Here is a 114,422-nt window from a genome sequence, read left to right as displayed (position 1 = left end):
CCGACGGGCCGCGGATCGTGCTCGACCCTGAGCTGCGCAGCGCGCTGGCCGGCGGGCGCGAGGAAATTCCGATCACCCCGCGCGCGGCCGCGGCCTATCTGGCGCATGCGCTCGTCACCCAGACGGGCGGCGATCTGCAGGTGAGCCCGCCCGATTCCGAAGTGCTGCTGTTCGGCGCCTCGTTCCGGGTGAACTGAGCGCCCGCCCGGCTGTCAGCGCCGGGCGATTTGCGAGGCGCGGGGGGGCTGGCGGGCGGTGCGCGCCTCGCGCAGCGTCGCGGCGCTCTTGCCCTCGGCGCCCGTAGCGCGCTTCGGCACCGCGATCCGCTGCGACAGATAAATGCCGTTATGGCCTGAGCAGATATAGGCAACGAAACAGGCGACGGTGATCGGCACGGCATGGCCCGCGCCGAACAGCTCGATTCCCATGATCGTGCAGGCGAGCGGCGTGTTGGCCGCACCGGCAAACACCGCGACGAAGCCCAGTCCCGCGAACAGGTCCACCGGCGCACCCAGCACCCCCGCCAGCGCATTGCCCAGCGCCGCGCCGATGAAGAATAGCGGCGTGACTTCGCCGCCCTTGAAGCCCGCGCTCAGCGTGACGACGGTGAACAGCATCTTGAGCGCCCAGCTCCAATGGTCCACCGGCCCGGTGAAAAAGCCGGCAATGGTCGGATCGCCGGGGATGGCGGACCAGACGCCCAGACCCAGATAGGCGCGGGTGCCGGTAATCCACACCAGCGCGATGACCAGCAGCCCGCCCAGCGCCGCGCGCGCCGGGCCATAAGGGATGCGGCGCTTCAGCAACCCGCCGAGCGCATGGTTCGCTTCGGCAAAGGTGAGGCCGGCCAGTCCGAAGGCGACACCCGCCACCGCCGCCTTGGCGACGAGCAGCGGTGCGGCGAACAGGCTGCCGCTCTCCGGCGCGACATAGCGGATGGCATAGGGCGTATGATGGATGCCCCAGGCATGGCAGGTCCAGTCGCCCACCAGCGCGGCCAGCAGGCAGGCCAGAATGCCGGCATATTCGATCCGCCCTACCGCCAGCACTTCCAGCGCGAACACGGCGCCCGCCAGCGGCGTGCCGAATACCGCGCCGAAGCCGGCCGCGACTCCGGCCATCAGCACGATGCGGACGCCGGCGGCATCGAGCCGCAGCCGGCTGGCAAAGGCGCTCGCCATGCTGCCGCCCAGTTGCACGGCGGTGCCCTCGCGCCCTGCCGACCCGCCGAACATATGCGTCGCGATGGTGCCCAGGAACACCAGCGGTGCCATGCGCAGCGGCACACCGCCGCCGGGTTCGTGGATCTGCTCGACGATCAGGTTGTTGCCGGCTTCGACCGAACGCCCCAGCCGGTGGTAGAGCAGGGCGATCGCGGCGCCGCCCGCGGGCAACAGGTACAGCAGCCAGGGATGGTCGAACCGCGCGCGCGTCGCCGCATCGAGGCTCCATAGAAAGGCGGCGCATAACGTGCCGACCAGCGCGGCCAGTGGCAGCAGGATCAGCGCCCAGCCTATGGCCGACAGGGCATGCGCGTGCCGGTCGCGGAAAAGGGCGGCCCCATCGAAGCGGTTATAGAGATTACGAAAAGTTGCGCGCACGATTCCTCCTTGCTGCCTTGCGGCGCCTGGTAGGAATCATCGTCCCTTGTCAGGGCGGTTCGGCCGAGATGGCCCGGCGGAAATCCATCGCCTTGGCGCGCCCTATGCCGTCGCCGCGCTGCAGCGTCAACCGGGCGGGGAAGATGGTGCCGCATCCGTGGCCACCGGTTGACCCCCTCCGCGCCCTGCGCCAAAGCGCTCCCCAAGATTTTCAGGGTGACCGAACTTGTCCGAACCTCTCAGCTTCCAGCGCATGATCCTGACGCTCCATGACTATTGGAGCACGCGCGGCTGCCTGATCCTGCAGCCCTATGACATGCGGATGGGCGCGGGCACCTTCCACCCCGCCACCACGTTGCGCGCGCTGGGGCCGGAGCCGTGGAACGCCGCCTTCGTCCAGCCGTGCCGCCGCCCGACCGACGGCCGCTATGGCGAGAACCCCAACCGGCTCCAGCATTATTACCAGTATCAGGTGATCCTGAAGCCGAGCCCGGCGGACCTGCAGGAACTGTATCTGGGCTCGCTGGCGGCGATCGGCATCGATTTCACCAAGCACGACATCCGTTTCGTCGAGGACGATTGGGAATCGCCGACGCTGGGCGCCTGGGGGCTGGGCTGGGAAGTGTGGTGCGACGGGATGGAAGTCACCCAGTTCACCTATTTCCAGCAGATGGGCGGGTTCGACTGCAAGCCGGTGGCGGGCGAGCTGACCTATGGGCTCGAGCGGTTGGCTATGTACATCCAGAATAAGGACAGCGTGTACGACCTCGCCTTCAACGACGAAGGCGTGACGTATGGCGACGTGTTCCTGGAAAATGAGCGCCAGATGTCGACGTGGAACTTCGAGGTGGCGGACACCGACGCGCTGTTCGACCTGTTCCGCAAGGCTGCGGCCGAGTGCGAGCGCTCGCTGGAGGCGAAGCTGCCGATCCCGGCCTATGAGCAGGCGATCGAGGCGAGCCACATCTTCAACCTGCTGAACGCGCGCGGCGTGATCTCGGTGGCGGAGCGCCAGGCCTATATCGGCCGGGTACGCGATCTGGCGAAGGGCGCCTGCGCGGCGTGGATGGAAAAGAACGGGTGGGCGGCGTGATGCTCCCCCGTTTCACGCGAAGGCGCGAAGGCGCAAAGAAGTTTTGGGTTCACGCGGAGGCGCGGAGACGCGGAGTCAGTGTTCGCCGCGCCAGCGGCTCTCTCTCGACCGCGCTGACCACATCTCGCTCGATGATTGGGGCGGCTGACGCCGCCGCGCGACCTGTATCCTCCGCGTCTCCGCGCCTCCGCGTGAACCAATCTTCTTCCTTCCTTTGCGCCTTCGCGCCTTTGCGTGAAAAGAAATTATGACCGACTTCCTCCTCGAACTCCGTTCTGAAGAAATCCCCGCGCGTATGCAGGAAAAGGCGCGTGAGGATCTCGCGCGCCTGTTTGCGGCCGAGCTGGACAAGGCGGGCCTGAAGGCCGCCGAGACGGTCAGCTATGCGACGCCGCGCCGACTTGCACTGATCCTGAAGGGCCTGCCCGATGAGACCGCCGCCGTCTCCGAAGAGACCAAGGGGCCGCGCGTCGGTGCGCCGCCGCAGGCGCTGGAAGGGTTCCTGCGCAAGACCGGGCTGACCACCGACCGGCTGGAGGAGCGCGACGGCATCTATTTCGCGGTGGTCAACAAGCCCGGCCGCGCGACGGCGCAAGTGCTGGCTGAGGCGATTCCCGCCGTGATCCGCGCCTTTCCCTGGCCCAAGTCGATGCGCTGGGGGGCGGCGTCGCTCTCCACCGAAAGCCTGCGCTGGGTGCGCCCGCTGCAGGGAATCGTCGCGCTGTTCGGCAGCAATGTGGTGCCGTGCGAAATCGCGGGGGTGACGAGCGGCGCGGCGACGGTGGGGCACCGCTTCCACCATCCGGGTGCGATCACGATCGGATCGGCTTCGGACTATGTTGAGAAGCTGCGCGCCTGCCATGTTATCGTCGACGGGGCGGAGCGCCGCGCGATCATCGCGGTCGGCGCCAAGATGGCCGCGCAGCGCGAAGGGCTGAGCCTGATCGAGGACGAAGGACTGCTATACGAGAATGCCGGGCTGACCGAATGGCCGATGCCGCTGCTCGGCCGGTTCGACGAAGCGTTCCTGGCGGTGCCGCCCGAAGTGATCCAGCTCACCGCGCGCGTGAACCAGAAATATTTCGTCTGCCGTGATGACGCGGGCAAGCTGGCCAACGCGTTCGTGTGCCTCGCGAATGTCGATGCGGCCGATGGCGGGGAAAAGATCGTCGCGGGCAACCAGAAGGTGCTGGCGGCGCGGCTGAGCGATGCGCGCTTCTTCTACGAGACGGACCTGAAGGTGCCGCTCGGCGAGCAGGCAAGCAAGCTGGAGAAGATCGTCTTCCACGAAAAGCTCCGTAGTGTTGCTCACAAAGTAGAGCGGGTGGCCAGACTTGCTGAGTGGCTAGCGGCCGAGCGCATCGTGCCGGATTGCGATCCGCAGCTCGCGCGCCGCGCGGCCGAACTCGCCAAAGCGGACCTCGTTACTGGGATGGTTGGCGAGTTCCCTGAGCTCCAAGGACTAATGGGCGGGTATTATGCCGCGGCACAGGGCGAACACCCGGCGGTCGCGGCAGCAATTCGCGACCACTACAAGCCGGTCGGGCAAAGCGATGACGTTCCCACCGAGCCCATCACGGTTGCGGTAGCCTTGGCAGATAAGTTGGACACAATTGCTTCGTTTTTCGCTATCAATGAAAAGCCGAGCGGTTCACGCGATCCGTTTGCTCTACGTCGATCGGCGTTGGGCGTGATCGCGTTGATAAACGAGAATAGCATTCGCCTGCCCCTCTCGATTCCGGTCGTGCGGACACTCGCAGTGCTTCTTGGGGGTGCGAGCGGTGAGGCTGACGCACATGCCTTCGAAACCGGCGTTCGTTTCTTGGAAGCCGCCGGTGTAAGCCTCACTGATGCTGCCCGCGTCGAGATGCAAAAGGTGGCGCTGGACAGGGCGCTAGACAAGGCGTCACCCATCTACGACGAGGTAGTTGAGCCGGCGATCAAGAATGTGCTCGACTTCTTCGCCGACCGCTTAAAGGTCCAGCAGCGCGAAGCCGGGGTTCGCCACGATCTGATCGACGCGGTGTTCGCGCTCGGCGGCGAGGACGATCTCGTCCGGCTGCTCGCTCGGGTGAAGGCGTTGCAGGCGTTCGTTACTACCGAGGACGGCGCCAACCTGCTCGCCGGGTACAAGCGTGCGGCGAATATCCTCAAGAAGGAAGGTGTCGTCATCTCCAGTGCTCCTGCGGAAGCAGGAGCCCAGGGTAGCGAAGGACCGGGTAACCCTGGGCCCCTGCTTTCGCAGGGGAACGGGTTTCCTTACGAAGCCGAACCCGCCGAGGCGGCGCTGGCTGCTGCGCTCGACGCGGCGGAACCCAAGGCGGCGGAGGCGATTGCGGCGGAGGATTTCGAAGGCGCCATGGCGGCGCTCGCCACGCTGCGCGGGCCGATCGATGCCTTTTTCGACCAGGTGACGGTCAACGACGCGGATCCAGCCAAGCGCACTGCCCGGCTCGGCTTGCTGGCGCGGATGCGTGATGCGGTGCACAAGGTGGCGGACTTCAGCCGGATCGAAGGGTGAAGTCGCGCCCATTTATCCGATAAATACGTAATATTCGTGCCCAATCTGCCATGGTTTAGAAATAATATGGCACCGACAACGTAGTCAGCGGTTCCGCCTTCTTCGCGGGTGCGGTAGCGGCGCCCGGAGTTCCTGCGGAAGCGGTGCTTCGGCCAGAAGGGGATTGGAATGACGCAGTACGTGTACCGTTTCGGTGGCGGTGTTTCGGATGGTGGTGCAGGCGACAAGAATCTGCTCGGCGGCAAGGGCGCGAACCTTGCCGAAATGGCCTCGATCGGCCTGCCGGTGCCGCCGGGTTTCACCATCTCTACCGAGATGTGCACGCGCTATTATGAGGAAGGCGAGACTTTCCCGGATAGCCTGAAGGCCGAAGTCGCGAACGGCATCGCCCATATCGCCGCGATCACCGGCAAGCAGTTCGGCGATGCGGCCGATCCGCTGCTCGTCTCGGTCCGCTCGGGCGCGCGGGTGTCGATGCCGGGCATGATGGACACGGTGCTCAACCTGGGCCTGAACGACCAGACCGTGCAGGGGCTGGCCGCGACCAGCGGCGACGAGCGCTTCGCCTGGGACAGCTATCGCCGTTTCATCCAGATGTATTCGGACGTGGTGCTGGGCCTCGACCATGGCCGGTTCGAGGAAGCGCTGGAGATCGCCAAGGAAGACCGCGGCTTCACGCTGGATACCGAGCTGTCAGCCGGCGACTGGCAGGCGCTGGTCGCCGAGTACAAGTCCATCGTCGAGGAACTGTGGGGCAAGCCGTTCCCGCAGGACGTGCACGACCAGCTTTGGGGCGCGATCGGCGCGGTGTTCGGATCGTGGCAGTCGGAGCGCGCCAAGGTCTATCGCCGCCTGAACGACATTCCGGCCGACTGGGGCACGGCGGTGAACGTGCAGGCGATGGTGTTCGGCAATATGGGCGACACCTCGGCGACCGGCGTGGCTTTCACCCGCGATCCCTCGACCGGCGAGCGTGCCTATTATGGCGAGTTCCTGATCAACGCGCAGGGCGAGGACGTGGTGGCGGGCATCCGCACGCCGCAGTACCTGACCAAGGCCGCGCGCGAGGCGGCGGGGGCCAAGCCCGCCTCGATGGAAGAGGCGATGCCGGAAGTCTATGCCGAGCTGGCGGCGGTGTTCGACCGGCTCGAAACGCACTACCGCGACATGCAGGACATCGAGTTCACCGTCGAACGCGCCAAGCTGTGGATGCTCCAGACCCGCAGCGGCAAGCGCACCGCCAAGGCGGCGCTGAAGATCGCGGTCGACATGGCGAATGAGGGGCTGATCACCCGCGAACAGGCGATTTTGCGCGTCGATCCGGCGGCGCTGGACCAGCTGCTCCACCCGACGCTTGACCCCAAGGCGCCGCGCGACGTGCTGACCAAGGGCCTGCCGGCGAGCCCCGGCGCGGCCTCGGGCCTCGCGGTGTTCGACAGTGACACCGCCGAAAAGCGCGCCAATGCGGGCGACGCGGTGATCCTGATCCGCGTCGAGACGAGCCCTGAAGATATTCACGGCATGCACGCGGCGCGCGGCATCCTCACTGCGCGCGGCGGCATGACCAGCCACGCTGCGGTGGTGGCGCGCGGTATGGGCCGTCCCTGCGTCTCGGGCGCGGGCAGCCTCTCGATCAACGCGCGCGAGAAGGTGATGCGCGTCGGCACCCGTGAAGTCCGCGAGGGCGATATGGTGACGATCGACGGCGCCACCGGCGAAGTGATGGCCGGCCAGGTGCCGACCGTGCAGCCGGAGCTTTCGGGCGATTTCGGCACGCTGATGACCTGGGCCGACGAAGTCCGCCGGCTGAAGGTGCGCGCGAATGCCGAAACGCCGCTCGACTGCCGCACCGCGCGCGATTTCGGCGCGGAGGGCGTCGGGTTGTGCCGCACCGAGCATATGTTCTTCGAACAGAGCCGCATCACTGCGGTGCGCCAGATGATTCTGGCCGAGGACGAGGCGGGCCGCCGCGCCGCGCTGGAAAAGCTGCTGCCCGAACAGCGCAGCGACTTCCTCGAGATTTTCGAGGTGATGGCGGGCCTGCCGGTGACGATCCGCCTGCTCGATCCGCCGCTGCATGAATTCCTGCCGCACGAAGAGGCGGAGTTCGCCGAAGTGGCGACGGCGGCCGGGGTGGATGTCGACACGCTCAAGCGTCGCGCCGCCGAGCTGCATGAGTTCAACCCGATGCTGGGCCATCGCGGGTGCCGGCTTGGTGTGACTTATCCCGAAATCTACGAGATGCAGGCACGCGCCATCTTCGAGGCGGCGATTGCGGTGGCGGAAAAGTCCGGCGCGGCGCCCGTGCCCGAAGTGATGATCCCGCTGGTCGCCACCCGGCGCGAGCTGGAGCTGACGAAGGCGGTGGTCGACAAGGCGGCGCAGGCGGTATTCGCCGAAAAGGGCCGCACGATCGACTATCTGGTCGGCACGATGATCGAGCTGCCGCGCGCTGCGCTGATGGCGGGCGAGATCGCCGAGGTGGGGGCGTTCTTCAGCTTCGGCACCAACGACCTGACCCAGACCACGCTGGGCGTCAGCCGCGACGATGCCGCGCGGTTCCTGACCACCTATGTCGAGAAGGGCATTTACCCGAAGGATCCGTTCGTCAGCCTGGACGTGGACGGCGTCGGTCAGCTGATCGAGCTGGCTGCCGAGCGCGGACGCAAGACCCGCAGCAATATCAAGCTGGGCATTTGCGGCGAGCATGGCGGCGATCCGGCCTCGATCGCCTTCTGTGAAAAGACGGGGCTCGATTATGTCTCTGCCTCGCCCTACCGCGTGCCGATCGCGCGGCTGGCGGCGGCGCAGGCCGCGATCCGGGTGCGATGATGCTGCTCGCGCCGGTGGTGGTGCAGGCGGAGGCGCAGACGGCCGCGGCGCTCAGCCGCGAGCTGCTGGCCAGCTCCACCGCCACCGCCGTGCTGGAGCGCCGCTGCGGCCACCCGATCCGCGCGGAAGTGGACCGGGCGGCGCACAAGGATGCCACGCCAGAGCAGCGCAAGCGGCTGGGGGTGGGGCCGGCCGAACGTGTCGTCTATCGCAGCGTCGTGCTGCGCTGCGGCGAAGTCGCGCTGTCGTTGGCCGAGAACTGGTATGTGCCGGCGCGCCTTACGCCGGCGATGAACGCCGCGCTGGAGCAGGGTGACACCCCGTTCGGCGCGGCGATCCGGCCGCTTCATCCGCACCGCCAGCCGCTGGAACAGGCGCTGGCGGGCGTCGCCCCCTATGTGCTGCGCCACCGCGCTCTGGTGCTGGACGGCGAGGGCCACGTGCTGGCCGAAGTGGTCGAGAATTATACCCCGGCAGTGTTGCGATAAGCAATGCAGCCCGCAAGCCCCCTTCCGGAAGGAGCTTTTGTAAGCACGCTATAGCTTCACGGCAGCGTTCCCCCCGTCGGCCCATAGCGCCGAGCCCGTCACGAAGCTCGACATGTCGCTCGCCAGGAACAGCGCGGCTTGCGCAATCTCCTCCGGATCGGCGATCCGCTTCATCGCGTGCAAGCCTGCAGCCCATTCCCGTTGCGCGTCGTCGCCGGCCATCTCGGTTGCGGTGCCGCCGGGGAGTAGCGCATTCGCACGGATGCCGGCGGAGCCATAGTCGGCGGTAATCCCGCGCACCAGCCCGAGTAGCCCGGCCTTGGCTGCGGCATAGGCGCTCATTCCCGGCAGGCCCACGCTCGTACCGACGAAGCTGCCGGTGAACACCAGCGAACCACCGCCGCTCTCCAGCATAGCCGAAATCTGTGTGCGCGCGCCAAGAAACGCGGCAGTGAGGTTGGTCGCCAACACCGTCTCCCAGTCCGCCGGGTCGATCGCCGCCAGCGGCTGCATCGGACCCATCGTCCCGGCATTGTTAAAGGCAATGTGCAGGCCGCCGAACCGCGTCTGTGCGGCCGATACCGCAGCGACATGGGTGTCTTGCACGGTGACGTCGCCCGCTACGGCGATTGCTTTCCCACCTTGCTCTGCAATCTCGGCTACCAGCGCCTCCAGCCGCTCGTGCCGTCGCGCGACCAGCACCAGGGAGGCGCCCTGCGCGGCGAACTGCAACGCCGTCGCTCGACCGATCCCCGAGCTCGCGCCCGTTATGATGGCCGTTTTTTCAGCAAGCAACGTCATGTCCGATCTCCCTTAATGGAGCCCGACAGATAGCGGGGGCGCCGTCGCGGCGCGTCCCGTTGCTTGTCGTCAAACTACGAGGCACCCCAAACGAGAAACACCCCCCTTCCTTGCGGAAGAGGGGTGCTCCCGGAGAAGCCCGGTATCGGCCGATCAGAACTTCGTCGTGGCCGACAGATAGAAGGTCCGGCCGGTGCGGCTGGCCATCTGGAAGGTGTCCGCCGTGGTCTGGTAGGCGTCTTCGTGGGTATTGTTCAGGTTGATGATACCCGCGGTGAAGCTCAGCCACTTGTTGGGGGTGAAGCCGGTCGCCAGATCGAGCTGGGTACGGGCCCGCACCGTATGGATCTCGCCGCCGCTGACGAAGAAGGTCGACGCCGCATCCTGCTTGTACGAGCTGCGGTGGTTGACCGACACGCGGACGCTGAACATCTCGTTTTCCCAATAGGGCGTCACGTTCCAGGTCAGCTTCGACAGGTCGCGCAGGTTGAAGCCGGTGCCCAGGGCGCTGGCATCGGTATCGACGACCGTGACGTTGCCGGTGACGCCGAAGCCCTTGACCGGCAGCCAGGTGTCGAAATTCTGCGTGGCCGCAACTTCGACGCCCTTGATGTTGATCGTGCGGTTGTCGTTCAACACGCGGCTGAAGCTGTAGTCGCTCTTCAGATCGGCCGACTGGCAGTTGGTCGTCACGCCGTTCAGTGCCACGCCGTTATACGAGCTGGGGCAATAGAATTGCGTGAAGGTGCCGTTCTTCACCGCCTTGTAGAAGCCGGCGATGCTGATCGAATTGCCCTTGCCGTAATAATATTCCAGGCTGATGTCGGCCTGGTTGGCAGTCAGGGGTTTTAGGCGGGATTCACCGGCTGAGACGCTGGTGAACGGACGCTTTTGCGAGGAGATGCCGGTGCTGATGGTGTCGGCCATCTGCGTCTGGCTGTTGAGCAGCGGGCGGACCAGCACCTTGGCCACGGCAAGGCGCGCAACGAGGTGCGGCGTAAGGTCCATCGCGAAGCTCGCGCTCGGCAGCACGTTGCCGTAGTCCTGAACGATATGCTCCTGGCCGAGCAGCTTGGCATCGCTGCCGGTGCCGTCGGTGAGGCTTGCCGTCACATTCTGGTGCGTGTGCTCATACCGCAGGCCGATATTGCCGCGGATCGCGCTGCCGAACAGCGTGCCGTCGATATTCGCCATGGCATAGACAGCCGGCACGTAGCGATCGACCCGGTAGGTGCTGGGCCAGTCGGGCACATCGGGAACGGTGATGCCCTTGGAGGCGAGCAGCGACTGCCATGCGTCTGCATTCACCGACAGGAACGAATGCGGGATCGACATCGCGCCGTCGAGGAAGTTGGACACCAGCTGCCCGGTCGAGCTGAGGCTCGGGATCCACGCATATTCCGGGTAGGTCACCGGATCGCTCACGTCACCGTCACGGTCGTGACGGAAGGCGAGGGTCGAGAAGCTCTCGTGGTGATACTTCACGCCTACCACCAGCGACTGCACGCCGTGCCAGCCCAGCTCCTTGGTGACATCGACCTGCGCGGCCTTGTCCTTGGCGGTCTGGATGTGCGTCGCGCCGTCGACGAACGCGAACCAGGTGCGGTTGGCGGTGTTCCACAGAGAGCCGTCGGTCAGGCTCGACGTGGTCCACTTGACGTTGCTCGGGTTGGAGATGTCGAGCGCGCCGCCCTTGGCGAAGTTGACCTCGTCGATCGACGCCCACTCGTAGAGATGCGCATTGCCCTTGGTGTAATGGGCGACTGCGTGCACCTTCCAGGTTTCGCCCGGCTGCCAGTTGATCGTGCCGGTATAGGCCTGGGTCTGCAGGTTGCGCAGTTCAGGCTGGGTGTTGTTGTCGACGTTGAAGTTCGACAGCGTGAGGTTGTTGGCGACGCCGTTGGCGACGCTGTTCACCGTCACGGCGGAGGGCTGCCACTTGCCGAACACCATCTGGCGCGTGGTGTAGCGGGTGTGGTCGCGCGAATATTCGCCCTGCAGCAGCGCTTCGAAATTGTCGGCGGGCTTCCACTGCAGCGCGCCGCTGGCCATTACCTGCTCGGTGTCGCGATCGATCCGGCGATAGCGAAGATTGGCGGGAACATAGGCGTTCGGCAGGGTGGGCTGGGTACCCGGATCATACCAGTTGCGGATGAAGGCATAGTCGCCACGGTCCTTCAGCTTCTGGTAGCTGACATTGGCCATCACGCCCAGCGTGCCGCCAGCGAAGCTGTCGATATAGGCGCCGCTGACCTTGGGGGTCCATTCCTTGCCGCGATAGTCGGAGTTGTAGCCCTTCACGCCCACGACGAAGTGCGGGCCCTTATAGGCGAGTGGCTTGACCGTATCGATATTGACGGTGCCGGAAAGGCCGCCCGAGTCCATGTCCGCGGTCGGCGACTTGATCACCTGGATCGCGCTGGCCAGATCGGTCTGGATGATGTCGTAGCGGAAGCCGTCCTTGAAGTCGGCGCTGGCGAAGGTCTGGCCGTTGATCGTCGTGCGGGCATATTGCGCGCCCAGGCCACGGATGCTGATCGTCGAGCCGCGACCGTTGATGTTCGACATCTGGACGCCGGCAATGCGCTGAATTGCTTCGGTAATGTTCTGCGCGGGGAACTTGCCGATGTCTTCGGCGGTAACACCGTCGGTGATGCGGATGTCCTTGCGCTTCGCGTCCTGTGCGGACTGGAGGCTCGAGCGGAAGCCGGTGACGACATATTCGTCGCCGCTGCTGTCGGCGGTCTGGCCCGCAGAAGCGCCGTTCGTCTGGGCAAAGGCAGGCGAGGCGGCCGCAATCGCGGCGGCGCAGCCGGTGGCAAGCAGTACCAGTTTGCTACAATTCGAGACAGTCAGTCGTTCGGGACGTGCGCTATGCATCGTTCAACCCCCCTTCCTAGTTGGTTATCGACCCCAGCTTCCCTGCTGCGGAGACGTTCTTGCTATTCAGGGCCCGTCTTGGGCTCTTGTGGTAGCAAGAGTGTCCTAGAGGCCTTACCACTTGTCAAGCCAATATGGGGACAAAAATATGACAACTTTGCCGCTTCGAAAGGCATTGGTATTACAGCGTGTTAAAAGCGCCTGGGAGAGGGCGGGGTTGGAGATAGAACGTGATTGTGCGGCAAATTTGCCGCACCTGTGCGCTGCAAACGCGCGCAATTGGTCCGCCCACGCCGACTCAGTCGATGCGTTTGGTCAGACAAGCCCCCGGAGCGCCGGGAGTATTACGAATCGAACAGCGATAAGGGGTTAGGCCACCCGCTCAGCCGAAACGCCGGGCATGTTCGTCGATATTTCCGCCGCGTAGCAGCCGGGCCTGTTCACGCCATTGCTGCGCGGCAACCGTTCCACGTGGCATGCTGAGGCGGTCTTCCAGCGCCGGCTCGTCTTCGGGGGCCAGCGTCTCGATGTCGCGGAAATGGCGGATGCCCAGTTCATTGAGCTGCCGCTCCTGCGGCTCGTCGATGCCGCGGATGCGCGACAGAATGTCGCCGCCCCCATAGAACCAATTCCGCATCGCCGCGCTGCGTTCGGTGGCAGAGACGGCCGTGTCGGGCAGGGGAACCGCGGGGGGCTGGCGTTCGGCGAGCGCCATTTCCAGCCGTGCATTCTCACTTTCCAGCTCGCGCACGCGGCGGTTGGCGGTGGTCAGCTCCTCGCGTGCCCGATCGCGGGTGGCATTGTGCGCCTCGCGCTCCTCCTCGAACCGGTCTCGCCACTTGCGCCCGGCGCTGCTGCTTGCCAGCCCGAGCAGCCAGCCCGCGAGCAGGGTCAGCGCCAGCGCGACGAACTGGAGCGGCATGGTAAAGGGCAGCGCGTTCATGGGCATGTCTCCGGCGGTTCGCCGAAAACCAGCCGGGCGGCCGGGGGTTCCCCGGCCGACGCGACAATCAGTGCATCAGCGCATCGTTGATCGAGCAGGCAGCCGGCCCGAGAATGACGATGAACAGCACCGGCAGGATGAACAGGATCAGCGGCACGGTCATGATCGCGGGCAGGCGGGCGGCCTTTTCTTCTGCGCGCATCATTCGCTCGTTGCGGAACTCCGCAGACAGCACGCGCAGTGCGGAGGCGAGCGGGGTGCCGTATTTTTCCGTCTGGATCATCGTGGTGATGACGCCGCGCATCGCGTCGAGGGCGATGCGGTTCGAAAGATTCTCGAACGCCTGGCGGCGGTCCGTCAGAAAGCCGAGCTCGATCGCAGTCAGCGAAAATTCTTCGCCCAGCTCCGGATAGGCCTTGCTGAGTTCCTTCGACACGCGGGCGAAGGCGGCGTCGACGGTCAGGCCGGCTTCGGCGCAGATCACCAGCAGGTCCAGCGCATCCGGCAGGCCCTTGCGGATCGCGTGGCTGCGCTTGGTGATGCGGTTCTTCAGGTACAGGTCGGGGAATTTATAGCTGAGGATGAAGGTGCCCGCGACCAGGCCATAGGCCTTGAGCGGCGACCAGTTGGCAAACATCTCCGTGCCATAGACCAGGTACAGCATCGGCCCGCCAACGACGATCGGCAGCACCAGACGGCCGAAGATCACCGCGACCGCCCATTCCTTGCGGCGGATGCCGGCCTGAGCCAGCTTCAACTGGGCCTGTTTGAGCTGGCCTTCCTGCAGCACCTGCAGCGACTGGAGGAAGGCGCGGATGCGGTCGGTCGCCTCGCTGCGCTGGACCAGCTTGGCCCTGCGCTTCGAAGTGGAGGCCGTGATGCCGGCCTTCAGCTGCTCGCGCCGCTCGTTGAGCGCCTTGACCCGGCGGCTCATCGGATTGCGGGCGGTGGTTGCGAGATAGACGGCGACGAGCACGGCGAAGGTCGCCACGCCGGCAAGCAGCGTCGCCGCCCAGTAAACGTCGATGCCGAGCAGGGTAGGGCCGGTGTGCGGTTCCATCATCAGATCTCGAAATTGACCATCTTGGCCATGATGAAGACGCCCAGCCCCATCCAGACCAGGCCGCCGCCGCCGGCTATGATCAGCCGCTGGTCGGTGAAGAAGTGCATCATATAGCCGTTGTTGATGAACCAGATCAGCCCGAAGACGATGAACGGCAGCGAGCCGACGATCAGCGCCGACGCCTTGGATTCGGACGACATCGCCTTGATCTTCAGCTTCATCTGGCTGCGCTTGCGGAGCACATCGGCCAGATTGGCCAGCGTTTCCGCCAGGTTGCCGCCGGTTTCGCGCTGGATCGCGATCGAAATGGTGAAGAACTGGAATTCGGGCGTGCCCAGCCGGTCGGCGGTCTCCTGAAGGGCGGCGTCGAGCGTGCGGCCGATCTTCATCTTGTCGCTGATCGCCCGGAATTCCTCGCCCACCGGCCCGTCAATTTCGTTCGCGACGACGCCGATCGTCTCGGTAATCGGCAGGCCCGAGCGCAGGCCGCGCACCAGCAGATCGATCGCATCCGGAAACTTGCTGGTGAAGCGCGTGATGCGCCGCTTGATGAGGAACCCGACGACGAAATGCGGCAGGCCCAGGCCGATGAACAGGCTAAAAAAAATCGCCAGCCAGAGCGGCGCGCCTCGCAGGAACAGCAGCGCGGCGGGGACCAGCGTCAGCCCTAAAGATGCGCTGCCATATTGGCCGACCGTCCAGTCCTTGCCGGTCATGTTCAGCCGCTTTTGCAGCTCGGCAGGATTGGGGAGGAAGCGGCCGACGGTAAGATCGAGCCGCGTCGCGCGGTTGGTGGAGATGCGGCGGAGCTGCGCCTCCATGGCATTGTTGCCGGTGGTGCTGACCAGATGGCGATCACGCACGCTGGTGAGGCGACGCGAGCTGGCGCGTTCGGTGGACGGGCCCGAAAGGGCGAGCGCCATCAGCACCAGCACTGCCACGCCGCCCAACGCGACCGTCAATAGCGGCAACATGTTCACGCCGTTCGGGCTCCTACGCTATTACGCCCCGCGCGTTGCGGCGGGAGCGGTTCGGGCGCCAGTCTCGCAAAGAGACCTTAGCTCCCGGTTACCGCCCGCCCGCTTGCGCCAGGGCGGATCATTTTTTCTTGCCGGGCAGCTTTGCCGACAGGCCGGTCAGCTTGCCGAGCAGCGACGCGCCCTTGCCTTCCTTCTTGCCCTTGTTCTTGTCGTCTGCCTCCAGGCCGGCATCGGTGATGGCGAGGATGCGGGCGGGCAGCGCCATCAGCGGTGCGATCGACTTGGCGGACTTGCCGGCTTCGGCAAGCGGCTTGCCCAACTTGGCTGCCTGCGCGGCCAGCTTCGGATCATAGCCGAGCATCACGTCGATCTTGCGTTCGATCGAGCCTTCGAAATCCTTGCGGCTGATCTCCAGCAGCGGGGCGGGCTGGACTTTGTTGGCGACGACGATCACCTGCGTCTGCGGCGCATTCGACTTGAACCAGCTGAGAATGCGGATCGCATCGCGGGCAGCCGCCAGGGTCAGGTCGCTTACGACCACCGCCACCTGAACGTCGGTGATCAGATGCGGATGGTTGACCAGCATCGCGCGCGGCAGGTCGACGACCGTGCACTCGAACGCGCTGCGCATTTCTTCCTGCAGCTGATAGAAGGCGCCACCGTCGCTGATCATCGGCGAGTTGATCGGCGCTTCGGCCGACAGCACGGCCAGCCGGTCCGACGCCTTCACCATCGCGCGTTCGATAAACAGCCCGTCGATGCGGCTGGGATTTTCGATTGCGTCGGTCAGGCCGCGGCCGGGCTCAAGGTCGAGTGCGAGCGCACCGGTGCCGAAATGCACGTCCAGATCGAGCAATGCCGTGGTGCGGCCGTGCTTTTCGCTCAGCAACCAGGCCATCGATGTCGCAACCGTCGACGCGCCGACGCCGCCGCGCGTGCCGATCACCGCTACACCGCAATGCGGCCGGTCGACGGTCGCCTCGCTGATCTTCGGGGCGTTCAGCATCGCCTGGGCCTGGGCGAAGCTTTCGCGCATCGCATCGGGGTTGATCGGCTTCAGCAGATAATCGTGGATGCCGCTGGCGATCAGATCGCGGTACAGGCGGACATCGTTCACCTGACCGGCCGCGATCACGACCGTGCCGGGCTCGCACACTTCCGCCAGAGCATTGATGTCGTTGAGCGGGTCGCCCGATTCGGACAGGTCGACGAACAGGATGTTCGGGCTGGCCGACACCGAAAGCGTCTGCACGGCGTTGCGCAGGCCGCCCTTGTTGACCATTTCCGGCGACCAGCCGAGTTCCACAGCGATCGGCCGCAGCACCTCCGCGGTGCGTTCTTCGCAGACAAACGCGGCAAACGGCTCACGCTGCGCCGCGCGTCCGGGGTTGAAGGGCATGTTCACTGGCCGCCGCCTTTCGTCGAATCGGATTTGACCGTGGCACCGCCGGCACCGCTGGGGGCCGCGGCGCGATAGGCGCCGATCGCCTTGGCGGAGGTGGCGGGATCAGCCGTCGGGGCGCCCGGGGCGCCGCGGACCAGATCGGCCGGATCGGCTACCATCGCGGCCAGGTTGCTATAGGTCGCGCAGCCGAAGTTCGAGCTGGTGCTGGCATCGAAGGTGAAGTTGCTGGGATGCGAATAGTCCGGGCAGTGCGGCACGCTCGCGCTCATCCGCGTCAGCACCACGCGCACCGTTCCCGGCGCGATCGGCGTGCTGGTGGCAGGGGCGCGATCGGTGAGCAGCAGCCCGTAACGGCCGGCGGCTGCGGCGACTTCGCTGCGGCCGGTGGTGCCGTCGGCGCCATCGTCGATCGCGATATGGTCGCCATAGCGCAGGTTCATCGCCTGCATCCAGCCGGACAGGCGCTGTGCTTCGCCGGCGGCAAGTGCGCCGCCCGACGTTTGCAGGTCCAGCGTATAGTCCTGGCGGCTGACGACCGGCTGGTGGACCGACTCGACACCGCCATTATAGCCGGCGCAACCGGCCAGCAGCAGCGCGGGGGCGGTGAGCAGAACGGGGAAGCGCGGAAACACGGGCATTCTCCTCGACATGCGCGGCATCAGAAACCGAAGCCCGGGGCGGCGGCGCCGCCCGACTTCGCCTTGCGGGAATTGGCGGGGATCGCCAAAGCCTTGGCGGGCGCGGGATTGCTGTCGGGGGCGACCGGCAGTGCCGGCGTCGCGCTATCGACCGCTGCAGGCGTGACCGCGTTTACCGATGGCTCGGCGACGGGCTGGGCCATGGTTGGTTTGGGACGCTCACCGCCGGTGGTGCCGCCGCCGACCGAACCCATGAACAGGCGGTCGAAGTCGTTGGGCGCCTTGTAGCCGTCGGTCGGCAGGACGATCTGGTTCGCGTTCACCGGCCGCACGAGATAGGGGGTGATGACGATCATCAGCTCGGACTCGTTGCGCTGGAAGGCGTTCGAGCGGAACAGCGCGCCCAGGATCGGCATGTCGCCCAGCGCCGGCGTCTTGGTGATCGAGTTGTTGTGGGTGTTCTGCAGCAGCCCACCGATCACCATGCTTTCGCCCGAGCCCAGTTCCACCGTCGTCTCGCTGCGCCGGGTGGTGAGGGCGGGGATGGTGGTGTTGTTCATCGTCACCGCACCCGAGGACGAAAGCTGCGACACTTCCGGCTTTACGTGCAGCGAGATTCGGCCATCCGCCAGCACCGTGGGCGTGAAGGCAAGGCTGACGCCATATTGCTTGTATTCGACCGTAGTGGTGCCGAGCGTTTGCGCCACGGGGATCGGAATTTCGCCACCCGCGAGGAAGCTGGCCGTCTCACCCGAAAGCGCGGTCATGCTGGGCGTGGCGAGCGTCGTCACCTGACCGATCGTCTCGCCGAAATCGAGCGACGCGAGCAGGTCGGAGCCGAGGAAGCGACCGCCGATGCCGAGCAGCGCATTGTTCGTGCTGGGCGCGGGGAAGTTGTAGATGGTGGCGCCGGCAAAGGCGCCGGTGGCCGGATCCTGGGTGGTGCCGGTATAGGTGGTGATCGAGCCCTGCTTGCCCTGATTGATGTTCCACACCATGCTATGGCCGCTGCTGCGGTTGGTCAGGTTGGCGTTCATGTTCTTGGAAAAGCTGCGGTTCACTTCTGCGAAGCGGACCTGCAGCATCACCTGAAGCGGGGTTGCCGTCCGCAGGCGGTTGACCACGCCGATCTTGAGCTGGGCGTTCGCATCGTCGAGCTTCACGCCGGGATTGAGCAGCGTCAGCACCAGCCGTTGCGCCTGTTCGGCGTCCTGGGGCGAGCGCACCGTGCCGTTGAGCACGGCGATCTGGCCAACGGTGGTGACGGTGATGTCGGCATCGGGCATCGCCGCCTTCAGCATCGCGTCGAGGCTGCTGATATTCTGCGCAACGCGGACATTGGCCGAATAGATGACTTCGCCGCTGGCGTTGGTGGCGAACACCGTCGCCTCGCCGAACGCCTTGCCATAAAGGTGAATCTGGCGCGCATTGGCGACATAGACGTCGGCCGTACCCGGGTTCGAGGTCCATACATCCGCGGCCGCGGCGGGCAGGGTGATCAGTTCACCTTCGCCGATCGACAGTTGCACGGTGCGGGTCGGGCGCTGTGCGCCGGCCGGAAGCGGTGCGACGCGGGCTGCCTGGCGGGCATGGGTGCCGGGACGCGGCGCACGGTCCTGGGCGAAGCCCGGTGCGGTCGTGCCGAGGATCAACCCGGCAGACACCGTCGCTACGAGCGACCCGTGCAGGAAGCGCTTGCTATTCATTTCAATTCTTCCCCCCAACCGGGACCAGGCTGGCATCGCTGCCACGTACGACCCGCACGACGGGGCCCAGCACTGCGCCGGGCGCTGCCGTGCCGCCGGCCGGTGCGGCGCCCGGCATGCCGGGCGCTGCGGCCGGGCCTTCGGCGGCCTTGCCGGGCACCGTGCTGCGCTGGAAGCGCGACACGTCGGCGCCGGTCGCAAAGCTGGACCCGCTATCGATCGGTCCCGCATGGACGCGGGCGAGCATTGCCTTTTCCTTCTTCGGATCGCCGTCATCGGGCACGTTGACCGCGCCGCTGGCAATCGCCTGTTCCAGATCGCCCGGCGTATCCGCAATCGAGCGCAGCGAGAGCGACAGCGTGCCGACGGTCTGGGCGACCGCGATCTTCTCGGCGATCTTCGGCGTCGCTTCGACGGTCACGGTCGAATAGGTGTTGACGACGGTGTTGCCCTTGTCGTCGGTCTGCTTGTCGGTGCGCTGGTCGGTCGCCAGCACGCGCAGGTTGCGCAGCACCGTCTCGGAGGCCTTGAGCGGCGGGCCATCGCCACCACCGGCAACCGTCTGGGTCAGGATCAGGTCGACATGGTCGCCCGGAAACACGAAGCCGGCAACCGCGCTCTGGGCGGAGACGGGAACCGTGACCGCACGCATGCCCGGGCCAAGCGCTGCTGCCAGGAAACCGCGATCCCCCGGCTTGACCAGCGCGCCCTGAATGATCGGCTGGCCGGCAGAAATTGCATAGCGTACGACCGTTCCCTGCAGCTTGGCAGGTTCGATCTGGCCGCGGACGAAATAGGCACCCTGCACCAGATCCTTGGGCCAGGGGCGGAATTCCATCGACGTGGCATCGAGGATGGTGCCGACCGGCAGGCCGCGCTTGGCGACCAGCACTTCGGTGGTGTTGGCGGGCTGGGCGGGTGCCATGGCCGGCGCGGCGCCGGCGGCAGGCGCGGACGCGCCGGCCATCATGTTACGCGCCATGAACGCGGTAATGGCCGCGACGAACAATGCGCCGACGAGCAGAATGACCTTGCGTGCATCCATTTCGTATCAAGCCTTCCCGAATTCTCTGCCGGCTTCGTTGCTCCGGCGTTAAGCATCAGTGAAACTGGTTAAAAATCGGTTCGCGGAGCACCAGAAGCGCCGCGATGGCGATTGCCACGCCATAGGGAATTTCGATGGCCAGCCCGGTGCGACGCCGCACGAGCTTGTCCGCCACCATCAGCAGGGTCAGCGCACCGCCGAGCAGCGACATGACGATCAGCATCCAGACGAGCTGGGGGAGCGGCAGCCACAGGGCGAGCGCGCCGATCATCTTCACGTCGCCGCCGCCCATCTGCCCCAGCGCGAACGCGCCGATGAAAAAGGCGAATACGATCAGTGCAATGCCGACCTGCAGCGCTACACCGGGCCATAGCGGCAACCCGGACCACCACCACCAGAGCGGCGCGAGCAGCGCAATGGCGGCGTTTTTCCAATTGGCGATTTCGCGCGTACGCGCATCCTGAATGCCCGCAGACACCAGAAGCAGCGCCAGCGCGCCGAGCAGAAATGTTCCGACCGTAATCCCCATGGGAGTTAATCCCTAGACGGGACGGCTTACGAAAACGTAACCAGCGCAAATGGTAGCTTCTCTGAACCTTCGTCGGACAATCCCGGCCGACGCCACGATCGCGCAATGGCAGGCACCCGATGGCTGGACGCTGCGGTGCTTTCACCGAGCGACAGCGGCGGTGCCCCCGCGCGGCAGCATCCTATTCCAGGGCGGCCGCGGTGACATTTTCGAGAAGTATCTGGAAACCTTTGCCGAATGGCATTCCCAGGGATGGAATGTCACCTCGTTCGACTGGCGCGGCCAGGGAGGATCGGGGCGGCTGACGCCGGCCGCCAATTGCGGCGACATTGTCGATTTCGCCGAATATATCGCGGATTTCCGTGTCTTTTGCGACGAATGGGTGGCGAATACGCCCGGCCCGCACGTCGTGATGGGGCATTCGATGGGGGGCCATTTGGTGTTGCGGGCGCTGGTCGAAGGCGTGGCGCACCCCGATGCGGCGGTGCTGGTGGCACCGATGCTGGGCGTGCGCAGCATCTTCGGGCGCTTCGCCGAGCGCGCGGCGCGGTTCATGGCCAGTCTGGGCGATCCACTGCGGCCGGCATGGAAGGGCAATGAAAAGCCCTATACCACCGAAACGCGCGCCAATTTGCTGACGCATGATCTCGATCGCTATGCCGATGAAATCTGGTGGCAGACCGAAAATCCCGCGATTCTCACCGGCCCGCCGAGCTGGCGCTGGCTAATTCAGGCGTTTCAATCGATGCGGGGGCTGGAAGCCGGGCCGGTCGAGTCGATGCAGGTGCCGACGCTGGTGCTGGTGGCCGATGCCGACGGCCTGGTCGATGCGCGCGTCGCGTTGCGCGTGGGCGCCCGGCTGCCCGATGCGCAGATCGTTCGCTTTGGCAAGGAAAGCGCGCACGAAATTCTGCGTGAGGCCGATCCGGTGCGCGACCGGGCGCTGGATGCGATCGACCGGTTTCTGGCGGAGCGGGCGCCCCGGGCATGACGCGCTATGACGTGGCGATCGTCGGTGCGGGCATTGCCGGCGCCAGCATGGCGGCCGCGCTGGCGCCACGCACGCGCGTGCTCTTGCTGGAGGCCGAGGATCGTCCCGGTTATCACGCCACCGGTCGTTCGGCGGCATTCTGGTCGGAAACCTATGGCGGGCCGGACATCCAGCCGCTGACCACCGCATCGGGACCGGCACTACGGGAGGGCGGCTTTCTCGATTCGCTCGGCTCGCTCCATCTCGGAAGACGCGAGGAAGGCGGCGCGGTCGATGCCTTTCTAGCCGCGTTCGATGGCAGCGGCGTGGCGCTCGATCCGGTCGACCCGGCGGCGCTGGTCCCGGGCTTGCGCGCCCAATGGTCGCTGGGCGTGCTCGAGCCCAGCTGTGCCTATATCGACGTCGCCGGGCTGCACGCGCGTTATCTGCGCGATGCACGGTGCGCGGGTGCGGTTTTGCAAAACGACGCGGCGTTGTCTTCGGCGACCCGTGATGCGGGAATCTGGCGGCTGGAGACGCGCGCCGGCATTTTCCAAGCCGATGTGCTGGTGAATGCCGCCGGTGCCTGGGCAGACCCGGTCGCGACGATGTCGGGCGCGGTGCCGATCGGTATCCAGCCTTTCCGCCGCACGATGGTCCAGCTCGCGAGCGACCCCGGCGCGCCGCGGGGGTGCCCGCTGGTCGGCGATCTGGCCGGCACCTTCTATTTCAAGCCGGAGCCCGGCGGTCGCCTGTGGCTGAGCCCGCACGACGAGATTCCAAGCCTGCCCTGCGATGCGGCGCCGGAGGATGTGGACGTTGCGCTCGCGATCGACCGGTTCGAGCGAGTGGTCGACTGGCGCGTGACGGCGCTCGAGCACAAATGGGCCGGGCTGCGCAGCTTCGCGCCGGACCGGCGGCCGGTTTATGGCTTCGATCCGAAAACGTCGGGCTTTTTCTGGTGCGCGGGGCAAGGCGGCTTCGGGATTCAGACCGCACCGGCAGCGGCCGCCATGGCGGCGGCGTTGCTGCTGGGCGATCCGGTGCCATTCGGGCTGGATGCAGCGCGGTATTCGCCGGAGCGGTTTGGGTATTCTGCTCTATAGCTCCCCTCCCTGCATTGCAGGGAGGGGAGCTGTAAGAGGTAAGACGCACTCAGCGTCCGCGCGGCGGCCCCTTGCGATGCACCGGCTTGCCCTGATTGTTGCCCTTGCGATGCGGCGGCGGGCCGCGGCGGGCGGGAGCATCGCCGCGCGCGTGGGGCGCAGGGGCGTCCTGCGCCGGCTCGATGCGGATGTCTTCGTCCTCGGGATTCTGGGCCTTGGCGGCGCGGGCGAGGGCGGCGGTGAACTTTGCCGCGAGGGCGCGGGGCACCTGGAAGTGCGTTTCGTTAGCGCTGATGCGGATCGCGCCGACTTCGTTGCGGGTGATGTGCCCGCGGCGGCAAATCAGCGGCAGAAGCCAGCGCGGATCGGCATTCTGCCGCCGCCCGATGTCCATGCGGAACCACACCGTGTCATCAAAGCCTGGCCGGTGGCGCTCCTGCTGCGCGGCGCGGCGCGCCTCGGGCGTCGCCTCGATCAGATCCTCGGGTGCGGGCAGTGCAGCGCGATGCGCGCGCACCAGCGCAGCGGCGATCTCCGCCGGGCTCTTCTCTGTCAGCAGCCGTTCGGCGAGCGCCTGATCTTCCTCGTCGGTTTCGATCGGCTGGAGCAGCGCCGTCAGCAGCCGTTCGCGATCGGCGACGCGCACGTCGTCGACGGTCGGCGCCTCGATCCATTCGGCGGGAATGCGGGCGCCGCGCAGCATCTGTTCCACCCGGCGACGGCGCGGATAGGGGACGATCAGCACGGCCGTGCCCTTTTTCCCCGCGCGACCGGTGCGGCCGGAGCGGTGCTGCAGCGTCTCCGCGTCGCGCGGCAGCTCGACATGGATGACGAGCGTCAGCGTCGGCAGGTCGATGCCGCGCGCGGCGACGTCGGTCGCCACACAGACCCGCGCGCGCTTGTCGCGCAGCGCCTGCAGTGCATGGTTGCGCTCCGACTGCGAATGCTCGCCCGAGAGCGCCACAGCCGCGAAGCCGCGCTCGATCAGGCTCGCGTGAAGGTGACGAACGTTATCGCGCGTGGCGCAGAACAGGATCGCCGTTTCCGCCTCGTGCAGGCGCAGCAGGTTGACGACGACATGTTCAATGTCCGCCGGCGCGACGGTGACGGCCTGATAGGCGATGTCGCCGTGTCCGCGATCGTCGCTCTTGGTCGTGATCTGGAAGGCGTCGCGCTGATAGCGGCGGGCCAGCGCCACGATCGGCTTGGGCATGGTCGCCGAGAAGAGCAGTGTGCGGCGGCCCTCGGGCGTGCCGTCGAGGATCGCTTCCAGCTCCTCGCGAAAGCCCATGTCGAGCATTTCGTCGGCCTCGTCGAGCACAGCGACGCGCAGGTCGGACAGGTCGAGCGCGCCGCGTTCGAGATGGTCGCGCAACCGGCCCGGCGTGCCGACGACGATGTGCGCGCCGTGATTGAGCGTGCGGCGCTCCTTCGACGGGTCCATGCCACCGACACAGGTGGCGACGCGGGCGCCGGCGGGGGCATAGAGCCAGATCAGCTCACGGCTGACCTGCAGCGCCAGTTCGCGCGTGGGTGCCACGATGAGCGCCAGCGGAGCCCCGGCCGGCGGCAGCATCTCTTCGCCCGCAAGCAGCTCGGCGCTCATCGCCAGGCCGAAGGCGACGGTCTTGCCCGAGCCGGTCTGGGCGGAAACGATCAGGTCGCGGCCGGCGGCATCGGGCTCGAGCACGGCGGACTGAACGGGGGTGAGCGCGGAATAGCCGCGCTGTTCCAGCGCCTCGGCAAGGCGCATCGGGAGGTGGGAAATCGACATGGGGAACCTGAACATGGTGCGCCCCGTCAGGGGCGGCAAGAGACGAAAAATACGGAAAGCGCGCCCACAGGACGCGGCGTTTCGCGCCTGATCGCCGATTGCCGTGTCGGAATTAAGGCGGCGCGTCAGCGCCGGCTACGGTCGAGCATCCATATGGCTGCTGCCAGTGCCATACCGGTGCCCAGCCCGATCAGCAGGCCCAAGGTCGCCTGACCGTAAACCGCGCCGATTATGGCGCCGACCAGAACGCCAAGCGTCAACAGGAAACCGCCAGCCATGGGCGCAGGGGTGGAGGAACGTGCCATCGCCGCTCTCTGCCATGTTACGTGCGGTTGCGCTACCTTGCGGGAAAATGGTTTCCAGCGATTTCACCACGCTCGTCCACCGAAGCGGAGGGATGTCGCGCTAGAGCAGGGTTCGCGGCGCCGCTGGTGCGCCGGCTCTGGAGCGACGATGGAAATCTACCCCTATCTCGGCGACCGCGATGCAGTCCGCGATGCGGCCGAGCTTATCCGGATGTTCGGCGACGAGGCGTGCGAAGAAGCCGCCGCGCGTGCCGACCGCAGCCGCGACGTGGGCAATCTGATCCATTTCTGCCGCTGGCGCCAGATCGAGCGGCTGGTACTGCTGATGTCCGTACCCCGCGCGCTGGGCACGGTGCATTAACGAACGGGCTGGCGTCGATCGAGCAGCAATTCCTTTCGGGACATCCCGCGCCCGCCTTGGAGATACTCGACTATCCACGCTTCGCCCTCCCGATAGGCGCAGATCATCTGGCGTCGCGGCCGCGTATCGTCGTTCGAAAAAATATCGCTGCCATTGAATGGCTCGCCTGCCGCCGCAATTGCGAACGGAAGGCGGCGGCGCGCCCAGAGGGGCAGCGCGGCCGGACTGGTAACGGTCGGCCGGTCGGCAACCGAACAGCGCCGGTCCATGCCGGCAGCGGGCGCGAGCAACATTGCGGCAATGACAATCATGCGGGCTCTCTTTAGCCGGTACGGAGCGATTCTGTACCGCCGGAGCTTAACCATAGCTTAGCGGCGCCGGTCGGCGATATAATCTGCCGATCCCTACGAATGGACGAACAGCCATGGCGTATCGCGCCCGACCCGGTTTTATCGACGCACTCGCACGGGTGCTGCTGTGCGCTTTCGCCTTGCTCGCCGCCGAGATGGCGCGGGCGGACGAGGGCGATCCGATGCCGGTATCGGCCTTTCTCGACAGCCTCGGCATCGGGACGCACCTCATCTACAAGGACGGCGCCTATGCGGACAGCCGGCGCGTAGCCGAGGATCTGCGGTATCTGGGCATCGTCCATGTTCGCGATGCCTTGCCGGACCGATGGGGCGGCGGAACTGCCTCGCTCACCGACTATGCCATGCTCGCGCATTTCGGCATGCGCTTCGATCTCATCGCAAGTGCGTCCGCAGTCGAGAGCGGCCGCTACCTGAAATTCCTTCGCCAGATACTGGAGGCAGGGCCAGGTTCGATCGAGGCGATCGAGGGGTTCAACGAAATCAACAATTTCGCCGTGCGCTATGGCGGTCAGACCGGCCCCGCTGCGGCGCAGGCCGCCATGGAGGCGCTGTACCAGGGCGTACATGGCACGCCCTTACTTGCGGGCATACCGGTGTATGACATGACCGGGGCGCCCAGGTCCGAGAGCCTTGCCGGGCGCGCCGACTTTGCCAATGCGCATCCCTATCCGCACAATGCGCGCCAGCCGGTGGCGGCAATCCGGCACGCTTTCGAGGAGGGCTATTCGCACCCCGAAGCCTATCCGCACGTCATCACAGAGATCGGCAATTTCAGCCTGCCGCAGGGCTGGCCGGTCGAGAAGGCCTGGTGGTCGGGATACACCATGCTGGGGGTGGATGAGGCGACGCAGGCCAAGAGCATCCTGAACGCCTATTTCTGTGCGGCGGCGAGCGGCGTCCGGCGGACCTACGTCTACGAACTGCTCGATGAAAAGCCCGATCCGCGCAACACCGAAGGCGAAATGCATTTCGGGGTGTTCCGCTTCGACCATAGCCCCAAGCCGGCGGCGAAGGCGATCCGCGCTCTTGTCGCGATCCTGGAGGCCGAAGGGCGCGCGCGAGTTTCGCCGCCGCAGATGGACATAACCGTGCCGCCGACCGTGCAACGGCTGGTGCTGCAAGGAGCCGACGGCCGGCGCATCATCGCGCTGTGGAACAATGTCGATTTCTGGTCATCGCGCGGGCCTGTACAGGCGCCGCCGGCCCGCGCGCTATTGCGCCTTTCGGCGCCGGCACAGGTGCGAACCTTCGACCCACTGGCGGGTAGCCAGCCAATCGCCACCCGGCACGGAGAGCGCACGGTCGAGATAGATGTCCCGGACCATCCGGTGCTGGTAGAGGTTGAGCCCTAGAGACGCACGGACCCGGTTTCGTGCCGGGCGCCGTCGGCGCGTGTTAGGGAGTAGCAGCATGGCATGGATGGCGCGGATCGAGCGGACCGGCGGGCCCGAGGTTATCGAGTGGGTGAAGGTGGACCTGCCGGCGCCCGGTCCCGGCGAAGTGCGGATCCGCACCGAAGTGGCGGGGCTGAACTTCATCGATACCTATCACCGCACCGGCCTGTACCCCGTTCCATTGCCCAGCGGGCTGGGCGTTGAATCGGCAGGCGTGGTCGAAGCTCTGGGGCCTGGGGTGGAAGGGCTGGCCGAGGGCGACCGCGTCGCCACCTTCGGGCCGGCGCTGGGTGCCTATGCCACGGCGCGGATCGTCAAGGCCGACAGCCTGTTCCGGCTGCCCGATGCGATCAGCGCCGAAGTGGCTGCGGCAATGCTGCTCAAGGGCTGCACGGCGGAGTTCCTGATCGAACGCTGCGCCAAGGTGCAGCCGGGCTGGACGGTGCTGGTTCATGCCGCGGCCGGCGGCGTTGGGCAGATTGCGGTCGCCTGGCTGAAGGCGATCGGCGCAACGGTGATCGGCACGGTGGGCAGCGAAACGAAGGTCGCAGTCGCGCGGCGTGCGGGTGCCGATCATGTGCTGCTGTCGCGGCAGGACGATATTGCCGCGCGGGTGCGCGAAATTACCGGCGGCGCAGGCGTGCCGGTGGTGCTGGACGGGGTGGGCAGGGCGACCTGGGAAGCCTCGCTCGCCGCCTGTGCGCGGCGTGGGCTGATCGTAAGCTATGGCAACGCCAGCGGCCCGGTGGAAGGCGTGAAGCTGGCGACCCTGAACCAGCATGGCTCGCTGTTCACCACCCGCCCCAAATTGTTCGACTATTATGTCACCGCCGAAGAGCGCGCCGCGGGTGCAGCCCGTCTGTTCGCGATGCTGGAAAGCGGCGCGGTGAAGCCGGACATCGGCCAGCGCTTTGCCCTGAAAGACGCTGCCGACGCGCACCGCGCGCTGGAGGCGAGCGAGACCACCGGATCGACGGTGCTGCTGCCGTAAGCAATTCCTCCTCCAGCGTGCTGGAGGAGGAATGTGGCATCACCAGTTGAACAGTGTGCCGTCTTCCAGACGGTTCACCGGCAGATAGGCGCGCTTGTATTCGTACTTCGCGGCCAGTTCCTCGTCGATGTCGACGCCCAGCCCGGGGGCGTCGCCCGGGTGCATCAGGCCCTGGTCGAAGCGATACGCATGCGGGAAGACCGCGTCGGTCTCCTCGGTGTGGCGCATATATTCCTGGATGCCGAAGTTCGGGATCGAGATGCCGAAATGCAGTGCCGCCGCCATGCACACCGGCGACAGGTCGGTCGCGCCGTGGCAGCCGGTGCGGACCTGATAGAGATCGGCCAGCGCCGCGATCCGCCGCAGATGGGTGATGCCGCCCGCGTGCACCACGGTGGCGCGGATATAGTCGATGAGCTGTTCCTGGATCAGCTCGCGCGCGTCCCAGATCGAATTGAAGATTTCGCCCACCGCCAGCGGGGTGGTGGTGTGCTGGCGAATCAGGCGGAACGCCTCCTGATTTTCCGCCGGAGTCGTGTCTTCCAGCCAGAACAGGCGATAGGGTTCCAGATCCTTGCCCAGCCGGCCCGCCTCGATCGGCGTCAGCCGGTGGTGCACATCATGGAGCAAATGCACGTCCCAGCCCAGCGAGTCGCGAGCGCGTTCGAACAGCTTGGGCACGTGGCGCATATATTTATGCGTCGACCACACTGCCTCTTCGGGCAGCGCGCCCTTGGCCGGCTCGTAATAAAAACGCTCGCCCGAGACGCCATAGGTGGTGGCAATGCCCGGTACGCCCGACTGCAGCCGGATCGCCTTGTATCCCTGTTCCAGATATTCATGGGCGCGTTCGATCGTCTCTTCGATGTCGGACCCGTTGGCATGGCCATAGACCATGCAGCCGGTCCGGCATGCGCCGCCAAGCAACTGATAAACCGGCATGTTCGCCAGCTTGCCCTTGATGTCCCACAGCGCCATGTCGATCGCGGCAATCGCGCTCATCGTCACCGGGCCACGCCGCCAATAGGCGCCGCGATAGAGATATTGCCAGATATCCTCGATCTGGTGCACATCGCGGCCGATCAGGCACGGCGCCACGTGGTCGGCAAGGTAGCTGGCCACCGAAAGCTCGCGCCCGTTTAGCGTGGCGTCTCCTACGCCATAGACCCCTTCGTCCGTCTCGATTTTGACGGTCACGAAATTTCGACCCGGGCGGGTAACGATGGTGCGGACTGCAGTGATATGTGGCAAGACAGGGCCTCGTAAATTGGTCTGGCCAATATCGGCTTTGCGAAACCGCCTTGTCAACCTATGAGAGCTGCAGACATGAAGACCACACGCAGCAAACTCTACCAGCGCGTCGCCGCGTCGATCGCCGACGAAATCGAATCCGGTCGATGGGCCGTTGGCACCCGGCTGCCCGGCGAACGCGAGCTGGCCGAGGAGTATAAGGTCAGCCGGCCGACGATCCGCGAAGCGATGATCGCGCTGGAGATGAAGGGCTGGATCGAGGCGCGCCACGGCTCCGGCCTCTATGTCACGCCGCGCGATCTGCCGGCGGGCGTGCGCGAGGATGCGCTGAACCTCGACATCGGCGCCTTTGACCTGACCGAGGCGCGCATTCTGTTCGAAGGCGAGGCGGCTGCACTGGCGGCAGTGTCGATCACCGCCGAACAGCTTGAGGAAATCGAATCGATCGTCGCGGAAATGGCGGAGGCCAATCCGTCTGACGCGGCGGCGATGGATGCCGACCAGCGTTTCCACCTGGCAGTGGCCAATGCCACCGGCAACGCGGCGATCCGCAGCGTGGTTGAATATCTGTGGGATTTGCGCACGCGCTCGCCGCTCTGCGCCAACATGTTTGGCCGCGCGCGGCGCAGCGGCGTCGACCCGCGCGTCGCCGAGCATCGCCCGATCTTCGAGGCCCTTCGCGCGCGTGATCCGCAAGCGGCGCGGGCTGCAATGCGGCGCCATCTGCGCGGCGTGGTCGACGACCTGCTGGAGGCGACCGAACTGGAAATCATCGAGCGCGCGCGGCACGAACTCGACGCGCGGCGCGACACGCTGGCGCGGCGGCTGGAGATCGGGCCGGGCTGATCGCGGCACTGTGACGCTACGGCAGCAACGGTTCGTGACGGATGCGGCAGATTTCCGGGTTTTTTGTGATTCCCGGTCGCGTGCACTGCCGAGTTGCGCTAGAATGACCCTGTGAACGGCAACGCGCTCCCTTACCAATTTCGCGTCGACGTCGCCCAGGACGACATCGACTTCATGGGCCATGTCAACAACGCCTCCTATCTCAAATGGGTGCAGGCGGCAGTGGTCAGCCACTGGCAGGCGTTGGCGCCGGTAGAGGCGGTTGCGCAGCATCTTTGGGTCGCGCTGAAGCACGAGATCACCTATCGCCGCCCGGCCTTTCTGGACGACGATGTCGTCGCGACGGTCCTGCTGGAAAAGGTGCAGGGCGCGCGCGCCTTTTACGAGACGGTGATCCGGCGGGGATCGGAAGTTCTCGCCGAGGTAAAGTCGAGCTGGTGCTGCCTCGATGCCGAGACCATGCGCCCCGCGCGCCTGGCCAAGGATGTGGTCGATCGCTTCTTTGTGAAGGGCGAGTAGGGGGCGGCACATTTCTGTGTTCCCCTCCCTGCAACGCAGGCAGGGGAGCAAGAGCCAAATTCGATAGCCTTTCCTTGCGGGACGTCGCTGGTTGTAGGCTACTGCGCCAACGCCGCGTCGCTGGCGAGCTTGTCGGCGCGTTCGTTGTCGGGGTGGCCGGCATGGCCCTTTACCCAGACCCATTCCACGCGGTGCGGCTTGGCGGCGGCGAGCAGTTCCTGCCACAGATCGGCATTCTTCACCGGCTTCTTGTCGGCGGTGCGCCAGCCGTTCTTCAGCCAGCCGTGAATCCATTTGGTCAGGCCGTCCATGACATAGCGGCTGTCGGTCGAAAGCGTCACCCGGCAGGGGCGCTTGAGCGCCTGCAACCCCCGAATCGCCGCCATCAGCTCCATGCGGTTGTTTGTGGTGTGCGCCTCGCCGCCGGACAATTCCTTTTCGACCGTCCCCATGCGCAGCACCGCGCCCCAGCCGCCGCGCCCGGGATTGCCCTTGCACGCGCCGTCGGTCGCAATCTCGACCTGCTGGAGTTCGCTCACAGAAGCGCCGCCAGCGCCGCTTCATAGGCGCCAGCCCGCCGCCAGAAGGCTAGCGGATCCTTGCGCGTTACCAGCGCGTCGGCGGGCGTGTTGAGCCAGTCCCAGGCGCGCGAGAGGGTGAAGCGGATGCACGCGCCGGTGGCGAGCACCGGCAGGATCGCGCGCTCCGCATCGGTCAGCTTGTAGCTGGTCTCATAGCCGGCGAGCAGCGCCTCGGAGACATAGGGATCGAACGTGCGTCCGGTCGCATCGAACGCCCAGGCGGTGTGCATCACCGCCAGGTCGTAGAGCCGCAGGTCGGTACAGGCGAAGTAGAAGTCGATCAGCCCCGTCACCCGGTTGCCGAGCATCAGCACGTTGTCCGGAAATAGGTCGGCGTGAATCGCGCAACGGTCGAAGCCTTCGCGCGGCCATATCCTGTCGATCCGGTCGAGGGCACGGCCGAGTTCGTCGTACAGCTCCGGCGCGATCTCGTTGAGGCTCTGGCCGCAACGCTCGAACAGCGGGCGCCAGGTGTCGATGCCCATCGAATTCGGGCGGTCCAGCGTGAAGTCCGCCACCGCCTTGTGCATCCGCCCCATCGCCTCTGCCGCCGCGCGCGCCTGGGCGGGCGTGGGGTGCGATACCGATACGCCAGACAGGAACTGGATCAGGCAGGCCGGCCGGCCTTCAACTTCGTGGATGATCTGGCCGTCGCGGTCCGGCACTCCCGGTGGCACGGGCAGGCCGCGATCGGCGAGATGGTCGAGCAGCGCCATGAAATAGGGCAGGTCGCTCGCCGCGACGCGCTTTTCATAGAGCGTCAGGATGAAGCGGCTTTTGGTCGTGTCGACCAGATAGTTGCTGTTCTCCACCCCCTCGGCGATGCCCTTGGCCGAGGCGAGCTCGCCGACATCGAAACGGTCGAGAAAGACAGACAGAGCTTCGGCGGAAACCTGCGTATAGACTGCCATCAGGCCGCTTCCAGCCCGCGCGGCAGCTTGAAGGCGACATTTTCGGCGACGGTTTCGACCTCCTGCTCGGTTACGGCGAAGCGCTCGGCGATCCGCTCGACGACTTCGCGCACCAGCACTTCCGGAGCGGAGGCACCGGCAGAGATGCCGACCCGGTCGACGCCCTCGAACCAGGCGAAGTCGATATCGGCTGCCCGCTGGATCAGCGTGGCGCAGGTGCCACCCCGCGTCGCCACTTCCACCAGCCGCAGCGAGTTGGAGGAATTGGGGGCGCCGATCACCAATACCAGATCCGCCTTTTCGGCGATCGCCTTCACTGCGCCCTGGCGGTTTGAGGTTGCATAGCAGATGTCGTCGGCGCCGGGGGCCAGAATCGCCGGGAAGCGCCGTTTGAGGATGGCGAGCACCGCCGCCGTATCGTCGACCGACAGCGTCGTCTGGGTAAGGAAAGCGAGATTTTCGGGGTCGGGCACCGACACGGCTTCGGCATCGGCTTCGGTCTCGACGAGCGTGATCGCGCCTTCCGGTACCTGACCGAAGGTGCCGATCACTTCGGGATGACCGGCATGGCCGACGAACAGGATGTGCCGGCCGGCCGCGACCAGCCGCTCCGCCTGGCGATGGACCTTGGAGACGAGCGGGCAGGTGGCATCGACATAGGTGAGCCCGCGCTCTTCGGCCTTGTGCGGCACCGCCTTGGGCACGCCGTGCGCGGAGAAGACGACAGGAACGCCGTCCGGCACCTGATCCAGCTCCTCGACGAACACCGCGCCTTTCTCGCGCAGCGTTTCGACAACATATTTGTTGTGCACGATTTCGTGGCGCACATAGACGGGCGCGCCATATTTCTCGATTGCGAGTTCGACGATGCGGATCGCGCGGTCGACCCCGGCGCAGAAGCCGCGCGGGGCGGCGATCAGCAGTTCCAGCGGGCGCTTCTCGGTCTGTTCCATCGTCGCCAGCCTCTACGCGATTGCTTGCGCGTGCGAAAGGCGGTTCCTATGGTGCCCGCCGTTCCGGCCGGTGCTCGCAGGGGTGCCGTACGGCTGTCCGTTCGAAAGGTTGCTTTCCTTGTCTCTCGCCAAGATCGCCGTTCCCGCCCTGATCCTGCTGGCTGCCGGCGGATGCTCTCACAAGGGCGAAATCACCGAAGGCGGCATCAGCGCCGTGCGTACCCCGTGCCCGCAGGTGGGCGTGCCAGCCGGCACCGGTGACATTACGCTGTTCGACCCGGCGAACAGCCGCGAGTCGACCGCGATCGACGTGACGGCTACGCTTACCAATGTGACGTCGACCTGCGACACCAGCGGCGAGCAGGTCGTCACCAATATCAGCTTCGACGTGCTGGGCCGCCGCCGCGATGCCGGGCCTGCGCGCGACGTTACGCTGCCCTATTTCGTCAGCGTGGTACGCGGCGGCACATCGGTTACCGCCAAGCGCGTGAGCCAGGTGACCCTCCATTTCGAAGCCGGCCAGATCCGCGCCAGCGCCAAGGGCACCGCCGCCACCTCGGTCGACCATGCTGCCGCGACACTGCCGGACGAAGTCCGTCGTCGCCTGACCGAAAAGCGCAAGGCCGGCGAGGAATCGGCGGCGATCGATCCGCTGTCCGATCCCACCGTGCGCAAATCGGTGCTGTCGGCGACCTTTGAGGCGCTGGTCGGCTTCGAACTGACCGAGGACCAGTTGAAGTACAATGTGACTCGCTGAGCGCCGGCGCATCGGAAGCCAAGAAAAAGGGCCGGGAGTGATCCCGGCCCTTTCCTTTTGCGCGCCTGTCGCGGTGTCGCGGATCAGAACTCAGCGCGCACCCCGAACAGGAAGGTACGGCCGTAATAGTTGATCTCGCCGAAGCGGTTGGGGTCGTCGTTATAGGTGTAGAGCTTCGCGCCCGAGAGGTTGATTGCCTCCACGCTGAGCGACACGTGCGGCGTCAGCTTGTAGCCGATGCTGCCGTCCAGTGTGCCGAACGGGGCGGTATAGGTCGGCGCCTGGGTGGTGCTGCCGGTGCTCGAGAGATACCGGTCGCGCCACACATAGGACAGGCGCATCGACAGCGGCCCCTTGTCGTAGAAACCGACGAGGTTGTAGCTGTTCTTCGACAGACCGATCAGCTGGTTGACGATCGGCCGCGCGCCGGCGGTGTAGTTAGCGTTGACTTCGGTGTGGGTGTAGGACGCCTGCATGCCCAGCCCGTCAAACGGCGCCGGCAGGAAGGTGAACACCTGGTTGTACGCCGCTTCCGCACCATAGACCTTGGCGTTGCCGCCATTGACCTGGGTGGAAAGCAGCACCGTGCCGCGACCCGGAATGTCGATATTCACGTTCTGCGCGGTGATGTAATTGTCCATCGCCTTGTAGAACACCGCGCCGGTGAGCGCGCCGCGCGGATTGAAATACCATTCCAGCGCGCCGTCGAACTGGGTTGCCAGGAACGGCAGCAGCTGCGGGTTGCCGCCGCTGGCGGTCGGCGCGTCGGTGGAGACGGTGATACGCGGGGCGCTGTCAGTGATGTTCGGCCGCGTGAGCACCCGGCTGGCGGCGAAGCGGGCGATCAGAGTTTTCGTCAGCTCTGCCTTCAGGTTGAAGCTGGGCAGCCAGTCGTTGAACGTCTTCGGGAAGGCTGCCGGCGTAACGTTGTTGCCGCTGCGCAGATAGCCGGTGGCGTTCTGATCGGTGTGGACGTAGCGCAGGCCGATATTGCCGACCAGGTTCACGCTGCCCAGCATCGTGCCATAATCGAGCCGGGCATAGGCCGAGGCGGTCTTCTCGGTCGTCTTGAACGAAGCGGCCATGTCGCCCGCGGTCAGCGGCGCGTTGGCTATCGTGTCGTTGAACAGCGCATTGTAATAGCCTGCGGTGACGGGCACGAGCCAGTGGCGCGGGCTGTTGCCGCCGACGCCGGCGAGGAAGTCGTCAAAGGGCATCTGCTGATATGCACCGGCGCCCAGCGAGGTGAGCGGCGTGCCGGGGGCCGGATTGACGATATAGTCGCGGCGCCAATAGTCACGCTTGCGCCAGTGATATTCGCCGCCCACGGCCAGCTTGCGGAAAAAGCCGCCCAGATCGCGAGTGACGTCGAGGCGCGCGAACTTGTCCCAGTCCTTGCTGTTCTTCGGCGCGATGTTGAACGGATAGAGGTTGAAATTGGCCGGATTGGTGAGGTCGACCGGGGTGGTAAGCGTCGGTGTCACCTTGTAACCGCCCGACGCGTCATAGGTCAGCGGCGCGATCAGGAAGGCGCGGCTGCGCACCGTGCCTTCGGCGTTGCTGGGGTGGAAGCTGTGCGCCGACGACCAGTTGAGGTTCGCGGCCACATGCCAGGCATCGTGGTTCCAGGTCTGCTTCAGGCCGATCGTCAGCAGGTCGTGGCGATTAAGGCTGTATTCGCGGCTGGCCATGAAGCGGACATTGTTGATCGTCGCGGCGGTGACGGTGTTGCCGCTGACCTTGTACCCCGGGGCAATCGACGTGTTGGGATCGTCCGGGTAGATGTCCATGCCGAACTCGTCATAGGCGACGTCGAGCCGGGTCGCGAGAATGTCGAGCGAGGTTTCCAGCTCGGGCGTCGGGCGCCACTGCGCGGAAACCAGGCCGGAGATGCGCTTGCGGTCCTCGGTCTCGACCGTCGGGCGGGTGCGGGTGGGGGTGTAGAGACCCGCCGGCAGACCACCGGCTGCAGCCGAGGTGAACTTGTTGAGGTTCCAGCCGAAGTTCATGAAACGGTCGTTACGGACCGACTTGCCCCAATATTGCGCACCGACCAGCAGGCCGAACGTGTCACCCCAAGTGTGGCTGCCGATCAGCGTGGCGTTCGGCTTCACCTTTTCGGTCTGTGTGGTGTAGGTGCCGCGCAAGTTGGCGGTGACCTTGTTGCCCACGTCGAACGGATGGAAGGTGCGCACGTCGATATTGCCGCCCAGCGCGCCCTCGGTCATGTCCGAGGTGGGGGTCTTCACCACGTCGATGTTCGAAACGAACTCGGCGGGCAGCATTTCGAAGCGGAACTGGCGACCGTTGGCGCCGCCATTTTCGATCAGGTCATTGAGCGCGATCGGGCGGCCGTTGAGCAAGGTGCTCTGAAACTGCGGACCCAGGCCCCGAACCGACACGTACAGGCCTTCACCGCGCGGGCGAGTGATGGCAACGCCGGTGACGAGCTGCAGCGCTTCGGCCACATTCTGGGTGGGGAATTTGCCGATGTCGGTCGAGCTGATCGAGTCGACGCCATATTCGGCGCGCCGCTTCGCCTCGGTCGCGGCCGCAAGGCTGCGGGCGTAGGTGCCGTTGACCACGATTTCCTCGCCGCCATCCTCCTGCTGCGCCGGCTGCGGGGCCGCGGCAGTCTGGGCATAAGCGGGGGCAATGGCGGCAAACGTGAGGGCGAGTGCCGACGAGGCGCGAAGCAGCGCGAACGGGGGTTGCATGTTGGATTCTCCCTGGACCTGTATTGGTCTTATGGCGCCGCCCATAAGGCGCAAGCGCAACAGTTCCAGGGCCAAACGTTTGCACTATCGTGAAATATATGTATCGATTTATTTCATATCTGTTGCAAATGCCGTCGTGCGGTCAGTCTGCGGCGTTCGGCATGGGCGGCATCGCCTGAAGCTGGGGAAACACCGCTTCGATCGGCTTGGTGTCGGGCAGGATGTAGACATAGCCGCCCTTGCGCCGAAACATCGGGCTCAGCTTGCCGGTATAGAAGGCGCCCGGCACGTTGATGCAGCCGAAGGTGATGCGGTTATCGTCGGGTGTGGGTGATAGCAGCCGCTCGCGGCGGCGTTCTTTTTTAGGGTAGCCCGGCGGGATCGGGTGCAATGCTACCGAGGTATAGTAATCCACCCACAATACCTTCGCCTTGCCCGCTGCCAGCCCGAATTTGGCGAGGAAGCGGCCGGCGGGCGTGGTCTTTTCGGCGGGACCGATCTCCGCAAGGCTCTTGGCGCCGACGCCCGGGCTGGCGTCGTCACCGGGGGCGATGCCGATTAGCACCGGCACCGCCGCCAGCGGCTTGCCCTTGGCGTCAAACAGGAACAGCGCGGCGCTCTTCTTGTCGATAATGGCATAGGGCAGACCGCGATTGTCTTTCGTCGCCGTCACCCATCCGGCGATCCGCAGGCTGTCCGCCGTTGGCGCGATGCGCGGGGCAGGGGTGTGCCGTGTCTTTTTCGTCGGATGGGCAGGTGCGGAGACTGCGGGGGCGGGCAGCGCCAGTCCGGCCAGCGCCAGAAGCAAGGGAATCATCGATGCGGGAAGCCCGGTAAAAGGCAGGGTGGCCGCCCGCAAGACGACCACCCGCTGATGGAGGAACAGGTTCAGCCCTTAAAGGCCTGGCTCAGTTGCGGGGACGCTTGCGCTTCTTTTCCGCCTGCAACTGCTGCTGTTGCTGTTCGACGCCGTCGACACGGCTGGTCAACTGGTCGAGCCGCTGCGTGTTGCTCTGCGCCTGGCCCGCTGCTGCCTGTGCCTGGCTGGCGGCAGCCTGCGCCTGAGACAGCGCCGACTTGGCCGTGCCGTCGGTTTCCTGCAGCCGCGTTTCGAGCGCGTCGACCCGCTGGCTGACCGGTGCAATCTGTTCGCGGACGTAGGATTTGGTGGCGCAGCCGCTTAGGCCGACACCGCCGACGAGGATCAGAACAACAGGAGCAATTTTCGTCAGAGTACGCGACATCGTTTCTCTTCCAACCGTTAACCCGGTGGAATAAACCCGCCTGTCCCGCGCCGGTTCCCGGCGGTTTCGGTCGGTTCGACGCCGCAACATCTCGGCTCGACGCTGGGCGGCTAGGATTTGCGTTTGTGCTTGGGGGACTGCGCGAAGGGATCGAGCGGTATGCCGTCTTCGTCGCTCTTATCGGTGGCATCGGCACCGGCAGTAGCGCTTTGCTGGTCTACGCAGCGCCGCAATTCTGCGACTGCGGCGCCGCTGCCGTCGAGCGTGAGCCGCGCCACCGGCACGTCGCCGCGCGCGACATTCAGGGTTTTGGAGCTGGCGAAGGTGGCGGGAAAGTCCGCGTCGAACCGGGTGACGAAACCACGCTGCGCGCCGGCTACGATGCCGATTGCCGACTGGTCCGCATAGCTGCGGTTCGAGAGGCGGAAAGTGAGCTTCAGCCGATCCTTCGCCGTGATCGACCAGTTGTTGTTAAGCAGCGACAGCCGATTGCCGCCATCCACGTCCATCCCCAGCAGCATGGTGGTGTTTCCGCGCCCGTCATATTGGCGGCTGAGGAAGCAGCCATGCCGATCCTTGCTGACCACCACCGTCCAGTCACCGACATGGCGCGCGCCATATTCCTGCGTGGCGGGGTTAGCGGCGGTGAGGGCCAGGATAAGCAAGGGGGCGGGAATGGACATGGCATTGCTCGCGCGTGATGGGCCTACCCGTTGGCGAACGGGACGGATGCGAAACGAGCAAGGTCGTAGGAAGTTGCAATGATTATCGCCAAGCGCCCCGGCTCAGCGGCCGGCGACCCCATCCGCGAAGCCGCGCACGAAGTCCGCGACGTCTTGCTTTAACCCCTGAAACGAAGCCTCGGGCAAAACGAGGAACAGGCAGACCAACGCACCGATCAGTGTGCGACGGCGGCGTAGTTCACGGTCGGCAAGGGGATGCTGCATGGGTTGCTCGCTGTATCGGCGGACGACGCAGTCTAACCGTGGGTGAAAGGGTCGGCAAGAAGGCGTTAGGGCCAGTTGTTCGTGGGCAAAAAAGGGCCGGGGATCGCTCCCCGGCCCTTTACGTTTTTCGGTTCCCGAAGGACTTAGACAGCGGCTACTTCTGCCACGTCGACCTTCACGCCCGGGCCCATCGACGAGGAGAGCGCGACCTTCTTCAGGTACTTGCCCTTGGCGCCCGCCGGCTTGGCCTTGACGACCGCGTCGACCAGCGCGTCGAAGTTGCGGCGCAGGTCTTCGTTCGAGAAGCTCACCTTGCCGATGCCCGAGTGGATGATGCCGGCCTTTTCGACGCGGTATTCCACCTGACCGCCCTTGGCGGCCTTCACCGCTTCGGCGACATTCATGGTTACGGTGCCGAGCTTCGGGTTCGGCATCAGGCCCTTCGGACCCAGCACCTTGCCCAGACGGCCGACCAGGCCCATCATGTCCGGGGTTGCGATGCAGCGATCGAAATCGATTGTGCCGCCCTGGATGGCTTCCATCAGGTCTTCCGCGCCGACTACATCGGCACCGGCGGCCTTGGCTTCGTCGGCCTTGGCACCGCGGGCGAACACGCCGACGCGGACGGTCTTGCCGGTGCCGGCCGGCAGCGTGACGACGCCGCGGACCATCTGGTCGGCGTGGCGCGGATCGACGCCGAGGTTCAGCGCGACTTCGATCGACTCGTCGAACTTGGCGGTGGCGTACTGCTTCACCAGCGCGATCGCTTCATCGACGCCGTGCAGCTTGGTGGCGTCAACGGTCCAGGTCTTCTGCTTCTTGGTCAGCTTGGCCATGGGATCAGCCCTCCACCACTTCGAGGCCCATCGCGCGGGCCGAACCTTCGATGATCTTCGTCGCGGCTTCGATGTCGTTCGCGTTCAGGTCCTTCATCTTGGCCTGGGCGATTTCCGACAGCTGCGAACGCTTGATCTTGCCCGCAACCACCTTGCCCGGCTCCTTCGAGCCAGATTTCAGGTTGATCGCCTTCTTCAGCAGATAGGTCGCCGGCGGCGTCTTGGTCTCGAACGAGAAGGAACGGTCCGCATAGACGGTGATCACGGTGGGCAGGGGGGTGCCCTTTTCCACGTCGCCGGTCGCGGCGTTGAACGCCTTGCAGAATTCCATGATGTTCACGCCGCGCTGACCCAGGGCAGGGCCGATCGGCGGCGAGGGGTTGGCGGCGCCGGCAGCCACCTGCAGCTTGATATAGCCGGTAATCTTCTTAGCCATGTCACTCTCTTTCAAGTCGAGCGGTACAAGCGACGGCCGCAAGGCCGCCTCCCGCATGGTTCCAATGCTGATGCGCTGGAAGCCGGCGCCGTTAGCGCAAAGCGCCGGTAATGGCAATCCCCGCGCGGCTCGGGAGATTGCCGGGGGCGCCTTAGCCTGCCGAAGCGAATAAGCAGGTAATGGGCAACTCATTTTGGGCGCTTTTGCGATGATGGGCAAAAGTGAAGTGCGCCACACGAGAAAAATGCGCTAGGCTAGGCACAGCAATGAATAGCCCGACTTCGTCTCCGCTGCAATTTTCCCGGCGCAGTGCCCTGATTGCGGGTGCATTGCTGTTGCTGATTTCTGTTGCTGTGCTGGACTGGGGGTGCTCGGAACTCCGAGAAAGATCGACCTGGGTAGTTCCTGCCTGGATCCCCAATGCCGTTGTGCTTGCCGTACTCATTCGTGCGCGCGGCGAGGGGCTGGGCTGGATTCTCGCCGTTTCGATGGCCGGGCTGGCGCTTGGTAATGTGCTTAGCGGCGATACCCTGTTTCTCGGGCCAATCGATGCCGTGGGCAATACGGCGGAAGTGGCAATCGCTGCGGCGATCATGAACCGGGGGGCGCCGGACATGCGCTTCAACCTTACTGCACCGGCGGGCCTGTTCCGTTTCACGCTAGCCGCCGGGGTGGTCGCGCCTCTCGTCACCGCGCCACCGTCGGTGCTGTTGTTCGGCCTTGTCGGCGAGCCGATGAGCTGGGCGGCGGTGGCCGACTGGGTTTTCACCGACGGGATCGGCAATCTGGTGCTCACGCCGATCCTGGTGTTTCTCTACGATGCGGTCCGCGCGCGCGTTCCCCCGTCGCGCCGCACCGTCGCCGAATGGATGTTGATCTTCGGCAACGGGACGCTGCTGACGATGGTGGTGTTCACACAGGGGCAGTTTCCGCTGCTGTTCCTGATTACGCCATTCGTGCTGCTGGCGGCGTTTCGGCTGGGCGTGACCGGCGCCGCGCTGGCCACGCTGATCGTGACCGTCGTCGCCTCGATCGGCACCACGCTGGACATGGGCCCGATTCATCTGGTGCAGGGCGGGGTGCCGCGGCGGACGCTCATATTGCAGTTGTTCCTGCTGGTAACCTTTGCCTCGGCTGTACCGGTCGCGGCGGCGCTGCAGGAACTGCGAGCGATCCGCAGCCGGTTGAGCCGCAGCGAGAGCTTCCTGCGCTCGACACTCGACAATATGCGCGACATCGTGTTCCGCATCGACCGCGAAGGGCGCTGGACCTTCCTGAACCCCGCTTGGGAAGAAGTGTCGGGGTACAGCGTCGCTGAAACGGTGGGCCAGCCGGCACGAAATTGGCTTTCCGCGGAGTCTCTCGCTGCAGCGCGTACGCTTCTGGAAGATATCAACCGCGGCGGCCACCCGGAATTCATCGACATAAGCTTCCGTCGCAAGGATGGCTCGGAGTGGACGTCGGAGGCGCGCTTCGACCTGCTGCGCGACGAGCAGGGTGAATATGCCGGCCTGATCGGCAACCTGCGTGACGTTACCGGTCAGCGGGCCGACCAGCGGGCGCTGTGGGAAGGCGAGCGGCGGATGCAGATCATCGCCGATCTTTCGCCGGCGGGCATTGTCCGCACCGATACGCTCGGAGACATGACCTGGGCCAGCCCGGTCTGGCTGCAACTGACCGGCATGAAGCTGAAGGAAGTGCTGGGTACCGGCTGGGCCGAAAAACTCTATCCGGATGGACCCGGCGAGGCGCTGCAGGCCTGGCGAGAGCTGATTGGCAGGGGTTTGCCCTTCCAGCAGGAGTTCCGCTTCACCAACCAGGCCGGCGAAGCGATGTGGGTGATGACCTATGGCCGGCCGGAGCGCGATCGCGACGACTGTGTCACCGGTTTCATCGTGCTGGTGCTCGACGTTACCGATCGCAAGCGCGCCGAGCGCAAGCTGGCGGAGCGCGAGCGCGAGCTCAGCATTTTCGCCAGCAACGTGTCTGATGCGGTGTTCCGGCTGGACTTGCAGGGGCGCTGTCTGTCCGCAACGCCTTCCACGCAGCAGGTGCTGGGCCTGTCGCCGGAGGAATTGGTCGGGCACTATATGCTCTCCAATTTCCATCCCGACGATGATGCTGCAATCCGCGAAACCTTTGCCGCTATGGCGGAGGGCAAGCGTGACCATAGCGTGCTCGCCTATCGCGCGCGCCACACGGTCGACGATCGCTGGATGTGGCTGGAGGCCAATTCGCGGCTGGTGCGCGATGCAGAGGGCCGTCCTCGTGAGATCGTGGCGTCGTTGCGTGATGTTACCGAACGCAAGGAAATGGAGCAGGCACTGGACCGCGAGCGGCGGCGCGCGGAGAGCGCAACCCGCGCGAAGTCGCGCTTCCTCGCCAGCATGAGCCATGAAATCCGCACACCCATGAACGGCGTGCTGGGCTTTGCCGACCTGCTGCTGGCCAGCGATCTGAACCCTGTGCAACGCGAACAGGCCCGGCTGATTGCCGAATCCGGCCATATGATGATGCGCATCCTGAACGAGATCCTCGATCATTCGAAGATCGAGGCAGGGCAGATGGCGATCACCTCCGAACCGGTCGACCTGGTCCATGCGATCCACCGTTCGGTGCGGCTGTTCGAGTCCGCTGCCCGACAAAAGGGCATCGCGCTCGACATGGAAATGGACCCCGCATTGCCGCGCTGGATATTGAGCGACGGGCTGCGGTTGCGGCAGATCATCACCAATCTTGTCGGCAACGCCGTGAAGTTCACGCGCCAGGGGAGCGTGCGCGTGGTGGCGACGCTCGCCCATGGCGAGGAGGGCGCGACCCAGTTGCTGCTCGACGTCATCGATACCGGCCCCGGCATTCCTGCCGACCAGCAGGAAGCGGTATTCGGCGAATTCGTGCAGGTGGATGAAGAAACCAGCCGGGCGCTGGGTGGCACGGGGCTGGGCCTTTCGATCAGCAGCCGCATGGCCAAGCTGATGGGAGGGACGATCGGCCTGGAAAGCGAAGTGGGCAACGGGTCTCGCTTCCGGCTGGAGCTGCCACTGCTCGCGGTCGCGCAGCCCGAAGAGGAAGAGGCGGCAGACGAGCCGGACGCTGCGGGACAAGGCGCGCTGCCGGGCCGGGTGCTGGTTGCCGAAGACAATGACATCAACCAGCGGTTGATCGTCACGCTGCTCTCGCAACTGGGCATCGGCTGTGATGTCGTGCTGGACGGGGCGCAGGCGATTGCCGCGGTGCTGCGTGCGGAGGCCGAAGGGCGGGGCTACGATCTCGTGCTGATGGACCTGCAAATGCCCGAAGTCGACGGGTTCGAGGCAGTGCGCGCAATCCGCGACGCGGGGCTTGGCGCGGAGCAGGTGCCGGTGGTGGCGGTTACCGCCAACGCCTATCAGGAGGATATTCGCGCGGCGTTGCTGGCCGGTATGCAGGATCATATCGCCAAGCCGATCGATTTTGCCGCGCTCACCCGAGTGCTCCGCCGCTGGACGCGCGTGCCGGCCGAGGCGCCGGCGCCCAATCTCAACCCGGCGCTGGACGAATTGCGCCCGCAATTCCGTCGCCGGCTGCGGGCGATCCGCGTGGCGCTCGCGGGATGGGAAGGAGACACGACCCCGCCCGAGGACCGCGCGGCGCTGCGCAGCCTGTGCCATCAGGTGGCCGGCAATGCGGCGTTGTTCGGCTATGTCGCGTTGGGGGACGTGGCGCGGATGGTGGACCGTCAGCTGGTCGAGATCGAGCGCGGTGCCGCTCTCGACGCGCCTTTTGCTGCCGCACTCGCGCTTCTCGGCCGGCGAGCGCGTGAGGCGACGGCGATCGAACTGGGGCGCCTGCCAGCCGGCCCCGCTGCGGAGCTGGCTGCGGGCCTGTGAATTAGTGCCGGCGGAAGTGCTGCACGAGGTGCAGCAGGCCGGCGATTGCAGCCCCCAGCGCCAGCCCGGCGATCCCGGCGCCCACTGCATTCACCACCCAGGCGACGACCCCGCTGCCGACCGGCGCGGCATGTCCTGCGCCCTCGGCCGCGGCGTGCAGCGCATGCGGCAGCGCGCCCAGACCGAATGCTTCGAGGCCATGGAGCAGGATGCCGCCGCCCACCCAGGCCATGGCCGCGACGCCGATATGCGAGAGCGCGGTGAGGAGCAGCGGCATCGTCCGCACCAGCCCGCGACCCAGCGCCTGCGCGGCGGCGGCCGGCTTGCGGCTGAGATGCAAGCCGATATCGTCCATCTTCACGATCACCGCGACGACGCCGTAGACGCCAACCGTGATCGCCACCGCCACCGCGACCAGTGCCGCTGCCTGGGTGCCCAGCGCCTGATCGCCGAGCTCCCCGAGCGCGATGGCCATGATCTCGGCCGAAAGGATGAAATCGGTCCGCACCGCGCCGCTGACCTGGCGCTTTTCGAGTTCGACCGGATCGGCGATGGCGGCGACGGCTTCGGCGTTATGGCCGCCAGTGAGCGCTTCGAGAATCTTTTCTGCGGCCTCGAAGCACAGATAGCTGCCGCCCAGCATCAGGATCGGCGTCAATGCCCAGGGTGCCAGCGCGCTCAACGCCAGCGCTGCGGGCAGGATGAAGAGCAGCTTGTTGCGTAGCGACCCCAGCGCGATCTTGCCGATGATCGGCAGTTCACGGTCGGGGGAGAGCCCCGTCACATAGCGCGGCGTGACGGCCGTGTCGTCGATCACCACACCGGCGGCCTTCACGCCCGCCCGTCCTGCCGCGCCGGCGACATCGTCCAGCGATGCTGCCGCCAGCTTCGCCAGCGCCGCCACATCGTCCAGCAGTGCTACGAGCCCGCCCGGCATGTTTCCTTCCCCCTGTTGGTGTCCTGACGGCAAGGCAGGCCAAATGACCTCATCCGTGCGTTTCTGTCCTGTCCGCGCCGGCACCGCCAATATCGCCCTCGGCCACCCATTCGCGCCACAGCAGCACCAGCGCCGCCATCACCGCCGGCCCCACGAACAGGCCGAGCAGGCCGATTGTCTCCACGCCGCCGACGATGCCGATCAATACCCAGACGAACGGCAGGCGCGTGGTGCCGCCGATCAGGCCGGGGCGGAGGAAGTGATCGATGACGAAATTGAGCGCGAAGCCGATGCCGCCCACGACAATCGCCGCCACCACGCTGCCCTTGGCCAGCAACAGCAGCACCGCGACCGCCAGTACCGTCACCAGCCCGAACGGGATGATCGAGGCGAAACCGGAGAAAAGCCCCATCAGAATCGGGTGCGGCACGCCGCCGGCGAGATACAGGATCGCCATCAGGAAGCCCTGCGCCATCCCGAGCAGGACAAGCCCGTCGACCGCGCCGCGCACCGCCGCGAAGATTTGCCGCCCCAGTCGGTCGCCGGCATCGCCGAAAGCGCGGGTGGCGCCGCGTTCCAGCTGGCGGACGATGCCGTCACGATCGCGCAGCAGGAAGAACAGTACGATCAGCGTAAAGCCGAACACCACTACGCGCCGCACCAGCGTATGCGTAAGTGCCTGCGAATGGTTGAGCCACAGCGAATGGTCGAGCCTGCCAATCTCGGCCGATGCGGCCTGGGGCGTGGCGAGATGCACGTTCCACCAGGCGGTGACTTCGGCCGATCCCCAGGGCAGGCGGGCCACCCAATCGGGCAACGGCACGCCATGCGCGCGGGCATCGGCGATCAGGTGCGCGGCCGCCTGAATTTCAACGACCGCCTGGCTGACGGCGATGCTGAGCGGCAGGAGGACGATCAGCAGCACCCCCAGCGTCAGCAGCGCGGCGATCACCGTGGCATGTTCGGGGAACCGGTCGAGCAGGCGACGGCGGACCGGATCGACCGCGATCGCAAGCACGCCCGCCCAGAGCACGGCCGGAACGAAGGCCATGCCGATCCACAAGGCGGCGGCCGCAATCGCTGCCGCCAGCACGATGCGGGCGCGGGTTTGTGCTTTGGTGCTGTGCGGCATTGCGTTCCCCCGTGCGGCAATGGCGCCGCCAATGCCGCCTTACTTCACCCGTTCGACGTCCTCGAAGCCCAGTTCCAGCGGCGTGGCGCGGCCGAAGATCGAGATCGACACCTTCACGCGGTTCTTGTCGTAGTCCAGTTCTTCCACCACGCCCGAGAAAGTGGCGAAGTTGCCGCTGATGACCTTGACCGTATCGCCGATGTCGTAATCGACCTTGAGCTTGGTCTTGGGGGCTGCGGTTGCCGCTTCTTCCTTGGTGTTCAGGATGCGGGCAGCCTCTGCCTCGCTGATCGGCTGGGGCTTGCCCGAGCTGCCGAGGAAGCCGGTCACCTTTGGCGTGTTCTTCACCAGGTGATAGACGTCGTCGTTCATCTCCAGCTTGGCGAGCACATAGCCGGGGAAAAATTTGCGTTCGGACTGGATCTTCTTGCCGCGACGCACTTCGGTGACGGTTTCGGTCGGCACTTCGACCGCCTCGACCAGCCGGTCGAGGCCCATGCGGGTGGCGTCAGCCAGGATCTGGTCGCGGACCTTGCCCTCGAAGCCGGAATAAGCGTGGATGATGTACCAGCGCGACATGGTTTTGTTGCTTTCCCTTACTGCGCGAGGCGGAGGAGCGTGTTGACGATCAGGTCAAAGACCGAATCGATGCCGAGGAAGAAAACGCCGAGCAGCGATGTCATGATCATCACCATGACGCCGGTCATGATCGTCTCGCGCCGGGTGGGCCAGCTGATCTTGCGGGCTTCGGCACGCACCTGCTTTACGAATTCGACGGGACTGGTCTTCGCCACTTGGGGCCATCCTCGCTAAAAAAAACTTGGTCCTTCGGCGGGCATGGGGCCGCTGCCCGGTCCTTGTCAGGAACCGGTGCTTTCCCACCACGCTGTCGGATAGGGGGCCGTATCTAGCGGCTCGCGGCGCCTTGTGCAAGCGCGGCGGCGCGTGCCTTCTCTCAGCGGCGCTTCAGACCGTGCAGCTTGTGCCAGACGAACAGGCCGATCGCGACCACCAGCACCACGCCGATCAGCGCATCGGCGCTATGGAATGCCGCCTTCAGTCGCGGGTCGCTGTTCCATTTGTCGCCCAGCGTCATGCCCACCCAGGCCAGGCCGAAGCACCAGGGCCAGCTGCCGATGAAGGTATAGATATGGAAGGGCACCAGCTTCATCCGCGCGACCCCCGCGGGGAAGGCGATGAACGAGCGGATGACGGGCAGCAGCCGCCCGATCAGCACCGCAATGCTGCCCCAGCGCGCGAAGAAGCGGTCCGCCGCATCGATCTCGCCCGCGCCAATCAGCACATAACGCCCCCAGCGAAGCGCCAGCGGCCGGCCGCCGCGCTTGCCGATCTCATAGGCGACGATCGACCCCAGATTGCACCCGATCGCGCCGGCGGTGGCGGCAAGATACAGGTCGAACCGCCCGGTTGACACCAGATAGCCGGCAAAGGGCATGATGATTTCCGACGGCAGCGGAATGCAGGCGGATTCGATCGCCATCAGCAATACGATGCCCAGATAGCCGCCCGTTGAAATGACGCCGATGATGAAGGTGGCAAGAATGCCGAGGATGCGTTCGACCATGGCCCGCTCGTTGCGCGAGGACGGCGCGCTTGGGAAGGGGGTTTTTGCCGGCGGTTGCAACTGTGGCTCTTCGTTTCGGCAATTGACGCGCCGATGATCCTGCACGTCTTCCCGGTGTCGAAGAATCCTATTCGGTTTGATGAGCGCAATGTTGAAAATGTTTGGCTGAGTGCGACGCGCGAAGCACCCGAATCCAGCTGGCCATGACGCGCGATCGGTTAGCTAAGGAATCAAGTGTCTATTTGAACCATACTGGGGGTTTCCCGAGGGCGGCGCGATTTCGCTAGCCTGTGCCCTGCGCCTTTACCTGCCTCAACGCCGGCTTATTGGCAGGTGCAGCGTGGCGGCAAGGCCGCCCGTTGCCGCCTCGGCAAGGCGCAGCGCGCCGCCATAGAGCTCCGCCAGCTCCCGCGCGATGGCGAGGCCAAAGCCATGGCCGTCGCCGCGCTCGTCTAGCCGTACCCCCGGCTCCACGGCCCGCGCCCGCGCTGCATCGGGGATGCCGGGGCCGTCATCTTCGACCGAAACCTGCACTGTACCGTCCCGCACAAACGCGCGCACCATTACGCTCCCTCGGGCATGGCGCACGGCATTGTCGAGCAGGTTGCCGAGCATCTCGTCGAAATCGGCCGGTTCCACCGCCACGGCGAGCGTAGCGTCGACTTCTGTATCTATCGTCACCTTGGCCAGGGGGGCGAGCCGGGCGACGGTCGCCACCAGATCGCCGACGGCAGGCGACAGCATCGTCCGCGCCCGGCGATCGGTGATGCGTTCGCGGGCGCGCGACAGATGGTGACGGATCGTCGCATCGATGCGGGCAAGCAGCCCGGCATGGGCGGGCGCGTCGCGCAATTCGAGCGCCAGCGCCGCCACCGGCGTCTTCAGCGCATGGGCGAGATTGGCCGCCGATGCTCGTGCTGCCGCCAGCGCCGCATGATTGTCGTGCAGCAGTGCGTTCAGTTCCTCGGCGAGGGGCTGCAGTTCGGAGGGCTGGTTTTCGGGGATGTGGTCGGCGTCGCCCGACCGCACTGCCGCGACCGCATCGCGCAGCGCGCGGAGCGGACGCAGCCCGTACCAGAGCTGGAGCAAGGCCGCCCCCGCCAGCACGAGCGACAGCAGGAACAGCAGGAACAGGAGCGGCACGATGGCGTCGTGGATCGGGCGTTCGATCACCGCACGCGGGGCTGCGGCGCGCAGCACGACCTTGCCTGCGGGGGAAGCAAGCGTGACTTCGCGGGCATGGACCGGCGCGCCTTCGCCATCCGCGCCGTCGCGGGGCACCGGACCGCCCGGCGCCTCGGGCGGCCCCGGACGTCCGTGCCGTGGCTCGGGATAAAGGCGCGGAAAATCGTTCGAGCCGATCGTCCGGTCGGGCGCGGCGATTTCCCAGCGCCAGCCCGGCCCCGCCTCCAGCGCGCCGCGCACCTGGGCCAGCCGGGCGGCATCGACATGGCCGTCGGCGGTGACGGCGGTGGTCAGCAGCGCGATCTGCGCATCGAGCCTGCGGTCGATTCCCTGGGTGACCAGCCGCCCCAGCACCGCGCCGATCATCAGCCCGGCGACGACCAGCGCCAGCACGGTCGCCGCCGTCGACAGCAGCAGCATGCGGCCGCGGATCGACTTCACGCGCCCTCTCCGGCGGTAAGGCGATAGCCGCGCCCGCGCACCGTCTCGATCAGATGCGCGCCGATCTTCTTGCGCAGCCGGCCGATGATCACTTCCAGGCTGTTCGAATCATTGTCGGCATCACCTTCATAGACGCGTTCGAGCAGGCTGAGCCGCTCGATCACGGTTTCCTTCGACAGCATCAGTGCCGACAGCACGCGCCATTCCAGCGCAGTCAGTCGCAGCGGGAAACCGTCAAGTTCGAACTGGCCGCTCTGGCTGTCGAAGGCGAGGGGGCCGCAGGCGATGCGTGTTGCGGCGTGCCCCGATACGCGGCGCACGATCGCGCGCAGCCGCATCACCAGTTCCTCGACGCGAAACGGCTTGGTTAGGAAATCGTCGGCCCCGGCCTTGAAGCCGGCGACCTTGTCGGACCAGCCGGCGCGCGCCGTCAGGATCAGCACCGGCAGCGCGTGGCCGGCGTCGCGCCATTGTTTCAGCACCGATAGCCCATCCTGGTCGGGCAGGCCGATGTCGAGCACGGCGGCGTCATAGCTTTCGGTGTCGCCAAGATGCGCCGCATCCACACCGTTCACGGCCAGATCGACCGCGCAATGCTCCGCCCGCAGCGCCCGGGCGATGGCGGGCCCCAAATCGGGATCGTCTTCTACCAGAAGGATACGCATGTCCGGTGGCTAGCCCCCCTCGTTAAACCGAATCTGAACCGCGGCATTCAGCGTGCCGAGGGCGCGCTTTGCTACACCTGCTCCCGTCAGTCGAATTCAACAGAAGGAGTAGAAGCATGTCCTGGTTGCATGACAAGATGGCGGCGATGTCGTCGGGGGCCCGGTTCGCCGCGGGTGCCGCGTTGCTGGCAGTCGGCGCCGCCGGCGGGGCCGGTGCCGCGGGGCTCACCCGGCCCGGCATCGAAATGGCCCCGACGATCGTGACGCCTGTCGCCCGGCTGGGCGCGAGCGGCGGCATTGTCACCATCAAGGGGCGGGTCGCCGAAATCTATGGCGATCGGCTGCTGGTGGCCGATGGTAGCGGGAAGGCGATGGTCGATGTGGGCCACGATGCGGCGTCGGGGCTGAGCGTGGGCGCGAACGTACTGGTCCAGGGGCGCTTTGATGACGGCCAGCTGCATGGTTCGTTCCTGGTCGGTCCGGACGGCAAGGTAGAGGCAGTGGGCCCGGGCCCGCGCGGAATGGGGCCTGGTCCGCACGGTCCCGGACCGCGTGAACCGCACGGCCCGCCGCCGCCCCCGGGTGCGCCCGTTCCGCCGCCGCCGGGGGATGCGCCGCCGCCGGGTGCGCCTATTCCACCGCCGCCGGCCGGATGCCCGGCGCCCGGTGCGGCACCCGCTGCTCCGGCACCCGCACCCGCTGCGGCGCCGGTCGCGCCGCAACGCTGAAGCATGGGGCGCCTCTCCGGAGGCGCCCCGTTTCCTTTTGTTCCGGCCCCATGCGGCACATGCGACGATTGCCTGCCTTATGCGTTGAGCGGCGCTGAACGGCCTCGCCACCTCCGGTTCATCCAGAAAGGAGCAAGGTGACGGGCATCGGGTCGAACGAAAGGAAACCCTATGGCATATCCCCGGACGCGCCCCGCGATACTGGCGGCAACGGCGATGGCGCTGGCCTTGAGCGCCTGCAACGGCGCCAAAACGCCCGACAGCCAGGTCTCCGCTGCCGATAACGCGGCCCTGCCGGCCTTGCCGCAGGCCGTTCCGTTGCAGCAGGGCGCGGCGACACCGCTTGCGGCCGCGCCGCCGCCCCAGGCGTTGCCCGCCATGCGGCACGTTCGGGTGGCGCGGCTCACGCGTCCGTCCGATGCCTATGCCTATCTCGATCGCGCTGATGGCGTGACCGACGCGATCGGCGATGCGCCGCCGGATTACGCCTATGACGACGGGCAGGTATCGCCCTGGGCGTGGCAGACCAGCCGGGGCGATGTCCGCTATGCCGAGCCGGTCGATGGCGGCTATCGCTATTATTATTACGAGCCCGGTGCGGCGACGCCCTATCTCGTTCGCGACCCGAACTATAGCTATGGCTATTCAGGCGACGAGCTGGTCGCCGTCTATGACGCGTCCGGCGCACTGCTGCCGCCGGACGGCTATTATGGCCGGATCGATTATGCCTCGCGCTATTTCGATCGCGCGGCCTATCTCTATCGCCTCGACCGTGAACGCGAGCATCGCGGCGTGATCGCGGCGAACTGGGCGGCACAACGCGCGGAAATCGCCGCGGTGCGCGCGCAATGGGCGGAGGACCGCGCCCGGCAGGCAGAATGGCAGGCCTATCACGCTGCGCACGAAGCGCAGGAACGCGATTATTGGGCCGAAGAACGGGAACGGCGTGCGATCGCAGCGCAGCGCTTCGTCGCGTGGCAGCAGAGCGGCGGCCGCGCGCCGATCCCCCAGCCGGTGGCCTATGCGCCGCCGCCGCAACAGCCGAGCTGGTTTTCGGGCTGGTTCGGCGGTGAGCGCCAGCGCGAGGCACAGCAGCGCGCGCAGTTAGCGGCGCAACAGCAGCAACAGCGCGCCCAGTTGGCGGCCCAGCAACAGCAGCGTCTGATCGCCGAACAACAGGCTCGCCAACAACAGGCGCAGATGAGCCAGCTACGGCAGCAGCAGGTGCTGGCCGAGCAGCAGGCGCGCCAGGCCCGGTTCGCACAGCAGCGGGCGATGCAGCAACAGGCGCAACAGGCGCGGGCGGCGCAGATCCAGCTCGCACAGCAGCGTCAGGCGCAGGTGCATCGCCAGGAACAGGTGCAGCGCGCGGCGGCGCAACAGCGCGAGGCGGCGGCGTGGCGCGCGCAAGAGCAGGCGCAGGCCCACCGCGCGCAGATGATGGCCGCGCAGGCGCAGCAACGCGAACGGGCGGTGGCGGCCCAGCGCCAGCATGCCGAGGCCGTGCAACATGCCCGGCAGGAACAGCAACAGGCGCAGCGCGCGCAGCAACAGGCCCGTGCCGAAGCCGAATCGCGTCAGCGTCAGGCCCAGGCGGCGCGGGCGCAGGTGGCCGAGCGGCAGGCGCAGGCCCATGCGATGGAGCAGGCCCGCACACATCCGCCTGAGCAGCCCCATCCGCACGCCAATGCCCCGCATCCGCAGACGCCCCCGCATCCGGCAAAGCCGCACGAAGGCGGCGAGCACGGCTGATCGTCTGCGAACGTCAGTCGGAACGCCCGCACCAGCCCGGCAGATAGGCGGCGTCCTTCTGCCGGGCGGCGACAAGCGCTTTCTCGATCGCGCCTTCAAAGTCGCGCGCGACCAGCTTTGCGCCAATCCTGCGGCGCAGGAAATCGGCCCAGAGGAACTCCGAATAGGGCGTGTTGTCCTTGGCATAGCCGCCGGCGCGGCGCAGCTCGCCGGCCAGCGACCGATAGGGATCGTCCTTCATCGCGCCGATCGTGCGGGGCAGGTCTTCATGCGTGTGGCGAACGCCCGTTTCGTCGAACGGGTGCAACCAGTTGCGATTGTCCATGAAGGTCCAGAACAGCGGCTTCTTCAGGTCGTGAAGATCGGCGATCACGCTGACCAGCACATGCTCCACGCCTTCCTCGTGCAGGGCGCGGACGAGATGATGATGGTCGATCACGAAGGGCACCGATTTCGGGCCGAGGATCACCGGTATCATGTGGCGGCCCAGAAAGTCCGGGCCGTTGCGCTCCGCCCGCTTCCGCCATTCGGCGCGCTTGCGGGCGACTTCGCGAAAGCCGATGGTCATCTGCGTCGGTCGCAGACCGGCGACCGGCACCGGGTGCAGGGCAGGGGTGAAGTCGGCTCTCATCGCTGGGTCTCCCGCTGGGGCATGGCGGCCTGTACCGCCGAAACGGCATCGTCGACGCTGTAGCTGCTGCGACGGTCGAGGTCGGTTTCGCCGGCTGCGGCGATCAGGTCGCGCGCGCGGTCGTGCAACCGGGCGAGCTGGACGCGGAAGCCGGCCGCAGCCATCGCCCGGTCGAACTCGATCAGCGCGTCCAGCGCGGTGCTGTCGAGATCATAGCTTTCCTCCAGGCTCAGCACGACGGCCCGGGTGTTCGCTTCCGCGCGCGTGCCGGCGAGTACCAGACCCAGCATCCGCTCGGTATTGGCGAAGAACAGCGGCGCGGTCGGGCGCCAGATGGCGATGCCCGGGGGTGCCACTGCTTCGGCATGACGGGCGAGGTCGACATAATTGTGGCTGTCCCCCAGGCGGCCGAGCCGGGCGACACGCGGCGTCGCGAAGCGCTGGATCAGCGCGGCGAGCGACAGGGCGATCGCCACCAGCATGCCGTCGAGCACGCCCAGTGCCAGCACGCCGGCAGCGGCGCCGATCGCGACATATTGGTCGCGGTCGAGCCGCCAGAGCCGCAACAGCGGCATCGGGTCGAGCGCGTGGGTCAGCGCGGCAATCACCACCGCTGCGAGTACCGGCTCGGGCAGGCGGGCGAATAGCGGCGTCGCGAACAACAGCATCGCGGCGAGCCCGAGGCCCGCGACCAGCCCTGCCAGCCTGCTGGTCGCACCCGCGGCCTCGCTGGCCGAGCCGGCCGAAAATCCGGCGCCGACCGGCATGCCGCGCACCAGCGCGCTGGCGAGATTGGCGAGACCCAGCGCCATCAGCTCGCGATTGGCATCGACGCTATCCCCATGCCGCAGCGCCAGCGAGCGGATCGTGCCCCAGGATTCGGCGAACAGGATGAGCACCAGCGGCGCGGCGAACTGGGCCAGCCGCGAACTGGTGTCCCAGTCTAGCCGGGGCAGATGCGGCCAGCCGAGCGCTGTGTCGACTCGCCCCACCATGGCGACACCCATGGCCTCGAGGTCGAATGCGTGCGCGGCGGCGATGCCGGCCACCAGCACCACCAGAGGGCCGGGGATCGCCGGATAGCGCCGCAGCACCAGAAGCAGCAGGAGCGCGGCGGCCCCGATCAGCAAGCTTGCGGGATGCGATACGGGGATTGAGCGGGCCAGCGCCGTGCCGAAGGTCAGGATGTCGGAGCCCTGTACGCCTATACCGGTGATGATCGGTACCTGATGGAGGATGATCGTGATCGCGATGCCGAGCGAAAAGCCGCGCAACACCGGGCGGGAGATGAAGCCGGTAAGACCCCCGAGCCGAAACGCGGCGGCGGCCAGAAACAGCAGCCCTGCCATGCCCACCAACAGCGCGGCGAGCATCGCCCTGTCCTCGCCCGCAACGGGGAGTGCCGCCAGGGTCGCCGCCAGAATGGCTGCCGAGGACGAGGTGGCGGATACGATCGCGAAGCGGCTGCGCCCGGCCCCGGTATAGACCAGGCAGCCAGCGATGCCCGCAAAGATCGCATGTTGCGGCGCCAGTCCGGCAATGCCGGCATAGGCGATCGCTTCGGGCAGCATCAGGCCGGCAACGCACAGGCCGGCCACAAGGTCTTGGGTCCGCATCGCCGGCAGTTAACGGCGCGAACGGAGCGATTGGCAAGGGGGCCTATTCGGTCCGCTCCGCCGCCGTGCCGCATGCCCCGCCATAGAGCCACAGCCAGCGCGGCGGTGTCGGAGCGAGCGTGCGGGCGAGGGTCGCAAAGCGCGGGTCGAGCAACGTGGCCGACCAGTAGAGCGTGGCTGCGCCATGCGGATCCCATGCCCCGGCAAATCCCGGCAGTCCGGCCTGGGCGCGGGTGGCGTCGAACCGGACGGTTGAATGGACGAACTCGTCATGGCGTCGCGTGCCGTCCGTAAAGGGCAGCAGCCAGTCCAGCCCCTTGGCCAGCGTCTGACTATCCCGGCCCGGCAGGTGCAGCCAGTCCTCGTCGCGGCTGCGTGCGGCGATGGCGGCGGCGACCAGCGGCTCGAGGTCATAGGTGACATAGTGGAGGGCATCACGTTCGGCGAAGTCGATCACTTCGCCATCGGGGTGCATGTTGATCGAGAGTTGCGTGGTGAAGGCGTTCCGCGCGCGGGCGAACAGCTTGTCGTCGCCCAGCGCAGCAGCGGCGAGCGTGGCGAGCTTTACGCGGTGGCTCTGCCAGTTGTTGCTCCAGGTGCCGCGCGGATTGTTGCGATGCTGGTCCATCGCCGCAAGATAGCCGTTGGCGAGCACTTGCAGGAATGCGCGGGTGCGGGCGGCAACGGGGGCGGGAAGATCGCGCGCCGCAAGGGCATAGGCGCCGATCACGGTGCCGAGGCCAGTCTCGTCGATCGGATTGAAGCTGGGCCGGTAGATGCGCGTCCAGGCATCGAGATAGGTCGCAAGCCGGTCGAGCGCAGCGCGATTGCCGGTTGCGCGCCACGCCATTGCCAGATCGGCCATGTAGCGGAAATCGCGGGCGGCTGCCGCCGACTGATCGTAGATGCCCTGATGCGGCAAGGTGCCTTCGGTGTGGAGCATCGGCATTGCCTGCGGTGCCGCACTCGGGGCAGTGGCTACGGTATGGTTCCAGGCGCTGGCAGAGGGTGGGGTAGCCGGAAGACAGGGCCCCGCTGAAAGCGCCAGATAAGCCGTCAGCATCATGGCTGCGGCGCCTTGGGCAGCTTGATTCCCAGCAGCACCAGCCGGTTCCCGGTGATGCCGAACCAGTGCGGCACGCCCGCTGGTATCAGGAGGACATCGCCCGGGCCCAGCGAGCGGGTCGTGCCGCCCTCGATGCGGCTGCCCTCGATCAATCCGGCGTTGCGCGTTTCCGGTTCTGCCAATGTGCCGCCGGAAATCAGCGTGCCGTCGCCTTCGAGGACGATGGCATATTCCGCCGCCGCCGGATGGACTGCAGGGCGACCGGGCTTCTTCCATATCTCGATCGCGGCGATAGTCTCGCCGTCGCGCACCAGCGGGCGCCACGCAAAGCCCTGGCCGGGCTGCATCGCCGCCAGCATCGACTGAATCTGCGCGCGAACTTCGGCGCCACTGGCAAAGCCGGGCAGACCGGCGGCGGGGGCGGCATTGGTTTGCGCGGTTGCGGTCGGGATGATGGAAAGCGCGAGCAGCATTCCTGCCGGGATCAGCGCCAAGGCCCTGGCCATCCTCGTCACCGCTGCGTCTCCTTCGCTTTATCGTGATACGACAGTGCCATAGTCGGCGAATTGGGGACAGCCCCGTCGCTAACCGTCGACCGGCCGGCGCAGCCGCGAGCGCGTGAGATCGAGTGAGTCCGTCAGCACCGCGGGAGCTGCATCACTGTCCTTGTCCATGTCCGGATAGCGGTTCCAATATTCGGTGTGTGCGCCGCGCCCGCGACGAATACGCGTCGAGACCGGGCGGTCCCACACGCCTGAACCGAGGACTGGTGCCACCGGCCCGCCGATCGGGTCGCCCTGAACCAGCCTGCGGGCGGGGAAGTAGAGATTGGTCCACACGGTCACACCGAATACCGCCGCGTGGTCGACGATCCGGATCGTCTGGCGGCGGCGGTTTACCGGCGGGGTTTTTCGTGGATAGGAGAAATGCTCGCCGTCTTCGCGGAAGGGCGGGGCGGTCGGCAGCTCGCGGCGTTCGATGCGCAGCCCGAAGTCGGCCAGATTTCGCGCGAGCAGCAGCGGCGCGTGGGCCAGCGGACTGCCCAGCGTTACGAAATCGGTCACCAGCCAGTGGGCGCCCAGCCTGCGCTGTTCGAAATGGAGATTCCGCACCGCCTGCCGCCATGCCTCGGGATCGGCACTCGCCGCGGCAGCCTCGGCCTTGCCCAGCCGGGGCTGGGTGGCGACGCCGGTCGGTCCGGCTTCCTCGATCTGGCGCCGCAGCTTCTCGCTTGCGCGCTGCCAGCTGAAATTGAGGATGTCATAGCCGATCACCGAGCCCAGGCTGTGCCCGACGACGAGAATGCGGTCATAGCGTCCGTCCTCGTGCAGCCGCTGGAGCAGTGCCACGCCTGCCTCGCGAATACGGTTGCGTGCCTCCACGGTGCGTGGGTGCGGGTTCAGGTAGATGGCGGCATCGCCGACATAGCTGCGCACGACATAATTGGCGGCGGCGACCGTGGCGGCGGCGAGGCCGGTCAGCGCGGGAAGATGTGGCCCGCGCACCTGGAACCCCAGTGCCGAGGCAAAGCTGGCAAGCGTCGCGACGACGAGCAGCAGGAGGAGCAGCCAGCAGATCCACCACAGCACGGCGAGGCGTCCCGGCACGTCCTGCCGCGGCCGCCGCATCAGCAACCACAGCCAGGACAGCACGAACGGCCACCCCGCCACCGGCATCAGATGCTGCCAGTAAAATTCGATGAAGTCGCTGTCCTCATTGGCGGAAAAGGCCCGGTAGCGCCGCTCCTCGAAACCCTGCGAATAGGGATCGGGCTTGCTGTAGAACAGGCGCTTGCCCGCGCTATCCTCTTCCGCGCCCAATACGCCCAGGACGAAGCCGGTCAGCGTATCCATCGGCCGCTGTTCGCCGATGCCGTGGATGACGATCACCGCCTGTCGCGGCTTGCCTGTCGTCGATGTCGGGGACGGGGCGGAGGACTCCACGGTCACGCTGCGTCGCTGGGATGGGGGAGGGCAGATTGCGCTTCTCCGCCGCTCGGCATGGTTTCAGGCAGCATTGTCCGTCCCCCCATCGGCTGCATGGCCGGGGTGGACCCTATCATGCCACTGCTATCGGTGCCATGCGCCGCCGGGCGCCGAAATGCGCACAAGAAGCCGGAATGGACGCAGTACATTGCGTTTCCTGCTTCGTCCCGCCATCACCGATGGTGATGCGTAGTTCGTCCCCCCAGCCGTTGATCCAGGCCGCCCGTGCGCGGATCGCTGCCGAGGGCATGCGCGGGTTGAGCCTGCGGTCGATCGCGCAGGATACCGGCAAATCGCTCGGCTCGCTCAGCTACCGCATCGGTGACAAGGCCGCCTTGGTCGCCGAACTGCTGGCGCAGGAACAGGCGGAGCAGCAGGCACTCCATGCGGTCTGGCGCGACCGGCTGACGGGGCTCGATCTTGCCGCGCCGCCGGTGCTGGCGGCGGCGATCCTGGCGCATCTCGACGAGGCTGCCGGCCCCAGGCGTGCGGCGGCACTAACCCGGTGCGAGCTGATTCTGGAGGCCGGCAGCCACCCGGCGGGCTATGGTGGCATTGCGGCGATCCTCGATGCGCAAGATGCATTCTGGGTCGCGGCGCTGGCCAACCAACTGCCGGCGGAACGGGCATCGCTAATGGGGCGTGCGATCGCCAACTACTGCCGCGACGAGCTGCCCTTTTCGCTGGCCGCAGGCGCCATCCCCGATTACCGGCTGCTCCGGGCGGCGACCGTCGAGCGGCTCGCGCAGGGCTTTGCGGGGAATGCGGGGCCGCTGCCCGCGCAATTTGCCAAGCTGGTCGCTGCGTGCGGCAGCGACAGCGCAGAAGAGCTGCTACGGATTGATCTGGTACCGGGAACCAAACGCTCCGAAATCGCCGTAGCGACCGGCGCGCTGATCGCGGAACAGGGGGTGGCGGCGCTGTCGCACCGCGCCGTGGCCGCGCGGGCAGGGGTGCCGAATTCCACCGTCGCGCATCATTTCCGCACCAGCACCGACCTTCTGGCGGCGGGCATCGGTGCACTGGTGCTGGACATGCGGCGAGAGATGGGCGCGGTCGGCCCGCTGGCGCCGCAGCGGCATCACGGCCCCACGCTGATGCGTGCCACCCATGCGATTGCGCTGGTTGCTGCGCGCGATCCGCAACTGACGCCCTATGCGCTCGACATGCGGCGGCGGCGGGCGGAGAATGTTCGCGGGGCGGTGGCGGCCGCGCTGGACGGGGAGACGCCTGTCGACGGTGCCGCCGTGCAGGCGGCGGTGCTGGTGCTGGTCGGCAACTTGCTGGCGATGCATGCGCGGGGCGGCTTTGACCGGCCCGGCACGGTACAAATCGCGGATCTGGCGCGGTTGCGCCTGCTCACCGCCGCGACGTTGCTGGATTGAGGCGTTCCACGCCCGCGCGGCACCGGCGCACGAGGCGTTTCGCCCGTGTGCCGGTGCGCCCTGTCGCCGGAATCTCTCCGGCGGGTCCGTTAGCGCGCGACGGGCGCCAGCCGCGCCGCCCTACCGCCCGGCAGCCCGACGACATAGGGCGTGCCATAGGCGTTGCCCGCCTTTTCGAAGTCGGTCGATACCACTTGCGCGCCGCTGGCAAAGGCGGCGTTGGCGCGGGTCATGTCGTTGACCTTCGCCTCATAGGTTTCGATGTCGGCACGTGAACGGACCATATAGCCCTTGCGTACTTCCTCGCGGATTTCCGCGCCGCGTGCGAGCGCATTGTCGTCGAGGATAAACGCGGCATAGGGCTGGCCGGGCTGTGAATCGAGGAACGCCAGCCGCCCTTCCAGACCGGGATGGCCGTGGAGATAGGCCGATGCGCCGTCATGGCCGGTTGCGGTAATGAGCTGGAACACGAACTTGCCGCGCGCCTGGCCCAGCGTCGGCCAGCTGCCGGCCAGCACGGCCTTTTCGAGCGTGGGATAGCTGCCGCGCACATCGTCCGGCGCGATCAGGTTCTTGCGCCCGATCACCTCGGCGATCGTCCGGTCAATCTCGTCATAGGTAGCATCGGTGAAGGGGGGCACCTTCGACGAGCCGGGGAGGATCGGCAGCGACTGCACCTTCGCCTCGATCATCACGAAGATCGGGATGTGGCGGGGGTGCGCGTCCGACCAGGCTTTCAGCTCGGTCAGGCACTGGCGGAAGCCGGGGCAGGAGCTGCGGAAGTCTATATCCGCCATATGCAGCACCTTCAGGCCTGGTCCCTTGAGCGGTGAGGGGTCGAACGGCAGCAGGTCGGTAACGCCCTGGCTGCGCAACAGGCGATAGGCGGCAGGATTGGCATAGGCGCCGCCTTCCGGATCGGCGTTGACGTCCAGTTCCACGCCGCGAACGCCCAGGTCGAGCTGTTCCGTCAGACTCGGATGGCGATAGTTGAGCGCTTCCGAAAAACGCACGTCATTTGGGTGCGCAATCTGGAACTCGCGCTGCGCCGCCGTCGGCATGGCCCCCAGCAGCTTGCCCATCGACGGCAGCCGGGTGTCGAGCAAGGCCCGCACGCGCGGGTCGACGCCGATCGAATAGCTGTTGTGCGTGCCGAGCACCTGGATGCGGTTGAGCGGGGTGGAATCGGGGATTTCGCTCGCCTCGGGTTTGAGGTCGTCGGCGGCGGCCCCGGTCCAGGCGAGGCCCGTGGCGAGCAGGGCAATGCTCGCCAGAGCGCCAAGGGAATGACGGATCATGTCGTTGCTCCTCCGCATCAGAAGCGGAAATTGACGAAGCCGCCCAGCGTGCGGCGCGCATTGGGCGAGGTGTAGTGCAGCAGGCCGAGCGCGCCGTAGATCTGCCAGCCGGTCGAGAAATAGGTGTCGAACAGGTTGCGCGCATAGACGCCGACTTCGACGCCTGACCGGTCATGGATGAAGCTCAGCCGCGCATTGGTGAGGCCATAGCCCGGCACATAGGAGTAGGTCGGCTGGCCGACGACGGTCCAGTATTCGCTGCGATAGGCATAGTCGGCATGGGCTCGAATGCGCAGTTGCGACGAGACCGGATGTTCATAATCGGCCGCTGCCGTCGCCGCGAAATCGGGCGAGTTGGGCAGGCGGGTGTTGGTGTAGTTGGTCGTCGCATTATATACATAGTTGGTGAAATAGGCGTCGGTGTACGACGCCGATGCACTCAGCGACAGCGAGCGGCTGGGGCGCACCGCGATGGTGGTTTCCACGCCCTGGCTGCGCAGGCCGCCGGCATTGCCGATCGCAGTGGCGAGCAGGAAGCCGCCCGCGCCATCGGGCACCTTGGTCAGGATCGTCGCCTGGAAATTGGTAAAGTCCGAACGGAACGCATCGATGTTGAAGCGCAGGCGGCGGCCGAACCATTCGGACTTGAGGCCGAACTCCCAGGCCTTCACCGTCTCTGACTTGTACGGATCATATTTGTTGCCGACAAAGGCGATGCCCTGCGGCTTGTAGCCGGTGGAATAGGTGCCGTAGACCATAAGGCCCGGCGTGATCTGGAAGGTCGGCGAAATCCGGAACGAGAAATTGTCGCCGGTCACGCGGCCGAACGGAATGACGGGCGGGACGCTGGTCGCGACGAAATTGGGCGAGAAGCCCGCGACCGGCATCGGGTCGATCGTCACATAGGTCAGGCTCTGCGAATTATTGTCATGGCTGTACCGGCCGCCCAGTTCGAGGCGGAACCAGGTGGTCGGCTTGATCTGGAGCTGCCCGAACGCGGCTTCGCTCTCGTTCACCGAATGGAACAGCGCGGCATTGCCGGCCTTTCCGATCGCGCCGGTGAGCGCATAGAGCGTCTTGATCGGCACGCCGTTGGTATAGACGGGCGCGCCCAGCGTCGACCATTGCAACTGGGTCTGGGTCGCTTCCAGCCGGTTGTAGAAGGCACCGACCAGATAGCTGACCAGCCTGTCCTGCGGCGACGCGAAATGGACTTCCTGGCTGACCTTCTCCGTATAGAGATGCCCGTAATTATAGGGGATGTAGGCGAAGCGATCGATCGGCGTGAGATCGGCCGGCGTGTTGTTGTTGTAGAGCGTGTAGCGATAGGCGCTGATCGAGGTCAGGTCGTGATCGCCGATCTTGGCGTGCGCGCGTACCGATGCGCCCCACTCCTCGGTTTCGATATGGCCATAGATGCTGTCGGCGGTGTCGGCGCTTTTCGGCCCTGGTGTCACGCCCAGCGAATTGAGGATGGCGGTGACGGCGGCGGGCTGGCCCGAGACCGGCGTGCGGACGCTGCTGTCCCAGTGATGCGCATAGTCGCCCGATACCAGCAGGTCGAACCGGTCGCTCGGCTGCAGCAGCAGCTTGGCGCGGCCGCCATATTCGTGCGTCGAGCCGACCAGCTTGTTGAGGGTGACGTTGCGGCCGAAGCCGTCCTGGCCCTGGTCGAACCCGGTGACGCGCAGCGCCGCCATGTCGCCCAGCGGCACATTGACGGTGCCGTTCAGGATCATGTCGTTATGCTCGCCATAGCTGGCGCTGCCCCGCACCGAGGTTGCGCCCAGTTCCGGCTTGTTGGTGGTGACCGAGATAACGCCCGAGGTCGAGTTCTTGCCGAACAGTGTGCCTTGCGGCCCCATCAGCACATCGGCGCGGGCGATGTCCGCCAGGCCGATCAGACCGTTGGCGCGCTGGCCATCCATCACCACGTCGTCGACGACGACATTGACCGACTTGGCGTTGGAAAAGTCGAACGAGGTGGTGCCGACGCCGCGAATCTGGAAAGCGGCACCCTGGGTGGGGTCATACTGCAGGCCCGGCGTCAGATATTGCAGGTCGGTGAGCGAGGTGTAACCGGCATCGGCAATCGCCTGCCCCGTGATCGTCTGGATCGCGACGGGCACGCGTTGGCTGTTTTCGCTGCGGCGCTGGGCGGTGACCACCACTTCGGGCAGCACATCGGTTGCGCCGGGTGCGGTTTGCGTGCTCGGCTTGCTGCTGTCCACGGTCTGCGCATGCGCTGCCGGTGCTGGCATGACCGCGCTTGCAAGTACGGCGAGTGACGCAGATTGGAACAGATGTACTGCTTTAGAACGGCGAGTCATTACGATTCCCTTTTCGCGTTTATTGCGTTTCGGCGGGCGAATATCGATCGTGCGTTGCGGTTTTGAGACACGCGTACGGGAAAATTGCGCACACGGATGTGCGGGCTGGTCATGTCGTCTTTCGCTTCGCGAAAAGCGTTGCGGTACTGGTAGTTGCGAATTACTCTGAGTTATTACTGGACCGGCGGAGAAGGATGCTATGGATCGCAAAATCCCCTGGGCGACTCCGTCGCGCCGGAATTTTCTTGGCACCGGCACGCTGGCGCTGGGCGGCGCGTCGATCGCCGCGATACCCGCGCGTGCGGCCGACGAAGGAAGTGCCACGCCGAAGGTGTCTGCTGCGCTCCAGCCCTTCGACATGGCGGATGTGACGCTGGCGGACAGCCCCTTCCTACACGCGCAGCGGATGACCGAGGCCTATCTGCTGCGGCTCTCGCCCGACCGGCTGCTCCACAATTTCCGGGTCAATGCCGGGCTGGAGCCCAAGGCCCCGGCCTATGGGGGGTGGGAGTCCGACGCGTTATGGGCTGACATCCATTGTCAGGGGCATACGCTCGGCCATTATCTCTCGGCCTGCGCGCTGGCGTTCCGGGCGACGGGCGATGCGCGGTTCCGCGAACGGGTGGAGTATATCGCGGCCGAACTGGCCGCCTGCCAGAAGGCGGCCGGCAGCGGACTGGTCTGCGCCTTTCCGGAAGGGCCGGCGCTGGTGGCGGCGCATCTTCGCGGGGAGAAGATTACCGGCGTGCCTTGGTACACGCTGCACAAGCTCTATGCCGGCCTGCGCGACGGGGCGACGCTGGCGGACAGCCAGACCGCGCGCGCGGTGCTGCTGCGGCTCGCCGACTGGGGCGTGGTCGCGACCCGGTCGCTGTCCGATGCGGATTTCGAGCAGATGCTGGAAACCGAACATGGCGGCATGAACGAAGTCTATGCCGATCTCTATTGCCTGACCGGCAATGACGACTATCGCACGCTGGCCCAGCGCTTTTCGCACAAGGCGATCCTCGCGCCGCTGGCCCGGCACCGCGATCAGCTCGACGGGCTGCACGCCAACACCCAGCTGCCCAAGATCGTCGGTTTCCAGCGCGTCCACGAAGCGACCGGGGACGCCAGCTATGGCGAAGCCGCCAGCTTCTTCTGGGAGACGGTGACGCGCACCCGGTCCTTTGCCACCGGCGGGCACGGCGACAACGAACACTTCTTCGCGAACGCCGATTTCGCCGAACATGTCTTTTCGGCCAAGGGCTCGGAAACCTGCTGCCAGCACAACATGCTGCGGCTTACCCGCGCGCTGTTCCTGCAGGCGCCGAGCGCCGATTATGCCGATTTCTACGAACGCGCGCTCTACAACGGCATCCTCGCCTCGCAGGATCCGGACAGCGGCATGGCCACCTATTTCCAGGGCGCGCGGCCCGGCTACATGAAGCTGTACCATACGCCCGAGCATTCCTTCTGGTGCTGCACCGGCACGGGCATGGAGAACCACGTCAAATATCGGGATTCGATCTATTTTCGCGGCGACCGCGCGCTTTATGTGAACCTGTTCATCCCCTCGTCGGTGCAGTGGCACGAGCAGGGCGCGGTGCTCACCCAGTCCACCCGCTTTCCGGAAAGCGCGGAGACGCATTTCCAGTGGAAGCTGGCAAAGCCCGCCACGCTGGCGTTGAAGCTGCGTCATCCGCGCTGGAGCAGGACAGCGACCGTGCTGGTCAATGGCGTGGAGACGCTGCACTCGACCGCGCCGGGCCGCTATCTCGACGTGACGCGGCTGTGGCGCGACGGCGATCAGGTGGAACTGCGCCTTGCCATGGAAGCCGGTGCGGTGGTCAACCCGGCGGCGCCCGACATCGTCGCGTTCACCTATGGTCCGCTGGTGCTCGCCGGCGCGCTGGGGCGCGAGGGGCTGGCGCCCGGCGCGGATATTGTCGTCAACGAGCGCGAATATGGTCGCTATAACGACACGCCCGTAGCGGTGCCGACGCTGGCGGGCGATCCGCAGGCGCTGGCGGCGGCGATCCGCCTGGGCGACCGGCCGCTCGAATTCCGGCTGGCATCGGCGGAGGGAGAGGCGGTGCGGCTGATCCCGTACTACCGCATCGCGCACGAACGCTACGCGACCTACTGGAAGCTCGCCCCGGCCTCGGCCGCTAACCCGTCGAGATAGCCGCACAGCATGTCGGCGAGCGCTGCGGACCAGTCGGCGATTTCGGCTTCGGTCCGCGGTGTTTGCGAGAAGCGGTCGCCCACGCCGCTCAGCGTCATCTTGATCAAATGGCCGGCAAGTTCGCGGCGGTCAGCGGCCAGCTGGGGCAAGGACTCTTCCAGAAAGGTCTGGAAGATCCGCGCATTATCCGCCTTGGCCGCGACGGCTTCGGGTGCGTCGCGATAGAGCGGCGCAGCATCGTTGAGTGCGATGCGGATCGCGGCTTCCTCGCATTCGGAAAGCAGAAAGGCGTGGACGAGACGCCGCAGCCGCTCCGCCGGCGGACGGTCGCGCGATTCCAATATGCCCCGCAGCATCGTCGAGGTGCGCCGCCATTCGTCGGTCTGCAGGCGGAACAGGATCGCCGCCTTGTTGGGGAAATATTGGTAGAGCGAACCGACACTGACGCCCGCCCGTTCGGCGACTCGCGCCGTGGTGAAACGCTGCGCCCCTTCGCGCATCAAAACCTGAATAGCGGCGTCGAGCACCGCCTCCACAAGCTGCGACGAACGTGCCTGACGGGGCTGTTTGCGCGAGGCGATGGGGGCAGTGCGGGGCGTGCTCATCGGTGCTTCCAGCCAATGCGAATAGCCAAAGCTGACGGATTAGTCGTATTTTTCCAGCAGGCAAGCACTCCCCTCCGCTTGGCCTTTGGAGAACCCCGATGACGACGCTTTCCAGCGCCCCTGTGGCGCCTCTTCTCGCGCGCCTGTTCGACGCGGCAGACCGCAATCCCGCGACGCTCAGCCCGCGCTTCGCCGGCATCTCTCGCGACGCGCTTCAGCACCTGATGCGCAGCAAGGACCAGTATCGCGAATTCTATGCTGCGCTTCGCGATTTCGCGTTGCCCGTGTCGCGCGAAGTGGGCGGGCTGCTCTACATGCTGGCGCGGGCGACGCAGGCCCGTTCGATCGTGGAGTTCGGCACCTCGTTCGGCCTGTCGACGCTGCACCTGGCGGCGGCGCTGCGCGACAATGGTGGCGGTCGGCTGATCACCAGCGAGTTTGAACCCGCGAAGCTGATGCAGGCCCGCGCCAATCTGGCCGCCGGCGGGCTCGACGATCTGGTCGATTTCCGCGAAGGCGATGCACTGGAAACGCTGGCGGTCGACCTGCCCGACGCGATCGACCTGGTGCTGCTTGACGGCGCCAAGGCGCTCTACTGCGACATTCTTGATCGTGTGGAGAGCCGGCTGCGGCCCGGCGCGATCCTGCTCGCGGACAATGCCGATCACGCGCCGGACTATCTCGAGCGGGTCGGAAAGTTCGCCAATGGCTATATGTCGATGCCGTTCAACGACGAGGTGGAGCTGACGATCCGTCTCGGCTGAAGGCCGTACACCGGCGCTGCGGTCACTGCGGCGCCGGAGTCGCCTACTGGCTTGCGCGCGCCTGTTCGGCGCCGTTGGTCAGGTCTGCTGCGTTCCAGCCGCCGCCCAGCGCCTGCACCAGCGCGGCATAGACCGTCTGACGATCGAGCTGCGCCTGGATCAGCGCGCGGCGCGCGGAAAGCGCCGTCGCCTGCGCGGTGACGACGCTGCTATAGGCGACGATGCCGGCGCGATACTGGTTGCGCAGCGACTCTTCGGACTTGTCGGCGGCGAGCGAGGCCGCGCGCAGATAGGCTTCCTGCCGGGCGAGCACTTCCTGCGCTATCAGATTGTCCTGCACCGACTGGAAGGCGGTGAGCGTCACTTGCCGGTAATTGGCGACCGCGGCGTCATAGGCGGCACGCGACTGGGCGACGCGGGCGTTCCGCGCCCCGAAGTCGAGGAGCGTTTCGGCTACCGATGCGCCCAGCGACCACAGCGAGGCGCCCGCGCTGAACAGGCCTGACAGCGAGTCATTGGAGAACCCGCCGCTGCCGGTCAGGCTGACGGTGGGGAAGAAGGCGGCGCGGTTGATGCCGATCGTGGCATTGGCGGCAGCGACCTGGCGTTCGGCGGCGGCGATGTCGGGCCGGCGCTCGACCAGCGCAGACGGCAGTGCGCCGGGGGTGTCGGGCACCACCGGCGTCCAAGCCGCGCTATTGGCTGCAATACGGAAGCTGGCCGGATTCTCGCCGACCAGCACGGCGATTGCGTCCTCGAACTGCGCGCGCGTCCGTGCCTGGCCTTCGAGATCGGACTGGGCGGAGGCGAGCTGCGACTGCGCCTGGAACACGTCGGTGCGGGCGACGATGCCGGCATTATACTGGTTAGTGGCGATCTCCAGCGAGCGCTTGTACGCGTCCACCGTCGCAGAAAGGCTGGCGATCTGCGCATCGGTGGCGCGCAGGCTCAGATAGTCGGTTACGAGCTCGCCCTGTATCGCCAGCCGCGCATTGGCGACATCTGCCAGCCGTGCCTCTTCGGTATAGCGGGCGTTGCGGACGGTGTTGGTCACGCTGCCGAACAGATCGGGCTGCCAGCTCGCCTGCAGATTGACCCGGTAGCTGTCGCTGTTCTGGTTGTTGGCAAAGGTCGCGCCATTGTTGGTGCTGGTACCAGCCCCGGACCCGGTGCCGCCCGTGGTGTTCGCCGCGCGCCCGGCGGTCCCGCTATGGCTGTGCGTTACCGACCCGTTGGCGCTGACCGTGGGGAACAGGCTGGCATGGGCTTCGCGTGTCGCGGCGTTGGCCTGCCGCCACGAGGCTGCGGCCTGGGCAAGCGTCTGATTGTGCGCATTGGCACGCGAAACCATATCGTTCAGCGTCGTATCGCCGAATGCGGTCCACCAGTCGGGCCGCACCGCGCCGTCATTGGGGTTCGCCGGGCGCCAGCCTTCCACGGTCTTCCAGGCCGCTGGCGAAGTTGCTGTCTCGGGCCGGTGATAGGCCGGGGCGAGCGAACAGCCCGCCAGCGCGCTCAGCGCCAGCAGCGATGCGATCGGGCGGAAACGGATGCGGGTGGTCATGCGGGAAGCTCGCGAACTGGCAGGGGACGGGAACGCCGGCGACGCTGCGCCAGGCGATCGAGCAGGACGTAGATGACGGGCGTGGTGATCAGCGTCAGGATCTGGCTGGCGATCAGCCCGCCGACGATCGCTACGCCGAGCGGCCGGCGCAGCTCGGCACCTTCGCCAAAGCCGATCGCCAGCGGCAGCGCGCCCAGTGCTGCAGCGATGGTGGTCATCAGGATCGGGCGGAAGCGGAGCAGGCTTGCCTCCCGCGCCGCTGCCTCCGCCGACAGCCCGCGCTCGCGCTGCGCGGCGAGGGCGAAGTCGATGATCAGGATTGCGTTCTTCTTGACGATGCCGAGCAGCAGGAACAGCCCGATCAGCGCGATAATGTCGAATTCCATGCCGCAGATGATCAGCGCCAGCACCGCGCCCGTGCCGGCTGCGGGCAGCGTGGACAGCACCGTCACCGGGTGGATCAGGTTCTCGTAGAGAATGCCGAGCACGATGTAGATCGCCACCAGCGCCGCCAGGATCAGCAGCGGCTGCGATCCCTGCTGCTGCTGATAGGTGAGCGCAGTGCCGGCAAAGGTGCCGTGCACGGTGCTGGGCATCGCGATCTGCGCCTCGGCCGCGTCGATTGCGGTACGTGCGTCGGACAGGGCCTTTCCGGGCTTCAGGTCGAACGAAATCGTCGCGGCGACTTCGGTGCCTTGGTGGTTGACGCTGGCCGCCGTCGGGGCCTGCCGGACCGATGCCAGCGCGGTCAGCGGTACCATTGCGTGGGCGGTGTTGCTGAGCGCCGATCCGGTCGAGGGATTGCGCAGCGCCGGGTTGGATACCACTGCCGCGGCGGCACTGGCCTTCGTCGTCGTCGTTCCCTGCGCCGTGCCTGTGCTGCTCGCCAGCGGCGGCGGGGCGGCAGCGACGGTGCTGCCGGAGGGGCTGGCAGTCGCCAGATTGTCGGTCTGGACCGCCTGTGCGGGAATGCGGACATCGGGCAGCATGTGCGGGCCGGTGGTGGCCGCCGGATCCCAACCAAGCACGACGCTGTACTGGTTTATGTCCTCATAAATGGTGGCGACGTTGCGCTGGCCGAAGGCGTCGTAGAGCGCATTGTCGACATCGCGGGACGAAATGCCGACGCGGGCGGCGGCGTCGCGATCGATCGTCAGGAAGCTTTCGACTCCGTTTTCGGCCAGGTCGCTATCGACATTGGTGAAGACCGGGCTTTTCGTCATCGCGTCGTTCAGCTTTTGCGCCCAGATCTTCAGGTGCTCGGTGCTGTCCGCCATCAGCGTATATTGATAGGTAGCGTTGCTCGATCGGCCGCCGGTGCGCAGATCCTGCACCGGTGCGAGGAACAGGCGAATGCCCTCCACAGGCTGCAACGCGCGCTGCAGCCGCTGGATCACCACGGTGCTCGGCTGGCCCGGACGCTTCTCGACCGGCTTGAGCGCGATCAGCATGAATGCGCCGCCGCCGCGGCTGCCGCCGGTGAAGCCGACCACGCTCTGTACGGCGCGATCCTTCTTGATGATGCCAACGACCTGCGTGAGCTTGTCCTGCATCGAAAGGAACGACACGCTCTGGTCGGCGCGCACGCCGGCGAAGATTAGTGGCGATTCCTGCTGCGGGAAGAAGCCCTTGGGTACCACCACATAGAGATAGACGGTCAGGCCCATCACCGCGACGAGCAGCAGCACGACCAGCGGCTTCATCGCCAGTGCCCAGTCGAGCACATGCGCATAGCCGCGTTCCAGCCGCGTATAGCCGGCTTCCAGCACTCGCGCGAAGCGGCCCGGCGTTTTGGGGGCGACGTCCGGATCGTGCTTGCGCAGGAACCAGGCGCACAGCATCGGCGTGGTGGTGAGCGAAAGCACGAGGCTGATCATCACCGCGACCGACAGCGTGACGGCAAATTCGCGGAACAGCCGCCCGACGATCCCGCCCATGAACAACAGCGGGATGAACACCGCGATCAGGCCGATCGACATCGACAAGACGGTGAAGCCCACCTCGCGCGCGCCGAGCAAGGCCGCCTCAAACCGGTCCATGCCCTTTTCGAGATGGCGGGTGGTGTTCTCCAGCACGACGATGGCGTCGTCGACCACGAACCCCGTCGCGACCGTGATCGCCATCAGCGAGATGTTGTTGAGGCTGAACCCGATCAGGTACATCACCCCGAAGGTGCCGAGCAGTGACACGATCGTGGCGACAGCGGGGATGAAGGTAGAGCGCACGTCGCGCAGGAAAGCGAAGACGACGACCACCACCAGCACCAGCGCGATCAGCACGGTGATCTCGATTTCGCGGATCGAGGCGCGGATCGAACTCGTGCGATCCATCGCCACATCGAGATGGATGTCGGCCGGAATCTGCGCCCGCAGCGTCGGCAGCTCGGCGCGGATCGCGTCGACCATCTTGATCAGGTTCGCGTCGGGCTGCTGCGTGATGTTCACGACGATGGCGCGCTTGCCATTGTAGAGCCCCATCGTCCGCAGGTCGGCGACGCTGTCGCTCACATTGGCGATGTCGCCCAGCCGCACCGGCGCGCCGTTCCGCCAGGCGATGACCAGCGGGCGATAATCTGCCGCCACGCGGCCGGCGGCATTGGTATAGATTTGCCAGGCGCGGCCGGTGGTGCTGCTCTGGAGCAGTCCCTTGGGCCGGTTGGCATCGGCCGCCTCGATCGCTGCGCGGACATCTTCCATCGAGATGCCATAGCTGTTGAGGCGATAGGGATTCACATCGACGCGCACCGCCGGCAGCGATCCGCCGCCCAGTTCGACATCGCCCACGCCGGGGATCTGCAGCATCCGCTGCTGCACCGTATTGGAGACGGCATCGTAAATCTGGCCGGCCGTCTTGGTGTCGGACGTGAGGGCTAGCGTGATCACCGGCTGGTTGGCGGGATTGACCTTGCGATAGGTGGGGTTCTGCTTGAGCGTCGCAGGCAGATCGGCGCGCGCAGCGTTGATCGCTGCCTGCACCTCGCGCGCGGCGGCGTCGATATTCACCGACAGGTCGAATTGCAGCGTGATCCGTGTGGTGCCCAGCGAACTGGACGAGGTCATCTCGGTCACGCCGGCAATGGTCGATAGGCGGCGTTCGAGCGGCGTGGCGATGCTCTGCGCCATCACTTCGGGACTGGCGCCGGACAGGTTGGCGGATACGCTGATCGTCGGCAGGTCGAGTTGCGGCAGCGGCGCCACGGGCAGCGAGAAAAAGCCCGCGATCCCCGCCAGCGCCAGCCCGATCGTTAGCAGTATCGTGGCGATCGGGCGCCGGATGAAGGGCGCGGAAAGGTTCACGCGCCTGCCTCCGCGCTCACATTCGGGTTGGCGCGGACACCCCAGCCGTGCCGGGCCAGCTTCTGCTGCGCGCGATCGAAATAGAGATAGACGATCGGCGTGGTGAACATCGTCAGCAACTGGCTGACCAGCAGACCGCCGAAGATCGCGATACCCAGCGGCCGGCGCAGTTCGGCGCCTTCGCCGATGCCCAGCATCAGCGGGATCGCCGCGAACAATGCCGCCAGCGTCGTCATCAGGATCGGGCGGAAGCGCAGGATTGCTGCCTGGCGAATTGCTGCGGCCGGGCTGAGCCCCTCGTCGCGCTCGGCGGCGATCGCGAAGTCGATCATCATGATCGCGTTCTTCTTCACGATGCCGATCAGCAGCACGATGCCGATGATGCCGATCACGTCGAGATTGTGCCCCGTAACCCACAGGGCGAACAGCGCGCCGACCGCTGCCGAGGGCAAGGTCGACAGGATCGTCACCGGGTGGATGAAGCTCTCATAGAGCACGCCCAGCACGATATAGACGCAGATGATCGCCGCCAGGATCAGCAGCAGCTGGTTGCCGAGAGAGGACGAGAAGGCCCCCGCCGCACCGAGGAAGGTGACGGAGATACCGGGCTTCAGCTTGAGCTGGGCAATGGTGTCGCGGATCGCAGCGGTGGCGGTGCCCAGCGAAACGCCCGGCGCAGTATCGAAATTGACGGTGGCCGCCGGGAACTGACCGACATGGGTGACGGCAAGCGGCGAGCGGCCCTCGCGGATCGTTGCCACCGCGTTCAGCGGCGTCGATCCGCCCTGCGAAGGCAGGTGCAGCAGCCCCAGCGACTGCGGATCGGTGGCGAGGCCCGGCACGGCCTCCAGGATCACGCGATACTGGGTGGTCTCGGTAAAGATGGTCGAGACGATGCGTTGCCCGAACGCCGAATAGAGCGTGTCGTCGACGCTGGAGGCGGTGATGTTCAGCCGCGCAGCGCTGTCGCGGTCGATATCGACATAGGCAGCCGCGCCGGTCGCGCCCGCATCGGTCGAGACATTGGCGACCTTGGCGACATGGCGCAGCGCGGCGACGATGCGCTGCGCCTCGCTGTTGACGTCGGCGGTGTTCGATCCTTCGACCGAGAAACGATACTGGGTCGGCCCGCTTTCGGCGTCGATGGTCAGATCCTGTGTCGGCTGGACATAAAGCGTGACACCCCCGATCCGGTCGACCGCATCCTTCAGCCGCCGCATCACCGCCGCCTGATTGCCGTGCGACGGCTTCAGGTTGACCAGCATCGTGCCGACGTTGAGCGAGGCGTTGTTCGATCCGTCGACGCCGACATAGGAGGAGAGATTCTCCACCGCCGGATCGGCCAGGATCGCCCGTGCCGCTTGCGCCTGCAGCGCGGCCATATGGTCGTACGACACGCCGTTGGTGGCGATGATCCGCGCCTGGAGCTGGCTGGTATCCTGAGTAGGGAACAGCCCCTTGGGAATGACGAGGTACAGCAGCACTGTCAGTCCCAGCGTGGCGATCGCTACCAGCAGCGTCGCGAAGCGGCGGCGCAGCACGAAATCCAGCCCGGTCTCATACCGCCGCTCGACCCAGTCGAACAGGGCGGCCGACCGCTGGGCGACGCGGCTCGGCTTCTCCTCCGACGGGCGCTTGAGCCAGCGGGCGGAGAGCATGGGCGTGAGAGTCAGCGACACCACGGCCGAGATCAGGATCGTCACCGCCAGCGTCACTGCGAATTCGCGGAATAGGCGCCCGACAATGTCGCCCATGAACAACAGCGGGATCAGCACCGCGATCAGGCTGACGGTGAGCGAGATGATGGTGAAGCCGATCTCGCCCGCACCCTTCAGCGCCGCCTCGAACGGGCCCATGCCGTCCTCGATATGGCGCTGGATATTCTCGATCATAACGATCGCGTCGTCGACCACGAAGCCGGTCGCGATCGTCAGCGCCATCAGCGAGAGATTGTCGAGGCTGAAGTTGAGAAGATACATCACGCCGAACGTGCCGATCAGGCTGATCGGCACTGCGAGCCCGGCCACCAGCGTCGCGCGGCCGGAGTGCAGGAAGAAATAGATCACCAGCACGACGAGGACGACCGCAAGCACCAGCTCGAACTCGACATCGTGCACCGAGGCGCGGATGCCGGTGGTGCGGTCGGCCAGCACTTCGGCATGGAGGCCTGCGGGCAGGCTCTTCAGCAGCACCGGCAACTGCCGCTTGATGGCGTCGGTGGTGGCGATCACGTTGGCGCCCGGCTGGCGCTGAACATTCAGGATGATAGCCGGCGTCTCGTTGGCGAGCGCCCCCAGCCGGCTGTTTTCCGCGCCTTCGACAACTTGCGCGACATCACCCAGCCGCACCGGCGCGCCGTTCTGATAGCTGACGATCAGGTTCTTATAGTCGTCGACGGATTGCAGCTGGTCGTTGGCATTGATCTGGTAGGACCGGTTGGGGCCATCGAAGCTGCCCTTGGCCGAATTGGCATTGGCATTGCCGATCGCGGTGCGGATCTGGGCAAGGCTGAGGCCGTAGCTCGACAGTTTCTGCGTGTCGGCACGGATGCGCATCGCCGGCTTTTGCCCGCCCGCCAGGCTGACGAGGCCGACGCCGGTGATCTGGCTGATCTTCTGCGCCAGCCGCGTATCGACCAGCGACTGAACCTGGGTGAGCGGAATGGTGTCCGACGTGATCGCCAGCGTCAGGATCGGCGCGTCGGCGGGGTTCACCTTGGCATAGACCGGCGGCGCGGGCAGATCGGCGGGCAGCAACGCCTGTGCCGCATTGATCGCCGCCTGCACTTCCTGTTCCGCCACATCGAGTCCGGTCGACAGGTTGAACTGCAGCGTGATGACCGACGCACCCGAAGAGCTGGTCGATTCCATTCGCGTCAGCCCCGGCATCTGCCCGAACTGGCGTTCGAGCGGCGCCGTGACGGTCTGGCTCATCACTTCCGGGCTGCCGCCGGGATAGAGCGTGCTGACCTGGATGGTCGGATAATCGACCTCGGGCAGCGCCGACAGCGACAGGTTGCTGAAGCCGACCAGCCCCGCCAGCACGATCGCGACCATGAACAGCGCGGTCGCGACCGGGCGCAGGATGAAAATGCGCGACGGACCCACGGATCAGCCGCCCTGGCCGCCGCCATGGTGCCGGCGCTTGCCGCCGCCCTGGCCGTCGCGTGCGGGCGGGGCATCGCCGGGCAGTGCGACCTTGGCGCCTTCGGTCAGCCGGTCCGAACCGTCGGTCACCACCGTGTCGCCCAGCGCAAGACCGTCGGTAATCTGCGTCTTGTCGGCTACGGCAACGCCCAGCTTGACCTTGCGCTCGGTGACGGTGCGGTCGGGCTTGAGCAGCCAGACGAACGGACCGTCCGGCCCGGACTGGATTGCGGCGGGCGGCACCGTGACTGCCTTCTGCACCGTCTCGACCGTCAGCCGCACATTGACGAACTGGCTGGGATAGAGCTGGAACCCCGCATTGGCGAAGCGTGCCTTGCCCTTGATCGTGCCGGTCGTCGTGTCGACGCGGTTGTCCAGCGTCGAGAAGCTGCCGGTGTCGAGCGTGTTGGTGCGGGTGCTGTCCAGTGCGATCGCCGGGATTTGCGCGCCCTGGGCAATGCGTTTCTGGATTTCCGGGGCCTGTTGTTGCGGCACCGCGAATTCCACGTCGATCGGCTGGAGCGTGGTCACCACGACGATGCCGTTGGCGTCGCCAGCGCCGATATAATTGCCGATATCGACCACCTTCAGGCCCGCGCGGCCGCTGACCGGCGATACGATGCGCGTGTAGCCGAGGTTGATCTGCGCCTGCTGTACCGCGCCGCGATCGGCAAGCACCGTGCCTTCGAGCTGGTGGACCAGCGCTGCCTGCGTATCGCGGTCCTGCCGCGCGATCGAATCCTGATTGAGCAGCGTATTGTAGCGGGCGAGCTGGAGCTTCGCATTTTCCAGCTGTGCCTGATCGCGCGCCAGCGAACCGCGCGCCTGCATCAGCGCCGCCTGATAGGGGCGCGGATCGATCAGCGCGAGCACCTGGCCCTTACGGACGATCTGGCCTTCGCTGTAGAGCAGCTGGATGATGGTGCCCGATACCTGCGGGCGCACCGTGACGGTCGCCGCCGGGGTTACGGTGCCGAGCGCTTCGACCTGCACCGGAAGATCGGCCTGCGTCGCCTTGGCCGTGCCCACCGTGGTGGGCGCCGCCATGCCGCCGCGCCGGCCCCCGCCAAAGCCGCCGCCTGCGCCGGGGCGCCCGCTGCCGTACTTGCCGGCACTGCTGCTGCCTTGCGACAGAAAAACGGCCAGCGCGACCAGCGCGACGATCGCACTCAAACCGACGATCCAGCTGATCGTTCGCGCCCGGGGGGAGAGCGTGCGCCGCTCCATCGTTGCTTCGTTTTCTTGCTGTGCGGCAAAATCCGGGTCGTGCTGATCCATATCGCTCTCGTTCCATTCGCGCGCCGCTACGCGCTCCGCATAGTATAGAGGCAAACCGGCCGCGCCCGTTCTGACAACTGGCGGCAGCATGTTAGCCGCGCCGGGAATCGTCCGCGAAACGAGAACCGGTTTTCGCAGGCGCACCCCTATGCGGGCTTTGTCGCAAAACTATGTCGGGCATAATGGTTTGCGCAGAAGCGCAAATACGCGCGGGCCTGCGCCTGGTCCAAAAACAACCGCCTCTGGTTGCGGCGGCCGCCCCCTCCCTGCAAGCAGGGAGGGGAGTGCATGATGGCCTCTCCCCGCAGGGACAGGCATAGGGCCTTTTCGGCGTGCCGGGCTCAGGACCGGATGGTCCGATTTCTCAGCGCACCCACTGTGCCAGCCAATCGGCTAGCGCCTGCGGGGACAGGCTGCGGGCATCGGCCAGCGCCGATACGCGGCCGCCGTTGAGCAGGCGATCCGTCTTCGGATCGACTACCAGCAGGGCGGGAACGCCTTCCAGCTTCGGCCCCGCGCCATAATGGGTCGGAATGGCAAGGTTGCGGTCGAACCGGCCGATGTCGACCGTCACCAGTTCATAATGCCGTTCGACCCACGGCTTCAGCTTCGGCAGCTCGATCGTGCCCGCTAGCAGCCGGCAGTCGAGGCACCAGTTGCCGCCCAGATCGATCAGCAGCAGCTTGTGCGTCTTCAGCGCCCGTGCCCGCGCGGCCTTCACCGCGGCGGCTGCGTCGGCATTTTCGTTATAGGGCAGCGGCAGCGGCTTGGGCAGCGCGTTGAAACTGGTGATGTCGAGCCGCGGTGCCGCTTCCGGTGCCGGTGCGAAGGCCGGAAGCGTGAAGGTCAGGGCAAGCAGAACGGGCAAGGCAGCGCGGCGCATGGAAGCTCCCGGAAATGGAGGGGCGAAAGGAGGCCCACGATAGTGCGTGCCCGTGGCCGTATCCGCAACAAGGAAATCTGGCATCGGCAAAAGCGCATCTTTAGTGTGTAAGTATCAGTTTACACGCTATTTTCACCCGCGCGGCGCACTTCCACTTTCGTGCCCCGAACCATTTCTTTCCTGAAGTCCTACTGAAAAAGTAGGATAATGCCCTCTCACGATCAGAACAAGAGGGGTTGACCATGCATGTTTTCCGCACCGCATTGTTGGTTGCCGCGTCGTCGCTCGCGCTGTCAGGCCAGGCCTGGGCGCAACAGGCAGAACCCTCCGGTTCCGCGGCCGAAGCGGGCCAGGAAAACGCTGCGCAGGAGGTCGTCGTCACCGGCACGCGCAGCCAGGGCCGTTCGCGTCTCGATACTGCTTCTCCGGTCGACGTGATCAGCGCGCAGACGCTCGGCCGCCAGGGTACGACCGAACTGGCCGCAGCCGTCGCAGCGGCAGCGCCGTCGATCGACTTCCCGCGCCCCTCGGCAGTCGACGGTACCGATGCCGTGCGCCCGGCAACGCTGCGCGGTCTTTCGCCCGATCAGGTGCTGGTGCTGGTGAACGGCGTGCGCGCCAACAGCTCGGCGCTGCTCAATATCAACGGATCGGTCGGGCGCGGTTCCTCGGCGGTCGACCTCAACACCATCCCCACCGTTGCGCTGGAGCGCATCGAGGTGCTGCGCGACGGTGCCTCGGCGCAATATGGATCGGATGCGATCGCCGGCGTCATCAACCTGCGCCTGCGCGAGGCGCGCTCGGGTGGTGGCGCCTCCGCCACCCATGGCTTCTACGCCACCGACATCGATACCGCGCGCGGCAGCCGCAGCACCACCGGCGAGCCGGCTTTCACGGCCTCCGGCTGGCAGGGTATCGGGTTCGGCCAGGACGGTTATATCACCGTGTCGGGCGAGTATCTGAACCGCAAGGCGACCAACCGCGCCGATTTCGATCCGCGCGTCACGCCCAGCCGCGTCACCGGCCGCTTCGGCGACCCGGAAGTCGAGCAATATACGGGCTATATCAACGCCGGCACCAGCATCGCGCCCGGCTGGAAGCTCTATGGCTGGGGCGGCTATCAGGATCGCGACAGCCGGAGTGCGGCCTTTCCCCGGCTCGCAAGCGCCGCCACCACGACGGCGGGCTATCCCAACGGCTTCCTGCCGATCATCAACACCAAGTCGACCAATGCCAGCGGCGCGCTGGGCCTGAAGGGCGATGTGGCCGACTGGTCGGTCGACGCGCATGTCGGCTATGGCCGCAACCGGCTCGCCTATTACACGCGCAATTCGGCCAACTATGCCTATGGCAGCGCGACACCGACGAACTTCTCCGATGGCGCGCTGATCTATGACCAATGGGTCGGCGATGTCGATGTGGCGCGCAAGTTCGACGTTTTCCAGTCGCTCAACGTCGCCTTCGGTGTCGAGGGGCGACGGGAAGGCTACAAGATCACGCCGGGCGAGCGGGCATCCTATGACTACCCGCCCAGCGGCGCCGTCGCGGGCGCGGCGCCGGGCGCGCAGGGCTTTGGTGGCTTTTCGCCCGCCAATGCGATCACGCGCTCGCGTCGCAGTTTCTCCGGCTATCTCGATCTCGAAGCGCAACTGACGCCGGCCTTCCAGGCAGATGTCGCAGTGCGCGGCGAGCATTATTCGGACTTTGGCGACACGGCCAATGGCAAGCTGTCGCTGCGCTATGACGTCGCGCCGTGGTTCGCGCTGCGCGGTACCGCGTCCACCGGATTCCGCGCGCCCAGCCTGCAGCAGCAATATTTCACCTCGATCGCGCAGGTCATTCAGAACGGCACGCCGGTGCTGACCGGTACCTTCCCCTCGACCAGCCCGGTCGCGACGGCACTGGGCGGCAAGCCGCTCCAGCCCGAAAAGTCGACCAACCTGTCCATCGGCACGGTCATCCGCGCGGGCGGGTTCGATCTGACCATCGACGCCTATCAGATCCGCCTGCGCGACCAGCTTGCCTTGTCGGAGAACATCCAGGCGAGCTTCAGCCCGCAGGTGGCGGCGATCCTCGCGCCGTTCAATGTGCCGTCGGCGCGCTTCTTCATCAACGGGCTGCGATCGCGGACGCGGGGCGTCGATGCCGTGGCGCATTACCGGCTGGGCCACCCGGCCGAAGGGGCAGGGCAGTTCGATTTCACGGTTGCGGCCAATGTGAACGAGATCGTCGTCACCAAGGTGCCGACCAACACCGCGACGGTGAACCCCGCGCCGGTGCTGTTCGCGCGCAGCCGCATCCTGACGATCGAACAGGGGACGCCGGGCGAGAAGGTGACGGGCTCGATCGAGTGGAGCCGCGGCAAGCTGGGCGCAACGTTGCGCGGAACCTATTATGGCGACGCCAACCAGCCGGGCACTGCCGCGAACGGGTCCGCCGACATCCACACCGGCCAGAAGTTCATCACTGATCTCGAACTGCGGTATCAGCCGGTAAAGGGCGGTCAGGTGGCGATCGGCGCGAGCAACCTGTTCGACATCTATCCCGACCGTACCATTCCCGCGAACAACTCGACCGGGGTGGTTGGCTTCCCCTTCTATTCGCCTTTCGGGTTCAACGGGCGCTATCTCTATGCCCGTATCGGCGTGAACTGGTGATCCTCCAGCGGCACTTCGTCCGGCGCGATCCCCGCGCGGTGCCGGCCCGGCCGGTGATCGGTGTGCTCTGCTGCAATGAAGTGGCAGAGCGGCCGATCCAGGCCGTGGCGAGCCGTTTCATCGAGCCGCTGTCCCGCATTTCCGGGGCGACGGTACTGCTGGTTCCCGCACTGGCCGATGTCGCTGATGTCGCTGCGCTGGCGGGGCGGCTCGACGGGCTGTTGCTCACCGGCTCGCGTTCGGATGTCGAGCCGCATCACTATGGCGGCGGGGCTCCGGTCGCGGGCGGCCGGTCCGATCCGCAGCGCGATCGCGTGGCGCTGGCGCTGGCGGAGGCGATGATCGAGAGCGCCCGCCCGGTATTCGGCATCTGCCGCGGCTTGCAGGAAATCAACGTGCTGTTCGGCGGATCGCTGCGCCGCGACCTGGGGGAGGGGCATCACCGCGTCGATGACGTGCCGTTCGAGGCGTTATTCGAGCACCGCCACGACGTGACGCTGCGCGCGGAGGGCATGCTGTCCGGGCTGGGCAAGGGCCGCTGCATCAACGTCAATTCCGTGCATCGCGAGGGGATCGACCGGCTCGGCGGTGGTCTGGCTATCGAGGCGGTTTCAAACGGAGACGGCCTGATTGAGGCGGTATCTGCCCGCCCGTGCGGCGCCGACGTGCTGGCGGTACAGTGGCATCCCGAATGGGACGGGGCGCGGACGCCCGCAGATCGCGGCTTTTTCGAACGGATCGGTGCCGCGCTTCATCGCTACAAGGATATGCCGGTGCCGCAGGACGCTCGGTTCACGCAGGGGACGCCATAGAGGCCGGTCCGCAGCGGATCGTCACTGCGCTGCCCTCCGCGGCGAAATGCAGGGTAAAGCCGTGCAGGTCGACGATGCCTTTCACCAGCGACAGGCCTAGCCCGGCGCCGGCACTGTCGCGCCGGCCGCGATAGAAACGCTGGGTGACGAGCGAGCGCTCGGCGGCCGGCACACCGCTGCCCTGATCTGCTACCGTTATCGCCGCCAAACCGGCTTCTTCTGCAAGTGCGACGGTCACCCTTCCTCCCGCTGGCCCGAACTTCATGGCGTTGTCGATCAGGTTGGCGACAGCCTCGATCAGCAGGCTGGCATCGCCCTGTATCGGCGGCACCGATGCGATTGCACAAGCCAGCGTAATGCCGCGATCCTCGGCGGCGGGGCGGTGCAGGTCGCAGGCATCTTCGACCAGTTGGGTCAGATCGACTTGCGTGAAGCGGCTCCGCCGCTCGCCATCCTCCAGCTCGCGCAGTCGTAGCAGCGCCGCGACGATGCCGAGCAGCGCGTCGATTTCCGCCAGCGCGCGATCGACCACCGCCTCGAAGCCGGCGCGATCCTGGGCCTCGCGCAGGCCGCGTTCGAGCCCGGCGCGCAGCCGGGTGAGCGGGGTGCGGAGCTGGTGTGCGATGTCGTCGCCGATGCCGCGCACCTCTGCGACCAGCATCTGCAGCCGCTCGAGCATGGTGTTGATATGGGCGCAGAGCAGGCCGAAACTGTCGGGCCGGCTGGCGACGGGCAGGCGCCGGTCGAGCTCGCCCGCGACGATGCGCTGTGTCAGCAGCCGTACAGCATCCACCTGTCGCGCCGCGCGGCGCCCCGCGAACAGGCCGACGCCCAGCGCCAGGAACAGGCCGGGCAGGAGCCCTACTAGCAGCGAGCGCCAGATCAGCCGCAGCGCCTCTTCGGTATCGTCCAGATCCATGCCGGCTAGCAGCCGGGTGCCGTCGGGCATGGTGCACAGCGTCAGCCGGGCGACGTCGCTGGTCTTGCCGGGAAGGTCGGTTGGCGCGATCGTCGCGACAAAGGACTGGCCCGGGCCGACCGGGATCGGCGGCAGCGTCGCGACATTGCCGACGAGGCGTTGTCCGCCTGCATCGAACAGTGCCAGGAAACGCTCGCGATGGATATCGCGTGCCAGCCGCTCGCGCAGTTCCCCGCGCCGCTCCGCCGTCGGCGTCAGCGAGAAGAAGCTGCAATCGTCGAGCAAGGTGTGCTCGATCGCGCGGCGGTGATTGTCGTTGGCGGTCACCCAGAAGATCGCGGAGAGGAGCAGCGACTGGACGATCAGGATCGCCGCCAGCGTGCCGCCCCAGCGCCAGGTTGTGCGGGTGCGAGGGTCAGGCCGGAACATCGAAGACATATCCCTGACCGCGCACGTTGCGGATCAGCTGCGGCTCGCCCTCGGCATCCACCTTGCGGCGCAGTCTGCCCATATGCACGTCGACGACATTGCTGTTCGGCTCGAAACTGTAACCCCAGACGTCCTGAAGCAGCATCGAGCGGGTGACGATCCGCCCCGGCCGGCGGACGAGATAGTCGAGCAGCTTCAGTTCGCGCGGCAACAGGTCGAGCGGGCGGCCAGCGCGGCTCGCCTTGCCTTCGAGCAGGTCGAGGTCGAGCGGTCCGACGATCAGCCGCGTATCGCGTCGCTCGTCGGGGCGGCGCAGCAGCGCCTCGACCCGGGCGATCAGTTCCACCAGCGCGAAGGGCTTGGGCAGATAGTCGTCGCCGCCTGCCCGCAGGCCGCGCACCCGGTCGTCAAGGCTGCCCAGCGCACTGAGCACCAGCGCCGGCGTGCGCCAGCCTTCGGCGCGCAGGGTGGCGATCAGGTCCAGTCCCTCGCCGTCTGGCAATTGGCGGTCGACGATCATCAGGTCGGTTGTGCCGCCGCGCACCACTTCCGCGGCCGCCGCCAATGTCGTGCGGTGGACGACGCCGTGGCCGGCGGCGGCGAGTTCCAGCCGGATCTCGTCGGCAGTGCCGGGGTCGTCCTCAAGGAGCAGTATCTGCGTCACGCGCTCCGTCTTCGCGCTGCGGGCGCGGGCGTCAACTGAATAGCAGTTCAGAGTCTGAACGCGGTTTTAATCGACGCTGCGGGCGGGCGGTGGCTAGGGGGCCGCAGGATCTGGAAACGGAGGCAGACATGCGGTGGGTGGCAGCAGCTTCATTGCTCTTTGCGGCGATGCCTGCGCTGGCGCAAAGCGGGCCGGCGCTGTCGCTCGACGCGCTGGTGCAGGATGTTCTCGCCAAAAATCCCGAGCGGCAATTCTACCAGCGCCAGATCGAGACTGCCGGCATCGAGCGCGACGCCGCCGGGCGCTGGGCGGACCCCGAAGCGGTGGTGGAATTCGGCCAGCGCCGCGCGAGCGACGCCAATAGCGGCGCGCTGATCGGCGAGGGCACTGCCTACGCCGTGTCGATCGTCCAGCCGATCGAGTTCGGCGGCCGCATCGCCCTGCGCCGCGCGATCGCCGACCATCAGGTGGCGCTGGCGCGGATCGGGCTGCAGCAGTTCGACGCGACGCTGGCAGCGCAGGCGCGAACGCTGGGCTACCGCCTGTTCGCCGCCGATGAAAAGGCGAACGCGGCGCGCGCCGTTGCCGGGCGGATGCGGGCGCTTGCCCAGATCATCGTCGCACGCGATGCAGCGGGGCCGGCGCCGCAGCTTGAGGCCGCCGCGCTCCAGGCCGGGGCGATCAGTGCGGAGCGCAGCGCCGCCACCGCCGATGCCGAAGCCAATTCGGTGCTCTACGAACTCAACCAGCTGCGCGGCGCCCCCTTTGCCGCGCGCATCCGCATCGTCCGGCCCGATATGAGCCTGCCCGACCTGCCGCCCGACGCGCTGCTCGTCGACCGGGCCAGTGCCAATAATTTCGAGCTGCAGGCGCTGCGCGCGCAGTTCGCCCAGCAGGGGCTGCGGGTGGACCTTGCGAAGAAGTCGCGCATCCCGGTGGTGAGCGTCGGCCCCTACTACGACCGCGCCCGCTCGGACATCCGCGAGACCAATGTCGGCATCCGCCTGTCGACCAGCCTGCCGTTCTGGAATCGTCAGGCCGGCGACGTGGCGGCCGAGCAGGGGCGCCAGGCACAGGCCAATGCCACTCTGGTCGCCGCCGAACGCCGCATCGCCCGCGAAGTGTTTGACCAGGCGGCGCAATATCAGGCCAAGCGCGAGGCGCTGGCGAAATGGGACGGCGCCTCGGCCCAGCGCTTTGCCGCGGCGGCGGCGGAGGCCGATCGCAACTATCGCCTGGGGGCGATTCCGCTGACCACCTATACGCAGATGCAGCAGGCCTATCTCGACGCCACCGCCGCGATCCTCGACACCCGTCGCGACGCGATCGAGGCGCTGCAACGATTGCGCGCCCTGAACGGCGGCACCCCGCTGACGCGCTGAGGGCGGCACGATGGCACGCTGGCTCCACTGGATGACGCGCCACCGCCTGGGTGTGGCGCTGGCGAGCGCGATCGTCGCGGCGATCGGTCTCTGGTCCTATTTCAGCCTCCAGATCGACGCGATCCCCGACATCACCGGCGTGCAGGTGCAGATCAACACGCAGGTGCCGGCGCTGGCGCCGGAGGAGATCGAGCGGCTGGTGACGCTGCCGATCGAGCGGGCGATGGGCGGACAGCCGGGGCTGGAACAAACCCGCTCGCTCACCAAGACCGGGCTGAGCCAGGTGACGTTGCTCTACAAGGACGGCACCGACCAGTTGAAGGCCCGCCAGCTTGTCACCGAACGGTTGAATGCCGTGCGCGACCAGTTGCCGCCGGGCAGCACGCCACAGATGGCGCCGATCACGACGGGCCTTGGCGAAATCTATTACTACACGCTCGAGTGGCGCCAGCCACCGCCCGGTTCCAGCGCCCAGCGTCAGCTGATGGATCTGTACGAGGCGCAGGAATATACCGTGCGGCCGATGCTGCGTGCCGTCGCCGGTGTCGCGGACGTAAACTCCAATGGCGGGCTGGAAGAGCAATATGTCGTCCAGCCCGATCCGGTTCGCCTGGCGCGCCACGGCGTTACCGCGGCCGAGCTGGCGGCAGCCGTGGCGAAGAATGTCGACAATGCCGGCGGCGGCATCATCGCGCGCGGGGCAGAGCGATTCAGCGTCCGCACCAATGCCCGGGTGATGACCGCCGAGCAGATTGGCGCGATTCCCGTCAAATTTGCCGGCGGCGTGCTGCCGCTGCAGGTGCGCGACCTTGCGGATGTGGTGATCAGCCATGGCCCGCGTCAGGGGGCAGCCACCCAGAACGGCCGCGAGACCGTGCTCGGCACGGTGATGATGCTGGTCGGCCAGAACAGCCGGCAGGTGGCCATGCGAGTCGAGGCCGCACTTCCCGAAATTCAGGCGGCACTGCCCAAGGGCATGGTGATCGACCGCCAGTATAGCCGCGCCGATCTGGTCGATCGCACCATCCACACCGTCGAGCGGAATCTGGGCGAAGGCGCATTGCTGGTGGCGCTGGTGCTGCTGGTGGTCATGGGCAACTGGCGCGCGGCGCTGATCGTCGCACTGGTGATTCCGCTCGCCTTTCTGGTGACGGTGTCGGGCATGCATGCGATCGGCGTGTCGGGCAATCTGATGAGCCTGGGCGCACTCGACTTCGGGCTGATCGTCGACGGCTCGATCGTCGTCGTGGAAAATGCGCTGCGGCTGCTCGCCGAGCGCCGCCGCGACAAGGGCGATGACCTCACCCGCGAGGAACGCCGCGCCGTCATCGCCGAGGCGGCGCAGCGCGTTGCGCGGCCGACCTTCTTTGGCATCGCCATCATCGCGCTGGTCTATGTGCCGGTGCTCAGCCTGGGTGGTGTAGAGGGTAAGCTGTTTCAGCCGATGGCGCAGGCCGTGATGCTGGCGATCGTCGCTGGGCTAGCCTGGACGTTCACCATCGTGCCGGCGCTGTCGGCCTGGCTGCTGCGCACGCCTTCGGCGCTCGATGCGGAGGGGCATGAAAAGGGGCTGATGCGGCTGGCCCAACGCGCCTATGATCCGGTGCTGAGCACGGCGCTGGCGCATCCGCTGCTGCTGGTGATCGGCGCGGCGGCGTTGCTTGGCGCGACGTTCCTGACCTTCCGCACGCTCGGCTCGCAATTCACACCGCAGCTAGACGAAGGTGCGATCACCGCGATGGTCTATCGCCCGGTCGGCATGTCGCTGGAACGCAGCCTGGAAATCGAAATGGCAACCGAGCAAGCGATCCGCCGAGCCTTCCCGCAAGTGACGCACACTTTCTCGCGCATCGGCACCAGCGAAGTCGCGACCGACCCGATGCCGCCCGAACAGAACGACCTGTACATCTTCTACGCGCCCGAGGCCGACTGGCCGAAAGGTGAGGGCAAGCCGCGCACCAAGCAGGAACTGATCGCCGGGATCGAGAAGGTGGCGAAACAGGTTTTCGCCGAACAGAATCTGGAATTCGCCCAACCGATCGAAATGCGCTTCAACGAGATGCTGGAAGGCGTCCGCGCCGATGTCGCGGTCAAGATCTATGGCGACGATTACGACGTGCTCGAACGGCTCGCCGCACAGGCCAAGGCGATCCTGCAAAAACAGGCCGGCACCGAAGGCGTCGAGTTCGAAACCACCGGCCGCCCGAAGACGCTGGTGGTCGAGCTCGACCATGCGGCGATGTTGCGGCTGGGCCTCAGCACGCAGGAAGTGAACAAGGCGATCGGCGATGCCGTTGCCGGTGCCGAAGTCGGCTTCATTCCGCACGATGCCGCCCGTCACGCCATCGTCATCCGTATGGGGGAGGGGCTGCGTGCCGATCCGCAGGCCGTGCTCGCGCTGCCGCTGCGCGTCGGCGATTTCGGCATGGTGCCGCTGTCGCGCGTCGCCCGGCTGCGCGAGACACGGATGGTCGAGCCGATCCTGCACGACGGCGGCAATCGTCGTGCCGCGCTGATGGTCAATCTCTCGACCAACGACCTGCAAGGCTATGTCGATACGGCGCGCGCTGCGCTCGAGCAGCAGATCAAGCTGCCGCCGGGCTATCGCATCGAGTTCGGGGGCCAGTATCACCAGCTTGAAGCGGCGCAAAAGCGGCTCGTGATCGTGGTGCCGGCGGCGCTGATCCTGATCTTCGCGTTGGTCTATGCTGCGCTGGGCAGCGTGCGCGAGGCCGCCATCGTCTATACCGGCATTCCCTTTGCCATCACCGGCGGTGTGCTGGCGCTGTGGCTGCGCGGCATGCCCTTTTCGATCACCGCCGCGATCGGCTTCATCGCGCTGTCGGGCATCGCCATGCTCAACGGGCTGGTGCTGATCGACCATATCAGCGGTTTGCGGGGTGGCCGTGAGGGCGAGAATCTGTCGGTCGACCAGGCAGTGCGCCGCGGCGCGCAGGATCGGTTGCGTCCGGTACTGTCCACTGCGCTCGTTGCCTCGATCGGCTTTCTGCCGATGGCCATCGCCACGGGTGCGGGGGCAGAAGTGCAGCGGCCGCTGGCGACAGTGGTGATCGGCGGCATCGTCACCTCTACGCTGCTGACGCTGGTGCTGCTGCCAAGCCTTTATCGCTGGATATTGGGCAGGGCGGGGCGGGGCGCGGGCGCGTAGTTATGTCTGGCGGTCGCTGCCGGCACTGCGCCATTCCCGGGGCGTGATGCCGAAGCGGCGGCGGAAACAGCGGCTGAAAAATGCCGCATCGTTGAAGCCCAACGCAAAGGCGATGTCGGTCACGCTGCGGCCCGGCTCCGCCACCAGCAGTTCGGCGGCACGCACCAGACGGCGTTCAGTAATGAAGGCAGTGGGGGTCAGGCCAGCTTCGCGCAGAAACGCCTTCTGCACTGCGCGCGGGGTGAGCCCGGTGGCGGCGCACAGGCTGGCAGTGCCAAGTTCCGGGTCCGAAAGGTGGCGCAGCGCATAGGCCACCGGCGTTTCCACCGACGGGCGCGGGCCGGCGTGGGGGGCAGGGGGGCGCCGGCATACGAGCCTCGTGGCATCGACCAGCAGATCGCCGATTCCGTCATCGACATCGCCCAGCATGGCCCGCTGATCCCAAAGGCCAACGAGCATGTGGTTCAGGAACGCGACGTGCGGATCATGGCCGGGCAACAGGCAGCCGTGCAGCGCGGTCGGCGCCAGGGAATCGCCGAGCAGGGCAGCGGGCACCTGGAGGATCAGGCACTCGTTCGCGTCGGAAATATCGATCGAATAGGGGCGGCTGTCGTCGGCGATCAGAATGTCGCCCATGCCGCCGGAGACTGCCATGTCGCCCTGCAGCATGGTCAGCCTGCCGCGGCGCTGGAGGTGCAACAGCAGATTGTGGCCGTCGCGATTGACGGTGCGGCTCACCTGTGCCCGGCCGCTGCGGGCGCGGGCAAGGCCCACCGGCCCCAGACGCCAGCGGGCGAGATCAGCGCGAATGCCCTCCGGTGCCGTGGCCGTCATGCCCGGAAAGGCTTCGGCGACGATCTCGCGCCAGAAGAGGTGCCGCCGCTGGAGCGGCACCGCCTGGGTGGTGAAATGCTCGACCGCGCTCAGGCGGCCGGCTCCAGCGCAACGGCGTTGACGATGTGCGGCTGGGTATATTCGTTGAGACCCGCCTGGCCCAGCTCGCCGCCGATGCCCGATTGCTTGGCGCCGCGGAACGGAATGCGCGGGTCGATGGCGAGATGCTGGTTGACCCAGACCGTGCCGGTGTCGATCTTCATCGCTACTTCGGTCGCGCGTTCGACATCGCGGCCCCACACGGTGCCGCCAAGGCCATAGTCGGAATCGTTGGCGCGCGCGATCACATCGTCGATGTCGCTGTACTTCAGCACCGGCAGCACCGGCCCGAACTGCTCCTCGCGCACCAGCGGTGCATCGTCGTCCAGGTCGCGCACGATCGTCGGCGGAATGAAATAGCCGGGCCGGTCGAGCGGCTCGCCACCGGCCAGCACGGTGCCGCGCTGCTTGGCGTCCTCGATCAGCGCCTTGACCTTCTCGAATTGCATTGCGTTCTGGATCGGGCCGACCTTCGCACCCTGCTTGGCGCCGTCGTCAACCACGGTATCGCGGGCGAGCTGGGCGATTTCTTCGCAGAACTCGTCATACATGCCCTCCGGCACATAAGCGCGTTTCACCGCGACGCAGATCTGGCCGGCATTGTACATCGCGCCCTGGAACACCTTTTTCGCCGCGAGCGCGGGCTCGACATCGTCGAGGACGATTGCAGCGTCGTTACCGCCAAGTTCCAGCGTCACGCGCTTCACGCCGGCAGCGGCCGTGGCCATCACCTTCTTGCCGGTCGCGGTCGAGCCGGTGAACGCCACCTTGGCAACATCCGGATGCGCGGTCAGCATGCCGCCCAGATCGTTCTGGTCGCAGATGACGTTGAATACGCCCGCCGGCAGCAGCTCGGCGAGAAGCTCGCCCAGCAGCAGCGACGTGAGCGGCGTGGTCGGCGCCGGTTTCAGCACCATGGTATTGCCGGTCACGAGCGCCGGGCCGATCTTGTTGGCGGCGAGTATGACCGGGAAATTCCACGGCGTGATCGCGGCGACCACACCCAGCGGGGTACGGTGCTCGATCACCTTGTTGCCGCCCTCGTCGCGCAGCACCTTGGTTTCAGGTCGCATCGCGGCAAAGGCGCGCAGCGTGAAAACGGTGCCCATTACTTCGTTCATCGCCTGTTCGAGCGGCTTGCCCTGTTCGGTGGTGAGCAGGCTGGCAAATTCGCTGGCGCGCGCCTGCAGCTTGTCGGCTGCGGCTTCGAGCAGGGCGGCGCGCTGTTCGATTGGCGTGGCGGCCCAGCCGGGGAAGGCGGCTTTGGCAGCGGCGACGGCGGCTTCGAGCTGCGCGGCATCGGCCTTGGGGCAGCGCGCGAAGGGTTCGGCGGTCGCGGGGTTGATCACGTCGAAGCTGCCGGCGCCGTCGACCGTCTCGCCATTGATCACCAGTTTGAAAGTGCGTTCCAAGACCAACCTCCTAAAACAAGGGGCGACTCGCGGGAGCGAATCTTCCATTTTGTAAAAATGTATCCTAGGCATACCGACGCGGCAAGGTGATCCAGCAAATTATCATGGACGACGAACTGGGTAGATTGATCGGCTATCAGCTGCAGATGGCGCGGTTGCGGCTGATCGAGGCGGCGCATGCGGCGCTGGTTCCCTATGGCATTTCGCCGGCGCGGGTGACGGCGCTGGCGCTGATCCGCGCCGAGCCGGGGCTTGACCAGTCGTCGCTGGGGCGGGCGCTGTCGATCAACCGGGCGAGTGCGATGAAGCTGGTCAATCTGCTCGTCGAACGGGGGCTGGTGGAACGCCGGCCCGGCCGCAACCTTCGCAGCCACGCACTGCACCTGACCACCGAGGGCGAGGCGCAATTGCCCGAGATGATCGCGCGATTGCGTACCTCCGAAGCGCCGCTGATCGCTGGCCTGAGCGATGCAGAGCGGGCGCAATTGCTGGCGCTGCTAAGGCGGATTCATGCGCCAGGAGCATGTGGATGAGGACGGGATCTCCTCATGCACATGCGAATGACTTGCAATATTAGATGGGCCTTGATAGGGCACCCCCGGTCGTCGCGACACCGTGCGGCGAAAGGGGGCCGTTGCATGTTATCTCGCGTACATACTGTTTGTTTTTCGCTACCGTTGCTCGCGCTTGCCGCGACGCTTCCGTCGATCGCCTGCGCCCAGACGCAGGATCCCGAGAGTGACGGGCAGACGGTGGTCGTCACTGCCGCCCGCACCGTGCTGCCGCCCAATGCCCTGCCGCTTACAATCGACGTGATCGACAAGACCGCGCTCGACCAGCAGATCGCGATTTCTGGATCGGTGACGGACGCGGTTTCGAACCTGACGCCTTCTTTTTCGCCCACCCGCCAGAAACTCTCCGGGGCGGGGGAGACGCTGCGCGGGCGCTCGCCGCTCTATGCGATCAACGGCATCCCGCAATCGACGCCGCTGCGGGACGGCAGCCGCGACGGCTTCACGATCGACGGTTTCTTTATCGACCGGGTCGAGCTGATCTATGGTTCGAACGCGCTGCAGGGGATTGGCGGCACCGGCGGCATCGTCAATCAGGTGACGGTGGGCGCGCCGACCAAAGAAGGGCTGGGCGGCCGGGTGCTGCTGCAGGGCAGCGCCGGCAACGACTTTCAGGGCGAAGGGCTGGGCGGTAAGGCGGCGGGCCTGCTCGAATACAAGGCGGGGCGCTTCGATGTTGCGGCTGGTGCGGCGTTCGAGCGTCGCGGCGTGTATTATGACGGCGACGGGCGCCGCGTCGGCCTGAACCTCACCCAGGGCGAAACGCAGGATTCGAACACGCTCTCGCTGTTCGCCCGCCTCGGCTATCAGGTTAGCGACAGCGGCCGGTTCGACCTGATCGCCAGTCGCTTCAAGATGCAGGATGAAGGCGATTATGTCGCGGTGGCGGGCAACCGGCTGACGGGCGTTCCGACCAGCGCTCGCCGTGGCGACCCGCCGGGCATCGCCGCCGCCAGCCGCACCGAAAGCGTGGCGCTGTCTTACACGGATACCGCCTTGTGGGGCGGCAATCTGGTGAGCCAGCTCTTCTGGAACCGAACCCACGACACGTTCGGCGCCGAACAGACGCCGATTGCCGCGTTCCAGGATGCGCGAATCGCGCCCGTCGGCACGCTGATCGACCAGTCCGAGAACCGTTCACGCAAGATCGGCGGCAAGATCAGCTACGAACGCGCCGTGCCCGGGATCGAGGCGCTGACGGCGATCCTCGGCCTCGACGTACTGACCGATCGCACCGAACAGCGGCTGATCCTCACCAACCGCGTCTGGGTGCCGCCGACCGACTATCGCAGCATCGCGCCCTTTGCGCAGGCGAATCTCGCGCTGTTCGACAGGAAGCTGCGGCTGGCGGGCGGCGTGCGTTACGAGAATGTCCGCATTCGCATCGGCGATTACCACACGCTCGCCTCCACGACGACGCCGGCGGGCGGCGTGGCGGTTACCGGCGGCGCGCCGACCTTTGAGGCAAGTCTGTTCAACGGCGGCCTAGTCGCCGAGCCGTTGCCCGGCATCCGCGGCTATCTCAGCTATGCCGAGGGCTATACGGTGCCGGACGTGGGTCGCATCACCCGCGCGGTGAGCAAGCCGGGTGTTTCGATCGACAACTTCCTCAACATCGCACCGATCATATCGAACAATCGCGAAGTTGGCGTGGAGGTGAAGCGTGGGCCGCTCGACGGATCGGTCGCCTATTTCTGGTCATCGAGCGACAAGGGCCAGTTGCTGATCGCCAATCCGGGCGGGATCTTCGACGTGCAGCGGCTGCGCGTCGAAATCCAGGGGCTGGAATTGAACCTGGGCGTGAAGCTGCCGGCACCCGGCGCCCGCGTGAGCCTGGGCTACGCGCATCTGGTCGGCAGATATGACAGCGATGGCAACGGCAAGGTCGATAGTGACCTGGACGGCACCAACATCTCGCCCGACCGGCTCAATCTGGCGGCAGACTATGTCACTGGCCGGTTCAGTGCTCGCCTCCAGAGCCGCTTCTTCCTTGCCCGCAGTTTTCAGGGAAAAGTCCGCGATCCCCGCAACGACTTTGGCGGCTATACGCTGCTCGATGCGACCGCGCGCTACCAGACGGGGCTGGGCGGCTGGACGCTGAGCGTGTCCAACCTGCTGAACACCCAATATATCGACTATAGCTCGGACACGCGGCTGCCTACGGACAACTTCAGTTACTTTGCCGGCCGTGGCCGGACCTTCACGCTCGGTTGGGACTATCGTTTCTGATGAAGTGGCTCGATCTCGCACACCGCTGGACCGGCGGCTTTCTGGGGCTGATTCTGGCGATACTGGGGCTCTCCGGTGCGCTGCTGGTGCACAAGGAGCGCTGGCTGTGGCTCCCGCATGCGGGCGATGCGCGGATGGACGATCCGGCAGCCATCGCGGTCACCACCCAAAGGCTGCTGGCAGCCGAGCCTAAGACCCAGTCCATCCTCTATGCGAGCGACAATTTCGGGCTGCTGCAATTGCGCATGGGGCGGGGCGCGGGCGCCTATGCCGACCAGGCCGGGAATGTCGTGCTGCGCTGGCACAGCCAGTGGGAGCGGCCGGAGCTGTGGCTGTTCGACCTTCATCATCATCTGTTCACGGGCGATACCGGCGAGACAGTGATCGGCATTGCCGGCGTGGCGGGGATGTTGTTCGTTATCACCGGCACGATCCTGTGGTGGCGCACCCGCCGCACCTTCCATTTCCGCCTGTGGCCGAAGCGGATGAGCCGGCCGGCGATCGTGATGCATCACCGCGACCTGGGTATCGTGATGGCACCGGTGCTGCTGTTCTCGGCCGTCACCGGTACAATGATGGTGTTCAAGCCCTTCGCCGCCTTGATGATTGCACCGTTCGGGAACGCCAATGCTGCACTCGCCGCCAACCGGCCGCCCCGGGTGAAGAGCGGCCCACTCGCGGCGCATCCTGACTGGCGGGCGATGCTGGCGGCCGCGCAGGCGCGCTTCCCCGATGCCCAGTTCCGCGGTCTGTCGCTGCCCCGCAAGCCTAGCGAGCCGATCATGATCCGGATGAAGCGGGCCGGCGAATGGCTACCCAATGGTCGCACCTCGCTGGCGTTTGATTCGGCAGACGGGCGTCTGCTCCAGGCAAACGACGCGCAGGCGCTGCCGCTGGGTGCCCGTGTGTTCAACACCGCTTATCCGCTCCATGCCGGCAAGGTGGGGGGACTTGCCTATGCATTGCTGATGACGGCGTCGGGGCTCGCCATGGCGATGCTGGGCAGCCTCGCGGTGTGGACCTTCTGGTTCCGTCGGCCGAAGCGCCGTCCTGCAATGCTTGGCATGGTACGGGAGCAGGCCGCCTGAGCGACTCGGGCTATATTACTTCGCCGACCGGTGACTTTATGGCGGAATCTGTCTCAGATGGTCGGCATGCGGGTGTGCATGTGTTTACCGCGCGCCTTCCCCCTTGCGCCGGGCAGCCGGAGCGCCGATGTTGTGGCGGGCAAGACAACAAGCACGAGACAATCCTACATGCATCCGCTTTCCGGTCAGATGACCATCGATCCCGTCACCGGCGCACTCGTTCCCATCGTCATCGAACAGTCGAGCCGCGGTGAGCGTAGCTTCGACATCTATTCGCGCCTGCTGCGCGAGCGGATCGTCTTTGTGACCGGGCAAGTGGAGGATCACATGGCCTCCCTCATTACCGCCCAGCTGCTTTTCCTCGAGTCCGAGAACCCGAAGAAAGACATCTGGATGTACATCAACTCGCCGGGCGGCGTGGTGACCGCCGGCATGGCGATCCACGACACGATGCAATATATCCGTCCTCGCGTCGGCACGGTGTGCATCGGCCAGGCGGCGTCGATGGGCAGCTTCCTGCTCGCCTCGGGTGAGCCAGGCCTGCGCGTGGCACTTACCAACGCCCGCATTATGCTGCACCAGCCCTCGGGCGGTGCGCAGGGCATGGCGTCGGACATCGAGATCCAGGCCAAGGAAATCCTGCGCATCCGTGCCCGGATGAACGCGCTCTATGCTAAATATACGGGGCAGCCGATCGACAAGATCGAGACTACGATGGACCGCGACTCGTTCTTCGAGGCGGAAGAGGCAAAGGCATTTGGCATCGTCGACGAAGTGTATGACAAGCGTCCGGTGCCGACCGAAGAGGCGTCAGCATCTGCTTAAGACTGTTGCATTACCTGTTCTGCCCGGCGCCATCTTGCGATGGAACGTCGGGCGTGCAGGGCGATTATCGTTTGCCGGAACTTCGCCCGCGTGTAGGATGGCGGGCGAGCGTAACGCGCCGTGGGGCGCGAAGGATGGTTTGAATGGTTGACAAGGTGAGAGGCGGAGACGCCAAGAGCACGCTCTACTGCTCCTTCTGCGGCAAGAGCCAGCACGAGGTACGCAAGCTGATCGCCGGACCCACCGTATTCATCTGCGATGAATGCGTGGAGCTCTGCAACGACATCATCCGCGAGGAAACCAAGTCCTCGCTGGTGTCGAAGAAGGACGGAGGCGTGCCGACGCCGCAGGAAATCTGCGACGTGCTGGACGATTACGTCATCGGCCAGAAGAAGGCGAAGCGCGTCCTCTCGGTCGCGGTGCACAACCATTACAAGCGGCTGAACCACGGCGCCAAGGGTGCCGATGTCGAACTCGCCAAATCGAACATCCTGCTCGTCGGCCCCACCGGCTGCGGCAAGACGCTGCTGGCGCAGACGCTGGCGCGCATCCTCGACGTGCCGTTCACCATGGCGGATGCCACCACGCTCACCGAGGCCGGCTATGTCGGCGAGGACGTGGAGAACATCATCCTCAAGCTGCTCCAGGCCTCGGACTATAATGTCGAGCGGGCGCAGCGCGGCATCGTGTACATCGACGAGATCGACAAGATCAGCCGCAAGGCCGAGAATCCGTCGATCACCCGCGACGTGTCGGGCGAGGGCGTGCAGCAGGCGCTGCTCAAGCTGATGGAAGGCACCACCGCGAGCGTTCCGCCGCAGGGCGGCCGCAAGCACCCGCAGCAGGAATTCCTGCAGGTGGACACGACCAACATCCTGTTCATCTGCGGCGGCGCATTTTCGGGCCTCGAGAAGATCATCGGCGATCGTCTGCAGGGCAAGTCGATCGGCTTCGGCGCGCATGTCGCCGCACCGGACGAGCGCCGCACCGGCGAGCTGCTCCGCCAGACCGAGCCGGAGGATTTGCTCAAGTTCGGCCTGATCCCCGAATTCGTCGGCCGTCTGCCGGTGATCGCGACTCTGGAAGATCTCGACGTCGAGGCGCTGATCAAGATCCTGACCGAGCCGAAGAACGCCTTGGTCAAACAGTATCAGAAACTGTTCGACATGGAGACGGTCAAGCTCGGCTTCACCGACGACGCGCTGACGGCGGTCTCGAAGAAGGCAATCGAGCGCAAGACCGGTGCGCGCGGCCTGCGTTCGATCCTCGAAGGCATTCTGCTCGACACGATGTTCGACCTGCCCAGCATGGACGGCGTCGACGAAGTGGTGGTCGATAAGGAAGTGGTGGAGGGCCGCAAGGAGCCGGTCCGCATCTACGCCAAGAAGGAAAAGGCGGGCAGCGCTGCCTAACCCCATGACGGCGTCCGTCAATGTGCGGGCGGCTGAGGCTAAAGACCGGGCGGGCATCGCAACGATGCTCGCCCGAGCTTTTATGGGCGACCCGGCGTTCGGCTATATCTTCCCCGATCCCGCCGATCGCGCGTGGCGGCTCCCCTTGCTGTTCGCGCAATTGTTCGATTCGGACCTGCGTGGCGGTTATGTCCGCGTGACGCATTCCCACGAGGCAGCGACTTTATGGCGATCGCCCGGCCGCCCCAGTGCGGGCTGGGGCGAAATGTTCGCGCACGCCATTCCATTGTTTCGCGCGCTGGGTCCGGCAACGACGCGTGCCTTACAGCTGCTTGCTGCGATCGAGGCGCATTTTCCCGACCATCCCTTCGCCTATCTTCACATTGCCGGCTGCGATCCGGCAGCGCAGGGGCGGAGGCTGGGAGGCGCAGCGATCCGCGCCGGTCTCGCCACGGTGCCGCCGGGCACGCCCTGCTATCTGGAGACCGCGACCGAGACCAATCTGGGTCTCTATGCCCGCTATGGCTTCTTGCCCACCGGCGACTGGCGCGTCGGCGCCGATGGACCACGCTTCTGGTTGATGCTGAGGCCGGCCGGCGAAGCCGCAGCCTGATCCTCTTACGGCGTGTCCAACGCCTCGGGCCAGCGCAGGGTATGGATCAGGGTGGCGAAGGCGTCGCTGAAATCCTGTTCACGCGCCCAGGTGCCGCGCGCATAGACCAGCCATTTGCCGCCAGCCGGGCAGAAGAGATAGCTTTCTGATGCGAGTGGCCGCGCTTCGGTCTGGGTGCCCAGCGTGCCGGTCATCACAAAGCGGGTGTGAAACGCCACGGCGGGATATTTGCCGGAGGGTGAGGGCCAGTGGTCGGTCTCCAGCCGCTCGACGTCCTGATAGGATTGGGCGACATTCCCCGCCATCTCTTCAAAGGCGCCGGCGCAGCCCAGCGAAGGATCGGCGGGATAGATGTAGAGCGTGACGAAGGCCGCGTCGTCGCCGCGCTTCCAGAAATAGCCGGCGCTCGCGTCGTTTCCGTCGGCATCATATTCGTGGATGTTGGTGCGAACGGCGTCGCCGATCTGCTCGGGAAACACCATGCCGGTCCCGCGGTGCGCCCAATCGCCGTCGGTGCGAATATCGCCCTGTGCATAGGCTGGTTCAGCCAATGCCAGCGCGGCCAGCGCCGCGAGCGTCCAGATGCCCTTCATGCCACTCCTTGTCGCGCGATCCGCCGCGCGGACGCTTCCCTGTTCGCAGACCTGCTATCGCACCGCAAGACGGGCACGATTAGGGAAAGCTACGGGGGTGGCGCGGTTCAGAACAGGCCGGGCACAAAGCGTTTCACGCGCGCGGCATAGGCATCGAAGGCTGCCCCGAACTGTTCGCGCAGCAGGCGCTCCTCGGCGCGCACGCGAATCCAGGTGCCGATTGCGTAGAGCGGTACGCCGGCGAGAAAGCCGCGCCAATGGCCGAAGGCCAGCGCCATCGCCAACAGGTACAGGAAAAGCGCGACGTAGATCGGGTTGCGTACCCAGGCGAACGGCCCCCAGGTGACCAGTGCATGGTCGTCGCGGGTGCGGGCGACGACGCTCCAGTTGCGGCCCATCGCGCGGGAAGCTGCGAAGAACAGCGCCATGGTCCCCCCGCATAGTGCGACCACGCCGATTGCGCCGGCGATCTCCGCTGCGTTCGGCGGCGAGGACAGAAGGAGCGGGCCAGCGCTGGCGAGGAAGAAAGCGACGCCCTGCAGGCCGATGCCGATAAAAGACGCTCGTGCCGTCGCCCGAGTGCGTTCGGGCGCAGCCGGCGTGTTCCGGCGGCGGCGGGCAAGCAGCAGCAGGCCGATGCCAAGCAGAAAGAACAGGGTGAAAAGAACCGGTGTGAAGATCCAGACCGGTTGTGGATCAACCAGTCCGATCATCCCCGGTATCCCTGTTTCTGGACGGCTTCGACGGCCTCCGAACGCCGCAGCACATGCGCATCGGGATCGATTACGACGTGCGCATCGGCGGGTACGTGGAGCGTGCCGATCCCGCCCTGCATCTCGACGCGCTGGCGCTTGCCGTCGACTGTGACATCCAGCGGCATCGGGAAGGGCAGGTTGGCCGGCGTCTTCCAGCTCAGCGTCAACAGGTCACCCTCGCGCTTCTGGATCAGTTCGGGCAGCGCCGCCTGATAGAGATAGATGTCGAAGAACCATTGCAGGTCCTGGCCGCTCACCTGCTTCACGATACCGATGAATTCGGGTGTGCTGCCAAAGCGTGGCTTGAAGTTGCCGGGCTTGGGGTCCGGTCGGCCATAGATTAGCCGGCGGGTGGCATCGAAGAACTTGTCGTCTCCGATCAGGTAGCGCAGCGTGTGCAGCACCCAGGCGCCCTTCATGTAAATGTCCTGACCGGGGCCGCCATTGGCCTCTTCATACACCTGTTCTTCGGTGCGGATCTTGCCCGAGACGATCGGCGCCTTGTTCTGGATGGCGAGGCGAATCTGGTCCATCATCGCGGCGTAACGGGCGTCCCCCTCGCGCCATTGGCCGTAGAGCGGCTGCATATATTGTTCGAAGCCTTCGTGCAGCCAGTAATCGTCCCAGTTGGCGGCGGTGAGCTGGTTGCCGAACCATTCATGGCCGAATTCGTGCTGGAAGATCTCATCAAAGCCGGACGGCGTCTTGCGGTAGTTGTTGCCATAGGCGTTGATCGTCTGGTGCTCCATGCCCAGGTGCGGCGTTTCGACCACGCCCATTTTTTCGTCGCCCCAGGGATAGGGGCCGATCACGCGCTCATAGAAGGCGATGGTCGGTTCGAATTCGGCGAACAGCGCCTTGGCCTTGGCTTCGCGGCCCGGCAGATACCAATAGTGCATCGGAATATCGTTGCCGAAGCGGCTGTGATAGGTCGCCGAGAGCTCCTCATAGGGAGCGACGTCGATCGCCACCGAATAGGGATTGGGACTCTTCGCGCGCCAGTGCCAGGTGGTGCGGCCATCGGGCAGCGTGTCGACGCCGAGAAGGCGGCCGTTGGCGGGCGCCTTCAGCCCGGCGGGCACGGTGATGTGGAGATCGACGAGGTCCGGCTCGCCGCGGGGAAAGTCGAGGCAGGGCCAGAACAGGTCGCAGCCATAGCCCTCTGCCGTGGTTGCTACCCAGGGCCTGCCGTCCTTGGTCTTGGACCAGACGAGTCCGTCATCCCAGGGCGCCCGGACCGCGACGTGCGGCGTGCCGCCATAGGTGATTCTTACCACCGCCTTATCGCCGGCCTTGAGCGGGCGCGGAAGCGAGATGGCGAGGCGTCCTTCCGGATTGGTCCACTGGCTGGGTTTCAGCGCCTTGCCGTCCAGGTTGATCGCGGTGATGGGCAGGTTGCGGTCCAGATCGATCAGCAGCCGGGTCTGCGGCGCGGCGGTGCGCAGCGTCAAGGTGGCGACGCCGGCGAGCCTGTAGGTGTCGGGAAACACTTCGATCGCGAGATCGGCATGTTCGAGATGGAGTGCTGCACGTTCCTCGCTGATCGGCCCCCCCGATTCCTGCGTAGTCGGCGTGATCGGCGGTTCGCCGTGCTTCTGTGCCAGCGCGGGCGACGCCGCAATTGCCAGCGTTGCAGCCGAAACAAGCAAAAGCGTCGTGCGAATGGCAGCCTCCCATGCCGAACCCCCGCCGCCCCCCTGGCGCCGGTCTGCATCGTGTCGCGGAGAACTTGCAGGCAAATTCCGGTTCGCCGCAAGCCCCGCCATGGGCTATTGGCATCAAATCGCCTGCTTTCGCGCTTCATCCACGGGTTAAACCCGCTGGACGATTGATGCGGCTGGCCCCGGCCCCATATATAGGGGAAAGAAGGGCCCGATCGGGCCGACCGGAGTTTTCATGAAGCAATCCTATCCCGTCCTGCCGCTTCGCGACATCGTCGTCTTTCCGCACATGATCGTGCCGCTCTTCGTGGGCCGCGATAAGTCGGTAGCGGCGCTGGAAGCGGCAATGGCTGCGGACAAGGAGATTTTCCTTGTCGCACAGCTCGATCCGGCCGAGGACGATCCCGGCCGCGAGGACTTGTACGATACCGGTGTGTCTGCAGAGGTGCTCCAGTTGCTGAAGCTGCCCGACGGCACCGTTCGCGTGCTCGTTGCCGGCAAGCAGCGCGGCACGCTCGATTCGGTCGAGGAGACGGGCGCGTTCCTGACCGCCCATGTCAGCCCGGTCGAGGAGCAGCCCGTGGAGGGCGCCGAAATCCAGGCGCTGATGCGCTCGGTCGTCGACCAGTTCGAGAATTATGCCAAGCTCAACCGCAAGCTGCCGGCGGAAACGGCGGTGCAGCTGGGTGAGCTGGATGACGCGTCGCGTCTGGCCGATGCTGTGGCCGCCAACATCGCCGTCAAGGTCGCTGACAAGCAGTCGCTGCTGGTCGAAACGGACCCCCACAAGCGCCTGGAAATGGTGTTCGCTTTCATGGAAGGCGAGTTGGGCGTGCTGCAGGTCGAAAAGAAGATCCGGAGCCGCGTGAAGCGGCAGATGGAGAAGACGCAGCGCGAATATTACCTCAACGAACAGCTCAAGGCGATCCAGCGCGAGCTGGGCAATGAGGGCGAAGAGGGCGAGGGCGACGAAGTCGCCGAGCTGACTCAGAAAATCGCCACGCTCAAGCTGTCGAAGGAAGCGCGCGCCAAGGCGCAGGGCGAGCTGAAGAAGCTGAAGACGATGGCGCCGATGTCGGCCGAGGCCACCGTCGTGCGCAACTATCTCGACGTGCTGCTGGGCCTGCCCTGGGGCAAGAAGTCCAAGCTGAAGAAGGACATCGCCGAAGCGCAGGCGGTGCTCGATCAGGACCACTATGCGCTTGAAAAGGTGAAGGACCGGATCGTCGAATATCTCGCGGTCCAGGCACGCACCAACAAGCTGAAGGGGCCGATCCTGTGCCTCGTCGGCCCGCCGGGCGTCGGCAAGACCAGCCTGGGCAAGTCGATCGCCAAGGCCACCGGCCGCGAGTTCATCCGCCAGTCGCTGGGCGGCGTGCGCGACGAGGCCGAGATCCGCGGCCACCGCCGCACCTATATCGGCTCGCTGCCGGGCAAGATCGTGTCGAACCTGAAAAAGGCCGGCACCTCCAACCCGCTGTTCCTGCTCGACGAGATCGACAAGCTGGGCCAGGACTTCCGCGGCGATCCCGCTTCGGCGCTGCTCGAGGTGCTGGATCCGGAACAGAACAACAAGTTCAACGACCATTATCTGGAGATCGACATCGATCTTTCGGACGTGATGTTCGTGTGCACGGCCAACTCGCTCAACCTGCCGCAGCCTTTGCTCGACCGCATGGAGATCATCCGGCTTGAAGGCTATACGGAAGACGAGAAGGTCGAGATCGCCGAGCGGCACCTGATTGCCAAGCAGATCGACGCGCACGGCCTGAAGGAGGGCGAATTCGCCCTGACCAATGCGGGCCTGCGCGATCTGATCCGCTATTACACCCGTGAGGCCGGCGTTCGTACGCTGGAGCGCGAGATTGCGAAGCTCGCCCGCAAGGCGCTGCGCAAGATCCTGGAGGGCAAGGAGACGCAAGTCACCATAACGCCCGACAATCTGGCGGACTATGCCGGCGTGCGGAAATTCCGCTTCGGCATCGGCGAGGAAGAGCATCAGATCGGCGCCGTCACCGGCCTCGCCTGGACCGAAGTGGGCGGCGAACTGCTGACCATCGAGAGCGTCACCGTGCCCGGCAAGGGCGCGATCAAGACGACCGGCAAGCTGGGCGATGTGATGAAGGAATCGGTTGAGGCCGCATTCAGCTTCGTCAAGGCGCGCAGCCCCAGCTACGGCATCAAGCCCAGCCTGTTCGCCCGCAAGGACATTCACGTCCATCTGCCCGAAGGCGCGGTGCCGAAGGATGGACCCTCGGCCGGCATCGGTCTGGTCACGTCGATCGTCTCGACGCTGACCGGCGTGGCGGTCCGCAAGGATGTGGCGATGACCGGTGAAGTCACGCTGCGCGGGCGTGTCTTGCCGATCGGCGGCCTGAAGGAAAAGCTGCTCGCGGCGTTGCGCGGCGGCATCAAGAAGGTGCTGATCCCGACCGAAAACGAAAAGGATCTCGCGGAAATTCCGGCGAATATCCGCGAGGGTCTGGAGATCGTGCCGGTTTCACATATCGACGAAGTGCTGCGTCTCGCGCTCACCGAGCCGCTGGCTGCGATCGACTGGACCGACGCCGACGAACTGGCTGCGCAACCGCCCGTCGGGGTGCCGGCAATCGGGGATGCGGTGCATCATTGACAAAGCGTAACCTTTCTGACGCAATTCTGTCGGAAAGGCTTTGACTCCTTCGGAAAGCCAGTGCTCATTCGAGTACCGGCTTTCTGGAGCGAATCGCTCCAACTTCAATTGTTTCAACGCGATAGCGCTTTTCAGACTTCAAGGGGGTATGCACCAGCATGAATAAGCAAGAGCTGATCGGCCAGGTTGCCGATGTATCCGGCCTCGGCAAGGGCGATGCGAGCAAGGCCGTGGAGGCCGTGTTCGACGTCATTTCCACCGCGCTGAAGAAGGGCGACGAAGTCCGCCTGGTCGGTTTCGGCACTTTTTCCGTCAGCAAGCGCAAGGCCTCGACCGGCCGCAATCCGCGCACCGGCGAGGAAATGACGATCAAGGCTTCCAATCAGCCCAAGTTCAAGCCCGGCAAGGTGCTGAAGGACTCGGTGAACTGATCGTTCGACGCGAAATTCCTCGCTTCGAACTCGGATCAGGGCTGGACAGGGCGCATCGCTGCTCGTAAAGGCCCGCTTCCCGTTTCGGCCGAGAGGCCAAAGGGCGCGTAGCTCAGTGGTAGAGCACTGTGTTCACACCGCAGGGGTCGCAAGTTCAATCCTTGCCGCGCCCACCATTTCGAAAGCCCGTCGGTGTCGCACCGGCGGGCTTTTTCGTTGCCGGGTGCGGCGCCGGGCGATAGGAACGCCGTCGTATCGACAAGGCCCGCTTCGCTGATCGCCGCGTCGGGTGCGCGAGGGGGCGGTTTCCATGTTGTGGGCAGGCGCGACAGTAGCAGCGGCGGCGTTCCAGGTCGCGCGCAACGCTTTTCAACGCGGCATGATGGCTTCCAGCGGCCCCTGGGGCGCGACGCTGGTACGCTTTCTGTTCGGGCTTCCTTTCTCCGTGGCGCTAATGCTGGTTGCCATCGCCGTGACCGGGCCGGACCAGTTGCACCCGCAGTTCGCGCTGGCCTTTTGGTGGCCTGCGCTGCTCGGTGCGCTGGCGCAGGTGCTGGCAACGGCCGCCTTGCTGCAGGCGATGCACCATGCCGGCTTCGCGGTGGGAACGGCGTTGCAGCAGAGTTCAGTGCCGCTGGCGGCGCTGGCTGGGCTGCTGGTGTTTGGCGACACGCTGAGCCCGCTTGGCTGGGTCGGCGTAGGCGTCACCACTGCGGGACTTGCCGTGCTGGTCTGGCCGCGGAACTTGGGCGGCGAAGGCCGGCTGGTGCCCGGTGTGCTATTCGGGACGCTGTCCGGCCTGTTGTTCGGACTGGCGCTCAACGGTTTTCGCCATGCCGGGCTGGCGCTGGAACCGCACCATCCGTTCTTCTCGGCGATGACCAGCGTTACGCTGGCACAGGCCGTCCAGACCGTCGGCCTGGTCGTCTTCCTGCTGTGGCGTGATCCTGCAGCGCTGCGCGCGGTAATCGCGGGGTGGCGCGGGTCGTTCGGTGCCGGGCTGTTCGGGGCACTGGCCTCTTCGGGCTGGTTTTTCGCGCTCAATCTCGCCCCTGCCGCTGCGGTGCGTTCGCTGGGCGTGGTGGAAATGCCGATGGCGGCGCTGGCCGGACACCGACTGTTTCGCGAAAAACTGACCGTGCGGCAGGCGATTGCCGGCGTCGCGGTCTGTGTGGGCGTGGTGCTTACTGCAGGGCTGTAAAAGCGCGCGGCCTCATCAGCCCCAGGGGCGTTCGCGGAACCACTGGGTAATCACATATTTGGTGCCGGTGCGGACCTTCATCGCATGATGGATGGTCACCGGATTGGGGCTGCCATCGGCGCGCAGATTGTTCCAGGCGAGCAGCTTGCCTGGCTCCGGCTGGACGATCTTGTCGATCGCCTTGAAGCGCGTGGCGCCACCCGCGTCTACATCGTTCAGATACACCATCGCCGTCCAGGTTCGTTGGCCGGCAACGCTGCAGAACCGGTCGAAATCGGCGGTGTTCGGCTCGAAATAATCGGTATGCGCCTTGAACTCCTGGCCCACGGCATAGCGCTGGCCCTGCATCGGTTCGGCATGGGCAGCGTCGATGCCGGTAAAGTCGAGAATCTGCGCCTGCAGCGCGGCAACCAGCGGGTCGTCGGACGAAAGATCGCAGGTCTCGCTGGTCCGAAAGGCATAGTCACCGCTGGCATTGGCAATGGTGGAAGGCCGGCGATGGGCGTCGATTCGGACCATCAGTTCCTCGCAGAGTTTGGGGTCCACGAAGTTCCGGACGATGAACAGCGAAAGCTTAGGGTTCGGCACGCGCTGCACGCCGGCATGACCAAGAATATGTGCGATGATCGGCTCGGAAGGGTGGCCGCTGCCAAGAGAGAGGGGCGGGCGGGGCTGCAACGGCGTTTGGGAATCCATGGTGCGGTTTTGCCAAAAGCCTGGGGAGGGTGCCAGCACGCAACTAAAATGTCATGAAAGCGCAGGACGCATGTCACACCTTCTGCATAGCGCCACGAGCGTCCGCAGGGGGATAGCGATGGCACAGGCGCAGACGAGTACCAGTAAGCAGGCTGCACGGGGCCGGGAAAAACAGGATGATTCTCGCGCTTTCGCAAGCGGCGGCGCCGCAGGCGAAGCGTTGCTGGAGCGGCTGCTGGCGGAGGCTGCCCAGGCCCAGGCAAGCAACATGCATCTTGAGCCGCTGGCGGATGGCGGTGCGGCGCAATGGTTCCGCATTGCGGGAAAACGCGTGCGCCGCGCCGATCTGCCGGCGGCGGAAGTCGATGCGCTGAGCGACGCGATTTTCGCTGCCGCGGGGTTGCAGGTGGAACCCGACGCGCCGCAGCGCGGCTGGCTGAACTGGGCAGGCGAGCGGGTCGGTGTGGCGCTGTTGCCGCGGGCGCAAGGCTTGCGGATTGCCCTGGCGCGCGAAGCGGTCGCCTCGGGCGAGCGCGGGCTCGAATCGCTCGGGATGCCGGGCGGACTGGCGGGCGAAGTGCGGCGCGCCTTGCAGCGATGCGGTCTGGTCCTCGTTGCCGGGCCGGAACGGGCAGGGCGGACGACGACGCTGCAGGCGCTGCTCCGCGTTGCTGCCGATGATGCTCGGTCGGGGCTGGCGATCGGCGCGGGTGTCGACGGCGGGCCTGCTACCCCGGCCGCGGTCAGCCCGGGCAACGCGGTGCCGATGGCCGACTGGATTCGCGCCGGCATCGACCAGGATTTCGATGTGTTGCTGATCGATTCGCTCGACGAGCGCAGCGCAGCGCGCGCCGCAATCGAGGCGGCCCTGTCGGGGCGGCTGGTGCTTGCCGGTATTGTGGCGCCCAACGCGGTCGGTGCGCTGGGGCAGATGCGCAACTGGCGAGTCGATGCGTTTCAGCTTGCGTCCAGCCTCAACATCGTGCTCGCCCAGCGGCTGGCGCGTCGGCTGTGCGCCGCGTGTCGCGAGCCGGTGCAGGCGCAGGGCTCGGTCTCCGCGCTGCTGGGGTTCGATCCCGGCGCGATCGTCTATGCCCCCACCGGGTGCAGCGCGTGCGACGGCACCGGCTTTGCCGGCGACACCGGCGTATTCGAGGCGATTCGCGCGGATGCGGACATTCGCCGACTGATCAATGATGGCGGCGACGAAGCGATACTCGCCCGCCATGCCTTTGTCTCTGCGCCGAATCTTGGTTCGGCGGCGCGGGCGCTCGCACGAGCCGGCGTTACGACGCCGGAAGAAGCGGTTAGAATTTCCCGCGGATAGGTCCGCAACTATCTTGCGCTCGGGTCCGGAGCCCGCTAAGCGCGCTTTCCTTCGTGGCGACCATAGCTCAATTGGTCAGAGCACTGGTTTGTGGTACCAGGGGTTGCGGGTTCAAGTCCCGTTGGTCGCCCCATTATATCACGGTGTAGATCCATCCATGATCACCGACTGGGGCTTCCCCGATTTCGACGACCACGAGGGCGTTCACCTCTTCTCGGATCGGGCGTCGGGCCTAAGCGCAATCATAGCGGTGCACTCGACGGCGCTGGGGGCTGCAGCCGGTGGCGTGCGCTTCTGGCATTATGCCGATCACCGCGCGGCGATCACCGATGCGCTGCGCCTGTCGCGCGGCATGAGCTACAAGAACGCGATGGCCGATCTGCCGATGGGCGGCGGCAAGGGCGTGATCCTCGCTGAAAAGCCGGGCGCCGAAGTCACGCAGGCGCAGCTTGAAGCGTTCGGCCGGGCGGTCGAATCGTTGGGCGGTCGCTATGTGACGGCCGAGGATGTCGGCATGTCCGAAGCGCGGATGAAGGTCGTCGCCACCCAGACCCGCCATGTCTCCGGCCTGCCGGTATCGGTGGGCAGCGCGGGTGGCGATCCGGGGCCGGTGACGGCGCGCGGCGTCTATCTGGGCGTCAAGGCGGCGGCGAAGCGCGGACTGGGCGCCGATTCGATGGCGGGCGTGCGGGTTGCGATCCAGGGTGTCGGTTCGGTCGGCAGCGGGCTCGCCCGGCTGCTGGCGGCGGACGGTGCGAAGCTGGTTCTGGCGGACGTGAATGCCGATCGCGCCAGGGCGCTGGCGGCGGAACTGGGCGCCGAAGCGGTCGCGGCCGATGCGATCCTGACGCACCAAGCCGATATTCTGAGCCCTTGTGCGCTGGGCGCGATCTTCACCGAAGCCTCAATCGAGGCGCTGAAGGTGCGCGTGGTCGCCGGTGGCGCCAACAACCAGCTGGCGACGCGCGAGGACGGCCACCGGTTGCATGCGCGCGGTATCCTCTATGCGCCGGATTATGTGATCAACGCCGGCGGCATCATCAACGTGGCGCTGGAATATCTGGGGCAGGGCGACCGCTCCGAGGTCGATGCCCGCGTCGAGAAGATCCCCGTGCGCCTGAACCAGGTGTGGGACGAAAGCGCCGCCACCGGCGACCCGGCCAGCGACGTTGCCGACCGGATCGCTCAGCGCCTGATCGGGCGGTGAGCGCGTTCCCCTCCCGCAAGCGGGAGGGGAGGATAGGGGCCTGTCACACCAGCCCCGCCGTCTGTGCTGCCAGCCACAGACCGATCGCGATGAACAGCCCGGCGGCGATGCGGTGGACGGTCTGCAGCGGCACGCGGTCAATCACCGCCTTGCCGAGGAACACCGCCGGCACGTTCGCCAGCATCATGCCCAGCGTCGTCCCCGCCGTAACCGGCAGCACAGCATGGAAGCGCGCGCCGAGCGCAACCGTCGCCACCTGGGTCTTGTCGCCCATCTCGACCAGGAAGAAGGCGATCAGCGTCGTCAGGAAGGCCCCAAACCGCGCCGGTTTCGGCGATTCCTCTTCGTCGAGCTTGTCGGGGATCAGCGTCCACAGGCCCATCGCCACGAAGGAGGCGGCGATCGCGTAGCGGAACCAGATGCTGTCGAGCAGCCCGGCCACTTCCGATCCCACCAGCGCGGCGAGGAAATGGTTGGCGATGGTCGCCGCGAAGATGCCGAAGATGATCGGCACCGGCCGCTTGAACCGGGTGGCGAGCAGGATCGCGAGCAGTTGCGTCTTGTCGCCGATTTCGGCGAGCGCAACGACGGCGGTGGAGGTGAGCAGGGCTTCCAAGGAAATCACTCCGGGCCGGGCGGACTTGCGAATCCAACGACGCAGCATCTCTCCGCCCGGCAGGTGCGGAGATGCGGCGGCATTGGTCTCGCCCGAACCGCTGCTGCGGCTCCGCCTGCGCCATGGCCTCTCGGCCAAGTATGTTGACGCGGGCGCCCGGTGCCTGCGCGGCGCCGGCTGGCTACTCCCCAGATGACGGAGCGGCTGCTAGCGGCTTCTGCGCGGGCGTGCAAGTCCGGGGCTGTGACCGGGTGGTGAACTGCGGAACATTCCCAACATGGATTCGGGCGCCGATCCCCGCTATCCAGCGCCGGTGCCCGTACTTCACGCCCTCGCCAATCCTGCGCGCTTCCTGAAGATCGCCCGTCCGTTGACGCCAGTGCTGTTCTGGGCGGGACTGGCGCTGCTGCTGTTCGGCGCCTGGGGCGGCCTGACCCAGACCCCGGCCGATTATCTGCAGAAGGACAGCGTCCGCATCCTCTATATCCACGTGCCCACCGCCTGGCTGGGCATGGGCGGATGGAGCGCGCTGGCGGTGGCAAGCCTGGTCTATCTTGTCTGGCGGCACCCGCTGGCGCATGTCGCTGCACGGGCGCTGGCTCCGGCAGGGGCAACCTTTGCCGCACTGTGCCTGATCACCGGTTCGATCTGGGGGCGCCCGACCTGGGGCACCTGGTGGGAATGGGACGGGCGGCTGACCAGCATGTTGCTGTTGTTCTTCGTCTATATCGCCTGGATCGCGCTGGCCCGCGCCGATGCGGATCGGGGGGGCGATGGCCGCATCCCGGCGCTGTTCGGCGTCGCGGGCACGGTGCTGCTGCCGATCATCCGCTATTCGGTGGTGTGGTGGAACTCGCTGCATCAGGGCGAGAGCATCGGCCTCACCCGCACGACGATCGATGCGTCGATGCTCTGGCCGCTCTGGTTCACCCTGTCCGGCTTCACGCTGGTGTTCGCCAGCGTGGTGCTGATGCGGATGCGCGCATTGCTGGCCGCGCAGAAAGTCGAAGCCCGGCTGCGGAGGATGGCCGCCCAATGAATCACTGGTGGTTTGTAACCGCCGCCTATGCGGTGACGGCGATCGGCACCGGCGCGCTGGCGCTGGCGAGCTGGATCGCGATGCGGCGTGCCGAAGCCGCTGCCGATGCGCTGGGGCGCAAGCGATGAAGGCGAAGCATCAACGGCTGGTGCTGGGGCTGGCGGCGATCGGTGCGATCGTCGCGGCCGCGCTGCTCGCGCTGTCGGCGCTGAAGGATCAGGCGGCGTTCTTCTATGCCCCCGGCGACCTGACCGGAAAGCCGCTGCCGCTGGGCCGCGCGGTGCGGCTGGGCGGCATGGTCGAGAAGGGCTCGCTGCAGCGCGCCGCCGACGGGGTGAGCATCCGCTTCACCGTCAGCGACGGCAAGGCGACCGTGCCCGTCGCCTTTCGCGGCGTGACTCCGGACCTGTTCCGCGAAGGATCGGGCGTGGTGGCCGAAGGCAAGTTCAATCCTGACGGCAGCTTCGCCGCCGACAATCTGCTCGCCAAGCATGACGAGCGCTACATGCCGCCGCAAATGGCCGGCAAGATGCACAAGACAGAGACGCTGCAACAATGATCGCCGAAGCGGGACTGGCCGCGCTGTGGCTCGCCACGGCCTTTGCCGTGATACAGCTGATGCTGGCTGTGGGTGCCGCGCGTTCGCCGCAGGCGGCGGCCATGCTGTTCGGTCTGCGCCGCATTGCGCTGGTGCAGGGTGCGTTGGCCCTGACGGCGTTCCTGCTGCTCATCTGGCTGTTCGTGCGATCGGACATGTCGGTGCTGCTCGTCGCGCAGAACAGCAGCGTGCTGAAGCCGATGCTATACAAGGTCGCCGGCGCCTGGGGGAACCATGAAGGCTCGATGCTGCTCTGGGTGACGGTGCTCGCCGTCGCCGGCGCCGGCGTCGCGCTGTTCGAACGGCGGCTGGCACCCGGAACGCTGGCGGCGACATTGGGCGCGCAGGCGGCGATCGCACTGGGCTTCTACGCCTTCCTCGCCTTCGCCTCGAACCCGTTCCTGCGCCTCAATCCGGCACCGGCGGACGGGCAGGGGCTCAACCCGCTGTTGCAGGACCCCGGTCTCGCCTTCCACCCGCCGACGCTCTATCTCGGCTATGTCGGCCTGTCGGTGGCGTTCAGCTTCGCAGTCGGCGCGCTGGTGATGCGCGATGTCGGCCCGGCCTTTGCGCGGGCAATGCGGCCCTGGGTGCTGGCGGCATGGATATTCCTGACGATCGGCATCACCGCCGGCAGCTACTGGGCTTATTATGAGCTGGGCTGGGGCGGCTGGTGGTTCTGGGATCCGGTCGAGAATGCCTCGCTGATGCCCTGGCTGGCGGCGACGGCCTTGCTCCATTCGGTGACGGTGCTGGCGACCCGCGACGGCTTGCGCGCCTGGACGCTGGTGCTGGCGCTGGTCGCCTTCTCGATGTCGATGATCGGCACCTTTCTGGTCCGCTCGGGCATCCTGATCAGCGTCCATGCCTTTGCGGTCGATCCCACGCGCGGCACCTTCATCCTCGCACTGCTCGGCATCTATATCGGCGGCGCACTGGCGCTGTTCGGCGCGCGGGTGAGCACGGTCACGCAGGGCTCGACTTTCGAGATCGTCAGCCGCGAAGGTGCGCTGGTGCTCAACAACCTGCTGCTCAGCGTCATCCTTGGCGTAGTGTTCATCGGCACGCTCTATCCGCTGGTGGCGCAGGCCGCAGGCGTGCAGCTTTCGATCGGCGCCCCCTTCTTCGACAAGACGACCGCGCCGATCGCGCTGTTGCTGGTGGTGGCAACCGCGGTGGGTCCGCTCCTCAAGTGGCGGCGCGATTCGCTGCAGGCGCTGTTCAGCCGCATCACCGTGCCGGTGGGGGTGGCGAGCGTCACCTTCGCGCTGGTTTTCGCGCTTTCGGGCGGGGCAGCGCTGCTGCCGGTGCTCGCCCTTGGCCTGGCGGCCGGACTGGCCACTGCCAGCATCGCGCCTTTGTGGAAACGCAAGCTGCGCCGCACGCCGCTCCATATCTGGGGCATGGTGATCGCGCATCTGGGCGTGGCGGTCAGCCTGGCCGGCATGGCGAGCGATTCCGCCTTCAAGCAGGAACGACTGGCGGCAGTGATGCCGGGCGATAATCTGGAAGTCGGCCCGTTTCGCGTGACGCTGGACGAAGTGCGGCCGGCCGTTGGGTTGAACTGGTCGGCGATGGAAGCGAAGCTCAGCGTCCGTCGCGGCGATGGCGAGCCCTTCACGCTGTTCCCGCAGCGTCGCTTCTTCCCCAATCCCCGTACCGAGACGAGCGAAGTCGCGATCAGCACCATGGTGGACGGGCAGCTCTACACCGTGCTGGGCGCGCCTGACGGCAAGGGACGCTGGCAAATTCGCTTGTGGTGGAAGCCTTTTGTGACGCTGATCTGGCTGGGTGGCGCGTTGATTGCGCTGGGCGGTGCGCTGGCGCTGATCGGCCGCGTCCGCCGCGAAATACGTGATGCGCATGCGGAGCATTACGCATGAAGAAGCTGCTGATCTGGTTGCCGCTGGCGTTGTTTACGCTGGTGTTCGTGCTGGTCGCCAACGGGTTGCTGAAGCCCGCCGATCATTTCGTGCGCTCGGCGATGATTGGCCAGCCGGTGCCGGCTCTGAACCTGCCGCCGTTGGTTCCCGGCAAGCCCGGCATCGCAGCCGGCGATTTCGGCAAGGGCAAGCCGCGGTTGCTGAATGTCTTCGCGAGCTGGTGCATTCCCTGCGTCGCCGAAGCGCCGAACCTGATGAAGCTGCGTCAGGCGGGCGTGGAGATCGACGGCGTCGCCATCCGCGACACGCCCGAGGCGATGCAGGCGTTTCTCGCCCGCAATGGCGATCCTTATGCGCGGATCGGCGACGACAAGGCGAGCCGGGCGCAACTCGCCCTAGGTTCGTCGGGTGTGCCGGAGACGTTCGTGATCGATTCGCACGGTCGGATCGTCGACCAGCATATCGGCGACATTCGCGAAGATGATGTGCCGAAGCTGCTCGCCGCGCTGGAGAAGGCACAGTGAGGCGGCTTGCGCTGTTCCTGCCGCTGGCGCTGGCCGCGTCGAGCGCCTTTGCCGATTCCGGCCAGCCGCCCGAGCCGCTCGCCTATACCCAGCTCGCCGATCCGGCGAAGGAGGCCGAGGCAAAGGCACTGATGAACACGCTGCGCTGCCTTGTCTGCCAGGGCCAGTCGATCGCCGACAGTGATGCCGATCTGGCCGGTGACATGCGTGCGCTGGTCCGCCAGCGCATCCAGGCGGGCGAAAGCCCGGCACAGGTGCGGCGCTGGCTGATCCAGCGTTATGGCGATTACGTGACCTATGATCCGCTGCTCAGTTGGGTGACGGCGCCGCTGTGGATCGCGCCGCTGGTGCTGCTCGGCGTCGGGCTGCTGCTCGCGCGCCGGATTTTCGGGAGGCGCAAGGCATGACAGGCTGGCTGTTGTTCGCAGGCATTGCCGTGGCGGTGGCTGCGATACTGGCGCTGTTGCGCTTTCCGGCGCGGTTGTGGATGCTGCCGGCCACGGCGCTTATGCTGGGTGCAGCAGGCTATGCATGGCAGGGCAGCCCCGGTCTTGCCGGCCATCCCGCCGAGCGCCAGGCGGATACGGCGGCGGTCGATCCCGACATGGTCGCGCTGCGCGAGACGATCTTCGGCCGGTTCAACTTCGACTATAGCTATTTCATGGCGGCCGATGCGATGACGCGCGCGGGATCGCCGGAGCTGGCCGCGAACATCATGATCGGCGGCGTGCGCAAGGCGCCCCAGGATGCTGCCTTGTGGACCGGCCTGGGAACCGCGCTGACCGAACATGACGATATGAGCATGTCGCCTGCGGCGCGCTATGCCTTTGAACATGCGATCGCGCTGTGGCCGAACCATGTCGGCCCGCCCTTCTTCTACGGCATCGCGCTCGCCCGGTCGGGCGATCTGGCAGCGGCGCGCAGGCAATGGGGCAGGGCGTTGTCGCTGGCGCCGGAAAAGGCGAGCTATCGCGAGGCGATGCTGGTCCAGATGCTGCGGGTCGATCCCGGCCTGGTAGAGGTGCTGCGCCAGATGCGCGCGGCACAGGGGGCGAAGGCGAATTGATGCGCGCTCCCGCGCGATAGACCACCGGTCAACCTCACCCTTCCGGCGCTTCGTGCCTCCCGCCCTCTCCCATTGGGAGAGGGAAGGGACCGGCCGCCGATGGCGGTGGGAAGGGTGAGGTCGACCTGGCGGTTCGGGCTCAGCCCGCCCAGGCTTCGAAGGGCAGGTCGAGTGCTTCCGACACCGCCTGATGCCGGATCTTGCCGCCCGACACGTTGAGGCCGTTGGCAAGGTGACGGTCCGCCTTCATCGCTGCTTCGGCACCCAGATTGGCCAGCTTCAGCACGAACGGCAGCGTGGCGTTGTTGAGCGCGAAGGCCGAGGTGCGGGCGACTGCGCCCGGCATGTTGGCGACGCAGTAGTGGATCACGCCGTCGATCTCGAAGACGGGGTCGTCATGCGTGGTCGGACGGCTCGTTTCGAAGCAGCCGCCCTGGTCGATCGCGATGTCGACCAGCACCGATCCGCGCATCATCGTCTTCAGCATGTCGCGGGTGACGAGCTTCGGTGCTGCCGCGCCCGGCACCAGCACCGCGCCGATCACCACCTGCGAGGTGCGCACCGCCTCGGCGATCGCTGCCTTGCTGGCATAGGCGGTCTTGATCTGGCTGCCGAAATGCATGTCGAGTTCGGCAAGGCGTTCGTTGTTGATGTCATAGATGGTCACATCGGCGCGCTGGCCGGTCGCCATCTGCGCGGCGTTGATGCCGGAGACGCCGCCGCCCAGAATCGCGACCTTGCACGGCGCCACGCCCGGCACGCCGCCGAGCAGTTCGCCGCGGCCGCCCTGTTCCTTTTCCAGATAGTGCGAGGCGACCTGCACCGACATGCGGCCGGCCACTTCGGACATCGGCTTGAGGAGCGGGAGGGCGCCCGAGTTCGACGTCACCGTCTCATAGGCGATGCAGGTGGCGCCCGAGGCCATCAGCCCTTCGGCCTGCGGCTTGTCGGCGGCGAGGTGGAGATAGGTGAACAGCAGGTGGCGCGCCTCGAGCATCGCGATTTCGCTCGGCTGCGGCTCCTTCACCTTCACGATCATGTCCGATCCCGCGAACACGGCGGCGGCGGCGGGGGCGATCTTCGCACCGACGGCGGTGTAGGCGGCATCGTCGAAATCGATGCCCATGCCGGCCTTGGTTTCGACCAGCACTTCATGGCCGGCATGGACCAGCTCGGCGACCGATGCCGGGGTCAGGCCGACGCGATACTCGTGATTCTTGATTTCCTTGGGAACACCGACGCGCATGGAATTTCCTCCACCTAAGAAATGTGGCGGCATCGTATCGAAAACCGCGCCGGGAATCCCTGCAAAGTAAGCGCGCGCAGGTAGCTGACGCGCATGAAAGATGCGTATTTTGGAAAAATATGATAGGTTCATGCGCAATGGATCGAATCGACACAGCAATCCTCAAGTTGCTCGCTGCGGATGCGCGCGCTCCCGTCAGCCAGGTGGCGGGGGCAGTGGGCCTTTCCCAATCCGCCTGCACGCGGCGCATTCAGGCACTGGAAGCGAACGGGCTGATCCGCGGCTATGGGGCGCGGCTGGGGCATCGACGGCTGGGATTTCGCGTGACGGCGCTGGTCGACATCACCCTCGGCACGCAGGTGGAGGAAGACCTTGCCCAGTTTGAAGCCGCTGTGGGGCGTATCGACGGCGTCGTGGAATGCGCGCTGGTGTCGGGCGGACAGGATTACCGGCTGAAGATACTGTGCCGCGACCTCGACGATTATGAGCGACTCCACCGCGAACATCTGGGGCGACTCCCCGGAGTCGTGACGATCAACAGCAGTTTTGTTCTGCGCGAGGTGCCGACGCGCGGCGAGGCGGACGCCTTGTTTGGCGACAATCGCTGATTATGTGACTGTTTTGGAACAGTTGCGGGCGATGTGCGTACCCCCTTGATGCGATGATTGCTAGGCCATGTTGCGCGTGCTAACGGCCCGCTTCCCGATGAAGACGAGAACACAGGTCTGCATGGCCCGTCCCGTTCGCCTAGCCCAGCGTCAGTCCCGCCGGTGACCGCGCCTGCGACCGGAGACGCAGCAGCGCTCCTCCCCGATACCGCATCGCAAGGCGATCATGGCAATGGCCAGGACGCGACGTGGAAGCTTGCGCTAGGCGCGATCGGCATCGTCTTCGGCGATATCGGTACCAGTCCGCTCTATGCGTTCCGCGAGACGTTCGCGAACGAGCATCACGAGCTGCCGCTCGACACGCCGCATGTGCTGGGTGCGATCAGCCTGATGTTCTGGTCGATGATGGTCGTCGTCACGCTCAAATATGTGACCATCATCATGCGCGCTGATAATAAGGGCGAGGGCGGCAGCCTGGCGTTGCTGGCGCTGATTTCCGGGCGCGGCGGGCAGCGCCGCTGGACCCAGGGTATCGTGCTGCTCGGCGTATTCGCCACGGCGCTCTTCTATGGCGACTCGATGATCACCCCGGCGGTGTCGGTGCTGTCGGCGGTCGAAGGCCTGGCGATCGCCGCGCCGGGATTTCACCGGCTGGTGGTGCCGCTGGCGGTGGTGATCCTGGTCATGCTGTTCTCGATCCAGCGCACTGGTACCTCGCGCGTGGGGGCTTTTTTCGGCCCGATCATGGCGGTCTATTTCGTCACGATTGCCACGCTGGGCGTGATCAGCATGGTGCAGACGCCGGACATCCTGCAGGCGCTGCTGCCGCATCACGCGGTGCATTTCTTCACGCTCGATCCGCTGCGTGCCTTTCTCGCGCTCGGTTCGATCGTGCTGGCGGTGACGGGTGCCGAGGCCCTCTATGCCGATATGGGCCATTTCGGCCGCAAGCCGATCCGCATCTCTTGGCTGTGGTTCGTGCTGCCGGCGCTGATGATGAACTATATGGGGCAGGGCGCCCTGCTGATCCGCGACGCAGAGGCGCTGCGCAGCCCCTTCTACCTGCTGGCGCCCGAAGCGCTGCGGCTGCCCTTGGTGGGCATTGCCACCGCCGCCGCGA

The 114,422-nt window shown here is 66.2% G+C and carries 98 protein-coding genes, 2 tRNA genes and 2 riboswitches (2 of these 102 cut by a window edge); of the genes, 45 read left to right on the top strand and 55 right to left on the bottom strand.

The features are described from left to right. Positions 1-197, top strand: the end of a protein-coding gene (locus ACT53M_RS14185) for a histidine phosphotransferase family protein (protein WP_476227158.1). 448 nt of this gene lie to the left of the window's left edge; the window shows 197 of its 645 coding nt (coding positions 449-645); the start codon falls outside the window, past its left edge; it ends in the stop codon at positions 195-197. A 15-nt stretch (positions 198-212) separates the two neighbouring features. On the opposite strand, the gene ACT53M_RS14180 is transcribed toward ACT53M_RS14185, so the two are convergent. Next, positions 213-1,601: a voltage-gated chloride channel family protein gene (locus tag ACT53M_RS14180; RefSeq protein WP_476234133.1), complete on the bottom strand. Its 1,389-nt coding sequence runs from the start codon at positions 1,599-1,601 to the stop codon at positions 213-215. Positions 1,602-1,624: 23 nt separating this feature from the next. Beyond that, a riboswitch (Fluoride riboswitch) is annotated at positions 1,625-1,702 on the bottom strand. 152 nt (positions 1,703-1,854) lie between these two features. Between ACT53M_RS14180 and ACT53M_RS14175 the strand changes: the two genes are divergently transcribed. The 4 genes from ACT53M_RS14175 (at position 1,855) to ACT53M_RS14160 (ending at position 8,535) form a co-directional block, all read left to right on the top strand. Then, positions 1,855-2,694, top strand: a complete 840-nt coding sequence (locus tag ACT53M_RS14175; RefSeq protein ID WP_476234174.1) for a glycine--tRNA ligase subunit alpha — start codon at positions 1,855-1,857, stop codon at positions 2,692-2,694. 247 nt (positions 2,695-2,941) lie between these two features. Next, complete coding sequence (gene glyS, locus ACT53M_RS14170; RefSeq protein WP_476234132.1) at positions 2,942-5,215, top strand: glycine--tRNA ligase subunit beta; 2,274 nt, start codon at positions 2,942-2,944, stop codon at positions 5,213-5,215. Positions 5,216-5,383: 168 nt separating this feature from the next. Beyond that, on the top strand, positions 5,384-8,047 hold the full coding sequence (gene ppdK, locus ACT53M_RS14165; protein ID WP_476234131.1) for a pyruvate, phosphate dikinase: 2,664 nt from the start codon (positions 5,384-5,386) through the stop codon (positions 8,045-8,047). Beyond that, a complete protein-coding gene (locus ACT53M_RS14160) occupies positions 8,044-8,535 on the top strand; it encodes a chorismate--pyruvate lyase family protein (protein ID WP_476234129.1) in 492 nt (163 codons plus the stop codon). The genes ppdK and ACT53M_RS14160 overlap by 4 nt, the downstream gene beginning before the upstream one ends. Before the next feature lie 48 nt (positions 8,536-8,583). On the opposite strand, the gene ACT53M_RS14155 is transcribed toward ACT53M_RS14160, so the two are convergent. The 10 genes from ACT53M_RS14155 to ACT53M_RS14110 form a co-directional block, all read right to left on the bottom strand. Continuing rightward, positions 8,584-9,336, bottom strand: coding sequence for an SDR family oxidoreductase (locus tag ACT53M_RS14155; protein WP_476234128.1), 753 nt, complete (start codon positions 9,334-9,336; stop codon positions 8,584-8,586). 153 nt (positions 9,337-9,489) lie between these two features. Beyond that, a complete protein-coding gene (locus tag ACT53M_RS14150) occupies positions 9,490-12,216 on the bottom strand; it encodes a TonB-dependent receptor (protein ID WP_476234127.1) in 2,727 nt (908 codons plus the stop codon). Positions 12,217-12,598: 382 nt separating this feature from the next. Next, positions 12,599-13,159, bottom strand: a complete 561-nt coding sequence (locus ACT53M_RS14145; RefSeq protein ID WP_476234125.1) for a hypothetical protein — start codon at positions 13,157-13,159, stop codon at positions 12,599-12,601. Between the two features lie 67 nt (positions 13,160-13,226). Further along, positions 13,227-14,219, bottom strand: a complete 993-nt coding sequence (locus ACT53M_RS14140) for a type II secretion system F family protein (RefSeq protein ID WP_476234173.1) — start codon at positions 14,217-14,219, stop codon at positions 13,227-13,229. 2 nt (positions 14,220-14,221) lie between these two features. Then, a complete protein-coding gene (locus tag ACT53M_RS14135; RefSeq protein ID WP_476234124.1) occupies positions 14,222-15,202 on the bottom strand; it encodes a type II secretion system F family protein in 981 nt (326 codons plus the stop codon). Between the two features lie 118 nt (positions 15,203-15,320). Then, entirely contained in the window at positions 15,321-16,607 is a 1,287-nt protein-coding gene (locus tag ACT53M_RS14130; protein WP_476234123.1) for a CpaE/TadZ family protein, read from the bottom strand. Then, the gene (locus ACT53M_RS14125) at positions 16,604-17,245 is read right to left on the bottom strand and encodes a CpaD family pilus assembly lipoprotein (protein WP_476234122.1); all 642 of its coding nucleotides are present in this window, start codon (positions 17,243-17,245) and stop codon (positions 16,604-16,606) included. The genes ACT53M_RS14130 and ACT53M_RS14125 overlap by 4 nt, the downstream gene beginning before the upstream one ends. A gap of 20 nt (positions 17,246-17,265) precedes the next feature. After that, positions 17,266-18,951 carry a type II and III secretion system protein family protein gene (locus tag ACT53M_RS14120; protein ID WP_476234121.1) on the bottom strand — a complete coding sequence of 562 codons (1,686 nt, stop codon included), beginning with the start codon at positions 18,949-18,951 and terminating at the stop codon, positions 17,266-17,268. A gap of 1 nt (position 18,952) precedes the next feature. Further along, positions 18,953-19,996 carry a Flp pilus assembly protein CpaB gene (gene cpaB / locus ACT53M_RS14115; protein ID WP_476234119.1) on the bottom strand — a complete coding sequence of 348 codons (1,044 nt, stop codon included), beginning with the start codon at positions 19,994-19,996 and terminating at the stop codon, positions 18,953-18,955. Between the two features lie 55 nt (positions 19,997-20,051). After that, positions 20,052-20,525, bottom strand: a complete 474-nt coding sequence (locus ACT53M_RS14110; protein WP_476227171.1) for an A24 family peptidase — start codon at positions 20,523-20,525, stop codon at positions 20,052-20,054. A gap of 49 nt (positions 20,526-20,574) precedes the next feature. Here ACT53M_RS14110 and ACT53M_RS14105 point away from each other — a divergent pair, with 49 nt between their 5' ends. After that, the gene (locus ACT53M_RS14105) at positions 20,575-21,516 is read left to right on the top strand and encodes an alpha/beta fold hydrolase (RefSeq protein WP_476234118.1); all 942 of its coding nucleotides are present in this window, start codon (positions 20,575-20,577) and stop codon (positions 21,514-21,516) included. Beyond that, complete coding sequence (locus tag ACT53M_RS14100) at positions 21,513-22,601, top strand: NAD(P)/FAD-dependent oxidoreductase (RefSeq protein ID WP_476234116.1); 1,089 nt, start codon at positions 21,513-21,515, stop codon at positions 22,599-22,601. Before ACT53M_RS14105 ends, ACT53M_RS14100 begins: the two co-directional genes overlap by 4 nt. Positions 22,602-22,650: 49 nt before the next feature. On the opposite strand, the gene ACT53M_RS14095 is transcribed toward ACT53M_RS14100, so the two are convergent. Then, positions 22,651-24,375 (bottom strand): DEAD/DEAH box helicase, encoded by a 1,725-nt coding sequence (locus ACT53M_RS14095; protein ID WP_476234172.1) that lies wholly within the window; start codon positions 24,373-24,375, stop codon positions 22,651-22,653. 125 nt (positions 24,376-24,500) lie between these two features. After that, entirely contained in the window at positions 24,501-24,680 is a 180-nt protein-coding gene (locus ACT53M_RS14090; protein ID WP_476234115.1) for a hypothetical protein, read from the bottom strand. 148 nt (positions 24,681-24,828) lie between these two features. Here ACT53M_RS14090 and ACT53M_RS14085 point away from each other — a divergent pair, with 148 nt between their 5' ends. After that, positions 24,829-25,041 (top strand): hypothetical protein, encoded by a 213-nt coding sequence (locus ACT53M_RS14085; protein WP_476227176.1) that lies wholly within the window; start codon positions 24,829-24,831, stop codon positions 25,039-25,041. Here the strand turns inward: ACT53M_RS14085 and ACT53M_RS14080 are convergent. Next, positions 25,038-25,352, bottom strand: coding sequence for a hypothetical protein (locus ACT53M_RS14080; RefSeq protein ID WP_476234113.1), 315 nt, complete (start codon positions 25,350-25,352; stop codon positions 25,038-25,040). The two genes, ACT53M_RS14085 and ACT53M_RS14080, sit on opposite strands and share 4 nt — an antisense overlap. A gap of 113 nt (positions 25,353-25,465) precedes the next feature. On the opposite strand from ACT53M_RS14080, the gene ACT53M_RS14075 reads away from it, so the two are divergent. Both ACT53M_RS14075 and ACT53M_RS14070 read left to right on the top strand, forming a co-directional pair. Then, positions 25,466-26,764, top strand: coding sequence for a calcium-binding protein (locus ACT53M_RS14075; protein WP_476234111.1), 1,299 nt, complete (start codon positions 25,466-25,468; stop codon positions 26,762-26,764). A gap of 58 nt (positions 26,765-26,822) precedes the next feature. Beyond that, positions 26,823-27,797: a quinone oxidoreductase family protein gene (locus tag ACT53M_RS14070; protein WP_476234110.1), complete on the top strand. Its 975-nt coding sequence runs from the start codon at positions 26,823-26,825 to the stop codon at positions 27,795-27,797. Positions 27,798-27,836: 39 nt separating this feature from the next. Here the strand turns inward: ACT53M_RS14070 and manD are convergent, their stop codons facing one another. After that, positions 27,837-29,048 (bottom strand): D-mannonate dehydratase ManD, encoded by a 1,212-nt coding sequence (manD, locus tag ACT53M_RS14065; RefSeq protein WP_476234109.1) that lies wholly within the window; start codon positions 29,046-29,048, stop codon positions 27,837-27,839. Positions 29,049-29,123: 75 nt separating this feature from the next. Here manD and ACT53M_RS14060 point away from each other — a divergent pair, with 75 nt between their 5' ends. Together ACT53M_RS14060 and ACT53M_RS14055 are read left to right on the top strand one after the other, a co-directional pair. Next, positions 29,124-29,894, top strand: a complete 771-nt coding sequence (locus ACT53M_RS14060; RefSeq protein ID WP_476234108.1) for a FadR/GntR family transcriptional regulator — start codon at positions 29,124-29,126, stop codon at positions 29,892-29,894. Positions 29,895-30,005: 111 nt separating this feature from the next. Then, positions 30,006-30,413, top strand: coding sequence for an acyl-CoA thioesterase (locus ACT53M_RS14055; RefSeq protein ID WP_476227181.1), 408 nt, complete (start codon positions 30,006-30,008; stop codon positions 30,411-30,413). 98 nt (positions 30,414-30,511) lie between these two features. Here the strand turns inward: ACT53M_RS14055 and rnhA are convergent, their stop codons facing one another. The 3 genes from rnhA to ispH are packed head-to-tail and all read right to left on the bottom strand — an operon-like array spanning position 30,512 to position 32,858. Next, positions 30,512-30,952 carry a ribonuclease HI gene (gene rnhA / locus ACT53M_RS14050; protein WP_476234106.1) on the bottom strand — a complete coding sequence of 147 codons (441 nt, stop codon included), beginning with the start codon at positions 30,950-30,952 and terminating at the stop codon, positions 30,512-30,514. Further along, positions 30,949-31,905, bottom strand: coding sequence for a homoserine kinase (thrB, locus tag ACT53M_RS14045; RefSeq protein ID WP_476234104.1), 957 nt, complete (start codon positions 31,903-31,905; stop codon positions 30,949-30,951). Before thrB ends, rnhA begins: the two co-directional genes overlap by 4 nt. Continuing rightward, on the bottom strand, positions 31,905-32,858 hold the full coding sequence (gene ispH / locus ACT53M_RS14040) for a 4-hydroxy-3-methylbut-2-enyl diphosphate reductase (protein ID WP_476234102.1): 954 nt from the start codon (positions 32,856-32,858) through the stop codon (positions 31,905-31,907). Before ispH ends, thrB begins: the two co-directional genes overlap by 1 nt. Positions 32,859-32,976: 118 nt before the next feature. Between ispH and ACT53M_RS14035 the strand changes: the two genes are divergently transcribed. Beyond that, positions 32,977-33,615: a hypothetical protein gene (locus ACT53M_RS14035; RefSeq protein WP_476234100.1), complete on the top strand. Its 639-nt coding sequence runs from the start codon at positions 32,977-32,979 to the stop codon at positions 33,613-33,615. Positions 33,616-33,698: 83 nt separating this feature from the next. Here ACT53M_RS14035 and ACT53M_RS14030 read toward each other — a convergent pair whose 3' ends face one another. The 7 genes from ACT53M_RS14030 to rplK form a co-directional block, all read right to left on the bottom strand. Beyond that, on the bottom strand, positions 33,699-36,332 hold the full coding sequence (locus tag ACT53M_RS14030) for a TonB-dependent receptor (protein ID WP_476234098.1): 2,634 nt from the start codon (positions 36,330-36,332) through the stop codon (positions 33,699-33,701). Between the two features lie 142 nt (positions 36,333-36,474). Beyond that, positions 36,475-37,149 carry a hypothetical protein gene (locus ACT53M_RS14025; protein ID WP_476234097.1) on the bottom strand — a complete coding sequence of 225 codons (675 nt, stop codon included), beginning with the start codon at positions 37,147-37,149 and terminating at the stop codon, positions 36,475-36,477. A gap of 91 nt (positions 37,150-37,240) precedes the next feature. Further along, entirely contained in the window at positions 37,241-37,576 is a 336-nt protein-coding gene (locus tag ACT53M_RS14020; RefSeq protein ID WP_476234095.1) for a hypothetical protein, read from the bottom strand. Positions 37,577-37,686: 110 nt separating this feature from the next. Further along, the gene (locus tag ACT53M_RS14015; protein WP_476234093.1) at positions 37,687-38,259 is read right to left on the bottom strand and encodes a hypothetical protein; all 573 of its coding nucleotides are present in this window, start codon (positions 38,257-38,259) and stop codon (positions 37,687-37,689) included. A 102-nt stretch (positions 38,260-38,361) separates the two neighbouring features. Further along, positions 38,362-38,523, bottom strand: coding sequence for a hypothetical protein (locus ACT53M_RS14010; RefSeq protein WP_476234092.1), 162 nt, complete (start codon positions 38,521-38,523; stop codon positions 38,362-38,364). Between the two features lie 143 nt (positions 38,524-38,666). Next, the gene (gene rplA / locus ACT53M_RS14005) at positions 38,667-39,359 is read right to left on the bottom strand and encodes a 50S ribosomal protein L1 (protein WP_476234090.1); all 693 of its coding nucleotides are present in this window, start codon (positions 39,357-39,359) and stop codon (positions 38,667-38,669) included. A 4-nt stretch (positions 39,360-39,363) separates the two neighbouring features. After that, entirely contained in the window at positions 39,364-39,795 is a 432-nt protein-coding gene (gene rplK / locus ACT53M_RS14000; protein WP_476234088.1) for a 50S ribosomal protein L11, read from the bottom strand. 266 nt (positions 39,796-40,061) lie between these two features. Here rplK and ACT53M_RS13995 point away from each other — a divergent pair, with 266 nt between their 5' ends. Next, positions 40,062-43,664, top strand: a complete 3,603-nt coding sequence (locus ACT53M_RS13995; protein ID WP_476234087.1) for a PAS domain S-box protein — start codon at positions 40,062-40,064, stop codon at positions 43,662-43,664. Position 43,665: 1 nt separating this feature from the next. On the opposite strand, the gene ACT53M_RS13990 is transcribed toward ACT53M_RS13995, so the two are convergent. The 7 genes from ACT53M_RS13990 to ACT53M_RS13960 all read right to left on the bottom strand — a co-directional run bounded on the left by ACT53M_RS13990 (position 43,666) and on the right by ACT53M_RS13960 (position 49,609). After that, positions 43,666-44,601, bottom strand: coding sequence for a DUF808 domain-containing protein (locus ACT53M_RS13990; RefSeq protein ID WP_476234085.1), 936 nt, complete (start codon positions 44,599-44,601; stop codon positions 43,666-43,668). A 49-nt stretch (positions 44,602-44,650) separates the two neighbouring features. After that, positions 44,651-45,733, bottom strand: a complete 1,083-nt coding sequence (locus ACT53M_RS13985; RefSeq protein ID WP_476234084.1) for an AI-2E family transporter — start codon at positions 45,731-45,733, stop codon at positions 44,651-44,653. Between the two features lie 39 nt (positions 45,734-45,772). Next, the gene (gene nusG / locus ACT53M_RS13980) at positions 45,773-46,312 is read right to left on the bottom strand and encodes a transcription termination/antitermination protein NusG (protein ID WP_476227197.1); all 540 of its coding nucleotides are present in this window, start codon (positions 46,310-46,312) and stop codon (positions 45,773-45,775) included. Positions 46,313-46,329: 17 nt separating this feature from the next. Further along, a complete protein-coding gene (gene secE / locus ACT53M_RS13975; protein WP_476234083.1) occupies positions 46,330-46,527 on the bottom strand; it encodes a preprotein translocase subunit SecE in 198 nt (65 codons plus the stop codon). 161 nt (positions 46,528-46,688) lie between these two features. Continuing rightward, positions 46,689-47,318, bottom strand: coding sequence for a DedA family protein (locus tag ACT53M_RS13970; protein ID WP_476234081.1), 630 nt, complete (start codon positions 47,316-47,318; stop codon positions 46,689-46,691). Positions 47,319-47,630: 312 nt separating this feature from the next. Further along, a complete protein-coding gene (locus tag ACT53M_RS13965; RefSeq protein WP_476234080.1) occupies positions 47,631-48,944 on the bottom strand; it encodes an ATP-binding protein in 1,314 nt (437 codons plus the stop codon). Then, positions 48,941-49,609, bottom strand: a complete 669-nt coding sequence (locus ACT53M_RS13960; protein WP_476234079.1) for a response regulator transcription factor — start codon at positions 49,607-49,609, stop codon at positions 48,941-48,943. The genes ACT53M_RS13965 and ACT53M_RS13960 overlap by 4 nt, the downstream gene beginning before the upstream one ends. A gap of 116 nt (positions 49,610-49,725) precedes the next feature. On the opposite strand from ACT53M_RS13960, the gene ACT53M_RS13955 reads away from it, so the two are divergent. Both ACT53M_RS13955 and ACT53M_RS13950 read left to right on the top strand, forming a co-directional pair. Beyond that, the gene (locus ACT53M_RS13955) at positions 49,726-50,337 is read left to right on the top strand and encodes a hypothetical protein (RefSeq protein ID WP_476234078.1); all 612 of its coding nucleotides are present in this window, start codon (positions 49,726-49,728) and stop codon (positions 50,335-50,337) included. A gap of 171 nt (positions 50,338-50,508) precedes the next feature. Further along, entirely contained in the window at positions 50,509-52,089 is a 1,581-nt protein-coding gene (locus ACT53M_RS13950; RefSeq protein ID WP_476234076.1) for a hypothetical protein, read from the top strand. A gap of 13 nt (positions 52,090-52,102) precedes the next feature. Here ACT53M_RS13950 and ACT53M_RS13945 read toward each other — a convergent pair whose 3' ends face one another. The 5 genes from ACT53M_RS13945 to ACT53M_RS13925 all read right to left on the bottom strand — a co-directional run bounded on the left by ACT53M_RS13945 (position 52,103) and on the right by ACT53M_RS13925 (position 57,291). Continuing rightward, positions 52,103-52,720 (bottom strand): ParB-like protein, encoded by a 618-nt coding sequence (locus ACT53M_RS13945; RefSeq protein ID WP_476234074.1) that lies wholly within the window; start codon positions 52,718-52,720, stop codon positions 52,103-52,105. Continuing rightward, positions 52,717-54,336, bottom strand: a complete 1,620-nt coding sequence (locus ACT53M_RS13940) for a SulP family inorganic anion transporter (RefSeq protein ID WP_476234072.1) — start codon at positions 54,334-54,336, stop codon at positions 52,717-52,719. The genes ACT53M_RS13945 and ACT53M_RS13940 overlap by 4 nt, the downstream gene beginning before the upstream one ends. A gap of 43 nt (positions 54,337-54,379) precedes the next feature. Continuing rightward, positions 54,380-55,402 carry an alginate lyase family protein gene (locus ACT53M_RS13935; protein WP_476234070.1) on the bottom strand — a complete coding sequence of 341 codons (1,023 nt, stop codon included), beginning with the start codon at positions 55,400-55,402 and terminating at the stop codon, positions 54,380-54,382. Beyond that, positions 55,399-55,908, bottom strand: a complete 510-nt coding sequence (locus ACT53M_RS13930; RefSeq protein ID WP_476234171.1) for a cupin domain-containing protein — start codon at positions 55,906-55,908, stop codon at positions 55,399-55,401. Before ACT53M_RS13930 ends, ACT53M_RS13935 begins: the two co-directional genes overlap by 4 nt. A 78-nt stretch (positions 55,909-55,986) precedes the next feature. Then, a complete protein-coding gene (locus tag ACT53M_RS13925; RefSeq protein WP_476234069.1) occupies positions 55,987-57,291 on the bottom strand; it encodes a hypothetical protein in 1,305 nt (434 codons plus the stop codon). Between the two features lie 281 nt (positions 57,292-57,572). On the opposite strand from ACT53M_RS13925, the gene ACT53M_RS13920 reads away from it, so the two are divergent. Continuing rightward, complete coding sequence (locus ACT53M_RS13920; RefSeq protein WP_476234067.1) at positions 57,573-58,772, top strand: TetR/AcrR family transcriptional regulator; 1,200 nt, start codon at positions 57,573-57,575, stop codon at positions 58,770-58,772. An 89-nt stretch (positions 58,773-58,861) separates the two neighbouring features. Here the strand turns inward: ACT53M_RS13920 and ACT53M_RS13915 are convergent, their stop codons facing one another. Then, on the bottom strand, positions 58,862-60,070 hold the full coding sequence (locus ACT53M_RS13915; RefSeq protein ID WP_476234065.1) for a Ca2+-dependent phosphoinositide-specific phospholipase C: 1,209 nt from the start codon (positions 60,068-60,070) through the stop codon (positions 58,862-58,864). Positions 60,071-60,087: 17 nt separating this feature from the next. Next, positions 60,088-62,331 carry a TonB-dependent receptor gene (locus ACT53M_RS13910; RefSeq protein WP_476234063.1) on the bottom strand — a complete coding sequence of 748 codons (2,244 nt, stop codon included), beginning with the start codon at positions 62,329-62,331 and terminating at the stop codon, positions 60,088-60,090. A 268-nt stretch (positions 62,332-62,599) separates the two neighbouring features. On the opposite strand from ACT53M_RS13910, the gene ACT53M_RS13905 reads away from it, so the two are divergent. Further along, positions 62,600-64,567, top strand: a complete 1,968-nt coding sequence (locus ACT53M_RS13905; protein ID WP_476234062.1) for a glycoside hydrolase family 127 protein — start codon at positions 62,600-62,602, stop codon at positions 64,565-64,567. On the opposite strand, the gene ACT53M_RS13900 is transcribed toward ACT53M_RS13905, so the two are convergent. Further along, a complete protein-coding gene (locus tag ACT53M_RS13900) occupies positions 64,522-65,172 on the bottom strand; it encodes a TetR/AcrR family transcriptional regulator (protein WP_476234061.1) in 651 nt (216 codons plus the stop codon). The two genes, ACT53M_RS13905 and ACT53M_RS13900, sit on opposite strands and share 46 nt — an antisense overlap. Before the next feature lie 98 nt (positions 65,173-65,270). Between ACT53M_RS13900 and ACT53M_RS13895 the strand changes: the two genes are divergently transcribed. Further along, complete coding sequence (locus tag ACT53M_RS13895; protein WP_476234060.1) at positions 65,271-65,936, top strand: O-methyltransferase; 666 nt, start codon at positions 65,271-65,273, stop codon at positions 65,934-65,936. A 43-nt stretch (positions 65,937-65,979) separates the two neighbouring features. On the opposite strand, the gene ACT53M_RS13890 is transcribed toward ACT53M_RS13895, so the two are convergent. From ACT53M_RS13890 to ACT53M_RS13870, 5 genes are all read right to left on the bottom strand, one after another. Beyond that, positions 65,980-67,500: an efflux transporter outer membrane subunit gene (locus ACT53M_RS13890; RefSeq protein WP_476234059.1), complete on the bottom strand. Its 1,521-nt coding sequence runs from the start codon at positions 67,498-67,500 to the stop codon at positions 65,980-65,982. Next, a complete protein-coding gene (locus ACT53M_RS13885) occupies positions 67,497-70,796 on the bottom strand; it encodes an efflux RND transporter permease subunit (RefSeq protein ID WP_476234058.1) in 3,300 nt (1,099 codons plus the stop codon). Before ACT53M_RS13885 ends, ACT53M_RS13890 begins: the two co-directional genes overlap by 4 nt. Continuing rightward, positions 70,793-73,903: an efflux RND transporter permease subunit gene (locus tag ACT53M_RS13880; RefSeq protein ID WP_476234057.1), complete on the bottom strand. Its 3,111-nt coding sequence runs from the start codon at positions 73,901-73,903 to the stop codon at positions 70,793-70,795. Before ACT53M_RS13880 ends, ACT53M_RS13885 begins: the two co-directional genes overlap by 4 nt. 3 nt (positions 73,904-73,906) lie before the next feature. Further along, entirely contained in the window at positions 73,907-75,220 is a 1,314-nt protein-coding gene (locus tag ACT53M_RS13875; RefSeq protein ID WP_476234055.1) for an efflux RND transporter periplasmic adaptor subunit, read from the bottom strand. 364 nt (positions 75,221-75,584) lie between these two features. After that, a complete protein-coding gene (locus tag ACT53M_RS13870; protein WP_476234054.1) occupies positions 75,585-76,103 on the bottom strand; it encodes a thioredoxin family protein in 519 nt (172 codons plus the stop codon). Positions 76,104-76,345: 242 nt separating this feature from the next. Between ACT53M_RS13870 and ACT53M_RS13865 the strand changes: the two genes are divergently transcribed. Together ACT53M_RS13865 and ACT53M_RS13860 are read left to right on the top strand one after the other, a co-directional pair. Then, the gene (locus tag ACT53M_RS13865) at positions 76,346-78,760 is read left to right on the top strand and encodes a TonB-dependent receptor plug domain-containing protein (RefSeq protein WP_476234052.1); all 2,415 of its coding nucleotides are present in this window, start codon (positions 76,346-76,348) and stop codon (positions 78,758-78,760) included. Continuing rightward, on the top strand, positions 78,757-79,572 hold the full coding sequence (locus tag ACT53M_RS13860) for a gamma-glutamyl-gamma-aminobutyrate hydrolase family protein (RefSeq protein ID WP_476234051.1): 816 nt from the start codon (positions 78,757-78,759) through the stop codon (positions 79,570-79,572). Before ACT53M_RS13865 ends, ACT53M_RS13860 begins: the two co-directional genes overlap by 4 nt. Here ACT53M_RS13860 and ACT53M_RS13855 read toward each other — a convergent pair. Continuing rightward, complete coding sequence (locus ACT53M_RS13855) at positions 79,553-80,920, bottom strand: sensor histidine kinase (RefSeq protein ID WP_476234050.1); 1,368 nt, start codon at positions 80,918-80,920, stop codon at positions 79,553-79,555. The two genes, ACT53M_RS13860 and ACT53M_RS13855, sit on opposite strands and share 20 nt — an antisense overlap. Next, positions 80,907-81,584 carry a response regulator transcription factor gene (locus ACT53M_RS13850; protein ID WP_476234049.1) on the bottom strand — a complete coding sequence of 226 codons (678 nt, stop codon included), beginning with the start codon at positions 81,582-81,584 and terminating at the stop codon, positions 80,907-80,909. Before ACT53M_RS13850 ends, ACT53M_RS13855 begins: the two co-directional genes overlap by 14 nt. Positions 81,585-81,712: 128 nt before the next feature. On the opposite strand from ACT53M_RS13850, the gene ACT53M_RS13845 reads away from it, so the two are divergent. Then, positions 81,713-82,966, top strand: a complete 1,254-nt coding sequence (locus ACT53M_RS13845) for a TolC family protein (RefSeq protein WP_476234048.1) — start codon at positions 81,713-81,715, stop codon at positions 82,964-82,966. A 10-nt stretch (positions 82,967-82,976) separates the two neighbouring features. Continuing rightward, entirely contained in the window at positions 82,977-86,135 is a 3,159-nt protein-coding gene (locus ACT53M_RS13840) for an efflux RND transporter permease subunit (RefSeq protein ID WP_476234047.1), read from the top strand. On the opposite strand, the gene ACT53M_RS13835 is transcribed toward ACT53M_RS13840, so the two are convergent. Both ACT53M_RS13835 and ACT53M_RS13830 read right to left on the bottom strand, forming a co-directional pair. Next, positions 86,136-87,029 carry a helix-turn-helix domain-containing protein gene (locus ACT53M_RS13835; RefSeq protein ID WP_476234046.1) on the bottom strand — a complete coding sequence of 298 codons (894 nt, stop codon included), beginning with the start codon at positions 87,027-87,029 and terminating at the stop codon, positions 86,136-86,138. A gap of 29 nt (positions 87,030-87,058) precedes the next feature. Beyond that, on the bottom strand, positions 87,059-88,480 hold the full coding sequence (locus ACT53M_RS13830; protein WP_476234045.1) for an aldehyde dehydrogenase family protein: 1,422 nt from the start codon (positions 88,478-88,480) through the stop codon (positions 87,059-87,061). A gap of 86 nt (positions 88,481-88,566) precedes the next feature. Between ACT53M_RS13830 and ACT53M_RS13825 the strand changes: the two genes are divergently transcribed. The 6 genes from ACT53M_RS13825 to ACT53M_RS13800 all read left to right on the top strand — a co-directional run bounded on the left by ACT53M_RS13825 (position 88,567) and on the right by ACT53M_RS13800 (position 95,219). Further along, a complete protein-coding gene (locus ACT53M_RS13825; RefSeq protein ID WP_476234044.1) occupies positions 88,567-89,013 on the top strand; it encodes a MarR family winged helix-turn-helix transcriptional regulator in 447 nt (148 codons plus the stop codon). Positions 89,014-89,118: 105 nt separating this feature from the next. Then, positions 89,119-91,281, top strand: coding sequence for a TonB-dependent receptor (locus ACT53M_RS13820; protein ID WP_476234043.1), 2,163 nt, complete (start codon positions 89,119-89,121; stop codon positions 91,279-91,281). Beyond that, positions 91,281-92,369, top strand: a complete 1,089-nt coding sequence (locus tag ACT53M_RS13815; protein ID WP_476234042.1) for a PepSY-associated TM helix domain-containing protein — start codon at positions 91,281-91,283, stop codon at positions 92,367-92,369. The genes ACT53M_RS13820 and ACT53M_RS13815 overlap by 1 nt, the downstream gene beginning before the upstream one ends. 189 nt (positions 92,370-92,558) lie before the next feature. Further along, on the top strand, positions 92,559-93,194 hold the full coding sequence (locus tag ACT53M_RS13810; RefSeq protein WP_476234041.1) for an ATP-dependent Clp protease proteolytic subunit: 636 nt from the start codon (positions 92,559-92,561) through the stop codon (positions 93,192-93,194). Positions 93,195-93,337: 143 nt separating this feature from the next. Beyond that, positions 93,338-94,606, top strand: a complete 1,269-nt coding sequence (gene clpX, locus ACT53M_RS13805) for an ATP-dependent Clp protease ATP-binding subunit ClpX (RefSeq protein WP_476228338.1) — start codon at positions 93,338-93,340, stop codon at positions 94,604-94,606. Positions 94,607-94,610: 4 nt separating this feature from the next. Continuing rightward, positions 94,611-95,219: a GNAT family N-acetyltransferase gene (locus ACT53M_RS13800; protein WP_476234040.1), complete on the top strand. Its 609-nt coding sequence runs from the start codon at positions 94,611-94,613 to the stop codon at positions 95,217-95,219. Between the two features lie 5 nt (positions 95,220-95,224). Here the strand turns inward: ACT53M_RS13800 and ACT53M_RS13795 are convergent, their stop codons facing one another. The 3 genes from ACT53M_RS13795 to ACT53M_RS13785 all read right to left on the bottom strand — a co-directional run bounded on the left by ACT53M_RS13795 (position 95,225) and on the right by ACT53M_RS13785 (position 98,231). After that, positions 95,225-95,812: a hypothetical protein gene (locus ACT53M_RS13795; RefSeq protein WP_476234039.1), complete on the bottom strand. Its 588-nt coding sequence runs from the start codon at positions 95,810-95,812 to the stop codon at positions 95,225-95,227. A 107-nt stretch (positions 95,813-95,919) separates the two neighbouring features. Further along, complete coding sequence (locus ACT53M_RS13790; protein WP_476234038.1) at positions 95,920-96,525, bottom strand: methyltransferase family protein; 606 nt, start codon at positions 96,523-96,525, stop codon at positions 95,920-95,922. Then, positions 96,522-98,231, bottom strand: coding sequence for a M1 family metallopeptidase (locus ACT53M_RS13785; protein ID WP_476234170.1), 1,710 nt, complete (start codon positions 98,229-98,231; stop codon positions 96,522-96,524). The genes ACT53M_RS13790 and ACT53M_RS13785 overlap by 4 nt, the downstream gene beginning before the upstream one ends. Positions 98,232-98,463: 232 nt before the next feature. On the opposite strand from ACT53M_RS13785, the gene lon reads away from it, so the two are divergent. From lon to ACT53M_RS13765, 4 genes are all read left to right on the top strand, one after another. Beyond that, entirely contained in the window at positions 98,464-100,860 is a 2,397-nt protein-coding gene (gene lon, locus ACT53M_RS13780) for an endopeptidase La (protein ID WP_476234037.1), read from the top strand. Positions 100,861-101,018: 158 nt separating this feature from the next. Continuing rightward, positions 101,019-101,291, top strand: a complete 273-nt coding sequence (locus ACT53M_RS13775; protein WP_476228329.1) for an HU family DNA-binding protein — start codon at positions 101,019-101,021, stop codon at positions 101,289-101,291. Positions 101,292-101,392: 101 nt separating this feature from the next. Beyond that, positions 101,393-101,467: transfer RNA gene (locus tag ACT53M_RS13770), tRNA-Val, on the top strand. 134 nt (positions 101,468-101,601) lie between these two features. Beyond that, positions 101,602-102,492, top strand: coding sequence for an EamA family transporter (locus ACT53M_RS13765; RefSeq protein ID WP_476234035.1), 891 nt, complete (start codon positions 101,602-101,604; stop codon positions 102,490-102,492). Between the two features lie 15 nt (positions 102,493-102,507). Here the strand turns inward: ACT53M_RS13765 and ACT53M_RS13760 are convergent, their stop codons facing one another. After that, positions 102,508-103,188 (bottom strand): prolyl hydroxylase family protein, encoded by a 681-nt coding sequence (locus tag ACT53M_RS13760; RefSeq protein ID WP_476234034.1) that lies wholly within the window; start codon positions 103,186-103,188, stop codon positions 102,508-102,510. A gap of 118 nt (positions 103,189-103,306) precedes the next feature. Here ACT53M_RS13760 and ACT53M_RS13755 point away from each other — a divergent pair, with 118 nt between their 5' ends. From ACT53M_RS13755 to ACT53M_RS13745, 3 genes are all read left to right on the top strand, one after another. Continuing rightward, positions 103,307-104,515: an ATPase, T2SS/T4P/T4SS family gene (locus ACT53M_RS13755; protein ID WP_476234033.1), complete on the top strand. Its 1,209-nt coding sequence runs from the start codon at positions 103,307-103,309 to the stop codon at positions 104,513-104,515. 56 nt (positions 104,516-104,571) lie between these two features. Next, positions 104,572-104,648, top strand: a tRNA-His gene (locus tag ACT53M_RS13750). A 24-nt stretch (positions 104,649-104,672) separates the two neighbouring features. After that, complete coding sequence (locus tag ACT53M_RS13745) at positions 104,673-105,722, top strand: Glu/Leu/Phe/Val family dehydrogenase (protein WP_476234032.1); 1,050 nt, start codon at positions 104,673-104,675, stop codon at positions 105,720-105,722. Between the two features lie 43 nt (positions 105,723-105,765). On the opposite strand, the gene ACT53M_RS13740 is transcribed toward ACT53M_RS13745, so the two are convergent. Further along, on the bottom strand, positions 105,766-106,338 hold the full coding sequence (locus tag ACT53M_RS13740) for a TMEM165/GDT1 family protein (RefSeq protein WP_476234031.1): 573 nt from the start codon (positions 106,336-106,338) through the stop codon (positions 105,766-105,768). Positions 106,339-106,432: 94 nt separating this feature from the next. After that, positions 106,433-106,541: riboswitch (yybP-ykoY riboswitch) on the bottom strand. Between the two features lie 110 nt (positions 106,542-106,651). Between ACT53M_RS13740 and ccmC the strand changes: the two genes are divergently transcribed. The 7 genes from ccmC to ACT53M_RS13705 are packed head-to-tail and all read left to right on the top strand — an operon-like array spanning position 106,652 to position 111,448. Beyond that, entirely contained in the window at positions 106,652-107,377 is a 726-nt protein-coding gene (gene ccmC / locus ACT53M_RS13735; protein ID WP_476234030.1) for a heme ABC transporter permease CcmC, read from the top strand. Continuing rightward, complete coding sequence (locus ACT53M_RS13730; protein ID WP_476234028.1) at positions 107,374-107,505, top strand: hypothetical protein; 132 nt, start codon at positions 107,374-107,376, stop codon at positions 107,503-107,505. Before ccmC ends, ACT53M_RS13730 begins: the two co-directional genes overlap by 4 nt. After that, positions 107,502-107,936 carry a cytochrome c maturation protein CcmE gene (gene ccmE, locus ACT53M_RS13725; RefSeq protein WP_476234026.1) on the top strand — a complete coding sequence of 145 codons (435 nt, stop codon included), beginning with the start codon at positions 107,502-107,504 and terminating at the stop codon, positions 107,934-107,936. The genes ACT53M_RS13730 and ccmE overlap by 4 nt, the downstream gene beginning before the upstream one ends. Then, entirely contained in the window at positions 107,933-109,858 is a 1,926-nt protein-coding gene (locus tag ACT53M_RS13720; protein WP_476234025.1) for a heme lyase CcmF/NrfE family subunit, read from the top strand. The genes ccmE and ACT53M_RS13720 overlap by 4 nt, the downstream gene beginning before the upstream one ends. After that, positions 109,855-110,382: a DsbE family thiol:disulfide interchange protein gene (locus tag ACT53M_RS13715; protein WP_476234024.1), complete on the top strand. Its 528-nt coding sequence runs from the start codon at positions 109,855-109,857 to the stop codon at positions 110,380-110,382. The genes ACT53M_RS13720 and ACT53M_RS13715 overlap by 4 nt, the downstream gene beginning before the upstream one ends. Beyond that, positions 110,379-110,789: a cytochrome c-type biogenesis protein gene (locus ACT53M_RS13710; RefSeq protein WP_476234023.1), complete on the top strand. Its 411-nt coding sequence runs from the start codon at positions 110,379-110,381 to the stop codon at positions 110,787-110,789. The genes ACT53M_RS13715 and ACT53M_RS13710 overlap by 4 nt, the downstream gene beginning before the upstream one ends. Beyond that, positions 110,786-111,448: a tetratricopeptide repeat protein gene (locus ACT53M_RS13705; protein WP_476234022.1), complete on the top strand. Its 663-nt coding sequence runs from the start codon at positions 110,786-110,788 to the stop codon at positions 111,446-111,448. Before ACT53M_RS13710 ends, ACT53M_RS13705 begins: the two co-directional genes overlap by 4 nt. Before the next feature lie 139 nt (positions 111,449-111,587). On the opposite strand, the gene ald is transcribed toward ACT53M_RS13705, so the two are convergent. Next, positions 111,588-112,694, bottom strand: coding sequence for an alanine dehydrogenase (gene ald, locus ACT53M_RS13700; protein ID WP_476234020.1), 1,107 nt, complete (start codon positions 112,692-112,694; stop codon positions 111,588-111,590). Between the two features lie 137 nt (positions 112,695-112,831). Between ald and ACT53M_RS13695 the strand changes: the two genes are divergently transcribed. Next, entirely contained in the window at positions 112,832-113,302 is a 471-nt protein-coding gene (locus ACT53M_RS13695) for an Lrp/AsnC family transcriptional regulator (protein WP_476228316.1), read from the top strand. A 162-nt stretch (positions 113,303-113,464) separates the two neighbouring features. Further along, positions 113,465-114,422: the beginning of a potassium transporter Kup gene (locus ACT53M_RS13690; protein WP_476234019.1), read on the top strand. It continues 974 nt past the right edge of the window; the window shows 958 of its 1,932 coding nt (coding positions 1-958); its start codon is at positions 113,465-113,467; its stop codon lies off the right edge, out of view.

Source organism: Sphingomonas sp. DMC6, assembly GCF_056314225.1.
Note: the sequence above shows the minus strand (reverse complement) of the source record. Positions and strands in the feature narration are given on the sequence as shown.

Excerpts from the sequence above, each read along its gene's own strand:
- ACT53M_RS13695 (WP_476228316.1), top strand. The coding sequence starts at position 112,832 with ATGGATCGAATCGACACAGCAATCCTCAAGTTGCTCGCTGCGGATGCG.
- ACT53M_RS13755 (WP_476234033.1), top strand. The coding sequence starts at position 103,307 with ATGGCACAGGCGCAGACGAGTACCAGTAAGCAGGCTGCACGGGGCCGG.
- ACT53M_RS13930 (WP_476234171.1), bottom strand. The coding sequence starts at position 55,908 with ATGGCCAGGGCCTTGGCGCTGATCCCGGCAGGAATGCTGCTCGCGCTT.
- ACT53M_RS14090 (WP_476234115.1), bottom strand. The coding sequence starts at position 24,680 with ATGGCACGTTCCTCCACCCCTGCGCCCATGGCTGGCGGTTTCCTGTTG.
- ACT53M_RS14020 (WP_476234095.1), bottom strand. The coding sequence starts at position 37,576 with ATGTCGCGTACTCTGACGAAAATTGCTCCTGTTGTTCTGATCCTCGTC.
- ACT53M_RS13840 (WP_476234047.1), top strand. The coding sequence starts at position 82,977 with ATGGCACGCTGGCTCCACTGGATGACGCGCCACCGCCTGGGTGTGGCG.
- thrB (WP_476234104.1), bottom strand. The coding sequence starts at position 31,905 with ATGGCAGTCTATACGCAGGTTTCCGCCGAAGCTCTGTCTGTCTTTCTC.
- ACT53M_RS13955 (WP_476234078.1), top strand. The coding sequence starts at position 49,726 with ATGTCCTGGTTGCATGACAAGATGGCGGCGATGTCGTCGGGGGCCCGG.
- ACT53M_RS14145 (WP_476234125.1), bottom strand. The coding sequence starts at position 13,159 with ATGAACGCGCTGCCCTTTACCATGCCGCTCCAGTTCGTCGCGCTGGCG.
- ACT53M_RS13940 (WP_476234072.1), bottom strand. The coding sequence starts at position 54,336 with ATGCGGACCCAAGACCTTGTGGCCGGCCTGTGCGTTGCCGGCCTGATG.
- ACT53M_RS14025 (WP_476234097.1), bottom strand. The coding sequence starts at position 37,149 with ATGATTCCCTTGCTTCTGGCGCTGGCCGGACTGGCGCTGCCCGCCCCC.
- ccmE (WP_476234026.1), top strand. The coding sequence starts at position 107,502 with ATGAAGGCGAAGCATCAACGGCTGGTGCTGGGGCTGGCGGCGATCGGT.
- lon (WP_476234037.1), top strand. The coding sequence starts at position 98,464 with ATGAAGCAATCCTATCCCGTCCTGCCGCTTCGCGACATCGTCGTCTTT.
- ACT53M_RS13960 (WP_476234079.1), bottom strand. The coding sequence starts at position 49,609 with ATGCGTATCCTTCTGGTAGAAGACGATCCCGATTTGGGGCCCGCCATC.
- ACT53M_RS13855 (WP_476234050.1), bottom strand. The coding sequence starts at position 80,920 with ATGTTCCGGCCTGACCCTCGCACCCGCACAACCTGGCGCTGGGGCGGC.
- ACT53M_RS13705 (WP_476234022.1), top strand. The coding sequence starts at position 110,786 with ATGACAGGCTGGCTGTTGTTCGCAGGCATTGCCGTGGCGGTGGCTGCG.
- ACT53M_RS14150 (WP_476234127.1), bottom strand. The coding sequence starts at position 12,216 with ATGCATAGCGCACGTCCCGAACGACTGACTGTCTCGAATTGTAGCAAA.
- clpX (WP_476228338.1), top strand. The coding sequence starts at position 93,338 with ATGGTTGACAAGGTGAGAGGCGGAGACGCCAAGAGCACGCTCTACTGC.
- ACT53M_RS13765 (WP_476234035.1), top strand. The coding sequence starts at position 101,602 with ATGTTGTGGGCAGGCGCGACAGTAGCAGCGGCGGCGTTCCAGGTCGCG.
- ACT53M_RS13865 (WP_476234052.1), top strand. The coding sequence starts at position 76,346 with ATGCATGTTTTCCGCACCGCATTGTTGGTTGCCGCGTCGTCGCTCGCG.
- ACT53M_RS14070 (WP_476234110.1), top strand. The coding sequence starts at position 26,823 with ATGGCATGGATGGCGCGGATCGAGCGGACCGGCGGGCCCGAGGTTATC.
- ACT53M_RS14060 (WP_476234108.1), top strand. The coding sequence starts at position 29,124 with ATGAAGACCACACGCAGCAAACTCTACCAGCGCGTCGCCGCGTCGATC.
- ppdK (WP_476234131.1), top strand. The coding sequence starts at position 5,384 with ATGACGCAGTACGTGTACCGTTTCGGTGGCGGTGTTTCGGATGGTGGT.
- ACT53M_RS13950 (WP_476234076.1), top strand. The coding sequence starts at position 50,509 with ATGGCATATCCCCGGACGCGCCCCGCGATACTGGCGGCAACGGCGATG.
- ACT53M_RS13985 (WP_476234084.1), bottom strand. The coding sequence starts at position 45,733 with ATGCCGCACAGCACCAAAGCACAAACCCGCGCCCGCATCGTGCTGGCG.
- nusG (WP_476227197.1), bottom strand. The coding sequence starts at position 46,312 with ATGTCGCGCTGGTACATCATCCACGCTTATTCCGGCTTCGAGGGCAAG.
- ACT53M_RS13745 (WP_476234032.1), top strand. The coding sequence starts at position 104,673 with ATGATCACCGACTGGGGCTTCCCCGATTTCGACGACCACGAGGGCGTT.
- ACT53M_RS13935 (WP_476234070.1), bottom strand. The coding sequence starts at position 55,402 with ATGATGCTGACGGCTTATCTGGCGCTTTCAGCGGGGCCCTGTCTTCCG.
- ACT53M_RS13990 (WP_476234085.1), bottom strand. The coding sequence starts at position 44,601 with ATGCCGGGCGGGCTCGTAGCACTGCTGGACGATGTGGCGGCGCTGGCG.
- ACT53M_RS13715 (WP_476234024.1), top strand. The coding sequence starts at position 109,855 with ATGAAGAAGCTGCTGATCTGGTTGCCGCTGGCGTTGTTTACGCTGGTG.
- ACT53M_RS13875 (WP_476234055.1), bottom strand. The coding sequence starts at position 75,220 with ATGGATCAGCACGACCCGGATTTTGCCGCACAGCAAGAAAACGAAGCA.
- ACT53M_RS13910 (WP_476234063.1), bottom strand. The coding sequence starts at position 62,331 with ATGCCAGCACCGGCAGCGCATGCGCAGACCGTGGACAGCAGCAAGCCG.
- ACT53M_RS14155 (WP_476234128.1), bottom strand. The coding sequence starts at position 9,336 with ATGACGTTGCTTGCTGAAAAAACGGCCATCATAACGGGCGCGAGCTCG.
- ACT53M_RS13920 (WP_476234067.1), top strand. The coding sequence starts at position 57,573 with ATGCGTAGTTCGTCCCCCCAGCCGTTGATCCAGGCCGCCCGTGCGCGG.
- ACT53M_RS14075 (WP_476234111.1), top strand. The coding sequence starts at position 25,466 with ATGGCGTATCGCGCCCGACCCGGTTTTATCGACGCACTCGCACGGGTG.
- ACT53M_RS13945 (WP_476234074.1), bottom strand. The coding sequence starts at position 52,720 with ATGAGAGCCGACTTCACCCCTGCCCTGCACCCGGTGCCGGTCGCCGGT.
- ACT53M_RS13895 (WP_476234060.1), top strand. The coding sequence starts at position 65,271 with ATGACGACGCTTTCCAGCGCCCCTGTGGCGCCTCTTCTCGCGCGCCTG.
- ACT53M_RS14010 (WP_476234092.1), bottom strand. The coding sequence starts at position 38,523 with ATGCAGCATCCCCTTGCCGACCGTGAACTACGCCGCCGTCGCACACTG.
- ACT53M_RS13815 (WP_476234042.1), top strand. The coding sequence starts at position 91,281 with ATGAAGTGGCTCGATCTCGCACACCGCTGGACCGGCGGCTTTCTGGGG.
- ACT53M_RS14125 (WP_476234122.1), bottom strand. The coding sequence starts at position 17,245 with ATGCCCGTGTTTCCGCGCTTCCCCGTTCTGCTCACCGCCCCCGCGCTG.
- ACT53M_RS13775 (WP_476228329.1), top strand. The coding sequence starts at position 101,019 with ATGAATAAGCAAGAGCTGATCGGCCAGGTTGCCGATGTATCCGGCCTC.
- ACT53M_RS14120 (WP_476234121.1), bottom strand. The coding sequence starts at position 18,951 with ATGAATAGCAAGCGCTTCCTGCACGGGTCGCTCGTAGCGACGGTGTCT.
- ACT53M_RS14105 (WP_476234118.1), top strand. The coding sequence starts at position 20,575 with ATGGTAGCTTCTCTGAACCTTCGTCGGACAATCCCGGCCGACGCCACG.
- ACT53M_RS13915 (WP_476234065.1), bottom strand. The coding sequence starts at position 60,070 with ATGATCCGTCATTCCCTTGGCGCTCTGGCGAGCATTGCCCTGCTCGCC.
- ACT53M_RS13800 (WP_476234040.1), top strand. The coding sequence starts at position 94,611 with ATGACGGCGTCCGTCAATGTGCGGGCGGCTGAGGCTAAAGACCGGGCG.
- ACT53M_RS14160 (WP_476234129.1), top strand. The coding sequence starts at position 8,044 with ATGATGCTGCTCGCGCCGGTGGTGGTGCAGGCGGAGGCGCAGACGGCC.
- ACT53M_RS13760 (WP_476234034.1), bottom strand. The coding sequence starts at position 103,188 with ATGGATTCCCAAACGCCGTTGCAGCCCCGCCCGCCCCTCTCTCTTGGC.
- rplA (WP_476234090.1), bottom strand. The coding sequence starts at position 39,359 with ATGGCCAAGCTGACCAAGAAGCAGAAGACCTGGACCGTTGACGCCACC.
- ACT53M_RS13970 (WP_476234081.1), bottom strand. The coding sequence starts at position 47,318 with ATGGTCGAACGCATCCTCGGCATTCTTGCCACCTTCATCATCGGCGTC.
- ACT53M_RS13995 (WP_476234087.1), top strand. The coding sequence starts at position 40,062 with ATGAATAGCCCGACTTCGTCTCCGCTGCAATTTTCCCGGCGCAGTGCC.
- ACT53M_RS13845 (WP_476234048.1), top strand. The coding sequence starts at position 81,713 with ATGCGGTGGGTGGCAGCAGCTTCATTGCTCTTTGCGGCGATGCCTGCG.
- ACT53M_RS13905 (WP_476234062.1), top strand. The coding sequence starts at position 62,600 with ATGGATCGCAAAATCCCCTGGGCGACTCCGTCGCGCCGGAATTTTCTT.
- cpaB (WP_476234119.1), bottom strand. The coding sequence starts at position 19,996 with ATGGATGCACGCAAGGTCATTCTGCTCGTCGGCGCATTGTTCGTCGCG.
- ACT53M_RS13810 (WP_476234041.1), top strand. The coding sequence starts at position 92,559 with ATGACCATCGATCCCGTCACCGGCGCACTCGTTCCCATCGTCATCGAA.
- ACT53M_RS13795 (WP_476234039.1), bottom strand. The coding sequence starts at position 95,812 with ATGAAGGGCATCTGGACGCTCGCGGCGCTGGCCGCGCTGGCATTGGCT.
- ACT53M_RS14030 (WP_476234098.1), bottom strand. The coding sequence starts at position 36,332 with ATGCAACCCCCGTTCGCGCTGCTTCGCGCCTCGTCGGCACTCGCCCTC.
- ACT53M_RS14080 (WP_476234113.1), bottom strand. The coding sequence starts at position 25,352 with ATGATTGTCATTGCCGCAATGTTGCTCGCGCCCGCTGCCGGCATGGAC.
- ACT53M_RS13900 (WP_476234061.1), bottom strand. The coding sequence starts at position 65,172 with ATGAGCACGCCCCGCACTGCCCCCATCGCCTCGCGCAAACAGCCCCGT.
- ACT53M_RS13730 (WP_476234028.1), top strand. The coding sequence starts at position 107,374 with ATGAATCACTGGTGGTTTGTAACCGCCGCCTATGCGGTGACGGCGATC.
- ACT53M_RS14100 (WP_476234116.1), top strand. The coding sequence starts at position 21,513 with ATGACGCGCTATGACGTGGCGATCGTCGGTGCGGGCATTGCCGGCGCC.
- ACT53M_RS14085 (WP_476227176.1), top strand. The coding sequence starts at position 24,829 with ATGGAAATCTACCCCTATCTCGGCGACCGCGATGCAGTCCGCGATGCG.
- ACT53M_RS14015 (WP_476234093.1), bottom strand. The coding sequence starts at position 38,259 with ATGTCCATTCCCGCCCCCTTGCTTATCCTGGCCCTCACCGCCGCTAAC.
- ACT53M_RS13720 (WP_476234025.1), top strand. The coding sequence starts at position 107,933 with ATGATCGCCGAAGCGGGACTGGCCGCGCTGTGGCTCGCCACGGCCTTT.
- ACT53M_RS13820 (WP_476234043.1), top strand. The coding sequence starts at position 89,119 with ATGTTATCTCGCGTACATACTGTTTGTTTTTCGCTACCGTTGCTCGCG.
- ACT53M_RS14110 (WP_476227171.1), bottom strand. The coding sequence starts at position 20,525 with ATGGGGATTACGGTCGGAACATTTCTGCTCGGCGCGCTGGCGCTGCTT.
- ACT53M_RS13890 (WP_476234059.1), bottom strand. The coding sequence starts at position 67,500 with ATGACCACCCGCATCCGTTTCCGCCCGATCGCATCGCTGCTGGCGCTG.
- ACT53M_RS13870 (WP_476234054.1), bottom strand. The coding sequence starts at position 76,103 with ATGCGCCGCGCTGCCTTGCCCGTTCTGCTTGCCCTGACCTTCACGCTT.
- rplK (WP_476234088.1), bottom strand. The coding sequence starts at position 39,795 with ATGGCTAAGAAGATTACCGGCTATATCAAGCTGCAGGTGGCTGCCGGC.
- ACT53M_RS14095 (WP_476234172.1), bottom strand. The coding sequence starts at position 24,375 with ATGTCGATTTCCCACCTCCCGATGCGCCTTGCCGAGGCGCTGGAACAG.
- glyS (WP_476234132.1), top strand. The coding sequence starts at position 2,942 with ATGACCGACTTCCTCCTCGAACTCCGTTCTGAAGAAATCCCCGCGCGT.
- ACT53M_RS14175 (WP_476234174.1), top strand. The coding sequence starts at position 1,855 with ATGATCCTGACGCTCCATGACTATTGGAGCACGCGCGGCTGCCTGATC.
- ald (WP_476234020.1), bottom strand. The coding sequence starts at position 112,694 with ATGCGCGTCGGTGTTCCCAAGGAAATCAAGAATCACGAGTATCGCGTC.
- ACT53M_RS14140 (WP_476234173.1), bottom strand. The coding sequence starts at position 14,219 with ATGGAACCGCACACCGGCCCTACCCTGCTCGGCATCGACGTTTACTGG.
- ispH (WP_476234102.1), bottom strand. The coding sequence starts at position 32,858 with ATGGAACAGACCGAGAAGCGCCCGCTGGAACTGCTGATCGCCGCCCCG.
- ACT53M_RS13790 (WP_476234038.1), bottom strand. The coding sequence starts at position 96,525 with ATGATCGGACTGGTTGATCCACAACCGGTCTGGATCTTCACACCGGTT.